Genomic DNA, 115,343 nt, shown 5'->3' with positions numbered 1-115,343 from the left:
CAATCTGTGCGCTGGCACTGGGCAATATACTCAATAATGAACCACTAACATTAGAAATCTTCGTCGGTTCATTGTTGATTTTGGCCGGATTGGCCACCTTTGAATTAAGCGGCAATGTGAAACGTATCAGGGCACGCTTTCTTCGATACTGATGTTGCAGGCCCTGCTATAGCAGGGCCTGTTCAATAAATAAGTCATGCATTTATAAACACCAGGCCTAATCATTCATCCCACCTATTGTGACTGGCAGCACTTTTGCTCTCACTCTTCACACTAGCTTACCGGCTATCGCATCAGGCTTGCAGCACTGATGCTGCCCTTTTAGGTTAGGCTTAAAACAGACACTAAAAACTACGTCCCATTCTGGAGTCACCATGGAAGTATCCGAACTACTTGCATTCACCGTCAAAAATAAGGCATCAGATCTACATCTTTCTGCCGGTGAACCGCCGATGATCCGTATCAATGGTGACATGACGCGTATTAAAATGCCGAACATCGACCGTCGGGAAATTCAGACCATGGTCTATGACATCATGAATGATGGTCAGCGCAAACACTTTGAAGAACACATGGAGATCGACTTCTCTTTTGCACTTGGTGATCTGGCGCGTTTTCGTGTGAATCTGTTTGAACAAAACCGTGGTATGGGCGCTGTTTTTCGTGTTATTCCCAGTGAAGTTCTAACGCTGGATCAATTGAATTGTCCGGAAGTATTTCGAAAAATTGCGATGATGCCACGTGGCATTTGTCTGGTTACCGGTCCAACCGGCTCTGGTAAATCCACAACACTGGCGGCCATGGTCGATCATCGTAATGATACTGAACGCGGTCATATCCTCACCATTGAAGACCCTATCGAGTTTGTACACCGTTCCAAAAACTGTCTTATTTCTCAACGTGAATTGGGCCCGCACACCCACTCTTTTGCTAACGCGCTGAAAAGCTCATTGCGTGAAGATCCCGATGTTATTCTGGTCGGCGAATTGCGTGACCTTGAAACGATTCGTTTGGCACTGACTGCTGCAGAAACCGGTCACATGGTGTTTGGCACCCTGCATACCTCTTCAGCACCCAAAACCATTGATCGTGTCGTTGATGTATTCCCAGCCGCTGAAAAGGAGATGGTGCGCTCCATGCTCTCCGAATCCATACGCGCTGTGATTTCACAAACGCTGATCAAAACTGCGGATGGACAAGGTCGTGTGGCAGCCCATGAAATCATGCTTGGCACACCGGCTATTCGCAATCTCATTCGCGAAAATAAAATCGCCCAGATGGTCTCGGTCATGCAAACCTCACAACGCGATGGCATGCAAACACTCGATTCTCATCTGCAATTGCTGGTGAAATCACGTAAAATCACGCAACAAGCCGCCATGGAAAAGGCCAATAACAAACAACTCTTCGGTGGTGGTGTAGTCTAAACAGCCCCATCATTATGCATGCACTACAACCCGTATTGGAGATCATCACATGAATAGCACAGAACCTCAGAATCAATCCATTAAACAGCTATTGCTTGTCATGGAAAAGCAGGATGCATCCGATCTTTATATCACGGTTGGTATGCCGCCCTCATATCGCATCAATGGTCAGGTGCGCACCCTGAAACAATCACCTCTGACGGCATCACAATGCGAACGCTTGGCCAGTGCTACGATGAATGAACGTCAGAAAGCTGCTTTTGCTGCAGAATATGAGATGAATCTGGCACTATCTTTTGATGATGTCGGTCGCTTTCGCGTCAATATTTTTCGTCAGCGCGGCCATGTCGGCATGGTCATTCGTAAAGTAAAACTTGAAATACCTACCCTGGAAGGGCTTGGTTTACCTGATATTTTTCAGGATATATCCATGGAGTCCCGTGGACTGGTGCTCATGGTTGGTGCTACAGGTAGTGGTAAATCCACCTCACTTGCAGCCATGATAGACTGGCGCAACAGGCATCAGGCCGGCCATATTATTTCGATTGAGGATCCCATCGAATTTATTCATGAACATAAAAAATGTGTGATTACCCAGCGTGAAGTAGGCACCGATACATTGGAATATCAGGCGGCCTTAAAAAACACCCTCAGACAAGCTCCTGATGTCATTCTCATCGGAGAAATTCGTGATCGTGAAACCATGGAGCACGCGCTTGAATTCGCCGAGACAGGTCACCTATGTCTGGCCACTCTGCATGCCAATAATGCCAATCAGGCGTTGGAGCGCATTATCAACTTCTTCCCAGAAGAGATGCATCCGCAGGTATGTCTGAATCTGGCCATGAACCTGAAAGCACTGCTATCACAACGCCTGGTGAAAACACCGGATGAAGCACGCGTACCGGCTATCGAAATTCTTATCAACACACCACGCATTTCCGATTTAATCGGCAAATGGGCTATTGCTGAGATCAAAGAGTCCATGGCTAGTGGCAAAAACTACGGCATGCAGACCTTTGACCAGTCCCTGCAAGCGTTATGGATGCAAGGTATTATCACCGAAGATGAAGCCTTGCGACATGCCGACTCCGTCAACAATTTACGGCTACAGATCAAGATGGTAAATCTCAAAGATTCCGGTGGTGATCTTCATGATATGGATCAATTGTCCGGAACCATTGATACCCCGGAATTGAAAATATGATGTGCTTCTTCATTATCGGCGTGCGTTATTAAACCATGCCCCAAACACGTCACCTCATCGATGATCTACTCCAGATAGCCAACAAAAATGGTGCATCGGATCTAATTATACGCACGGATGACCGTATTCGCATGCGTATCTGTGGCGATATCATCACTATTCCACATGATAAAGTCAGTGTTCCGGATCGCACAAAAACCATCAACATGGTAGAGCATCTGATTCGTCACCACGCAGCGAGCACCAATATTGAACAGATCAACAATCTCGATTTTCATTACACTCTGGAAAACACCTGCCATTTCCGTATTCATGTACTACGCACCAATAATAACTTTGGTATCGTGGCGCGCCTGATTCCACAACAAATTCCAAGTTTTGCACAACTGCGGCTGCCGCCTGTATTTGAACAGATCAGCCAATACCGCAATGGCATCATTATTTTGGCTGGTGCTGCAGGAAGTGGAAAAAGCACGTCACAAGCCTCCATGTTAAACCACATGATATGCCAACGACCGGTACATGCTGTTACGCTGGAAGACCCTATTGAATTCCGCTACAGCACCGAACATCAAGGTACGGTAAGTCAGCGTGAAATTGGCACCGATGTAATCAGCTACAAACAGGGACTTATTGATGCCATGCGCGAGACACCGGATATTATTATGGCTGGTGAAGCACGCGGACGTGAAGAGATTCAGCTGGCACTGGAGGCCTCTGAAACGGGGCATCTGGTCATGGCAACGGTGCACGCGACCACTGCTGTTGGCACCATGCAACGCATCATGGCCGCCTTCGGGCTTGATGAGCAGGCCGGTCTTCGTGAACGGCTATCAGAAAATTTACGGGCGATTGTAGTGCAAAAACTTATCCCCATGAAATCAAGCAAAAAGCGAATTGTTGCCCAGGAGATCATGATCAAAAATTCAGTCATCAGGCATTTCATTCTTGATCCATCACAATGGGGAGATATTCCGCGCGCCATGGAAGAGGGACAAAACCTATACGGCTCCCAAAGCTTTGATCAGCATCTACAACAACTTGTTAATGATGATCTCATTGACTATGAATCAGCCCTACCGAATGCAGTCTTTCAAGAGGACTTTGCCATGCGTATGGGCCGCATATAAGCACTCATCAGTTCAATACGAGCCACTATTGCGCCATGGCAATCGCATTAAAACCCTAAAAAAGCATTCACCGCAGCCCCCCAGGGGAGTCTCTCTTGCGAAAGCGCGCAATTCACCTTCAGTACGCAAAGTTGCGCAGAGAAAGTCAAAAACATTGTATTACTGGACTCAATATGATTGTAATGGAGCAAAAGGAACAGTCATTGAAACATGGAAAACCATCATAGCAATAATAGAGCAGTCAAATCACTGTTTATTGTTTGTTTTTAATTTGCGTAACTCTGCGTCCTGAAGGTGACAACACTTGTACAAGAGAGACTCACTCCCCTGAGGGACTGCGGTGAAAAGAATGCTGAATAATGATCGTAAACAGAGGATATCTAATGCAATTCCCCTAACTATTGCGCAGGTAATACCGGTGCATACAAATAGAAATAACCCGCGTTATAGAAACAGTGCAAAAGGATGCAGGGTATTAACCAGCCATCATAACGGTCTCTGAAATAACCAAAGAGTAGTGATGGAATAAACACCAGCAGTGCCATCAGAGGCGCATGATAAAACAGGTGCATGCTAACAAACACTACGCTCGTCAATATGTTTGCCGTGCTAATATTAAGGAGGCTATAACTGCCCCACTCCTTCTTGATCAGCCAACCCTGTAACCAGCCACGGAAGACAATCTCTTCCATCACCGGTTGAGCAAATACCAGTGATAAAAACAACCATGGAGCCAGCAACACCCAATCAAATGATGGCTGCGGTGCGGCCAGCCACAACAGTCCCCCCCAAAGTACTGGCGCAGCCAAAAGAGCCAGACCATATTGCCAGTCGGTGATAAGCTTCATGCGAGCAATCATCTCATTTTCATCACAATATTAATGTTATCGCCAGTGAATACCGGCAGTAACAGAGATATCCTGCGTGGTTACCTGGGTAATATTTTCAACAATAGCCAGATTCCAGCCCCAACCATATGCGGTACTACCACGCAGGCCGACCGTGATTAGAAAAGGTGGATGATCCAGAGGTGATAACGTACTACGATAGGGTGAGTTTCCACCCTGCGCCTGCACAATAAGCGCAACCACATCAAACATCTGATAGGCAGCGGTAAGTGAACCACGCGTATAAGTTTGTTTGTATTGCAGCCCCGGCTCATTGCTGGCAAACGGTTTAATCAGCCAGCCTTCAACATGCGCAGACCAGTCACCCTGCTGCAGTGATGAAACAAACCCTACTGCAATATCGGCAGCACCACTGCCCCAACCATGCGACTTTGACGCAGTCGGCAATTTCACTGCTGTAAGGCCAGCAATGGCCCAATGTTGATTGCCTGCCAAATGGTAACGTGCAGAGAGTTCAATATTGCCGGGCTCCCATCGGTTTCGGGCTTGCCATTGTGCCCCTTGCTTATGATTTAAAGCATTACTAAAACTGTTATTCGGACGATACTGGCGCCCACCATTGGGCATGTTAAACCAACCATGAAAACTCTGAATCGCATCATCGAAAATGCCACTGGAAGGCACTATCAGCGGTGCCCGCACAGACAATTCCAAACCATCACTCAGTGCAAAATGCATAACCGGATCAACGACATACAATTCCATATCGATTAGCAACTGCGCATTGGGCAGTTGATCATATTGATGCACGGTAGCGTAATGTTGATTCAATTCGAATGACCATGCATGATCATATGACCTTAAGGCCGAATCCGGTGTTGGATCAAAGAATCGCATCATGGCCGGGTCAAGGTTGCGAACCGGTAATGGTGATATCAGATCAGCAGCATACGCCTGGCCACAGGAGCACAACAATAAAAACAGCCATGCGATATACCGATAGCCTGTTTTAAGGTGAATCACCTATCGCAACTCGGCTGGCAAACTGAACGTTACATTCTCCTCACCTACAGAGAGCACTTCCGCTTGACCAAAACCGTGTTCATGCAACCAGCTTATTACCCCCTGCACAAGCACTTCAGGAGCAGATGCACCAGCAGTAATGCCGATACGCATATCGGATGAGAACCAGCCCATTTCTATATCTTCCGGCCCATCAATCAGATAAGCATTCCGTCCTGATCGTTCTGCCACTTCACGCAGACGATTGGAATTGGATGAATTTTTAGAGCCTATGACCAGCACAACATCAGATTGTTCAGCCAAGACCTTGACCGCTTCCTGACGATTGCTTGTGGCATAACAGATATCTTCGCGTTTTGGCCCTTGCAGGTTAGGAAAGCGCTTTCGCAATGCAGTAATCACATCGGCAGTATCATCCACACTCAGCGTCGTCTGGGTAACGTAGGCCAGTTTATCCGGGTCGTTCACATCAATATCCATCACATCTTCCGGTTCTGAAATGAGCAGTACCGCACCATCAGGAGCCTGCCCCATCGTACCTTCCACTTCAGGATGCCCGGCATGGCCAATCAGAATCACCTGATCTCCATTCTGATAATGGCGCAATAGTTCCAAATGCACTTTGGTCACCAGCGGACATGTTGCATCAATCACACGCAAGCCACGTTTATTGCCGGATTCACGTACCGATTTACTTACGCCATGGGCAGAAAAAATAAGCAGAGCGCCATCAGGTGCATCGGCCACTTCTTCAATGAATATAGCACCTTTAGCACGCAAGTTTTCAACCACAAAACGGTTGTGTACAATCTCATGCCGAACATACACCGGAGATCCATACACTTGCAGAGCGCGTTCAACAATTTCAATGGCCCTGTCCACGCCGGCACAAAAACCACGCGGTTCAGCCAGTAAAACAGGCTTCTGATAAAAGTTCACTGGTTCTTCGCCAGATACGAATTCTTGCTGCATTCAATAGCCCCTTGCGCTACGGTGTCGCCACAAGACTAACAATAAAAGTAACGATGTATCACCACTTAAAAAAGTATGAGGTATAAGCATGACAGATTACACCATAAACCCGGGCGATAACGCTCCGGCAGATATTGAACTCAACACATGGCCTGAAGGCACGCTCAAACTGAGTGAACTACATGGGCAATGGGTCATTGTTTATTTTTACCCCAAAGACAACACATCCGGTTGCACCACTGAATCATGTGAATTCCGTGATGCCTTGCCAGATTTCACAGCCGCGAATGCCGCTATTGTTGGTGTGAGCCGTGATTCAGTGAAATCTCATGCCGGTTTCACCGAGAAACAGAGTCTGAACTTTCCACTCATATCTGATCCGGATGAACACTTCTGCAAAGCCTTCGATGTGTTACAGATCAAAAAGAATTACGGTAAAGAATACCTGGGCATAGAACGCTCTACCTTTATCATCAATCCTGAGGGTGATATCGCATTTGCATGGCGCAAAGTGCGCGTGAAGGATCATGTTAAAACAGTTTTAACAACGCTTAAAGAATTGCAGGAATGATTTTAATGGCGTCATTGCGCGACAGGACATCGGGCGGAAAGCAGCGTTGCGTGTATCATCCCAGGATGAATTACACTGAAAAAACTTTGTGCCTTTGTGTCTTTGTGGTTTAAGCTTTAAGCGATGTTGAATGGCAAGAAAATCCTGATCGGTATCGGTGGCGGCATTGCCGTCTATCGTGTGGCCGAACTGGCACGCCTGCTTATCAAAGCAGGTGCCGATGTGCGTTGTGTCATGACCAAATCAGCTTGTGAATTTGTTACCCCCCTAACGTTTGAAGCACTGACCGGTCAAGAGGTACATCGTGATCTGTTTGATCTCACCAGCGAACGCGCCATGGGTCATATTCAGTTAGCCCGCTGGGCTGATGCTGTGATCATTGCTCCAGCCACAGCAAATTTACTGGCACGTCTGACCCATGGTATTGCTGATGATCTGTTATCTACCATCATGCTGGTGAATGACAAACCGGTCTTGCTAGCGCCTGCCATGAATGTCTCCATGTGGGATGCCGAAGCCACGCAACGCAATATCGCATGCCTGCAACAGCGTGGCATGGTTGTGATCGGGCCTGAATCAGGTGAACTGGCCTGTGGCGAACAGGGTGCCGGACGTTTGGCAGCACCATTAACAATCAAGGCTGCTGTAACAGCACTATTATGCGAGCAATCGCTAGTTGGGCAAACCTGGGTGATCAATGCCGGCCCTACGCATGAAGCGTGGGATGGTGTACGCATTCTGAGCAATCGAGCCAGTGGCAGATTGGGTGCCTTACTGGCCGAACAAGCCTGCATGCGCGGCGCTGATGTTGTATGCATTGCAGGGCCTGGAACACCCGCAACCAATGCAGACATTGAACGCGTTAATGTTGAATCAGCACAGCAGATGTTAGCAGCTTGTAGGCAGTATGCAGCAGGTGCAGACCTGTTTATCGGCACCGCTGCAGTCAGTGATTTTCGTTTCGCAGACCCGCAAACAGAAAAACTTAAACGTGGTGAGCTTCGTTCGATGAACATTGAACTCACTGCCAACCCGGACATCATCGCATCCATTGCAGCCATGCCGAACAGACCCAAAAAAGTCATCGCATTTGCGGCGGAAAGCAGTAACCATATCGCCTATGCCAAAAGTAAATTGGTGAACAAAAAAGTTGATGCTATTGTTGCCAATGATATATCTAATATGGGCAGTGATCAGGCCAATGGCTGGTGGATCAGTGCCGATAATGAAGTAAGCATCCCAAGTAGTACTAAGATCGCATTTGCAGCAGCGATCATACAACACATTATGGAGTTAGCATGAGCTTTCAATCCCCCCATCATTCAAATTCTGATCAGCAACACCCCACAGTACACATTCAAGCACTACCGCATGGCAAAGGCATTGATCTACCCTTTTATGCCACCACCCATGCCGCTGGCGCTGATCTGCGTGCTGCTATTGATGAAGATGTCATTATTGAACCGGGCCAACACGTATTGATTAAAACCGGTTTTGCCATGGCTCTGCCGGATAATTTCGAAGCCCAGATTCGTCCCCGCTCAGGCCTTGCCTTGAAACATGGTATCACCGTACTCAACGCACCGGGAACCATTGATGCGGATTACCGTGGCGAAATAGGTATTATCCTCATCAATCATGGTGATCTCCCTTTTACCGTTCAACGTGGTGACCGCATCGCACAGATGGTGATTGCACCCTTTGTTCAGGCCGACTTCATGGCTGTGGGCACACTTTCGGAAACCGAACGCGGTGAAGGCGGCTTTGGTTCATCGGGCAAACAATAAGCAGGGATATGATGGTCTGTAACTTGCTTGATGAGAAATCATGATAGAAGCAATGCCTGGTGAAGCAATCCATATCATCACAGCGAACATCAACGCATTACAGCGAGTAGCCATTTGCATATCCCAAGCATTATGCTGTAATATGCTTGTGACTACGCAAAGAGATTGCCAATGAACAAGGTTAAAGAGGTGAACATGAAGCATCTGATCTGCCTGATGACAGGATTTATATTAAGCCTGATAGCAGTCACGGCGCCATCTGCAATTGCCAAAGAAGCAGATTTACCCGATGCCATGCAACATATGGTCAAAGCGCCTGATATTGATTTCACGAACCTGCGTGATCCTTTTGCTTCCTATCTCATTCGCGTCAGACCACACCTGAATTCAAGCGCAACATCCATTGAACCTCAAGCCAAACAGGATAATCGTAAACGTGAGAAACTGGAATCGTATGACCTTGATACCCTACGTCTGGTCGCAATTTTCAGCATGGGTGGCGAACGCGTTGCCATGATTGAAGATGCCACCTCCAAAGGCTTCATTGTCCGTCGCGGTCACTATCTGGGCAAACACAATGGTCAAATCGAAAAAATTACTGATAGCACCCTGTTTCTCGTTGAAGAAGTGCTCAATCCTGCCGGTGATGTGATTGATCGCCAGGTCAGCTTAACCCTGAATGAAGTCAACGAATAAATATTTCTAAGCCTAAAACACTTCACACCTTATATACCTATGCAGGCTAAAAAAATGACCGCCGCCGAAGTGCGCTGCTTCTTTGAATATCTTCAATCCGTTGATCCCGAGCCTGTTACCGAACTCAATTATAACAATGAATTTGAACTACTGGCTGCCGTCATGCTATCGGCACAATCCACCGATGTTGGTGTCAACAAGGCCACCGCCAAACTCTATCCTGTTGCCAATACACCACAGGCGATTATTGATCTTGGTATAGACAAACTGAAGCAGTACATCTCCACCATCGGCCTCTATAACAGTAAAGCCACACATCTGATGCGCACATGTCATATGCTGGTTGATCTGCACGAGGGTAAAGTACCGCGCACCCGCAAAGCTTTAGAGGCCCTGCCCGGTGTCGGTCGCAAAACAGCCAATGTGGTACTCAACGTGCTGTTTGGTGAACCAACCATGGCTGTCGATACGCATATTTTCAGGGTCGGTAACCGCACAGGTTTAGCGAAAGGAAAAACACCACTCGATGTAGAAAAAGGCCTGCTTAAGGCCATCCCTGCCGAGTTTATGCAACATGCCCACCACTGGCTTATTCTGCATGGCCGTTACACCTGCACCGCCCGCAAACCCAAATGCATGGCCTGCCCGGTAAGCGAGCAGTGCCACTGGCCGGAAAAACCCAATCCCATTTTATAAGATTCTGCTTTAGGCATACAAGGAACAGGCAACGATGACGTGATAGATAAGATCGATAATCTCGCGCTCATTCAAACTATAAATATTAGAGTCCTGAAAGTTCGGGTCATTTTGTTCAGGATGAAAGCATGGATCGGATATTACGGCTAAGCTCTGCTATCGGCGTGGGCTTATTCAGTACCATGGTATTTTCCAGTCCATCATTGGCTGCAAATATATGCTTCAAATCATAACCTGTTGAAAAAATAACAGGGATATCAGGACAAATGGCACGCATACGCGTTGCAGCTTTCAGCCCTCCCATATCTGGCATCACCACATCGAGAATAAGCAGGTCAATTGCTTTGTATTGCTCTTCGAAGATATGTACTGCTTGCCGCCCGTTTTTAGCTGTAATGACCTTATAACCCATAGACTGCAATACTTCTGCTGTTGCATCACGAACAGTGGCTTCGTCATCGACCAGCAAAATGGTTTCTCCTTTTGCCGAGTCGTCAGATATTTTTGTTTGCACCTCAACCGGTGCATCATCTTCATGTAGAGGCAAGTAGATACGAAAACTTGCACCTTCATTCTCCCGGCTCTCAATTTCAATTGCCCCCAGGTGAGTCTGAACTGCGCCATACACCATTGCCAACCCGAGGCCCGTGCCTTTACCCACCTCTTTTGTTGTATAAAAGGGTTCAAACAGGTGAGCCATATTCGACTTGGCAATACCCATGCCGTTATCGCTAACGCTCAAGCAGGCAAATTGTTTACCTTTCACATCCGGGTGACGAACAAGAAAGTCTGCACCCACATCAAATTTTTTCAGTGATACGGTAATTTCAGGTTGCTCGCTGTTTGCCACTGCATCGCGGGCATTATTTAATAAATTCATCATAATCTGCTGCAACTGGGTGGCATCGCCATGGATGAGTAGCTTCTCACTGCATATTTCATTGCGTATCTTGATATTCTCAGCAATCGTCACCCTGTTGATCTTGCATAACTCTTTGATAAACGATGACAGATCAAACGCCACCATGTGCACCATACCTTTGCGGGCAAAGGCCAGTAGCTGTGCGATCATGTCTGAGGCACGGAAGCATTGAGACTCTATCACTTCGAGCCGTTGAGAAGTGGTCGGTAAATGTCTGGTTTCACTTTTCATCAGATACAGGTTACCAGTGATGGATGCCAACATATTATTGAAATCATGCGCAATACCGCCAACCAGCGTGCCCACGGCTTCCATTTTCTGAGCCTGTTGTAACTGCTGCTCCAACGATAATTGTTCAGTAATATCGGAAAAAACTCCAGAATAATGTGTGAGATTGCCTTGCATGTCCCTGATGGCATTGATATGCAACTGTTCAGGGTACACTTCGCCGTTTTTGCGTCGGTTCCATATCTTTCCCCGCCACTCACTATGTTCACGAATGTCTGACCACATTGCTTTATAAAAAGCAGTATCCTGACGCCCTGAATGAAGCATACGGGGGGTATTGCCAACGGCCTCATCAAAACTGTAACCGGTCGTGATGGTGAATGCCTTATTTACATATTCAATTGTACCGCTGGTATCGGTGATCAGAATCGCCTCACCGGTCTGCTCCATGGCCTGAATCAACTCAAATGTTCTTTGTTCGGCTGCTCTACGCTCGGTAATGTCCTCACCTGAGCTCAGTGTACCTGTGATATTCCCATCATGATCCTGTAATAACCTGTTATGCCAGACAATCATGTGTAGTTTTCCATGTTTACTTAATACAGGGTTTTCAAAACATTCCACGGGTTCAACAACGCCCGCTATCAATTGATCGAACACCCTTTTAACCTCGGGCTGGTTTTCTTTCGGTACAAAATGATCAAACCAGTTCTTGCCTATGATATCCTTTTTAGCATATCCCAAAACTTCACACGCTTCCCTATTGGCCAGCGTCACAATCTGCTTCCGATCCATAGCGACTATCATCGTGCCTGCCATATTGAGATAGGATTCGGCTCGATCACGCTCACGCTCAACAGCCAGCTCCGTTTCCTTTTGCTGGCTGATATCCGAAACAGATAATAACAATCGGCCAGAAGCATCGCCCCCATGTTGTTCCGGAGCCGTTTCTATTCTGGCCCAGAACTGACTACCATCTGTTCTTATCAGTTTTAATTCAGCCGTTTGCTGCAAACCTGATGTTACAACCTCTCGATGATGGCGATAGTAAATATCCTGATCTTCTTGGCAGATAAATTTTGAGAATGGCATGGATAATAGATGCAGGACATCGCTGTCCAACATGGACGCAAGGCTCAGGTTCGCCTGTTGGATAATCAGTTTACTGCTCAGGGTGAGATAACCGGCAGGAGAATGATTATACAGGTCGGTATAACGATCACGTGCTTCGGTGAGTTCTGCCTCTGTTTGCCGCAGTTCATTATTCTGCATTTCCAGTTCAATCTGATGTGTGCGCAATTCGTGAATCAAAGCCTGTCCATCTTCCGGTAAGCTTTCGACCTGATCCTCACACAATTCTGCCATGCGTGCTTCGGCCTTTCTGCGCATCATTACTGCTTTGCTATCGCTATCCATCTTGCAAATCTTTAGGCACTGAATAGACAACATATTTATCATCCCGACCCAGTTCCTTATTCAACGCGTTAATTTCTTTTTTCAATTCAATCATTCTAAGCTCACGATCAATATTCAACTTGCTGTAAGTTCTCATCTGATGAATACTGTGCTGCAAAGTCTGCCTTAACTCTGCAGGCACATGCTTTTCCTCATTGGCCAGTAGCTTCTGTACCTGCTCAAGAGACTGCTCACCCAATTTGCGCATACTGATATCAACGATGGCCACCCTTATGGTGCCAGCACCAGATTCATTATCTATTGCATAACCCGTTAACTGAGCTATGAGTTGCCCACCACTTCTGAGCTTCAAATCCAGTTCTGCGGTCACTCTTTCCTTGCTGCGCAGACACTGGTGCAAATAATTGCCAAAAACACGAGGATCAGTGACAAATTGCGCAAAGGGTTGATTAAAAAGAGAGGCACGTTCCACATCCAGTTGATTTGCCAGCGTCAAATTGGCTTGAGAAATAAGACCTTTGGCATTAATAGTGGCATAACCAACAGGGGCAAAATTATACAGGTCGAAATATAGATGATGCGCTTCGGTGAGTTCTGCCTCTGTTTGCCGCAGTGCTTCATTCTGCATCTCCAGCTCAATCTGATGTGTACGCAATTCGTGAATCAAAGCCTGTGTATCTTCAGGTAGTGCAGCATCGACTTGCTCGTCACGCAGCTCTGCCAGACGGGATTCTGCTCGCCGGCGCAATTCCGCTGAGGGTATGTTATTATCTTCCTCTTTCCCCATCAATATCCACCTATTGTGCGTGCATCTTCCCTGTTAATGTATAACGTCTAGCAAGAGTGAGGCCACATTTCAACGTATTATTCAACCTTTGAACCATTTTCAATGGCCAGCAAGATAAGTTCATCAGAATCAGAATCAGAATCAAAGCCTATCACTTTCCGCGCATTTAAAATCATTTTATGCTTGCCTATAGCCTCAAATTCATATTCCACTTCATAATCATCAAATACTGAATTTTTATTCAAAACCTCATCCAACAACTCACGCAGTTTCGGAATATTCCACTGACCATTGCCCAAGTCATAAATAACATGACCAATAGTATCTTTTCGCTTTGCTGAAAAATATTTATAAAACAGAGGATTGGCTGATACCACGCGCAGGTCCTTATCCAGCACCAACAATGACTGGCGTACCGTATTCAAAATACTCTCGGCATACAGTTTGGCTCTGATAGCGCGTTTCTCAGCTTCTTTACTGGCCGAAATATTATCAAACGTTACGACTACGCCATCAATTACATTATTGACGGTGCGATAGGGGCGCATCTGCATGTGATACTCGCTCCCACACTTGCTTACCACGTCCTTATTGATAACGGAGAGGTCATTGAGCACTTTTTCCGCATCCTGTGTTAAATCCTCATACAGCAAGTTCGATGCAAAGTGTTTTATAGGTCTGCCAGCATCGGATGCAGCCAGAGGAATCAATGCACTTACGGCCGGAGTAAAACGCCTGACGCACAGATCAATATCGAGAAACACAATGGCAATTTCAGTGCTGTCGAGCAGATTTTTCATATCATCATTGGAAGCAGAAAGATCTTCAATGCGCCCCTGCAACTCGGAATTCACCGTCACGGACTCTTCATTGAGCGATTGCAGCTCTTCCTTTGATGTTTCTAATTCTTCATTGGTTGACTGCAACTCTTCATTGGTCGATTGCAGTTCCTCATTGATTGATTTTAATTCTTCGTTGGATGTTTCCAACTCTTCAATCGTGGATTGAAGATGTTCTTTGGTGAAACGCAAATCCTGCTCAAGCTCTTCTACCGTTTTTGGCTTAGACCTGACTTTCACACGTTTTGGTTGATGGTCCGCACCCTTTTCCGACACTTCCTCAAACACCACCATTGTCATGCTATGCATGGCCATCGGCTCTCTGATCGGTCTGACGGTCATATCAACGTTGATATAACCACCACTGTGCTCAACTTGCAGCCCTTTACAGACCACATCCTGATTATGCATACCAACCTGCTGAATCGCTTCGGAAAAGGCTTTTTTCAGACCGGGCCGCAGCATGGCCAGCAAGTTCACCGTTACTTGTCCTTGCGAAGGTTCAAGAAAACGACCTGTTTTACCGTGGATATAGGTAATATTATTGTCCACTCCGATAATAACACATGGTGGCGCATCACTCTGTTGTAAGATCGCTTCCACCAGCTGAAAAGCGCTGATCTCTTCAATTTTCTGAACCTTATCGGACACAGTAAGCTCCTGTTCCCCCAGCGCAATCGGCGCCCCCGGGAAATTTAATATGGGTGTTGTAGTCATTTTGAAGGGAAGTGCTTTGAAAATCTTCCATTTTTTGTCCACCACACTGAAATAGTCAATATTCTGCTGCCCTATGGTTTCCGAAGACCCCAGAAACAGAATGCCTTCCGGTTTCAGGCTATAGTGAAAAACAGGAAGCAGTTTTTTCTGCAACTCCGAACCCAGATAAATAAGCAGGTTTCTACAACTAATCAGATCCAGCTTGGTGAATGGTGGATCCTTGATAACATTTTGCGGTGCAAAAACCAGAATTTCCCGCACCATCTTTTTAACCTGATACTGACCGTCATCCAGTTTGATAAAGTAGCGTTTCAAGCGTTTGTCATTAACATCTTTGGCAATAGTCGATGCGTAAACACCGCGCCTGGCGATAGTAATCGCTTTTTCATCAATGTCCGTGGCAAACACTTGCACCTGAAAATCGCATTTCAGCTTCTCCATGCATTCGAGTATCAGAATAGCAATGGAATAGGCTTCTTCACCTGTGCTACAACCGGCTACCCAGACACGAAACGTATAACCCTCAGGTTTCTGCTTCATCATCTCGATAAGGCCATAGTTGGCCAGTGAATAAAATGCATCCGGATCTCTGAACATATTGGTTACACCGATCAACAGTTCATCAAACAGAATATCAGCTTCGCGATCACTCTCTTGTAGATAACGTACATAATCAAAAATATCACCCAGATGATGCACATTCATACGCCGTTCAATACGCCTGCATAGTGTATTTTTCTTATACTGGGAAAAGTCATGGTTGGTGCGTGAGCGAAGAATCACAAAGATTTTCTGAAGTGCGTCGGGCGGATGCTGTATCAATCGTTCGGGAACAATATTTGCTTTGCTGTATTTATATTTAAACAGTTTGTGAAGCTGGGCTGGCATCTCATCAGGAGAAAGTACGTAATCAGCACGGTTGCTCGCAATGGCGCAGTGAGGCATTCCGTCGTATTTGGCAGACGCTTCTGTTTGAACCATGCACATACCACATTCATCTTTGATCGCCCTGATACCGATAGTACCATCGGAGCCTGTGCCGGAGAGAATAATAGCCACTGCGTTGGCACCTTGATCCTGGGCTAGTGATTTAAAAAAATTATCAATGGGCAGCAATGCTCCGCGTTTTTCCGGTAGAAGCATTAACTCTAACGTGCCATTGAGAAGGCATAGATTATAATTAGGTGGGATGATATAAACATGCCCTGATTCTACCCTTGTACCATCCTGAATCTGCTCAACAGGCATCTTTGTATGCCGTTGTATCAATTCCGGCATGAGGCTTACGTGTTTTGGTGCAAGGTGTGCGACAATAATAAACGCAGCCGGACTTGTGTCGGGCATGGCATCAAAAAATATTTGCAGTGCCTCCAGACCACCAGCTGAAGCACCAAGGCCGACAATAGGAAAAGCAGCACTTCCACCGTCAATGTGTGGAACTGTATTTGACTTTTTTTTAGCAATCGATTTTTTCACACTGGCTTTGCCAGCAGTTGCTTTCCCTCTATCCTGAACCATCACAAACCCCGACGATCAATATCCCTCTTGAAAGACATCACTGAGCATAACCACTTCAGAGCATGAAGGGTAGCATGCAAGCGATCATCTTATCTGCGATCTACTCGCTGCAGGAAACCATCGGCAAAATGATTATCCCAACAGAATATCATTGGATTCCGTTGTTTTCGCAGACTGGGTCATTAATCCTTAAACGTATTGGCTAAGCGTTCACCGAGTATATAACTGATATTGAAATTTAATTTTGCAACAATATGCGGGAAAAAACGCAGATCCCGTTTTAATCGTTCACAATCAAACCGCAGCACTGATACTGAATTTACCGCACACACATCTGCAGTTCGGCGTATCTCACGTACAAAAGCAATCTCACCAAACACTTCACCGGGTTTCAATCGCGCAATGATCTCATCGCCATCCTGTGAATGACGAATAACATCCACTTCACCCTTGATCAGCAGATACATGCTCCGATCCAAACAGCCCTGCTCAATAATTTTTGCGCCTTCACTATAATCATTCACTTCGGAGATCAGCATAGCTTTACGAATCTGATAATCTGACATCTCATGAAATAGCTGACAGCCACTTAATGACTCTTTATCCACCGACAAGGCCAAAATATCATACAGACCAACCAATCGAACGCGGGACATAATCAATGGTGTAACAATCAGATTGGCAAACAGCGCAAACAGCATGGTGGCCGCAGCCAAGGCACCGAACTGGCCGATAATGGCGAAATCAGAGGCCAGTAAAATACCAAAACCAAGCGATAGTGCCACGCTGGTAGTAATCATCGGCAAGGCTTCTTCACGTACCGTTTGTTGTGCCGCTTGCACCGAATCGCCCATCATACGGCTATGTTTATTGTAACTGGAAAGCATATGAATGGTACTATCGATGGCGATACCAATGGCAATCACTGCCACCATCGCTGTACCGGGATTCAGGGGAATACCCAGCAGGCCCATCACACCAAACATCAGAATAATGGGAATCACACTGGGCACCATGGCAATCAAACCACCCTTGAAGGAGGTGAACATGGCTGACATCAGCAAAAATATAATACCAAGAAAAATCATCAATGATTCAACCTGGGCATGCAACAAGGTATCGGCCTCTTCGTTGATCATCAGATTCTCACCAACAATATCGACTTGTAGCTCCGCCCCTGCAATCTCCTGAGCCACTTGACGCAATTCATCAATGTTTCGGTTCAGCATATTGGAGTCACTAATATGGTGGCGTACTACAATCACACCGCGCCTGTAATCATGGCTGACATAACGTTGCAATTCCTGCCGGTGCATGAATAACAGATATTGGGATACCAATTCTTTATTGGCAGGCAACTGATACCATTGTGGATCACCGGCATGGAATTCGCGATTCATCAGTTTCAAGTAATCAACCAGAGATACGGTGCGATCAAACACACCCTGCTTACCGATAAAATCTGCAAGCTCTTCGAGTTTACGCAGGTTGCGGGGCTGCAAAAAAGCCTCTTCTTTATCCGATTGCACACTGATGAAAAATGTTTTAATGCCTGCAAGGTATTGATTCACCTCACTTGCATCCCTGATCAATGGACGATCCTGTTTAAAATACGACATCGGATCATTGGTCACATACAGTTTAGAAGCCTCAAACAGGAAGAATGCACACAAGAGCAACGTCGCACCAAGCAATAGACGCTGTATGGAAAGATTCGATTTCTGGTTCAATTTTAAGACAAGTCTGGATAAGAAACCGCCTTCGGTGGCTGGCTGTCCGGATTTTTTAGATGAACCCATCATGACGAGCAACGCAGGCACCAGCAAAATGGTCACCAATCCATTGGCCAACATGGCAAAGCTGGATGCAATGGCAAAATCACGGATCAACTCCATGCTGCTGAATATATTTCCAGCAAATCCAAGCACCGTGGTGGAAATGGTCAAGAGCAGCGGCAACCCCATCTTACGCAACATCTTGCGCACGCAGAATTCTGGTTCCTGATCCGGATATGCTCTACGCGCATCTAAATATGAACCAATTAAATGGGTATCTTCCGTCGATCCGATAACAATAATCAAAGTTGGTAACATTGCACTGAGGATATTCACCGGAATACCAGCCCAGCCCATCATACCCATGGTCCAGATCAGACTAATGCCAGCGGTAACCAGCGGAATAAAACCTGCTGCTGTACTGCGCATAAACAATAAAATCACCAACAAAATAACAGCGGCAGAAAGCGGTGCGAGTGTACGCATGTCAGTAAACAGGGTTGATTCCATTTCCATCTGAATGCGCGGCGAACCAATTTGAAACAGGCGTTCAAAATGTTCAGCTGATGGTTCAATGGCCTGCTGTATCGCTTCATACACGCCGGCATGACCGAGTGTTTTCATGGCAGCGGGTTGAACCGTCACAATCATTGCAAGCGCGTTACCTTCTGCTGAAACAAGATTGCCCTTCACCAAAGGGTTATAGAGCACGTTTTCTTTTAGCTGATCAACTTCTTTCTGATTTTCAGGGATATGATCCATCAATAATTTTGAGCTGACAGCGTCTTGTTTGCCACGCAAATTGCGCAGTGTGAAAATGTCTTCCACCCGCTGTACCGACTCCAGTGAAGCCAGTCGCACATGCAGCGCTTTCAATGCATGGAGTTTATCCGTAGTCCACAAGGAGGGATCCCGAGTAAAGATCAGTGTTTGATTATCAGATCCGAACTCTTCAACTACCGATTCATAGATCTGCATTTTCGCAGAACCCTTGGCAACCATGTTTTCCGTTCCCGTATCAATATGCAGATGCTGCATGCCTGTTGCGGCCAGGGCAGTCAAAACAGTCAGCACCAGTAGCAATAACAAGCGATGATGCAAGCCGAACATAAGTATTCGATTCATGGTGCCTCCTCGGCTACTTCAGGGTTCGGATCTGAAGACTCTGCTGCAGGCTGACTGGTTGCTGGTACAAAAGACGAAATATCAAAAATGAACTCCGGCACATAATCACTGGAATAGACGCGCCGATCGACCTTCAAAATAGAGCGATGATGATTGAGGAAGTTTTCTGCCATCATCATATCCGCACGCCACATTTCACCATTCACCTGATGGATATCATGCCGGGTCTGCCTTTTCACCAGTGCCCCCTTTTGATCCAGGTAATCGACATGCGTCACAAAAAAATTATCCTGCCGGATGAGCAACTTTCGCTCTGCATAGCTGCGACGTACGTTTGTCTTATCACGCTTCGAAATGGCCTGCACGACAAAATAGGCGTTATCACCATCGATTACATCCTTCATCCGATGATATTCAAATGCGTCCATATCTTCAGGCATGAGATCTTCCAATGAAAATTCACTACCAAGCATCTGGCTACCTGCCACACCCCCGGTATATTCAATCAGATGCGTACCAAGCGCCGGTAGGTAAAAGCGCTTTTTACGTTCACCATCTTGTTGGCGGGTAAACAACAGAGCTGCTCCGGCGATTGATTCAGGATAGGTGAATGTAAGCATCGCCTTAAATGTGCCACCCGGCTCTAATCTGGAATAACGTTTCATACGCCTTACATCCCGATGTTGCTTGGCATCCATCAGTATCAGTGACTGTTCTTCATACACATACGGATATAACTCATGGCGGCGAAGCGATTCCATAATGATATCTTCCCCGGTCAACGCTGGCTGCTGTACTTGATTATTATGCGTTAACGGCATCTCAGCGGCCATCACACTGGTTTGAATGCTACAACTCACCATCACAGCCAATGCAATCACATAGATCGCTCTATGCCCGGGCTTCAACAACCAGGCCGCCATAGCGCGATCTAAAGTAAACACGATGATTATCTATCCAGCTCTGCAAGGCGCTTAATTTCTATCGCCATTTTCTCAGACAAGGTAGCCAGCAGTTGCGACATTGCTCCCGCCATCGCGGCATAGTCGTGTTCAGAGACATTGGTTTCACTGATTATATGATGAAAGTAACTCTGTGATTGCTTGCCTGTCTGCTGAATATGCCAACGCACTTTCAAATGAACGCGTCCATCCGCCAGTCGTTCAAATTGTCGAATATCAATCAACAATGAAATATCCGCATGCATAGAGCCTGGAAATGGTGCCGTGATCACACTCATCGAATCCAGATATTCAGCCAGATCATCACTCAAGGTGCGGGCAACATCATCCCGCAGTCGCCCGCCCCACTGATGATATTCAGCGATGCGGAGATGATTCTCTGCATCCCTACTCACGATGCGAGGGCGATCCAGATAACGGGGAATCTCCAGTTGCCTGATGGCAAGCTGATGCTTGGTGGCTGTGTCAGATGCATCACTGCTGCTGTTCTGCTGCACAGAAGCGACTGTATTCAACACATAATATTGGGTTGGCGTGGAACTGCATCCGGCTACAATCATGATAAACAAAAAGGACAACAGATAGCGTACGTCACGATGATACAAGGCTCTCATTATTGCTCTCCTGATTTTGGTTTACCAAACAACACGGCGTTGGGATGACGCTCAAGCAGATCAACAAATGATCGGATCGCACGCGCCATGTCCGACAAGTCCTGACTCAATTGATTCACTCTATATTGCAGTGGCGATGCCGGATCCAGTGTGTCATTAATACTGCGCAGCGTTTTTTCAGCCTGCTCCAAAGTACTGCGCCCTGAATTCAACGCTTTATCCAGATTATCCGCCATCGGTTCAGCATGCTGATCCAATGATTCAATCACATGCCGGAATGCACTCAGCGAAGCGCGCAAATCAGCAATCGATTCTTTGGTGGCGGAACCATTGATTAAATTATTACTGCTATGCACCAGACTGGCCAGATCCTCACCGATCTTATCGGTTTTCACTTTATCCAGCTTGGTCAAAATACTCTGCAGTGATGTTGTGATTTGATCAAAACCACCGGCAATAGACGGAATCTCAGGTAATTCACTGCGTCCATCAGCCAACAAACGAATCGGTGTATCAGGATGCATATCCAGTGATACAAACAGTTTTCCTGTTAGTAAACTGCCAGTTTCCAATTGGGCCCGCAGCCCACGCGCCACCAGTCTGGCCAATACCTGATCCGATGTACTGTCGGCCCCCTCGTTGTTTTCCACGATCCGTTCCGGCTCGATTTCTATGATCACAGGGATACGAAAACTGACATCAGCACGATTGAATTCCAGCCGCACATCTACAACCTTACCGACCTGAATACCTTTAAATTCCACCGGCGCATTCACATTCAAGCCACGCACCGATTTCTCAAAATAGACCACAAAACGAATTTTTCTCGTATAGGTTTTAGCAATAATTTCATCGTAATTTTTATACAAGGTAAAGACGAGATCCTCCGCATCTTCAAGCGGACTATCTGCTTTTTTCTGTGAATCAAAGGCAATGCCGCCATACAGCATCGATTGCAGTGACGTGGTGCGCAGTTGCACGCCATCAGCACCCATGGTCAGATCAATACCACTGACATTCCAGAAATGGCTATTACCATGCACTAAACCATCGTATGGCGAGCGCACAAAGGCATGAACAAAAATACTATGTTTATCATTGGATAGTTCATAACCAAGCACTTCACCGGCCTGAATACCCTGATAATAGACCGGAGAGCCAACATCCAAAGATCCCAACTTATCGGATAACAGTGTCACGCGCACACCATCTGAATCCGATTTTACAATGGGAGCGGAATCCAGAGCCTTAAAATGGTATTGCGGTGAACCATGACCGGGATCAATCTCGATATAAGAGCCACTGACCAGCGTACCCAAACCGGAAACACCGCGTAAACTCAGTTGTGGGCGCACTACCCAAAAGAGGGTATCCCGATGCAAGAATGATTCTGCATCAGGGTTTAAGCGTGCCGTTAACACCACATGCTTGAAATCCTTCGTAAATTTTAATGCTTCAACCATTCCGATTTTCACATCTTTATATTTAATGGGCGTTTTACCGGCCTCTATGCCATTGGCTGTTTTCATACTAATGGTAATTTCAGGGCCTTGTTCTGAAATAGTTTTCACAATAAGCCAAAGGCCAATGCACAAGGTCAAAACAGGAATCAACCATACCATTGAAAAACGGCTTGGCATTTTCACTACAGCCTGACCATCACCCGCCATCTCAGTGTGATTTTCCTGCTTACCCATGCGACTGCTCCGACCTTGGACCATGTTGCTGCATCAATAACTGCTCTCCCGATGTTTCTTCATGTTCATTCAGGTGTTCCCTCTCTTGAGCCTTAGCTTCGTCGATCTTATCCCGGTCAATCCCATCCCGGTCAATCCCATCCCGATCAATCCCATCCCGTTCGATCCCATCCCTGTCAATACCATCCCTGTCAATACCATCCCGTTCGATCCCATCCCGTTCGATCCCATCCCGATCAATACCATCCCGGTCAATACCATCCCAAATCAGACGCGGATCAAAGCTCTGTGCAGCCATCATCGTCAACACCACCGATGCGGCAAAATAGCTGGCTGCAATGCCCGGCTCGATTGAAGCCAATGCATCCATACTGACCAACGAAGTTAAAATGCCAATCACAAAAATATCGACCATAGACCAAGAGCCGATCATTTCTGTCATGCGAAACAAACGCGTGCGATCATAAGGGCGCCATAAGGATTTAAAGTGTAGAGAAAGCAACAAAAACACCAAGGTCAGCAATTTACTCACTGGCACCATGATACTGGCAAAAAACACAATCAAACCCAGATGCCACATGCCAGCCTTTATGAGGTGTTCTACACCCGCTAAAATCGTACTAGGCTCACCTTGCCCTAACTGGGTTACCGTCATAATCGGCAATATATTTGCAGGGAAAAGCAGGATAGTTGCCGCAATCAACAAGGCCCAGGTGCGGGCTATGCTATTCGGCTTACGGGCATGAAGAATGTCGTGACAACGCGGACAATGTGCTTCTTCATGCGACGATGATTTCAACTTGGGTCGCAACACCAACAGTGAGCATGTATGGCAATGCAAGCGCCCGCGATTCAAGGCGCGACCTAAACCATCGCGCGGCGCATCAATGTTCGCGCCTTCATGTAGTTGATGCGGCCAGAACAGCCCACTATTCATACCCTGCATCGCCAACACACTCACGGGTAAGAGAGCCGCATACGCCATCATGGCAACACCAACTTCGATCTCTGCCAAATCAAGTAATTTTACGATAGCAATCAATACAGCCAGCATAAACACACCCAGCAGGCTCCATGGCATCAGGTGCTGCACCAGGCGAAAAACAGATGCCATAGCCGGAGCACGTAAACCCAGTGATGCAGGCACCAGCAGATATAGCGAAGCAAGCATGGTTAGCAGTGGAAATACAATACTGGTCAATAAAACCAATAGACCAATATCATTCATGCCAGTATCAAACAGCGCCAGGGGGCCGGATAGTAAATGATCCGTTTCCACCCTGCCCGCCAGTTTTAATGACATAAATGGAAATGTATTGGCCATGACAAATAACAGCAACGCAGTGAATTGCAGGGCCAGATTATGATGTACTGCTTGTGAAGAGACATGCTCATATAAGAGCGCATCACAGCATGAACAATGCGCTTTAGCATGCTCGGGCAGTGATTGAAGATGATGCAGTGCATCACACTCATGACATGCAATCATCTGTTAAAACAAGCCATCACACATCACAGTCATTCGCACTACGCCCACCCCATAAGCATCTACACTATCAACCGAGCAATGCGAGCATACGTTTACCCAACAAGGTTGGATTGTGTTCAATGGCGACACCGGCTGTTTCCAGCGCGGTAAATTTCGCTTCTGCCGTACCTTTTCCTCCGGAAATTATGGCTCCTGCATGGCCCATGCGTTTACCTTTTGGAGCTGTCGCTCCAGCGATAAATGCGACCACTGGTTTAGAAAAATGATCACGAATATAAGCAGCGGCATGTTCTTCATCCGAACCACCAATCTCTCCGATCATCACTACCCCTTCGGTTTGATCATCGGCTTCGAACAGTTTTAACGCATCAATAAAGTCCATGCCATGAATCGGGTCTCCACCCATACCGATACAGGTGCTTTGTCCCAAACCTGTAGAAGTTAGTTGCGCAACAGCTTCATAGGTTAACGTGCCCGATCTTGAAATGACTCCGATACGGCCCGGTAGATGAATATGGCCCGGCATAATACCAATCTTGGCTTCGCCCGGTGTGATGATACCCGGACAGTTCGGCCCGATCAGCGTACAATCCATATTGGCAATCTGTTGTTTCACACGCAACATATCCTGCACCGGAATACCTTCGGTAATGCAGCAGATCAGTTTAATCCCTGCATTCGCTGCTTCAACAATGGCATCGGCCGCAAAACGTGGCGGTACAAAAATCACCGTTGCTTCTGCACCCTCTTGCTCAACAGCATCTGCTACACTATCAAATACCGGACGCTCAAGATGGCGTTGACCACCTTTACCCGGTGTGACACCGCCAACAAAGCTGGTGCCATAAGCGATCATCTGTTCGGAATGAAAACTGCCCTGTTTGCCCGTAAATCCCTGGCAAATAACGCGTGTATGACGATCCAATAGTACGCTCATGTTAAACCTCGACCTGTTTGATCTGATTGATCTACCGCACATCGGGACAGCGATGCTTGCTCCCACTGTGCTGCAGCTACTGCAAATTCTGCTGCCTGATCCAGATCCTCTGCCCAACGCACATCTAAGCCTGCATCTTTCACAATCGCCCTGCCCTCTTTTTCATTGGTACCAACCAGACGCATCACCACCGGCACGCGCATGGGATGGGTTTTAATCGCTTCAAGCAAACCATTGGCAATAATATCACAACGTACAATACCACCGAAAATATTCACCAGTACCGCTTTGACATGCTCATCACTGAATAGCAGTTTAAAGGCTTCACAGACAGCATCAACCGTAACCCCGCCACCAACGTCCAGGAAATTGGCCGGTTTTCCACCTTTCAATTGAATAATATCCATGGAGGCCATCGCAAGCCCTGCACCATTAACCATGCAGCCGATATGTCCATCCAGGGCGATATAATTCAAACCAAACCGCGATGCCTCGGTTTCACGCGGATCTTCTTCATCCAGATCACGTAGTTCAGCAATAGCAGGTTGACGGTAGAGCGCGTTATCATCCAGCACAAACTTGGCATCCAGGGCGATGAGTTGACCCGATTGTGTAAGCAGTAATGGATTTAACTCCAGCATGGCAGCATCTGTCTGACGGAACATGCGATGCACATTTGATGTCAGTGTATGGAACGCCTCCAATTGATCACTGCCCAAACCAAGCTTGGCAGCCATACGCCCACTCTCTGTTACCGACACCGCATCACCGGCAATCTTTACGGTCATAATCTGATCCGGGGTATCTGCTGCAACCTGTTCAATATCCATGCCACCGGCTGGGCTGACAACAAAGGCAATCGATTCGGTCTCTCTATCCACCAGTAGACTCAGGTAAAATTCACGATCAATATCCAGGCCCTCTTCAACATACAGCCTGTTCACCTGTTTGCCTGCTTCACCTGTTTGTTTGGTTACCAATATCGAACCCAACAGGGCATCAGCGACCGATTCCACTTCCTGTAGAGACCGACACACACGCACACCACCAGCCTTGCCACGACCACCGGCATGAATCTGTGCTTTCACTACCCAGATATCGCCAGCCAGCGATGTGGCAGCAGCGACCGCCTCGGCCACTGACATCGCCACAATGCCCTTGGGAACCGGCACAGAAAATTCGGCCAGCAGCGCCTTAGCCTGATACTCATGAATGTTCATTTAATAACCTCAATTTTTTAAACATGTTCAACCATTTATCATACGCCGGATGCAACTAAAAATAGCCAAATGCATCAATTGTTTTGACCAGATCTTTGACTGCCAGCATCGACTGATGCAATGCACCACGCTCTTGTTTTGTTAAATCCAGCTCAATGATGGATTCCAAACCACTACCCCCGAGTTTACATGGCACACCCAGATAATAACCATTAATACCATATTCCCCTTCTAAATAAGCGGCACAGGGCAGTATCTGTTTTTTATCTTTGATAATCGCTTCAGCCATTTGAACAACGGATGCACCGGGTGCATAAAAAGCAGAACCCGTTTTCAGATAACCGACAATTTCTGCACCACCATTAGCCGTACGATCACATATAGCCTGCACCCGTTCTGCATCTATGAGTTCAGTGATGGGAATCCCTGCCATGGTGCAGTAACGCGGCAAAGGAACCATGGTATCGCCATGACCGCCCAATACACAGGCTCCAACATTTTCAATGGAAACCTCTAATTCCTCAGCAATAAACGCACGCATACGCGCTGAATCGAGTACGCCGGCCATACCAATAACCCTATGTTTGGGAAAACCGGACACTTTCAGAGCAGTATACACCATGGCATCGAGAGGATTGGTCACCACCAGAATAATACAATTAGGAGAGTATTTGACGATATTGCGCGTTACTTCAGATACAATTTTCACATTAATACTGAGCAGATCATCGCGGCTCATGCCCGGTTTGCGCGCAATACCTGCTGTAATGATTACCAAATCGGAATTGGCCGTATCGGCATAATCCTGTGTGCCTTCCACATAGGAATCAAAGCCCTGAATGGGTGATGACTCAAACATATCGAGCGCCTTACCCTGAGGCACGCCCTCCATGACATCGATCATCATAATATTTGCCATCTCTTTCTGAGCGGCTAAAAAAGCTGCCGTAGCGCCAACATTGCCAGCCCCTACAACGGTAATTTTTTTTCGATGAATAGTTGATTTATTGATTTTCTGAGCTGCTGACCAACGCATAGCTTATCCCCTTTCATTCAAAATAATGAAATAGTATCCCAATGTACCCAATAAAAGAAAATCATGACGATATTGTGATTGATAGTCCAACGAAACAGATACGCTGTGGCTATGAAGCCGCCTGCAAATAATCAATCGCTTGCCGGGCAGCTATCTCCAGAGGCAAGCCAAGCGCCAGATGCCCGGTCATAGCAGATGCCAAGCGGCAACCGGTACCGTGCCTTTGATGTGCTGACCAGCTCTGACGTGGATGATTAAAGCTATGAATCGTTCCATCCGCATCACACAGCACATCACTCAAATGCGTAGTATCCGCATGCCCGCCTTTTAACAAGACAGCACAGCCCAAGCGTTCCCTTAATGCGCATGCATCACGCGCAGGATCAGTGACAGGCGCTCCCAGTAATACGGCTGCTTCATCCAGGTTCGGGGTAATCAGTGTAGCCATCGGCAGCAACGCATGTTGAAGTGTATCAATAGCCCCATCTTGTAACAGCCGTTTTCCACTGCTGGAGATCATCACCGGATCAACAACCAGAAGACCGGCATGCAGTTCATGCAATAATGCAGACACCAGCGCGATATGTTCAACACTAAACAGCATACCTGTTTTCACAGCCACCACATCGTAATAATCAAATACGGCATGTATTTCAGCATCCAATTGCGCCAATGAAACCGCTTCAATTCTACTGATATTGGCAGGGTTCTGTGCCGTTAAGGCAGTGGTCGCAGAACAGCCATGCAAGCCCAGCGATGCAAATACTCGTAAGTCAGCCTGAATGCCTGCACCACCGCAGGAGTCAGAACCGCCAATGGTAAGGCAAACAGCTCTTTTCTCATCCGTGCTTTGATTCATGCCCCTGTGTTGATTCATCCATTACCCCAGATAGCAATCAATCGTACTGCTTCCGCTTCGATATCTTCCGCCGCAAACAGGCCGGAAATCACCGCCGCACAATCAGCTCCGGCAGCCTTAATCTCAGCGAGATTGTCTGCATCAATGCCACCAATGGCACAGATATGCGCATCGGGAAACATCTGGCGCGCTTTCATTAAGCGCGGCAGACCGATAACCGGCACTTCAGACTTGGATGTGGTCGCCCACACAGCACCAAAGGAGACATAATCAGCACCATCCTTGAGCGCCGATGTTGCAAAAGCAGCGTCAGCACGACAGGTAATACCAATGATAAAATCATCACCTACCTGCACTCTCAACTGGACAAGATTCGGTGCATCATCACGCCCCAAATGCACACCATCAGCCTCGGCATCCTGCGCCAGAGCCACTGAATCATTGATGATCAACAGCGCACCATAGGCACGCGTTAACTGACGCAATGCTTTGGCACGTTTTAGTTGACGCTTATACCCCTGTTTTTTATCACGGAACTGGAGGGTTTTCACCCCCCCTTTTAACGCCGCTTCCGCTTTCTCTAACAGATCTGCGCTTTCCAGATCTGCCGGTAATATGGCATAGACTCCATGCATGTCTGTTGCTTTCATTTGCTGATCAGGATTCCAGTAATTTCAACAGATCGGTAAATGCAGGTAGCGGCACAACCCGATCAGCATATTCGGCAGGCACATCCTGATAACCATGTTCGGCAAATGCCACATGCTGACAGTGTGCAGCAAAACCTGCTTCCACATCAAAACGTGTATCACCCACCATCACTGTTTCGGCAGCATCCACACCCATCGCTCGGCAGCACTCCAGCAACATATCCGGCGCAGGTTTTTTAGGGAAACCATCTTCCGGTGATAGTGCCAGCGTCAGGTAAGGTGTAAGCCCCATCGCATCCAGCACTTTCACGCGCGCTTTGGCGGGTTTGGCTGTCACAACCGACATCGGAATGCCCTTGGCTTTGAGTGTGTCCAATACATGCATCACACCGGGAAAGGCTTTACCATGGTCAGCCGGATGCTGCTCATAAATATCTGCAAAGGCATGGTACAAGGCCATTGTCTCATCATGCTCCATTGGCAAGCCGAGCACGTTAGAGGCTAGTTTGTGCGCACCACCACCAACATGTGGCTGCGTATCGGCCAGAGACAAACGCAAATCATAACCAAGCGACTCCAAAGCACGATTCGCATTGGCCTGAATATCAGGCAGTGCATCCACCAATGTTCCATCAAGATCGAAAATAAAAGCCTTAGGCATCGTCATACTTACTCCTTAAATATTCTATAGTTAAAATAATTTCTTCACGTGCATTAACATCCACTTCATCAACAAGTTGATGCTGCAATGCTGCACTAATACATTGATGATTTTCTGCACAACTCAATCGTCCCAATGCCCACGCAGCATGGCCTCGGACCAGCGCTTCTTTATCCGTAAGTGCAGGCAGTAAATCATCCACAAACAGATCATTTCCCGAATTCCCCATCGCGATACAAACATTACGCAACAAACCAGCGCGCTTGGTACGTTTGATTGGCGATTTACGAAACAACTGCCGGAAACCATCATCATCAAGTCGCAGCAAGCTAGCAAGATTTGGCAGATGATTCTCCCCCCTCGGTGTAAGGGGATCACACCAAGTGTTCAGATCCTGCAAGCGCAACACAACCTTGGCAGCATGCTGATTCCACGGGCATACCATTTGGCAGTCATCACAACCGTAAATATGGTTGCCCATCAGAGATCGAAGTGGATGCGGAATAAAACCATCAAATTCAATCGTCAGATACGAAATACACAATCGCGCATCCACAACATAGGGCGCAACAATCGCTTGCGTGGGACAAACATCGAGACAGGCTGAACATGTGCCGCAATGATTGTTGGCTGCTTCATCAGCATCAATCTCAGCCGTTGTAAATATCTCTCCCAGCAAAAACCATGAACCCAGCTCGCGATGAATGGTTAATGAATGTTTGCCCTGCCAACCAAGCCCCGAGGATTCTGCCAGGGCATGCTCCAGAACCGGTGCTGTATCCACAAATACACGCTGATCATGTTTACCAAGCAGTACATCAAGATCAGCGGCCAATGCTTTCAATCGTTTTTTCATCACATCATGATAGTCATCGCCGTGCGCATAAGCCGAAATCACACCCTGCTCTGTTGCCTCATTGGCTTCATCAAGTTGGTAGGCAGGCGGTGAATAGGTCATGGCCACCGTAATCACTGATCGCACATCTTGCAGCATCGATTCAGGCTGCATACGGCGCTGCATACGCACCTCTTCCGCCATCCATGCCATATCAGCCTGCATGTCGGATTGCACCCAATGCTGCAATCCCTGCACATGCTTTTGATCCACAACCGGCGACGAGATACGACACAGCGCAAAACCATGTGCTAAGGCCTTAGCCTTAATCATCTCTTTCACCCCATCGTTTACCATGGCGGCACTCTGACACATCAATATCAAACTATGAAAGCCTAGCACTTTGCTCTTTGCTCATGGTCAAAAACAATCACCACAGAGTAGGTCAAAGAAATCTTCCTAGTCGTACAAATCTTCCTAGTCGTACCAAGCTAAATCATTGATTCTATTTTACTTATATCAAAACCCACCCCATTACCCATGCTTAGAACCTCCTTTTCAATATCAAAAGGGGCAATGTAAGCAGCATCTGCGTGCGACGATATCTACATCATGATACAACACACAGATGACGCAATATCCGTATGCAGCAGTGCAATCACATCCGCATGATGCGATCAACTATCGATTGAACCTCTTTGATCATAGGCTTATAAAACGGTAAGGATTCAGCCTTATCTGTAAAGCAGTTTTTATAGATCAAAAAGGCAGCATCCGGTTCCCAGGGGTGTGAAGCCAGGCCGCCATGATTCATCGATGCGTTATACTTTTTCTCACATGCAGGAACCTGAGAAATAGCCTCAGTCAGTCTATGCTCAAGCAGCAATATAATATCGCCTCTTTCGATATAAACATAAACGACACTCGGAGGATAAGGGCCGGAATCTTGTCCCAGAAGTGCCAGCGTGGCGCGGATATACACATCTTTGGAAGCCTGGATTGGCAGTGCCATAAATGGCATCACGGCTGCTTCCAGGGCGAAAAATGCTGAGTAGTCATGTTGTAAATCATGCATGCCACGGCCTTCAGCCGGTTTCCTGTACTTCTTAAGCCAGTGGGTCGCCAGTTCTTTTGTTGTAACAAATAACAGCCCATCATCACCACTGTAAAATAATCCATCCAATCGACTGGCATCGCCGTATGACGTCTCACGCAATGATCCCAGACTGATCCAGCTGTCGTCTTTGAAACCCGCAATGTGAACGGGAGCGATTATCGCCCTTAACTGTGTTTCCAGAGCCTTGAGTCCCCGGAGTTGTGCTTCCCCGTCTTTCTTCGATTCTTTGTCAGACATCCGAATATGGATCGGTTTTTTGTTGAATTGTTGCAGCAGGGCATCACGAGATTCCAGATACTGAGTTACAAGTTCTCTCGTGTGCACAGCTCCATCAACCGTTTCTGCTTCGGTGACCACAGAACCACAGATACAACACAACAAGAGCAGCACAAAGCTGCGCAGCCTTATCAATAAACCCAAGCCTATATTCATCACTGTGTTGACGTGTCAAATGGAGGCACAGGCACATCCAGTGCATCGGCAATCGCTCTGACAAGCTCTATCTCTGCTATCGCAGTGTTACCATCTGCCAACACCGTTACCACACAGGCTTTTAACAACGTCCGTTTCAGCGCTGGAGATGATCGTTCCAGCTTTTTCAGCGCCTCATCCAGGGTATGAATAACACCCGCTGAAATAACCGGCATATCAGGCATATCACCCTCGTGAAAGGCGGACATCGCCAGCTTAAACGTATTCGCAGGATTTACATGCCTGCCTCTATCAATCAGCAGGACAATGAGTTCTGCCACTTGATCTATAACCTGCTCCGGCGAATCAAAGCAGACCTTAAGTGGCTTCGTCTTCAAAAATGAAGGATACAGGTGACGCAATAACATGCGCTGCAACATATATTCAAACAGGTCAGTTTTATGATCGGCTCGAATCAAGGAACTGATACATCCACGAAACGTGTCAAATTGCGTTCTGGATAGTGATTTCAGGGCCGGAATCAACATTTCAAGCAGGGGTATTCTGAGCTCAGGATCGAGCTTGGCCACTAAAGGTTGAATATCCAGCAGCTCACGAAACACACTAGCATCCGCCTGCTTCTGTAACTGATTCAACTGCCCCTTCCTGATAGTTGATGCGCTATCCAACAGTAGCGCATACATAACAGCGCGGGCAGTAAAAGAATCATGTGCAAAGTCTGTCACCCGTTTTGGCATGCGGTTCAATATATGGCGTGCGTGCTGCAACGCCTCACCATCGGGCTTGCCAATAGACAGCATGAGTGCATCGGCACTGGCCACAAGACCTGTAGCAATGCCCTGCCCAGCATCAAAGGCATGCATGGCCCCGGACATGACCTCAGCGCGCCTTGTAACAGCATCTACACTATTCACATGACCGTTAAAACCTGGCTCTAACCGCTTAATGCGTTCAATCAATGGCGGGTGTGTCGCCCACCAGTTTTTATTTTCCCAAGATTTGACGGCATTACAAAAAAAGAAGTGGCTGGTCTGTTGCGTTGCAGCATGTTGAATGCGCGAACCCGACGCATAACCACCGATCACTTTCAATGCTCCTGCAATACCTTCCGGGTTACGCGTGAACTGCACGGCTGCTGCATCGGCAAGAAACTCGCGTTGCCGGGATACCGCACGCTTGATCATGTCGGCAAACACAGATCCGATCGTACCCACCATGAAAATCATAAAACCCATCACCAGCATGGCCGGATGTGTACCACGCTCCTGACCATGATGACGCGAACTGCCTCTGGCAGTCATCATAACAATCCCGCAATCTGAAATCAGGGTAATGCCAAACAGCAATCCCATTAATCGCATTTTCAGTGCAATATCACCGTTGAGGATATGACTGAATTCATGGGCAATAACACCCTGCAACTCATCACGGCTCAGTAATTCCACCGCCCCCTGACTAACGGTGATCACAGCATCACGCGGTCCGAATCCTGCTGCAAATGCATTGATACCAGATTGTGAGAGTAGATATACCGGAGGCACAGGCATTCCGGATGCAATCGCCATCTCCTCTACAATATTGAGTAATCGGGAATGAAGTGGATCCATAGAATTGGATGGCACACGCTCTGCTGCAAGCAGAGCTGCCACAGCACTTCCTCCTCCCTGCTTCAACTGATGAGTACGATACACACTACCGGCAGCCACAATCATGAGCGTAATACCGTTAATCCATAGAAAACGATCCACATCCCAGAAATCGTGAATAAACAAGTCTGTTTGTTGCGCAATGAACACCTGCGTTACCAACAGCCCAGCAGTGACGGCCAAATATACTGAAAACACGATCAGAATGACCGCGCAGACAAACATTAACACCAAGAAGCTGGTATTGCGCTTGGCTTGCTCCTGCTGACCAAAGAAATCTTTCATATGATCATCTTACGGTAAACAGGCTTGATCCCAAGCAAATTCACTCGGAATCATTAGAGACAAGCATCGATTGTAATGCAGTCAAAAGTCATGGGATCAAACGCCATCGAATCAAAAAGAAATGAGTTCAAAAAAATCTAAAAACTGATTTTCGGAGCCTGTTTTATCGTCACGTCCTTAATCTGCCATAGCACTGCTTGCTGGAAACCAAAAGCACCCGCGAACAGCAGATCAGGAAAGGTTTCCCGCTGTGTATTGTACACCATCACTTCATCATTGTAGGCCTGACGCGCAAAGGCAACCCGGTTTTCAGTCGAGCTCAACTCTTCAGATAATTGCGCCATCGTTTGATCTGCTTTCAGATCAGGATAACTCTCCATCACTGCATTAAGATTAAGCAACGCACCACCGAGTGCTGCTTCAGCCCCCATCAGTGATTTCATTGCCGTAGCATCACCCGGGTTTCGACTGGCTCCTTTCATTGCTGCCATTGCCTGGTTACGTGCTTCGGTTACTTCCTGCAGGGTCTCATGTTCGTGTTTTAGATAGGCTTTAGCCGTCTCCACCAGGTTGGGAATCAGGTCATAACGCCGTTTTAGCTGCACATCGATCTGAGAAAAAGCATTTTTGAAACGATTTTTGTACTGCACCAGTCGATTATAAATCACAACAACATAAAGAATAAGAAACACAATAACAGCCAGAACAATCATTGATATTGACATGAAACACCTCCACACATCTCTACTCACCGGGATCATAAAGCAGGAATGCGACTGCCGCAAATGCGACAAGCCGGCACTATCGAGAAAATAAACTCAACGTTCTTTATCATACGGGAGCTGTCAAACCCTGCGCATAAATTACAGCTTGCAGCAACACCCATACATTATACTGTAGCGCTATATCGCCTGCATAATCATGAAGGAGTAATAGATGTTTGTAAAAATTGATAAAAAGAGCCTGGAAGAGATGATCATCAGTAGTGAAGAGATGGTCAGCGTCTTAGAGCAGGATTTAAAGGCAAATGTTATCGATGAAGTACTTACTGAGATTGTCTCCGGTACCTATGAACACAGCAATGCAAACGCACGCTACAAATACAAACCTTAAATCCCTCCATAAAAAAACAGCGTTAAAACGCACAAGCTGGCAAATATTAGCATACCATCATCGACTACAATACGTTTGTAAAGCGTATCATTATCTAAAACAAGCATGGTAAAGAAGAGAATATATGACGGAAATAAAACCGGGAAAATACAGACATTTCAAGGGTGGCGAGTACGAAGTTATTGCTACAGCCACGCATTCTGAAAGCATGGAAAAACTCGTGGTCTATCGTCCTCTCTACGGTGAGCATGGTATCTGGGTGAGGCCTGTTGAAATGTTCCACGATATGAAAACATTGGATGGCGTCTTCGTTCCCAGATTTCAATATTCAGGTCCAATGCATCCCTGAACGCATTCACATAATCTCTTAATACCCATACGCCGTGATCCAACTATTGAGATGCTGTTTATTGGCTCCTGCCAAACACAGCTCGCAGAAACAAAAGCGTGGTTTTGTTTCTGCTTACAAATCGCTCTCTTACGTTCCCTATTTGGCAGGCCGTCCATGGCCTGCGCGGAAATGCTGAATAAATCAGCGTTTCCCTATAGACAAACTATCGCCAACTCATAACTTCAGCACTTATGCACTCTATTCGTTTACGCGCCATGATATTCATCATTTGCATGTCACCCATAACGGCGCATGCCGATAGTGCAAGCAAGGCATTACCAAAATGGGAGCTGGGCCTGGCACTTGGTGCAGCATCGCTACCTCAATATATGGGTAGTGATGAACGCTATAATTTTGCCGCCCCCTTACCCTATTTCATCTACCGTGGAGATCGCATTAGCATGGATCGTGGTGGTTTACGTGCAGCGCTGTTCGATATGGATCAACTCAGCCTTGATCTCTCTCTGGGCGGTGGTTTGCCGGTACGCAACTCCAATCGAGCCCGTGCAGGCATGCCAGGTTTAAAATTTAACATTCAGGCGGGTCCCAGATTAAACTGGAAGGTTTATCAAAACAGCCAATCTATACTAAATGTACGTCTGCCCATGCGCGGCGTGATCGACACATCGGGCTCTTTTCTGGGTTGGTTATCTGAACCGGATATTCAGCTGCAATACAAAGCCAGTCCGGCACTTAAACTTGAATTCACTACTGGCCTACTGTTCGCTTCAAGAAAATATCACGCCACATTTTACGATGTAGCCCCGGCTTTTGTGACCCCTACCAGGCCGGCCTATCAATCCGGAGCAGGCCTTCATTCCGCCTCCATCACCGCACGGGTGCGTTATCAATATTCCGACAACATCCGACTATTCACAGCCTTGCGCTATCGCAACCTAACACCGGGAACCATCTCGCATAGCCCATTGGTCAAAAGCCGTCATTATATCTCTATCACTGTAGGTATGGCCTGGAGCATCTTTCAATCTGAAGCAGTCAGTCGCACTTCATCTGATGATTAAAAGTTTGCACATCATCCGGACTGCTGCTTGATTAACCCCAAACAGCCCTACTTAAGCATTCAAAATTGATGACCATGATGATAATTCCAATGTTGATTCAAACTGATGTTTCACAGACGACACAGGATCAGTGAACACAAGCTGCTTTGCCAATAACTGCAAGGGTTTAGCATAATTAATCACTTCAGATTGCGGTAACAGATGCGGATAAAATGTATCATGTTGGATCTGTGATCCGATCAAGCCCATATGCAAGCGTAACTGATGCGTTTTTCCGGTTAGCGGTGACAAGGCAAAACGTGCAAGCACATCGCCCCTCGCCAATAATTTGATATGTGAACGTGCATTGACTTCGCCCGGCACATTGTGATGCAAGGTCCATTCACCACTCGCCTCAATACGGCTCTCAATCAACCACTCCAAACGCTCATTGTTTTCAGGAAGCGTCGCCACGGCTTCATACTGTTTCTTGATATTACCCTGCTGAAAGATGGCATGATAATGTTTACGGGTTTCAGGCACTTTACTAAATAGCACCAAGCCCGCTGTTTCTCGATCAAGGCGATGCACAGGAACAAGTTGATGGTTACCCGTTCGTTTTACCAAACGATGCATCAAGCACTCATTCACGGCATTTCCATTCGGTGTAACCGGTAAAAAATGTGGCTTATCAGCCACAAGAATGTGTTCATCCTCATAAACAATACTCTCTTGAAATGGAATGATAGGTTCATTTTTTACTTCACGATAATAACGCAAGCGTGCATTAATACGATAAGGCGTTGATTCATCTAGCAGCCGCCCCTTCTCATCAGATATTTTCCCGCTACGCAGTCGTTCCAACCAGACTTCGCGGCCGATACGTGGAAAACGCTGATCAAAAAAATCCAACAACAATGGCAAAGGCTGATCCTGTCGTGGCAAGGTAATAAATGAAGGCTTAGGCGATATACTAAGCGTAATAAAATGATCATGGTGAAAATTCATGCGCAAAAACTAACGGAATATATAAAGCGTGAAAGCTTGCGCTGCATTAACGTTCCTTTGCATGATGTGCCCCGGTCAATTGCACCATTCTTGCCGCATATTTTTTAGCATCGATCTCATGCGGCAATATAAACAAGACAAGCTCTAACGATTTTTCAGGCCAGCAAAGCACAACCTCATAATGTCGTTTGCTATCGGGTCCAGACAGATCATCATCAATATTGCATACCTTCACCCATGCATCAGACAATCGTAACTGGCTGCCATCCTCACGAACAAAGGTCTTCTCCCCTAAGTTCAGACAATGAATCCGGTGATGGCCCGAATAAAAACGAATCGCCAGCAAAATGCATAACGCTGCAATGGCTATCAATATCCACGCTTGATTACTCCACACTCCGTTGTGAATCATGCTCACTGCACTTATAGATAGGCACAGCATCGCTGCTACAACAAAAACAAACCAGAGCGCATGTGAGTGACCAATCCACAACTGCTTTCCTTCTACATAACGCAATCCGCACAATTGAGCAGCACCTTCCAAAGCAAGTAAGCTGGAAGCGCGGGTTTCTACCTCTTTCATATCCACCACAGCCTTGTGCATATCTCGACCTGGTAAATCATACAACATGGCATAATGATCCCAGACATAGACCATCACAATCACACCCGGAAAAGCAAAGCTCAGCGCTGTAACAGTAGATGTTAAACCAAACCACCCGACTATAAAGGCTGCAATGGCAACTAAACCAAGACCAACCACACTGCCTGCAATGATAAATCGTGGCACGTTCTATCCCCCCCACCTATAATAAAGTACACAAAGCATCAAACTAGACGGATTGTGCTACTATCTCCCAGTACATGCTTTCAGGCATTAAACATCCAGATTGTGAGAATCTGCCAACTCAACTTGATGCAATTTCCAGGCACGGTGACGACACATAATTTCAACGGCTTCATCCGGATCATCAGTGATAGTCACAAGCTCTAAATCAGCCTGAGAGATATAGCCGGATTCAAGCACTTTACCTTGAATCCACTCCAACAGACCCTGCCAAAATTCTGTACCATATAAAACCAGCGGTAAGGGATAGGCTTTCTGCGTTTGCATCAGCGTTAAGGATTCAAAAAACTCATCGAGTGTACCGAATCCACCGGGCATACAAATATAACCCATGGAATGTTTTACAAACATCACCTTTCGCACAAAGAAATAACGAAAATGCATAGATATATTTTGATATGGATTAGCAGTCTGCTCATGAGGCAAAATAATATTAAGACCAACGGATTTTCCACCACCTTCTGCTGCACCTTTATTGGCAGCTTCCATGATACCCGGGCCACCACCTGAGATAATAGCAAAATCTTCCATGGCTAATTTTTGAGCTATTTCAACGGTCGATTCATAGTACTGGTCTCCAGCTTGGGTGCGAGCAGAGCCAAAAATAGTTACCGAATAGGGAAGCGTTCCAAGCTTCTCAAACCCTTCGGTAAATTCACTGATAATCCTGAATATCCGCCACGCTTCTGAACCTTTGAGATCTTCCATGACAGCCTCCATGATATTGAATAATCACTTCAATGATTTGCAATCAATATATAGTAATGCAATCATTAAATCGAGCAGATGAATGCTATGAAAGATAAACTGATTGATTACCGTTAAAACAGTACATCTCTTTCGTCACTCTCAGCCTTGTGTCCATAGAATGTTTTTTCTGCCATTATTATCAAATCATCAATACTTCTTCATTCCCATTCATCTTATTGGGATGCTAGATAACGACGCTTATAGGCAAATCAATGTCTGCATCACCCGCCTATTAAAACCCATTGCCTTATCGCCAACGCCTTTGATTTCTATGGTATTCTCTTTATAGTACATCCAATGACTGACATTACAGCTTCGCCAGCAGGCTACGATATTCACAACCCATCGATTACTGAGGCTGATAATTTACTCGGGCAATACATCCCTATTCATTATCATTTTCAAATGCTGGAAGATCAAGCCCGTATGACCGGTTTTAAGGCCGCTCTGAATTATCTACTTGCCGACGGAGGCAAGGTTTTGGATATGGGCGCTGGCACAGGTGTGCTATCCTTTCTCGCGGCCCAAAAAGCAACGAAGGTTTACAGTGTCGAGCGTCAAGCTGATCTGGTTGAATGCGCCAATGCTCTGTTAACTGAAAATGGCTGCGGTGATAAAGTTGAATTGGTTCAAGGCGATGCCCGTCAATACCTGCCACCAGAACCTGTCGATGTTGTTGTATGTGAAATGTTACATTCCGCTCTATTGCGTGAAAAACAACTGGAAGTCATCGAGTCTTTTAAACAACGCTACCGTGAAAAATTTGGTGGAACACTACCGATCTTCATTCCGAATGCTTCCATCTTAGCTGTTGAACCTGTTTCTGCAGATTTTTGTTTTCAGGGTTATCATGCCCCCATCGCATTTTTTGAAGACCCGGGCTCCCTCTCAACACGCTACCTCTCCATGGGAGAAACCAAGCCTTACGCTATATTGGAGTATCAAGCAGATAATGCCATTGAACTAAGTTTTGATGGTCTGCTTTCAATCAATGAAAATGGATGTTTCAACGCGCTGCGTTTTATCACGAAAAATATTCTGGCCATGAATCTCGAACAGGGTAGCACGATTGACTGGATGAACATGAACTTAATTCTTCCTATCAAGCACCCTATCGATGCCAAAGCTGGTGATCAGTTTCAGGTAAGATTCAAATATGATGCCGGTGGAGAAATTTCAAGTCTTATTAACGCCATAGAAGTAATAAAGGCTTAATATTACTGGTCATAGATTCACAGCTTATTTAGGTTACTGATTATACACTATCCATCAAAAGGAGATCACATGAAAACAAAGCTATATATACCGATTCTACTGGTTCTATCGTTGGCCGCTTGTCAAGATGAGAAGCCAGCACCAGCAACTACACCGGCAGCCAGTACTACTGCGGCTCCTAAAGCAGTCGTAAAAACACCTAACAAGGAAGTAGTGAAAGGCAGCGCTGAAGACAATGAACTAGCTGCCGCTACAAAGGCCTATGAAGCAGCACAAGCTGCTGCAAAGAAAGCAGCAGAAACAACAGCCCAAAAGAGTGCAGAAGCTGCTGCCGCCACTAAAGCTGCTGAAGTTGCCGCGATGGAAGCCGCTGCTGTTGCAAAATCTGTTGGTGTCGCAACCAAGCCTGATGATGCTGCAAAAGCTGCTACCGCAACCAAGCCTGCTGAAGCTGTAAAAGCTGCTGCCACTACCAAGGCTACTGATACTGCAAAAGCTGCTGCCGCCACAAAGGCTGCTGCTTCTAAAAAAGCCGTTGATGCTGCAAAAGCAGCTGCTTCCAAAAAGGCCGCTGATACTGCGAAGGCCGCTAATACTGCGAAGGCTACTGCCGCAACAAAAGCCGCTGCTGCCACAAATGTTGCAAAAGTAGCAGCTCCAGTGGCTGCCCTTGGTAATGCAGCAAAAGGCAAATCATTAGCCAATAAATGTAAGACCTGTCATAACTTCACGGCCAGAAAAAAAGTAGGCCCCGGTCTTCAAGGTGTAGTCGGACGTAAAGCAGGCAGCATGACCGACATGAAATATAGTAGTGCTCTGGCCGCTGGTGGCTGGGTCTGGAACGAAAAGAACTTAGCTGCATGGATGTGTGACTCCAAAGCGGCTGTCAAAACACTTTCAGGCAATGCCAGTGCTAAAACCAAGATGGGAGCCCAACGTATCTGCGACGCTACAAAACAGGCTGATCTGATTGCATTCCTTAAAACACTTTAAATAGTATTCCGTACAAACAAAAACAGCCCGCATTGCGCGGGCTGTTTTTTTATCACATGAATAGTTAGTGCTTATAATGCATGGTCAAAAAATGTAAAAAAAGCGCATTCCTAATGACTATTACAGTGAAATCGACATGCCAATGTAAAAACCCATCACTCTTATTCAAGATCAGAGAGTCTGCTTCCGGCCCAGGCTGTGTGAAAAGACAAAATTTTTCAGACTGACGGAAATTTAACACCAAACCCGCACGATATTGAGTCAATATAGATGGATTTAAACCCACTTGGCAGTGGTAGTTAGGTGATTTTAGGTTCTATTTACCACTTTTGAAAATGGCCATTAGTTTTCACACAGCCTGGGCCAAAATCAGACGTTCAACAACGCTTCATTTCTAGAGCACTTTTCAGCAACAAGTCTTGACCATATTTCGACCGTTTTCTTTGGCAAAATATAATGCCTTATCTGCATCTTCGATGAGGGATGACGAAATAGTCCCTTTGATAGGCGTGATTGAACTAACGCCTACGCTAATGGTGACTACATCACAGATGCTTGAAGTCTCATGTGGAATATTCAATTGGAAAATATTTTCACGGCATTTTTCAGCCAAATGAGTCGCTTCCACCAAACTTGTGTTTGGCAATAGCAATACAAACTCCTCTCCTCCATAACGGGCACACAGATCTATAGTTCGCTTTGCCAGCTCGGCCAACTTTTGTGCAACCTCTTTCAGGCACTCATCACCAGGTTGGTGGCCATAGTAATCATTGTACTGCTTGAAATAATCAATATCGATCATAATCAATGAAAGGGGTTGCTGTTCACGAATACACCTGCCCCATTCCTGATTTATTCTTGTGTCAAACATGCGTCTATTAGCGATACAGGTTAGACCATCATGAAGGGAGAGGCTTTCAAGCTTCTCATTGAGTTCGTGCAGGGCTTCCGCTTGCTTTTTACTTTCAGATACATCACGCCAGATGCAATAGAGTCTTAATTCATCTGATGAGCCCCCTAAACGTGACAACGTAACCTCAACCGGAAAACATTCACCATTTTTCCGTCGATGACTCCACTCGAAACGATGAATACCTTTGTTATGAGCAATAGCCATCATCTCATTAGCCTTCTCAAAGGATTTGCGTCTATCTGGTTGAAATTCTGGTGAAAGCTCAGAAGGATGGACTGATGCAAGCTCTTCAATACTACTATACCCGAGAGCTCTAGCAGCAGCCGCATTACATAAATTGAATAGATTATCCTTATCAATAATCCAACCAGGGTCAGGAGAATTTTCAAATAGATCTCTAAATTTATGTTCACTATTTCTTAACTCAGTTTCAGCTTGCTTTTGCTTGGTGATATTTCGCCCATTCACAACAAAACCAACGATCTTATCAGACTCATTTTTATATGGATGGTAATGAATATCCATAAACTTCGGCGCAGAATCTATAAAATCAAACCATGCCTGATAATTTATATCTTCCCCATTCAGACAGCGTTCGGCGCGTGGCCGGATCACATCATTAAAGAACTCACCTCCAAATACTTCGGTCACAGATTTTCCAATTAGACTATCGGGAGCCATATTAAATGCGGCCGAATAAGCTGTATTGGCAACCAAGTAAACAAAATCCCTATTCAGTAATGCCTGCATGTCGCTGGAGATATTTATTATGAATTCCAAGCGATGAAGCATTTCCTGATCCTTGGTGATATTATGTTTCACTATATCATCCCCTCATGGCTTGTTTCGCCAAACACATAGTAATTGGTGAAAATAAATGTATCACCGCAACTGCCCAACCGCTTTTAGCTTTATTTTGTCCATTATTATAAATAAGTACAAAGTAATTGCTCTGGTCGAGTAGGGTCAATTTAAGCTCCTGCTATACAATATGAAACCAATAAACCACTAAGCATATCTCTTGCCATAAACAAATATATACTTTTCGAGTGTCCAGTTTTAGCCCGGAAGCAGCCGTTCACTACTGTCTTCTTTCAGCCAACGAGTCCTAAAACAAAATGAAAAAAGGGCCGGTGTCTCCACCAGCCCTTTGAGTTTCTATGAATGTTGATCTACTTAACGTTCTAGGTCTTCAGGCTCTTTCGATAACACTTTCTTACCCGAGAACATGGCCGAAACCAGTCCCCCACCTTCGGTAAGTTCAGCACGTACAACCGCAAAGATATGCAGAAAAATCAAAGCCAATAATGCATAAGCAGCATACAAATGGATTTCACCATAAATATGTTTGAATGCTTTCAGCTCTTTGTATTTAGCAGCATCCGTACCCGTTTTGTCGTATGGTTTTATCGTGACTGGATCAACACCTTCAGCAGCAACCTGAGCTGCAAATGTCGATCCGAACGGGGGGTAATAGATATCTGTACCTGCTCGAATCAAGCCTGTACTCGCTTGCGTGATCAACAGCAGGAACAGTGCAATCACAGCCAAGCGTCCCATAGGGTTATGACCTAAAAACTGCTGTGGTTCACCATTCTTTATACTGGCAATATAAGAAGCCAATGTTGCAGCAAAATCTTTACCCGGCAACAGACTGCTCCAACGCGCAAAACGATTACCAATGAAACCCCAAAGCAAGCGAATCATCAGATTGATCACAAAGACATAACCGATCAGTACATGTATCTCTTTGATGGCAATTTTTGCATCCAGGCTGGTAATGCCCAGATCCTTTTTAAACAGCATCAACGCACCAACCAGAATCAATAAAATCACGGCTGTAAAATTAACCCAGTGAAAAATGCGGGTTGGTACATCCCATACTTTGTAACGTTTCAAGATAGCTTCAGACATCACAACTCCCTGACATTAAAAAAATACCCGCGAATAGCATGAGCCATTCGCGGGTAAGATTATTTATGATTATTTCGCAGGTGCAGCAGGTGCGACTGGTTTAGGGTCGCCAATACTTAACAACTCCACTTCAAAAACCAGTACGCTATTCGGGCCAATTTTCTTACCAGCTCCGGCTTCGCCATATGCCAGATTAGCTGGTAATACAAATTTAAACTTGGAACCGACACTCATCAGCTGAACACCTTCGGTCCAACCAGCAATGACGCGATTGAGCGGGAATGAAGCTGGCTGACCACGTTTATATGAAGAATCAAATTCAGTACCATCAATCAATGTACCTTTATAATTCACGGTCACTTTATCCGTTGCAACTGGTTTATCACCAGAACCTTGTGTGAGCACTTCATACTGCAGACCGCTGGCAGTAGTAGTTACGCCTGCTTTTTTTCCATTTTCAAGCAAAAAAGCTTTTCCTGCAGTAATATTCTTTTCAGCTGCTACTTTCTTTTCCGCGGCAAGCTTATCTGCCTGTGCTTTAAAAAATGCCTGTTTTACTTTTCCAGCATCTTCCTTTGATAGTTTAGATTCGACTCCATCAAGGCGATCATTAATCGCAGCGACTAACAACGCACGGTCTAAATCCGCTTTGAGTGTCTCCAGAGACTGGCCAATATCCATACCAATGGCATAACTCAATTTTGATTTATCGTTATCCAACGACAACACAGGTGCTTTTGGTGCTTCTGCTTTATTACTACAAGCAGCCAACATTGCCATGCAGGCAACAATCATGATCTTCTTCATTATCTATTTTCTCCTGTTTTTCAATATATTCAAATAAACTGACAACTTTATTTAATGTTCAATTATTCCCACTCAATAGTCGCAGGTGGTTTTCCGGACACATCATAAACCACACGATTAATACCGCGCACTTCATTAATGATACGATTGGATACTTTGCCCAGTAAGGCATGTGGCAGCTCCGCCCAATGTGCAGTCATGAAATCCTGTGTTTGTACAGCACGCAGCGCCACCACCCATTCATAGGTACGCCCATCACCCATCACACCAACAGATTTGACTGGCAAAAACACTACAAAGGCCTGTGATGTCTTTTCATACCAGCCCGACTGTACCAGTTCTTCAATGAAGATAGCATCAGCCTGGCGCAACAGATCAGCATACTCTTTTTTAACTTCACCAAGGATGCGAACACCCAACCCAGGGCCAGGGAACGGATGACGATAAACCATTTCACGTGGCAGCCCCAAAGCAACACCCAGTTCACGCACTTCATCTTTAAACAGTTCACGCAATGGTTCCAGCAGTTTCAAATGCAGGGTATCAGGCAAACCACCCACATTATGATGACTCTTAATGTTATGGGCTTTACCGGTTTTAGAACCGGCAGATTCGATCACATCAGGATAGATTGTACCCTGTGCCAGCCATTTTGCATTGGGCATGCGTTCCGCTTCTGCCTGGAACACTTCAACAAATTCACGGCCGATAATTTTACGTTTGGCTTCTGGATCTGTAACACCTTCCAGATGCCTTAAAAAGGCTTCGGATGCATCCACGCGATCAACATTCACACCGAGGTTTCCGGCAAACATATCCATCACCTGCTCTGACTCGTTCAGGCGCAATAGACCATTATCAACAAAGATACAGGTCAGTTGATCTCCAATAGCACGCTGCAAGAGGGCTGCGGCAACAGATGAATCAACGCCACCGGAAAGGCCAAGAATAACGGCTTCATTACCAACTTGTTCGCGAATGTGTGCCACGGCTTCATCAATATAGTGCGGCATGGTCCATGAACGATCACAACCACAGATATCATGCACAAAACGTGAAAGCATCGCTTTACCCTGATGGGTATGGGTCACTTCCGGATGAAATTGCAGCGCGTAGAAATGCCGTTGTTCATCAGCCATGCCGGCGATTGGTGTGGAATCATTATAACAGATGACCTTAAAACCTTCTGGCAGAGCAGTGACTTTATCACCATGGCTCATCCAGACATCCATTGTTCCATCTGCTTTATCTTCAATACCATGCAATAGAGCCGAGTCGGCACACGGCTGAATTTCGGCATAACCGAATTCACGTGCTAACCCCGTCTCAACTGAACCACCAAGCTGTGATGCCATGGTCTGCATGCCGTAGCATATTCCTAATACAGGAACGCCCAGCTGAAATACAATCGATGGTGCTAACGGTGTTTCTTCATCATACACAGAGTTCGGGCCACCGGATAGAATGATACCGCTTGGTGCAAAGGCCTTGATATCATCTGTACTCATGTCCCAGGGATGTAGTTCGGAAAAGACTTCCGATTCACGTACGCGTCTGGCAATCAACTGCGAATATTGCGATCCAAAATCTAAAATTAAAATTTTATCCATATCGTTTTATTAACTCGCTACAAAATCATCAGGTGAATTTCGCTTGCGAAAGAGAAATCCCCTGGGGGACAAAGGCACAAAGTAAAACCAAGAAATCTTAGTGCCTTTGTAATTTAATTTTTTAAGAATCCATCCGGTAATTCGGTGCTTCTTCAGTGATAGTCACATCATGCACATGTGATTCACGCAAACCTGCTCCGGTAATGCGTACAAATTGCGCCCGCACATACAGATCAGGAATACTGGCGGCGCCGCTATAACCCATTGCTGCTCTTAAACCACCAATCAATTGATGCAGAATATCGCCAACTGGCCCTTTATATGCAACACGTCCTTCAATACCTTCCGGCACCAGCTTCATCGCTTCATCCACATCACCCTGGAAATAACGATCTTTACTACCCTGCTTCATTGCACCGATCGAGCCCATTCCACGGTAGGCTTTATACGTTCTACCCTGATAGAGAATTTTTGCGCCCGGAGCTTCTTCAGTACCAGCAAGCATGGAACCGAACATGCAGGTGCCAGCACCCGCCGCCATCGCTTTGGCAAAGTCACCAGAGAATTTTATACCGCCATCGGCAATAATTGGAATACCAGCTTCCCGCCCTGCTTGAGCACATTGCATCACTGCTGTTAATTGCGGCACACCCACGCCTGCAACAATACGTGTGGTACAGATTGAACCGGGGCCAATACCCACCTTCACAGCATCAGCACCCGCTGCAGCCAGATCACGTACGGCCTCTGCTGTTGCCACATTACCGCCGACAACCTGAATCTTATCACCGTACAAACGTTTGATTTCACGCACCTGATCAATCACAGCCTGCGAATGGCCATGCGCTGTATCCACGATAATAGCATCCACGCCAGCAGCAAAGAGGGCTTCGAAACGCTCCATCTCTTTTCCGCCCACACCAATCGCCGCAGCCACCAGCAAACGACCTAAATTATCACGCACTGCGTTAGGAAACGCCTTGGATTTCTCAATATCACGTACTGTGATCATGCCGGTCAGACGACCGGCCTCATCAATCACAGGTAACTTTTCAATACGATGATGACGAAACAGCTCCTTACAAGCATCCAGATCCACACCATGTTGAACAGATACCAGTCTATCTTTAGGAGTCATCATATCTGCAACATTTTTGCTCGAATTTCCCTCAAAACGGATATCACGATTGGTAATAATACCACATACTTTCCCTTCACCATCCACGACTGGGAAACCGGAGAAACCGTTTTCATATGCCAGATCACGCACTTCATCCAGCGTAGTTTCCGGAGATACAGTTAATGGCTCTTGCACAACACCGGCTTCGTAGCGTTTTACACGGCGTACTTCTGCAGCCTGTTCTTCTACAGTGAGGTTCTTGTGAATCACACCAATGCCACCTTCCTGCGCTAATGCAATGGCTGTACCTGATTCGGTAACTGTATCCATGGCAGCAGAAACAACGGGAATATTCAGACGAATATTGCGGGTAAACTGGGCAGTAATATCAGCAGATCGAGGCATCACACTACTTGCTTGTGGCACCAGCAGTACATCATCAAAGGTCAAACCTTCCTGTAACTGCTTATTGGCATTGAAGCCACCGTTGTTATTGACACCGCTCATCGAACACTACCTCCAGCAAAAGAAAGGTCGGCATCATAGCGCAACAGGTCATTAACACCAATAGAAAGATATAGCTATCAAGCTCGCATATTCATCACCAACACGGCACACACAATGAAATAATTATATATCCAAGCAGTGTCTATTATTGCGGGAAGAAAACTTCATAAGGGTAAATGGAACAGGTTTTTCTTCACATGACAAAACTGCGTTCCATCAACAAACATCAATCATTTGAAAATTACTGAGGGATGATAGTAGTCAGCACTGTGGCTTATTCTGTGCTACTGGACAGTTAGCGGACAATAAGAAAAGAAAAAGGGCCAGACCGTTAAGTCTGACCCTTCACTTTTGAAGCTATTACTAGCTTTATATGGTGCGCCCAGATGGACTCGAACCATCGGCCCACGGATTAAAAGTCCGCTACTCTACCAACTGAGCTATAGGCGCATCTGCAAGGAGAAGATTCTCCTGTTGCGGCGCGAAGTGTCACAATTTCAGAGCCGCTGTCAACAGCTTTTCTTCGATTTAATTTTATGTGATATGATTCTGCTTTGAATACGTTGCAGCGATCACTTCCTGCTTTAGACTTGGCCTATGAAATTCAATCCTGTTCCCGACTACCACATGCACACACCCCGCTGCAATCACGCTACAGGTAGCATACGCGAGTACGCCGATGCGGCAATCCAATGCGGACTGAAAGAGATTGGCATGTCTGACCACTCTCCTATGCCGGGTGGTTTCGACAAAGCATGGCGCATGAATAAGTCTGAACTCCCTTCTTATTTACATGAGATTGAAATCACCCGCGATGCACTTGCCGACCAATTAACCATTCGGGTTGGCCTTGAAGCTGACTACCACCCCGGCACAGAAGCCTATGTTGAAGAGATGATTACAGGCTACAAATGGGATTACGTGATCGGTTCAGTACATTATATTAAGGACTGGGGTTTTGATAATCCCGATTGCATTCAGATTTGGGATACGTGGAAGATTGAAGATGCATATTGCGCCTATTTTGAACTGGTTACCCAATCGGCTCAAACCGGCCTGTTTGATATTATCGGGCACCCTGATCTTATTAAAAAATTCGGTCATCGCGCAGACCCGAATGACAAACGTGTTCAATCATCGGAAGAGTCGATGTTACAAGCCGTGTTATCATCCGGCGCTGCGCTGGAAATCAGCTCAGCCGGTTTGCGTAAACCAGTGAGTGAAATGTACCCGCATGAACGCATTATAAAACGCGCAGCAGCACTCGGTATCCCTTTCTCTTATGGTTCTGATGCCCACTCACCCACCGAGGTGGGCCATGGTATGGATGCTTGTTTAAAGACGCTGGTATCGTTTGGAGTCAAAGAAATCGCCAGTTTCAAAGAGCGTAAGATGACCATGTTGCCGTTAAATTATGCCTGAAACCAAGGAACAAACCGACATGATTGGAAATGAAAAAGCTAACACGGTACTCATCACCGGAGCATCCGGTGGATTTGGTCTGGAGTTTGCCAAGCAACTAGAGCGATCTGGTTACAATCTCATATTGCATGGACGCGACAAAGCACGTTTGCAAATGACTATGAACGCACTCAAACACCCTGACCGCCACTGCATTGTACAGGCAGACCTCAACCTCAAACATGGACTGGCAACACTACTAAATACATTTGAAAACAAAACACTCATCGGCCTGGTCAACAATGCTGGCTTTGGCATCTGGGGTGGATTTGAACAAACAGGCATAGTGCCACAAATCGATGTCCTTAAAACCGATCTAAAAGCTCCCATCGCCCTGGCACATGCGCTGTTACCCTGTTTATTAAAAAACAAAGGATTTATCATCAATGTGTCATCATTAGCAGGTGAATACCCCCTACCCTATATGAGCACTTATGCCGCAGCCAAAGCTGGTTTAACATACTGGAGTGAAGCCTTACGCACAGAGTTGAGAAATAAAATCCGCATAGTCACACTTGCTCCAGGGCCTTCCCCAACGGGCTTTCGCGAAATATCAGGCATGCCAAACAGTACGGGTAGTTTTTTCCGCACCCCTATTCCCATCATCATCGATGCAGCCTTGAACACACTGGATCAGGGCGGCGGTTATTGCATTCCCGGCTGGCGACATAAACTGCTATACGTCATGCAAAAAACCATTCCCAGAGCCATTGGTATGCGTATTATGGCCAAACAGATGCGTTCCTGACGACAGCGATGAAAAACCAGCAGCAGACCTCAATGTCTAAAATTCACCCCCTAAACACGGTATACTTTAGCTATATTTGTTGCAGGCAAACGATTAACGAACGCGTGAGATACCCCTTTAATACCCTTAGTTTCGACATCACAGCTTAATTTAAACCTGACAAGACAAAAAAGAGCAATCATCAGTGGAGAAATCTCTTCACTTTCGCTAGTCTGCGCGCCCCTTTTCGCTCTGGGGAGAGTGATTTATACGTTTTAATGCCTTAAGGCAAACATGTTCAGCCACACGAGTGTTCATTTTCCCTCGGTGTCAGGAACCAATGAGGATAGATTAGATGAGTCGTTTATCAGATGTTAGTCGCAAGCCAGCCAAGCAAGGCTTATATGACCCGAAGCATGAGCATGATGCATGTGGTGTTGGTTTTGTTGCCCATATTAAGAATGAGAAAAGCCATGATATTGTTGAAAAAGGCTTGGAAATTCTTGAACGCCTAACCCACCGAGGTGCAGCAGGTGCTGACCCGCGTGAAGGTGATGGTGCAGGTATATTAATACAAATCCCTCATCAGTTTTTCGAAGCAGTCACTGCTGATTCCGGCTTCGATCTGCCAGCCGTCGGCACATATGGCGTAGGCATGATCTTCCTTCCACAGGATGAAAGTTATCGTCAATCCTGTCAGGATATTTACGAAAAAGCAGTCACGGATGAAGGTCAAATTCTGCTGGGCTGGCGCGATGTGCCAACCGATGCAATCCGTGCTGACCTGCCGGAAAGTGTATGTGCATGTGAACCCGTGATCCGCCAGCTGTTTATTGCTAAAGGTGATAACTGTGCCGACCAGGATGCCTTTGAACGCAAACTGTTTGTGATTCGTAAGGTAGCCAGCAACGCGGTTACGGCCCTTGCTCGTGATGGCGCTGCCAACTTCTATACCGCATCCCTTTCCAGTCGTACTATTGTATATAAAGGTATGTTCCACTCGCATCAGGTATCGCCGTATTATGAAGATCTGCGCGATGCCCGTATGACCTCGGCACTGGCGCTGGTACATCAGCGCTTTTCCACCAACACCTTCCCTTCATGGGAGCTGGCACATCCATTCCGCATGATGGCGCATAATGGTGAGATCAACACCGTACGTGGCAACATCAACTGGATGAATGCCCGTCGTCAGTCGATGCAATCTGAACTGCTCGGTGATGATCTGGTTAAACTGTGGCCGATCAGTGCTGAGGGTCAGTCAGATACCGCATGTTTCGATAATGCACTCGAACTGCTTGTAGCTGGTGGTTATTCACTCGCTCATGCCGCCATGCTAATGATCCCTGAAGCTTGGTCTGGCAACAAACAGATGGATGAGATGCGTCGTGCATTTTACGAGCATAATGCAGCATTGATGGAACCATGGGATGGTCCCGCGGCCGTAGCATTTACCGATGGCCGTCAGATTGGTGCAACCCTGGATCGAAACGGCCTGCGCCCTACCCGTTATCTCGTTACTGAAGATGATCTGGTGCTGGGTGCATCCGAAATGGGTGTTCTGGATATTCCAGAAGAAAAAATCATCAAGAAATGGCGCCTACAGCCAGGTAAAATGCTACTGATTGATCTCGAAGAAGGACGCATCATTGATGATGCTGAGATCAAAACACAGCTCTCTAAAGCTAAACCGTATCAGGAATGGCTGGCTAAAACCCAGATTCAGCTTGAAGATCTGCCGGAAGAAGTGGCTCCTCAGGCTCCCGATCATGACACTATGTTGCATCGCCAGCAGTCCTTCGGTTACACACAGGAAGATATTAAATTTCTGATGACACCGATGGCCGTTTCCGGTCAGGAAGGTACGGGATCAATGGGGAATGATAGCCCGCTGGCTGTACTCTCCAATCGTGCCAAGCCATTATATAATTACTTCCGCCAACTCTTTGCACAGGTAACCAACCCGCCAATCGACCCTATCCGTGAAGAGATGGTGATGAGCCTGACCTCCATCATTGGTCCGCGCCCTAACCTGCTGGGACTGGAAGAGAGTGAACCACAACTCAGACTCGAAGCGCATCAGCCTATTCTCTCCAATGTTGACGTTGAGAAGATTCGTCATATTGATCAGTACACTGACAACCGTTTCCGCACCATTACCCTGTCAACCTGTTATGCAGTAGATCAGGATACTTGCGGCATGGAAACAGCCATCAATGAGCTATGCCAACAGGCAGAGCAGGCTGTCCGTGATCACTATAATATTATCATTCTCTCTGATCGTGCCATGAATGCAGAGAATGTTGCTATTCCAGCTTTGCTGGCTACATCTTCTGTTCACCACCACCTGATTCGTACTGGTCTGAGAACTGAAACCGGGCTAGTCATTGAAACAGGTTCTGCACGTGAAATTCATCACTTTGCATGTCTGGCTGGATTTGGTGCTGAAGCAGTCAATCCCTATCTCGCTTTTGAAACATTAGTAGACATGAAACGTCAGGGTCAACTGCCTGATGACCTGAGTAGCAAAGAGATCGAATCCCGTTACATCAAAGCCATTGGCAAAGGGCTGTTCAAAGTCATGTCCAAAATGGGCATCTCCACCTACCAGTCATACTGTGGCGCGCAGATCTTTGAAGCGGTTGGTCTGGCTTCTGAATTTGTAGATAAATATTTCACAGGTACAGCAACACAGATCGAAGGCGCTGGCCTTGCCCAGATTGCCCAGGAAGCTACACAGCGTCATATCGATGCATTCCGTGGTGTTATGATCTATAAAAACGCACTCGATGTTGGTGGCGACTATGCATGGCGCGTCCGTGGTGATGAACACACCTTAACACCGGGTGCTATTGCTAAAGTCCAGCATGCTGTACGCACATCCAACTACACACTTTATAAAGAGTATGCCGATGAAATAAACAATCAGGCTGGCAAACTGAAAACGCTGCGTGGTCTGTTCAAATTCAAAGGTGGCAATGCCATTCCCCTTGCAGAAGTTGAACCTGCGAGTTCAATTGTACAACGCTTTGCAACCGGCGCGATGAGTTTCGGCTCTATCTCCCATGAAGCACATAGTACACTGGCTATCGCCATGAATCGTATTGGTGGTAAATCCAATACCGGTGAAGGCGGCGAAGAAACTGCGCGTTTCACACCGATGGAAAATGGTGATTCTATGCGCTCTGCTATCAAGCAGGTGGCATCGGGTCGTTTCGGTGTAACTGCAGAATATCTGGCCAACGCTGATCAGATTCAGATCAAGATGGCTCAGGGTGCAAAACCGGGTGAAGGCGGGCAACTGCCTGGTCACAAAGTGGATCAACGCATTGGCCGTGTACGTCACTCTACACCGGGTGTTGGTCTGATTTCCCCACCACCGCATCACGATATTTATTCCATTGAAGATTTGGCACAGCTGATCTTCGATCTCAAGAACACCAATCCACGCGCCGATATTTCTGTGAAACTGGTATCGGAAATCGGCGTTGGTACCGTAGCAGCAGGTGTGGTCAAAGCACATGCCGACCATGTTGTGGTTGCCGGACACGATGGTGGTACTGGTGCATCACCACTGACCTCTATTAAACATGCCGGTTCTGCCTGGGAGTTGGGATTAGCTGAAACGCAGCAGACTCTGGTTCTCAATCGCCTGCGTGGCCGCACTGTCCTGCAAGCGGATGGCCAGATGCGTACAGGTCGCGATGTTGTAATTGCTGCCCTGCTTGGTGCTGACGAAGTTGCATTCGGAACTATCGCACTGATTGCGGAAGGCTGTATCATGATGCGCAAATGCCATCTGAATACCTGTCCTGTTGGTGTTGCAACCCAGGATCCGGAACTCCGCAAGAAGTTCGTAGGTAAACCGGAAGATGTAGTAAACTTCTTTATGTATCTGGCAGAAGAAGCTCGTGAAATTATGGCTGAACTTGGTTTCCGCACCTTTGCTGAAATGATTGGTCGTGCTGACATGCTCGATACCAATGAAGCAGTGAAGCACTGGAAATCTGAAGGTCTTGATCTCTCCCCTATCCTGCATCAGGTCGAAGCAAACGGCACATCTGTTTCCCATACCGATTCTCAGGATCATGGTTTGGATAAACTGATTGATAACAAATTGATTGAACAGGCCATGCCTGCACTGGAACACAAAATCCCAGTGATTATCAACACTCCTATCTGCAATGTGGATCGTAGTTTTGGCACCATGCTTTCCGGTGAAGTGGCCAAACGTTTCGGTCATGCAGGCCTGGCTCAAGACACTATCGCTATTAAAGCCAAGGGTACTGCAGGTCAGTCTCTCGGTGCATGGCTGACGCGTGGTGTATCCATTGATCTTGCCGGTGAAGGTAATGACTACGTTGGTAAGGGCCTGTCGGGCGGTCGCATTGCTATTCGTCCTCCGGAAGAGTCCAAGCTGATTGCTGAAGAGAATATTATCGTTGGTAACACTGTACTCTTTGGCGCTGTAGAGGGTGAATGTTACTTCAATGGTGTAGCAGGTGAACGTTTTGCAGTGCGCAACTCCGGTGCTGTAGCTGTGGTTGAAGGTGTTGGTGATCACGGTTGTGAATACATGACCGGGGGTACTGTTGTGGTCCTCGGTGAGACGGGGCGTAACTTCGCCGCAGGTATGTCTGGCGGTATTGCTTATGTATTGGATGCGGATGATACCTTTGAAAGCCGTTGCAATATGGCGCAGGTTGCTCTGGAGCCCATTACTTCTGAAGCAGATGCACTTGAAAAACTTGACCATCAGGGCGCCGACCTTGAAACGCATGGTCGGGTAAACATCAAACATACACTGAGCCAAAATGATCAGAAAATTCTAAACACAATCATCACACGCCATGTGCATTATACCAACTCTGCCGTTGGTAAACGAATATTGGATAACTGGAGCGACTACCTTGGCCAATTCGTCAAGGTTATTCCGGTGGATTACCGCCGTGCACTGGCAGAAATGGAAGCGCTAAAAACAGCAGAAGCTAAGGAGACTGCAAATGGGTAAGGCTACCGGATTTAAAGAATATACTCGTGAGAATCTGAGTTATGCGCCTGTCGCGGATCGTATTACACATTTTAAAGAGTTCTCCAAACTACCGGAGGATATGAGCACCCAAGGTGCGCGTTGCATGGATTGTGGTATCCCCTTCTGTCATAACGGCTGTCCGATCAACAACATTATCCCTGACTGGAATGATGCTGTTTATAATGGCAACTGGCGTGAAGCACTGGATGTATTGCACTCCACCAACAACTTTCCTGAATTCACTGGTCGCATCTGTCCTGCCCCTTGTGAAGAAGCGTGCACGGTCAATCTGATTGGTGATGCTGTTTCGATTAAAAATATCGAACTCTCGATCGTTGAAAAAGGATGGGAAGAAGGCTGGATTACGCCACAGATTCCTGAGCATAAAACTGGTAAACGCGTAGCTATTGTAGGTTCAGGCCCTTCAGGCATGGCTGCAGCACAGCAATTGGCTCGTGTTGGTCATGATGTGGTTGTTTTCGAAAAGAATAACCGTATTGGTGGTCTGATGCGTTATGGTATTCCGAACTTCAAGTTTGAGAAATCAGTCATTGATCGTCGCATGTCTCAGATGCGTGCTGAAGGTGTAGAATTCCGTATCAACTCAACTGTTGGTGACAATGTTGATGCTAAAGACCTTCTGAACCGCTTTGACGCAGTGCTTCTCACCGGCGGCTCTGAAAAACCACGCGATCTACCCATACCGGGACGTGAACTTAAAGGCGTGCATTTCGCCATGGAATTTCTAACCAAGAACACCCAACGGGTACTTGGTGATAATATCCCTGAAGATGAATTTGTTTCCGCTGAAGGTAAACATGTTGTGGTTATTGGTGGTGGTGATACAGGTTCTGACTGTATTGGCACATCCAATCGTCATGGCGCTGAATCAGTGACCCAGATCGAGATCATGCCAAAACCGGAAGCAGAGCCCAATAAACTGGTCACATGGCCTAACTGGCCGATGAAGCTGCGTACGTCCACCTCTCAGGAAGAGGGTTGTGATCGTGACTGGGAAGTGTCCACCAAACGTTTCATCGGTGATGCAGATGGTAATCTTCAGGCTGTTGAATGTGTTCGTGTTGAATGGAAACAGGAAAACGGACAATGGAAACTTCATGAGATCGAAGGATCTGAATTTGAGCTACCTGCGCAACTGGTCACGCTGGCGATGGGCTTTATGCACCCTGTACATGAAGGCATGCTTGAAGAGCTTGGTGTAGATAAAGATGGTCGCGGCAACGTCGCTGCCAACGACTCCGATTACGCTACCAGCATCGACAAAGTCTTTGCTGCTGGTGATATGCGTCGTGGGCAATCACTGGTTGTTTGGGCCATCCGTGAAGGACGTCAATGCGCACGTGCTGTGGATGAATTTCTAATGGGATCAACTACGCTTCCACGCTAAGCAAAGTAATAACGACAACCAAAAAAGGGGCTGCTATTTGCAGCCCCTTTTTTTGGTTAAAAATGCTCATGAACGCTGCAAAAAAATCATTCCGCTCATCTCGCCATTTCATTCGAAAATATATCCCTTCCGATAGCCACCAACAATAGCCACCAACACACTTGTAAACAGCATCAATTCATGGTATAAATAGTCTGCTTGGAGAAGAAAAAAGCATGTTCATACAAAGGAGAACGCATATGCTAGGAAGACACCAGCACACCTCACCTGAGGAAACCACACTCATCAATGTAGAGTGGAAAAAAATGCATCAGTGGCACACACAGCAGAAAAAACGTTTAAAAAGAGCCATGAATAAACGCATGCGTCATAATAATAAGATGGAGATCAATCACGATCTGCTTCAAACGACTTAAAACTGTTCATCGACATTGGCAAAGCCCTCCATCCGGAGGGCTTTTTTATTCATCATCAGTAATTCAATCCCTACAATATATACCATCAGATGATCAAAAACAGTAGTTCAATTGCGTTTGAATGCATCAAAACACTCATCCCTATCTCCCAAAGAAGAGGCTCCAATTAACATATATAGTTTATTTTTCGCCCTGCGTAACTGTCGGTAAAAAATATAATGAATGATAGTAGATATAGGGGGTTTGAATGCGCCTTTCTGTCTAAAAAACCGCCTTATGTTTGAAGAACCATCTATTTCATGCTATGCTCAAATGTGATTTCGGATTGATTCACTCAGTAATAATCAAAGACGGCATGATTATTGTATTAGAACATTGCACATTTTAAAACTGGGACGGAACCATGCAACCATCTAAAATCCTTATTGTTGATGATTATAAAGAACTCAGAGACCTATATGCTGAGTTCCTTGAGAATGCAGGATTTATTGTCGTTAAAGCTAAAAATTACGATGGGGCTGTCGAGCAGATAGATTCATCTATTGATATTGCCCTGCTCGATGTAAAACTCGAAGGTCATTCTGGACTGGATGTACTTGCTTATCTGCGCAAGCACCGGCCCGCCTGCCCTGTCATCATGATGTCCGGATTCGCAGACAAAAAAAGTACGATTGAAGCACTGCGTCAGGGCGCTGTTGAATACCTTGAAAAACCAATCAACCCACATGAACTGGTTCATAGCATTAAACATTGGCTGGATTACCATGCTACCAAACAAGAGAATCATCGCTTACAAGATTTTCAAGCCATGCATCGACGATTGCAGGAAAATGAACAACAGATCCGCATGGCAAATGAACGACTGAACTTCCTGCTAACATCAACCTCTGCCGTCATTTATGCCTCAGATATTTCTGACCATTACGCTACAACTTTTATCAGTGATAACATTAAACGGCTGTGTGGTTATGAGGCTGAAGCATTTACCAGCAGTGCTGATTTCCGTCTTGGGTGCGTGCATCCGGATGATGTAGAGCATGTCAAAAATTCGTTAAAAAAAGGGCTTGAACGTGGCAGCAACCGATTTGAATACCGTTTCCAGCATAAGGATGGCCACTATGTATGGGTGGGTGATGAAATAAGGATAGACAAAAACCAGCATGGCACACTGGAGTTCTTGGGCTTCCTATCGGATATCACCGAACACAAACATAGTGAAGAAAAGATCAGAGAGATGGCCTATACTGATCTACTCACAGGACTACCTAACCGAAGCCTTTATTATGATCGCCTGAAACAGGCCATTGCCCAATCACATCGTAACCATACAAATATGGCCGTTCTGTTCATGGACCTGGACTACTTTAAACCCATCAACGATGAGCTTGGTCATGAATGGGGTGATATAGCTCTGATTGAAGTCGCCAGAAGACTGCAAAACTGCATACGTGAGACCGATACCGTAGCCAGGCTTGGCGGTGATGAATTCAGTATTATTCTTGATAATATTGAATCAGAAGAGTCTGCTTGTATGTTTGCTGAAAAAGTTATTCATCTTATTCAAGAGCCTATGATATTAAAAAACAGCCAGTATGTGCTTGGCGTTAGTATCGGCATCAACCTCAATTCTCATGAGTATCGTGATGTCGAAACCATCATGAGATTGGCTGATGACGCTATGTATCAAGCCAAAGAACTGGGCCGTAATCGTTACTGTATCTATCGTGATAAAGAGTCAGGGGTTTTCAGTGAAATCAATGCTGAATTAAAACTGGAGAAAGCATTACGGCAAGCGATTTCAAATGATGAATTGCTCATCTATTACCAACCCAAAGTTGAGCTAAAAAACGGTTTAATCACTGGCACACATGCACTCTTACGTTGGAACAATGCCGAGACAGGCATCATATTACCCGATCAGTTCCTGCCACTGGCCAACAAAACTGGCCTTATTGTGCAGATTGGTGAGTGGGTATTACGACAGGCTTGCACCCAAAATAGAAAATGGAAGGAGATGGGGCTTCCCATTGTACCTGTTTCTGTCAATGTTACAGCCGAGCAATTAAGACATGCTGATTTCAGCAAGCTCGTTGCTCAAACATTACGCGACAACCATCTTGATGCCGACATGTTGCAACTTGAAATCAGTGAAAGTGATCTGATGCAACATGCTTCTGCTGTATTGATATCATTGAATGAACTCGATGCAATGGGTGTTAAAATCACCATAGATAATTTCGGCGCCGGTTTCTTCTCATTACAGTCTCTAAAATCTATGCCTGTGCACGAATTGAAAATGAATCGATCACTGATCCATCAAATTGGCCAAGGCGGTGACAGTGCCCAAATTGCCAATGCGATCATTTCGATGGGGCATATTCTTAATCATCAAGTCGTGGCTGAAGGTGTCGAAACTGAGGATCAATTACAATTCTTACGCAAGCATGATTCAGATGGCATTCTGGGTTTTCTCTCAAGCCCACCTGTTCCAGCCAATACCATTGCTGAACAGCTAAAGAACATGAAATCCATGCTTAAATTGTTGGATTGAAAATCAATGCTGTATCTACACGTATCTGGATGGAGCCTGCTCAGCGGTTAGTTATCCACAGCGGTCGAAATAACATCCTCGATAACAAATTGTACAGCAGCCCCACCACGGTAATCATCTTTTTGTAGCTGGCCGATTATTGAAACCGTTAAACCCGGTTGAATATCATCGGAGATGGCACCTGCACCAAACACAATACCATCGATCCAACGACTGCCATCCGTGAGTTTCAGACGCACCACTCCGCCCTTCAAATCACGACGATCTGCAATATGCACCCCTTCAATCAACCATGCACAAGCACTGTTACCACGACCAATAGGTTCAAAACGCGCCAAACGATCAGCTAAAGCAATATGCATGCAGCCCAGACCAAGAATGCCATCCACTTCAAGCCTCAAATGATCAGAAACATCTATCGACTGATTTTCGATGCATGCTGCGAACGTCTTGGTAAATGCATGCCACTGCCCTGGTTTTATACCACCACCACCAGCTCCCGCATGACCACCAAAGCCCTCCAGATGCTCACTACAAGCATTTAACAGCTTGCCAATATGAAATCCCGGCATGCCACGCAAAGATACGCGTACCACGCCATCCGGCGTGACAAAACCGACAGCCGCGGGTCTGCCATGTTTTCTGGCCAGACGACCAGCAACCAGGCCCACGACACCGGCATGCCAACTGTCATCGTAAACAGCTAAAATATCTGAATCGCCCAATTTAAGTTCAGCCTGTTTAAGCACCTCAACTTCAACCTTGCGGCGCTCTTTATTGGTCGCATCAAGCTCCGCTGCCAACATAGCTGCCTCATCGGCATCACCAGTAGAGAGCATGCGCATGGCTGCTTCGCCATGTTGTAAACGACCTGCAGCATTAATGCGCGGAGCCAGATAAAAGCCGATAGTTTCAGCAGTCACAGCTTTTTTAACCTTGGCAATCTTCATTAAGGCTTTCATGCCAATCGATGGATCTCTGTTCAACTTCTGCAGACCATGGTAAACCAGAACCCGGTTCACACCAACCAAATCCATCACATCAGCAATCGTTGCAACAGCTACCCGATCCAGCAACAGGCGCAAATCAAAGCCAGGGCGAAGCTGTTGTTCAGCAAGCTTTTTCCAAACTGCCATCAACAGAAAAAATGCAACACCTGTCCCACACAGCTTTCTATCTGCAAAGCCACACGATTCACGGGCTGGATTCAGCAAAGCAAATGCATTGGGAAGCGTGCTATCAGGTAGATGATGATCACTGACAATCAAATCAAAGCCGATTTTTTTTGCCTCATCACATGCATCAAAACATGTGGTGCCTGTATCCACACTTAAGCCCAGTTTAGCGCCATCATCCACTGCCATTCGCACCGGCTGCACACCAATTCCATGCCCTTGATCAGCACGGTGTGGAATGGAATATGAAACAGTAGCACCTGCTGCAGACAACGCTTCAAGCAATATCGCTGTGCCATTCACACCATCGGCATCAAAGTCACCAAAGATGTGTATTTTTTCTGCATGTTGAATGGCTGCAGCTATGCGGGTCGCCGCTTTTTCCATATCCACCATTAGAAATGGGTCAGGTAGATCCGCTAAACGTGGTGAAAAGTATGCATCAGTCTCTCTCAAGCCTCTGGCTTCAAGCACGCCTTGCCAGGCACTTACCGGGTCCTCAGCAAACAACGGAGTATGTCGCCAAACCAGAACCTTTCCCTTTGCACTTCTGCCAGCAGGTAAATCCTGTGGCTCTATCTCAGACATTTAAAGATCACCCACAAGATAAGCCAATAATGTCGCTTCTTCTTTCTGCGATTCACGTTTGAGCTTCGATTTCCAGATGCCTTTAGTGAAGCTTGGCATCATTGATTGTTTCAGCAATACAGCATGCCCCTCTCCAGCCAATATAATCGTTTTTGGCAGCGTTTCATCATGTTGCAATAATTCATGCATGCGTTCGGGCTCCGAAATAATCAGATCAGCATCTCTAGGTTCAACAATAGATTGCAAAAGAGGGTTACGGGTAGCAACAGCGAACTGTTTATGCCCGGATACACCGTTAGCAACTTCAATATGCATGGACACATCAGCTTTCATATCAACCGGATCCCATACCCAGATGCCGCTCACACCTACGTCGCCACGCTCTTGTCTTGCAGCCAAGGGATGTTGAAAAAGTAACATTTGAATCTCAGATAACAGACGATTCAGTCGTCCTCCATCTTCACCTTCATGATCACGATCCGGTAGCATCTTACCCGATACCGCAGCAAACCCTTGCGGGTAGGCCTGCATGGGTTCGCGGCAACACAGCAATAATGCAGCCCCGGTCGCAACCAACGTCATGCCATCATCAGCAATGAATGGATTTACCGTTTCGCAAAGGTCTCGGGCATCTTCAGCCGACCATGAAAATAGGCCTTCAGGATGAACACGCACCATGTGCTGTGCTAAAAATGCATGATATGGTGAAACCACCCAACACTGGCGAATATGCTCAGGAAATGCTGAACACTTCTCAGCCAATAACAACGCCGCAGGGCGTTCAGACAATGCTGCATACCATGCTAATGGATTTTTATCACTGCACCGGAACCATGTTTGCCGATATTTACTAAGATATTTTTCCCATAAAAAAAGATCAGGATGGAGCGAAACTCCATCCTGATGTGGTAATAAAGCCTGAGTTACAATCAGGGTTGAAGCAGTCATGCTTCGGACTGCTTTAGGAATCAAGAGCCCTGCGTACAGCGTCCTCGGTAGCATCAATGGTAATCGGTGTCGGAATACCCATCATCGCGGTATCCGGATCTTTCAAACCATTACCAGTCAATGTACAGACAATGCTCTGGCCTGGCTGGAAATAACCGGCTTTATTCAATTTGATAATACCAGCTACCGATGCAGCCGATGCAGGTTCACAGAACACCCCTTCCAAGGATGCCAACATATCATAAGCTTGTAGGATCTCATCATCAGTCACTGCATCAATAACACCACCGGATTCATCACGGGCCGCTTCTGCTTGCTTCCATGATGCTGGTTTACCGATACGAATCGCTGTCGCTATAGTTTCCGGGTTCTCTACCGGCGCACCATTCACAATGGGTGCCGATCCAGCTGCTTGGAAACCAAGCATTTTTGGCAACGACTTACTGATTCGTTTTTCATGATATTCTTTATAACCCAACCAATAAGCAGTGATATTACCCGCGTTTCCAACAGGTAAAGCATGGAAATCAGGTGCGAAACCGAGCTCATCTACAATCTCAAACGCACCTGTTTTTTGTCCCTGAATACGGTATGGATTGACTGAATTCACCAACGAAATAGATCCATCAGCACTAATCTCACGTACCAGTTCCAGTGCATCATCAAAGTTTCCGCGAATCTGAATCACCTTGGCACCATAGCGCATACCCTGGCTCATTTTACCCAGCGCAATCTTGCCATCGGGAATCAGCACATACGCTTCCATGCCAGAATTGGCGGCATAGGCAGCGGCAGATGCGGAGGTGTTACCGGTTGAAGCACAGATGATTTTACGTGAGCCGGCATTGTACGCCTGCGTCACAGCCATGGTCATTCCGCGATCCTTGAACGAACCGGTTGGATTCAACCCTTCAAACTTAAGAAAAATATTCAGTTCAGGGTTGATCGCATTGCGCAGGTTATGGGACTCATGCAGTGGTGTATTCCCTTCATACAGGGTGATGACCGCATCATCTTTTGCTATAGGTAAAAAAGCACGGTATCGGTTAATAATTCCTTCATATCTAGGCATAATAATTCCTTAAGCTACGGCTGATTCTTTACGTAGAATCAACACATCTTCTTCAACTGCTTTCAAGCTAATAATACGGCTGATCGCAGCCTGTAAATTTCCTTCTGTTGTTTCATGCGTTAACATCACAATCGGTACTGCATGACATGCATGACGTTCTTTCTGGCTCAGCGCTTCCAGACTAATACGATGATCAGCCAGAATGGAGGTCACAGATGCGATGACGCCCGGCTCATCCTGAACCATCAGACGCAAATAATATTCACACTCAATATCGGCTACAGGTAATGTCTGCAAGGCACGACGTTCAGCTTCGACAAAACCCATTGGCGGAGCCAGATGCTGAACACCATCGGGTGCTACACGGGCAATATCCATGATATCAGCTACAACGGCAGAAGCCGTTGGCCTCTCACCCGCACCACGACCGACATACAAGGTATGTTCAACAAAATCACCGGATACCTGTACTGCATTGTATGAATCAGACACCTGCGCAATCTGTGAATGCATGGGTACCAACGTCGGATGTACACGCATCTCAACACGATCAACCGCACCATTCTCTCCATGCGGCTTGGCAATACCCAATAACTTGATGCGGTAACCCAGCTCAGATGCAGATTCGATATCTGCTGCAGTAATTTTACTGATTCCTTCGGTAAACACTTCATCAAACTTTATTTTTGAACCAAAAGCCATGGCTGCAAGAATCGATAATTTATGGGCTGTATCGATGCCTTCAACATCAAAGGTTGGATCAGCTTCAGCGTAACCAAGCTCCTGTGCCTCTTTCAGCACATCAGCATAATCTGCACCCTCATTTTCCATTTTGGTCAATATGAAGTTACAAGTACCATTTAAAATACCATAAACAGATTCAATGGCGTTAGCAGCACAACCTTCACGCAGTGCTTTCAGGCAAGGAATACCACCACCTACAGCCGCTTCAAAACCAATCGCTACATTTTTACTCGCTGCCAGCGGGAACAACTCTTCACCATGTTTGGCGACCAGTGCTTTATTAGCAGTGACAACATGTTTGCCATGCTCAAGTGCTGCGGCAACAAACGTACGAGCCGGTTCATAACCACCGATTAACTCAACAACAAGATCAACATCATCTGCTGTTACCAGAGCATTGGCATCATCACACAGGCGTACACCGGTGAGATCAAGGCCACGATCATGTGAAATATCACGATCCGCTACTGCAACCAAACGCACTGTTTTGCCGAGCCTGCGTGACATTAGCTCCTGCTGCTCGATCAATATACGGGCTACACCCGTACCAATCGTGCCCAGGCCAAGCAATCCAACTCTTATTTCACTCATTATAAATATCTCCAATATTTGTAAGGGGGAAAGCGTCAGAAGTAAGGAGACTCCGCCTCACTTCTTACCCCTCACGGCTGACTTCTTCATGCACCTGCGTGCAGAAAGTTACGCATACCACGCAGGGCTTGCCGGGTTCTATGTTCATTCTCAATCAGTGCAATGCGCACAAAGTCGTCACCATAATCACCAAAACCGATACCAGGAGAAAGCGCTACACCGCCCTCTTTCAACATACGTTTGGAAAATTCCAACGACCCCATATGTTTAAACTCATCCGGAATCTCTGCCCAGATAAACATCGATGCTTTCGGTTTCTCAGCCATCCAACCCATTTTATGCATGCCATCAATCATCACATCACGACGCGACTGATACATCAGACGAATTTCTTCCACACATTCCTGAGGACCGTTCAGAGCCGCACATGAAGCAATCTGCAAGGGCTGAAAAGTACCATAATCCAGATATGATTTAATCTTGGCAAGTGCAGCAACAATTTCTCTGTTGCCCACCATGAAACCCATGCGCCAGCCCGGCATATTATAACTCTTGGATAGCGAATAGAATTCAACCGCTACTTCCTTGGCACCCGGCACCTGCATAATCGACGGACATACATAATCATCAAACGTAATCTCTGCATAAGCAATATCTGAAATAACGATCAGTTTATTCTCACGCGCAAAAGCAACCAGTTTCACATAAAAATCGAGATCAACGACTTGTGCTGTTGGATTGGAAGGGAAATTCACCACAAGAATCTTCGGCCGTGGCCATGAATCTTTCACCGCCTTTTCAATGTCTGCAAAATAATCGCGATCTGCACCCATTGGCACATGGCGAATATCTGCACCGGCAATAATAAAACCATACGGATGAATCGGATACGCCGGATTCGGAGTCAAAATAAGATCACCTGGTGATGTAATCGCTACAGCCAGATGAGCCAGCCCCTCTTTAGAGCCAATGGTAGCAATCGCTTCAGTTTCAGGGTCCAGATCGACATCAAACTTACGCTTATACCAACCACAAATAGCCTTGCGCAAACCAGGAATACCTTTGGACATGGAATAACGGTGATTGCGACCATCTTGTGCGGCCTCACACAGCTTATCGACAATATGCTGTGGTGTAGGCTGGTCAGGATTACCCATGCCCAAATCAATAATATCTTCGCCATCGTGACGAAGCTCCATTTTTAGCTGGTTTACTGCCGCAAACACATATGGAGGTAAACGTTTAATTTTTTCAAATTCAAGCATGAGTCAGGTAAAAACTCCAAGAATAGTAGTAGCCCTGTGAAGGGAATGGATAGACTACGAAGCACCTTCTTTTTGGTCAAGGAATGCTCATGTCACAACATGGCAATCGCATGAAAGGTCTCACCGTAAAGTACGCAATATTCATCGCCAGAGACCTTGCTCTTGCCCACTCCTTGTCACTTTAACACAGCGAAACCGGCACAAAAAACAACCGGTTAGAATTCCCATGTATCAAAAAAAAGGGCTCGCCATATGGCGAGCCCTTAAGATTACTGATCAATCAGATCAATGTTTTACGTCTTTCCATACTTCAACTTTCAAGCGCCATAGCACTAGTGTAAGAAGAATCAGGAAGCCCACTACCCAACAACCAATAGCGCGACGTTCGTTCTGATGCGGATCACCGATGAACGTTAGAAATGCAGCCACATCCTGTGCCTGTTTTTCTATCTCAGCAGTATCCGCTTCATCGTGCTCAAGCCATGACAGTGGATCCGGCATAGCAATACGACCACCCGGGTAAATCGGGTTGTAGTTACCATCGGGAACCTTGCCTTCAGGATCATGTTCAAACCCAGTCAGTAGCGAATAGATATAATTCGCACCACCACGGCGACCAGGTACGATCAATGAAAGATCTGGCGGAGCTTTACCATAAGATGATATTGCATCTTCAATCGCCATATCCGAGATCATACCACTCATCAAGGATCTATCTCCACGCAATTCATCAACTTCTGCGCGTGTCAAGCCGATTTCAGGGTAAGCCATCAAACTTTGATACCTTATATACTTAGCAGAGTGACAACCCATACAGACATCAGTAAACACACCCAGACCACGACGGATCTGAGCCTGATCGCTAGCATCTACTTCAGCATGCTTGAGATGAGCCCCTCCCTCGTTTGCAATGGCAGGAACTGAAAAGCCCAGCACAGCTGCAGCAATAATTGCCATCATTGTGTTAGTCAGTTTCATATTAAATCCCCTCCGGAACAGGCTTGGTCTTCTCGAACTTCGGTAAGAATGGCAGAGCCACGAAGAACAGGAAGTAATAAGCGGTAGATAACTGGCCTACAATTTTAAGTGTTGGTGTAGGCGCAGAATGACCACAATAACCCAATACGATCACATCGATGAAGAACATGATTACCATGATCTTATATACCGGACGGAAGCGTGCGGAGCGCACTGCTGAGCGGCATAAGAATGGCAACAAGAACAAGATTGCCAATGAACCACCCATTGCCAACACACCAATCAATTTAGACTCAAACGAGCGTAGAATGGTGTACCAAGGCGTCAAGTACCAAACCGGCGCAATATGTGCTGGTGTGGACAGATTGTTTGCTGGCACATAGTTATCCACTTCAATGAAGTAACCACCCATCTGTGGATTAAAGAATACGATGTAAGCATAGATAGTCAGGAAGAATGCTACGCCGAATGCATCTTTAATCGTATAGTATGGATGGAAAGGAATCATCTCTTCAGGTTTATGAAGATCAATGCCTTCAGGATTATTGGAATGCACAACATGCAATGCATGTACGTGACCACCAACAATCGCTGCCAACAATAGTGGGAACAGATAGTGCAATGAGAAGAATCTGTTCAAGGTTGGATCGCCAACCGCAAAACCACCAACCAGTACCTGGGATACATATTCACCCAAGACCGGAATCGCTCCGAACAAGTTGGTAATTACCGTTGCACCCCAGAAAGACATCTGACCCCAAGGCAGTAGATAACCGAAGAATGCTGCACCTTGCATAATCAACAGAATGACAACACCGATAATCCAAAGTAATTCACGTGGTGCTTTAAATGAGCCGTAGTAAAAACCACGCCCCATGTGCAGATAAACCACAACGAAGAACATCGATGCACCAACTGCATGCATATAACGAATCAGCCAACCGAAGTTCACATCACGCATAATGCGTTCTACTGAATCAAAGGCGACCGTAAAACCACCAAATGTAGCTTCAGCAGATGGTTTATAATACATCACCAGGAAAATACCTGTGACAATTTGTAGTACCAGCATCAGCAAAGCCAATGAACCAAAGTTCCACATATAGTTCAAATTCTTTGGTGCCGGATATTCAGTCAGCTGAGATTTAATAATCGCCTCAGCACCTGTTCGCTTATCAACCCAGGCGAACAGTTGTGTTTTCATCATTTTTTCTATCACGTTTCCCTCCCCCTGGATTAGCCGATCACTACAGTAGTGTCGGTTTTATATTGGTATGGCATCACATGAAGATTATGCGGTGCCGGTGATCCGTTGATTACACGTGCCGAGACATCGTACAATGAACCATGGCATGGACAATGCCATCCACCAGGCCAGTTTTCAGGGACAGAATCGCCCCACTCTTTTCTTCCTGCTGATGGTTTAAATAGAGGGATGCAACCCAGATGTGTACAACTGGCAACCACAATGAGGTACTCCGGCTTAATAGCGCGGTATTTACGTTTTTCAGGCGTATCCATCCACTCTTCCTGAACTTCATCAATGGCTTTTGAATCCTTATCTTTAAGCATGTCATCATGCCCATCGACTTGTTTTAGAAGCTCTGCTGTACGGTGCACAACAAATACAGGCTTACCTTGCCACTGGATGGTTACCAGTTGCCCCGCCTCAACGGTTGATAAATCGAACTCTGTTTTTGATGCGGCCAGCGTATCTGCGGCTGGTAACATGCTACCGATAAACGGCACCACCATTCCACCTGCTGCAACAGCTCCTAAACCACCCGCTGCAACGTAAAGAAAGTTACGGCGCGACTGATTTGCTTGATCTGTCATAGTTATTCCCCCCTCTGATTGTCTTTCATATATGAAAATAAGGCCGCATAGCTAGCAGCGCCACAGTTATTGGTCAACCATTGCACTGCAGCTATGGACCCTCATCAATCTTATTAAGATGCGTTATTAGCAAGATCCCTAATATCTTTGATTGCTTTGGCATAGTCATCTGTACCATACACTGCCGAACCCGCCACCAGTGCATCAGCACCAGCCGCAGCCACTTCTTCAACTGTTTTAATATTCACGCCGCCATCTACTTCCAGCCATGCATCTGAACCTGCATCATCAAGCATCTGACGTGCTTCACGGATTTTATCAGTAACCGCATGAATATAAGACTGGCCACCATAACCCGGATTCACGCTCATCAACAACACCAAGTCCGTGCAGTGCAATACATTTTTAATAGTAGAAACAGGCGTTGACGGATTCAGGCTCACGCCTGCTTTTTTACCGTATGAACGAATCAACTGCAGCGTACGTTCAAGGTGTACACATGCTTCCTGATGCACAGTAATAATATCTGCGCCAGCTTTAGCAAACGATTCTACCTGCGTATCCGGATGATTCACCATCAAATGTACATCGATCGGTTTGTCGGTATACGAACGGATTGCACTGCAGATATTATCGCCAATAGTAATTGGTGGTACAAATGAACCATCCATTACGTCAAAATGAACCCAATCGCAGCCACCATCATCAATAGCCTTAATCTCTTCACCCAGACGAGCGAAATCGGCCGATAAAATGGATGGTGCAATAACTGTATCTTTTTTCATGAAAAAACTCCCTGATTTGAGTGGTGGCTTTCTACCTTTTTTGACCTGTTTCGTCCAGCGTAGATAACCATTCACTCAACGCTGTTATTTGAGAATCACTCAACGGGCCACCCTGTTGCAGAGCAAACCCCGGCATGTGCTGAGATCCTGTGCCATTCGCAATCAACAATGCCAATACCCCTGCATCGTTGTGGTGTTTCAGCGATGGGGCCACCGCCCCCTGCCCATTATCGCCATGACACATACTGCAAACAGCAGCATAAATCTGTGGCCCTTTCACCTGATCTTTGGCTGTATCAAAATGGCACGCTGCACACTTTCCATTAAAAATACTGCGTGACCCGACATTTAAATGGGGATTAGCCTGCACATTCAACGTAAGCCACACCTTACTACTACGGCCAAGATCATCTGTCAGCGAGACCCATTTCTTCGCATCTCCTTGCTTGGCGAAGGTATCTACCACCACCTTGATACGCGTAAAAGCACCCGGCATCAACAGGTGATCTTCAGGTTCCGCCACACTACAGCCACAAGACGTTTCCACCGCGACGATATTGGCCATTACATCTCCGGCATTACGCACGCGCAAAAATACCGTTGCCTCATGGCCCTCTTTAACCGTTCCCATGTCAACATGATCAGGCTCAAACACCAGTGCTGATTTCACTTCAACAGTTGCTGGCAAGACAACGGACTGATGATGATCAAGCTGCGAACATGCAGAAACAAACAATAACCAAACAACAACACAACTTAATCCAAGACTTTTCACAACCATATTTTCAAACACTCCGGCACATCTTTTTCGCCACGCATCATAGCCTGTAATTCCGGAGGTTCGCACTGTAACAACAGATTGATGGCATCCATCACACCATCATCATCAAAATCCGCATGCAACAGCGGACTCAACCAGGCATCCAGCTCCAGCATACCCTGTCGATTCAAACGATAGCGCAAGCGACGAACAGCAATTTCAGATGCGTGCATGTATTGGCTACGATTTTCGGGAAACAAGTTTCCGTTTGATATGCCCTATGGCGGCCGTTGGATTCAGATCTTTCGGACAGGCGTCCATACAATTCATAATTTGATGGCAGCGATACAATCTAAAAGCATCCTCTACCTGATCCAGACGATCACCGGTCGCTTCATCACGTGAATCTACAATCCAGCGATTGGCTTGCAATAAAGCAGCAGGACCTAAGAAACGATCACCATTCCACCACCATGATGGACAGGACGTTGTACAACAACCACACAGAATACATTCGTAAGAACCATCCAGCAGCTCTCGATCCTCCGGTGACTGTAAACGCTCATGCTCAGGCAAAGGTGACTCGGCTTGCAACCACGGTTTAATCTGTCGATATTGATCAAAGAAATGATCCATATCCACGACCAGATCACGAATCACCTGCATAGATGGCAGCGGGCGCACATGAATCGGTTGTTTTAAACCTTCAATCGGCGTAATGCATGCAAGACCATTGACACCATTGATGTTCAGGCCATCGGAACCACACACACCTTCACCACAGGAACGGCGATAACTTAGCGTACCATCAATCTCCCATTTGATATAATTCAGTGCATCGAGCAATTTCATGCCGGGTTTTAACATCGGCACTTCAAACGTCTGCATCGATGGCTTTTCATCTTTGCCGGGCTCATAACGAAATACTGAAAGCGTGATCATCTTACTCATATCCACTCCCAACACAGCGAGTATTTTCATTCAAGACAAGACGCTGATGGTGCAAGCAGCGGAGCATATGAAAAATATGTGATTCCAGGCATCCATGCCTGTCAGGGCTACGCCCCGATGCAGAATCGTCCAATTCATCTGTCCTGATGAATTGTGAGCAGTGCAGTAGTTTCAGCAACGCAGTATTGGATGAAAAGACGAAGTTGTGCATCAATACACCCGCTTTTTGGGTGGAAACGATTCCACCGTCATGGGAATCGTACGCACCGGCTTGTAATCAAGTTCAACCTTACCCGCCTTAATTGTGGCCAGCGTATGTTTCTGCCAGTTCTGATCATCACGCTCAGGATAATCATCACGGGCATGCGCCCCTCGGGATTCCGTTCTCGCATGCGCGCCTGCCGCTGTCACCCGAGCCAGCGCCATCATATTTTCTAATTCCAGCGCTTCGATAAGGTCGGTGTTAAATATTCGCCCTGCATCTTCAATGCGGGCGTTTTCCAGCTCATCAACCAAGGCTTCAATTGCATCCACACCTTCGGACATGACATCCTCGGTGCGGTACACACTGAAATGATCCTGCATGATCGATTGCATCCGGGCCCGCACTTGCGCCACCTTCGGTTTTTCATCTCCATGTTGCGTGGATTTAAACCAGCGTTCAACACGATCCACGCCCTTCTTCCAACAATCAGGATCAAGTGGAGGATGATAATGCTGTTCTTGCAGATACGCCTGCACCCGCACGCCACAAGCATGGCCAAACACAACAATTTCCAATAACGAATTACCGCCCAAGCGATTCGCACCATGTACAGATACACAAGCACCTTCACCGATTGCAAACAAACCTGGAAACACCCTTTCTGGGTCATCACCCTGACGATAGACTACTTCAGCACTCCTGTTGGTAGGAATGCCACCCATGGTATAATGCATGGTCGGCTGTACCGGAATCGGTACTTTGGTACAATCCACACCAGCAAAACGCAATGCCAACTCATGAATATTGGGCAAGCGTTTCAAAATCAATTCTTCACCCAAATGATCAAGTTTAAGTAAAGCATGATCTTTATTCGGGCCACAGCCACGCCCTTCCCGGACTTCCACAGCAATAGCACGGGATACCACATCACGACAGGCCAGATCCTTATCCTTCGGTGCATAACGCTCCATAAAGCGCTCACCCTCAGAGTTAAGTAAATAACCACCCTCTCCGCGCACTGCCTCCGTAATCAATGGGCCAACATCAGCAATGCCAGTAGGATGAAACTGGAAAAACTCCATATCTTCAACTGGCAAGCCAGCCCCCAGGGTCAATGCGCCGCCATCACCGGTACAAATATGGGCATTGGTGGTAATTTTGAAAATCCGACCAGCACCACCGGTTGCCAAAATCACGGCCTTAGCCTGAAACATATGATAGGTGCCATTGGCGATATCCCACGCCATCACACCATGACAGCCATCATCATCGGTAATCAGATCAAGGGCAAAAAACTCCTGATAAAAATGTGTGCCGGCGCGCAAATTCTGCTGATAAAGGGTCTGCAAAATCGCATGTCCGGTTCGATCGGCTGCAGCGCACGTACGTGAAGCCTGACCACCATCACCGAAACCGCGTGACTGACCACCAAACGGACGTTGATAAATCGTGCCATTTTTCAACCGCGAGAACGCCACACCCTGATGTTCCAGTCCGCGCACGATGCGCGGCGCAGCCCTGCACATATATTCAATGGCATCCTGATCACCAAGGTAATCCGAACCTTTGACAGTGTCATACATATGCCAGTGCCAGTGATCAGAGTCCACATTACCCAGTGAGGCATTAATGCCTCCTTGCGCCGCTACTGTATGCGAACGTGTTGGCAACACTTTGGTAACAATGGCCACCCTGTGGCCAGCATCAGCCAGATCCAGAGCGCACTGCATACCTGCTCCACCGGAGCCAATAATCACAACATCGTGAAAATGATTTTCGACTTTATCGTTTGATAAATATGTCACAATCGCTCCTCAGGCCCAGGCCCAAATAAGTGCAAGCCACCAGATGCCGAATCCACCCATCACCACCAACATCGTGGCGATCAATGGAATACGCCAGGCCAGCATATGCACATAATCTTCCAGAATCACTTTCAGCCCCATATACGCATGCACCATCAAGGCCAGAATCAACAAGGTATGCAACACGCGGGATGCAACGTGGTCGAGAATATCCAGTAAGCCCTGCTGATCAACAGCGCCACTGAACACCATCAACATCAGGAAAAAGGGTAGTGGCAGCAAAAATGCCAACACCACAGCAGAAAGACGTTGCCAGTACCAGTCAGATAACCCGCTATGGGCTGAGCCCGGCTCTTTAACCGTTCTCATAGAAACAACAGCCATGCAAACAACAGCGAAGCAAATACAGCAATAAGCAACACCACAAGCGCGCTGAAACGCATCATATCTCGACTTTCTCCCCAGCCAACATCAATCAGAAGAAAACGAAGACCGTTACTAAAGTGATACACAAGCGCCACCCCCACCAACCATAAAGAACATTTTCCGGGCAATGAATGCAACCAGGTCAATGTAGCGTCATAATGATCGGGACTACTGGTCATGCCATGCAATAACCATAAATAGAGGGGAACAAACAGAACCAATGCCACTCCACTGGCACGATGCGCAATACTTGCAAGCATCGGAGCGCGCCAGCGATAGATCGAAATTCGGGGAGACAACGGGCGGTGATATTTCACTGGCTGTTCATTCATATATGTTTACCCATATAAAACACCTCCTGCCCTTCAACAATGATGCTACATACTAGACCAGCTTATAAAACCTTTCCATCCTGTTCTATACGCTGACGCATCTGTGCAATCTGTTTTACCAACTCACCAGCCAGATACCAACCACTACTTTCGCCTGCTTTTCCATGCAGAGCTACTGCGGATGAGATCAACACACCCAGATCAACTTGCTTATCATCTGCTTTTACCAGCTGGGCTGCAATAACTCCGGCTAACACATCACCGGAACCGGCCACCGCCAGCTGCGCTGAACCGAATGGATTGAGATATACATCTCCAGCAGGAGAAGCAATCAAGGTTTCAGAACCTTTCAAAACCACCCAACAGGCATAACGTGTAGTCAAAGCAAGTATGGATTCCTTACGATTACCCTGAATCTCTGTACTGGAGCTATCGAGTAATCTTGCAGCTTCACCCGGATGTGGTGTCATCACAGTCATTGCACCGCGTTGTTCACAGCGCCCTGCAAGTTGCTGCTGTAAAGCAGCATCAGCAGCTATAATATTTAACGCATCAGCATCGAGTAACAATGGTTTATCGCTATCCAATAGCGTCTGCAACAGCACCCCCTGATCCAAACCCCAACCAGGACCTGCAACAACAACATCAGCTTGCTGCCAATGCTCTGTCGATTGAGGGTAGCTCATCACTTCCAAATTGGCGGTGGCAATCACTGGCCACACATCATCAGGACATAAAAGGCTAACCAGACCTGCGCCTGCCGCATACGCTCCCAAAGCAGCCAATTGAGGTGCCCCTGTATGTCCGACAGAACCGCCAAACACACAAACATGCCCATAACTGCCCTTATGCGTAAGCCGTGAACGCCCGGGCCATGCAGAAGCAAGAAATGCATCAGTAATCAAACAGGTGCTATGCACACAAAACGATCCCTCAACGGAACATGTATATTGCCAGGATAGGTTAATGGTCTCTTCAGCAATACCGATCTCGGCTACTTTAAGCAGACGCCCGGTATAATCGCGCCCTTCGCTCAACCAATGACCCCACTTCGAGGCTGCAACAGGTAAGGTATAATCGGCCTGAACAGCAGCCCCCATCACAACACCAGTATCCGCACAAAGACCAGATGCAATATCAACACTCAGAACAGGCCTATCGCTTTGATTAATACGATGGATGACATCCATCATTGCGCTGTTTAACGATCTGTTCAGCCCCACGCCGAAGATGGCATCAACAACCAACACTGCTCTGAGTAACCAGCGGCTAAGCTCTTCAATACAGTCATCAGCACAGGCCTCACGTATTTTCACGCCAGCCGCACTGGCCAGATCAGCGTGTTGCTTACATTCGTCGTTCAATTGCGTAAGCGGTACAAGAGAGACAATAGTGACCGGGATACGACGCTGGCGCAGATAATGCGCCGCAGCAAAACCATCGCCGCCGTTATTGCCACTGCCTGTAACAATCACGATACGTCCATAATCTGGCATCAATTCAAGAATAGTTGCGGATAAGGCTCGGCCGGCTCGATCCATCAGGGTAAAAGCAGATGTTCCAGATGTGATTGTCTGCTCATCAGCCCATCGCATTTGAGCAGTAGTCAGGATGCGTGTTTCACTCATTCAACCCCCTCTTCATACTACTGATTAAAACCAGCAAACCCGCGCTCAACTCAATTACTACTTGCGCGTGATAACGTAAACTCCCTTTTTATAAGCATGATTGTCAACAATAAAGCACCAAAAGTATCTGCCACCCAGTCAAAAAAACTGGCATCCCGACCCGGCACAAAGGATTGATGCCACTCATCTGACATGCCATAAAGAGTACAAAACAATACACAGGTCACAGCCAGAGCATGCCATTGCATCTTCCCATAAAAGAGCATCCAGCACCTACCCGCCTGCCAAAAAAGAAAAGCCATTACGGCATAAGCCGTTGCATGAATCAGCTTATCCTGCATATCAAACAGATCCGGAACAGGAATAATCCACCGACTTTGATCAGACAGATAATAGATAAACCCGCAATAGACGATCAATGCAACCGTCCACACATTCCGAAACTGTGGTTTGAAGATCAATCGGCTGTTTCAGCCACAGCAAATGCCATCGCCACACCATCATCATCGGTCAGAGAAAGATGCACTGAACGAATATTCAAACCATCGGCTATGCTTTTTGCTCCATCATACAGTGTCACCTCAGGCTTACCTGAAGCCTGATGGATCGTTTCAATCCCCTGCAATGTCACGCCTTGTCTAAGGCCTGTACCCAGCGCCTTAGAGACAGCTTCTTTAGCAGCAAACAGCATGGCAAAGCGCCTGACTGGATTGCCCTTAGCCCGAGCCTGAGCGATTTCTCCTGCCGTAAAAAGACGCGTGATAAAACGTTCACCATGGCGCGCAATTGCAGCTTCAACCCGCTTGATCGCAATGCGATCAACACCAATACCTGTAATCAACGTATCATCACTGCACGAAAATCAATGACGGCCTGCTTCAGCCCCTTAAACAAGGCATCGGCAACAATGGCATGACCAATATTCAACTCTTCAATTTCAGGAATTCTACAAATGGCCGGCGTATTCTCCACCGTCAGGCCATGACCTGCATGCACCATCAACCCCATCCCTGCAGCCAACGCTGCACCATCGCGGATCGCTACGAGTTCCACAGCCTGCTCTGCTCCACACAAATTAGCATAGTGCCCAGTATGCAATTCAATGACCGGTGCACCAATCTCGCTACTTGCTCTAATCTGGGCCTCAATAGGATCAATAAACATCGACACACGCACACCGACTGCAGATAACCGCGCCACCACATCGGCCAATCGGCGTTGATGGCCGACCACATCCAGCCCACCTTCCGTTGTCAATTCCTCGCGTTTTTCAGGCACCAGACAACAAGCCGCCGGGCGCAAGCGTTCACAAATACGCACCATCTCATCGGTCGCCCCCATCTCCATATTCAGGTGCAAGCCATCCATCGCAGCCAAACGCTCGATATCATGATCCTGAATATGGCGCCTATCCTCACGCAAATGTGCTGTAATGCTGCCAGCACCTGCAGCCAGACAGAGGGGAACTGCATCCAAAGGATCAGGATATGATGTTCCTCGTGCCTGCCTGATCGTGGCAATATGATCAATATTTACACCCAAATTTATCATGTTCTAAATTCCTTCATAAACTATAGTCAAAACCTTTCACAGGCTGTTCTTGCGCATTCGTACACCCTGCCCATCACAGCGTACGCAAAGTAAAGACAACACCGAAAAGAAGCAACACACGCAGATCCAAATGCATATCTTACCTTTTCGAAGTTTCAGCCCCTTCGCAACAAGGCACAAAAAATCTATTTTCTAAAACTATCTGTCAGCCGAATATCATGTCGCATCAACACCTGTCGAATCATTTCAGACCAGCTGCTTGCATCGGCGATACTGAATCGAACCTGTTGACCAGACAATACTGCAACAATCGATTTGCGTAAGCCCGTCGATATTGTCATACCACCACCACACGGAGCACAGACAAGCTGAGCCTGCCTCCAATACATCTCCTGATCAACACTACTGCCGCACTGCCAACAGTGGGATAAATCTCCAAGCCAGCCAGCGGCATCCAACAATTGCCACACCGCCATCAACAATCTCTGCGCATGACTGCTTGCGAGCAGTTGCAATGATGCATTCACTTCCTCAAACCCCTGATGGTCACCTTCGTGGAACAAACGCGACGCAATGGCCAACAACTCCAGACCATCCATGGACTGGCTCACCGCCAGACAGGCAGAACCTCGCTGCACATCTGTTAGCGTACCCATACCACTACGGCCGGGACGCCACGTAATGTTCAATGCATACAGTGGTTCCAAACTAGCGCGAAAAACACTCTTGGGTCGTTTGGCACCACGCGCCATCAAGGCTATGCGTCCATGTTGTTCTGTTAAAAAATGACAAATCAAAGAGGTATCACCATAAGGAATGCGCCTGAGCAATAAGGCATGATCATGCATCTCAGCCATCAGTTATTCTTCTTTCAATTGCTTAGTACCGACGTTTCCATCAATACCAGTCATGAAGCTGTAAACCATCAATGCGTGAAAACTCTTTTGTGTTATGTGTTACAAGTATGCCCTGCTGTGCCAATGCAGTGCCAGCAATCAATGTATCCATCGGACCAATCGGAGTCCCAGCCATCTCCATAGATGCACGAACCATCGCGGCACACCTGGCCTCCTTAACTCCCAACGGCAAAACAGTGACCACGCCCGTTAATGTTTCGAGTTGTTGGCGACGTTTCTCAGGAGATGAAGATTTAGCCAAACCCACTTCCAATTCATATAACACGATAGATGGAATAGCTACATCTCTCGGGGGAACATTTAATAATTGTTCAGCTACTTGACCCATTCCTTTGAAATAATAGATCAGCGTATTTGTATCGAGAATGTACATCAGAAGGGTTCACGCGGGGCATCTTCTCCGGAGGTGCGTCGAATTTCATCTTGCGACGGGAAATCAGGCCAGGCCCCCGCCAATTGAGCAACTGTTTCAGGCCATTCACTACCTGCTTTTTCGTGTATTACACGCGCCACCCATTTACTTTTTGACAGGCCTGAAGCTTTTACGGCTGAATTCATTTCATCTTCTGTTTTATCATCAAGATATACTGTGACTTGGCCCATAACTCATCTCCTATCTGCACATATACATGCAAGTATATGTTACCATAAAGATAGAGACAAGCCAGCTCAACAGAGTTGAAGGGCAATTACATTAAAATATTGAAAATCGTTTACCGCAGAGTTTCGCAAAGTAAAGACAAAAAAAGATGTAATTCCTCACCCTTTACTCTCCGGCAAGCATTGTTTTTCTGATCATTGTACTAATTTCTCTGCATAACTTTGTGCCCTAAAGATGAGTGTGTTTACACAAAAGAGACTACCCTGCTGGGGGACTGCTGTGAAAATACTGAATAATAAAACACAGCTACATATTGAAATTATTCGTACCTTAGTGCTTCAGCTGGTGGCACGCTGGCAGCTCGCCAGGCCGGATAAAATGTGGCCAACACACCCATAATCAAACTAACAATAATAATGGTTGAGACCGAAACCGGATCTATCACCGAAGGAATATGATCGATATAATAGACATCACTGGACATGAACTGCACACCTGTAATGCCTTCAATCCATGCCATCAATGTATCCAGTTGCCAAGCTAACAACAGGCCCAGAGAAGCCCCCACCAATGTACCTATGCCACTAAGCAGCGAGCCCATCAATAGAAACACCCGCATCACAGAAGCATGGGTAGCCCCAACGGTTTTCAGAATGGCTATCTCTTTGCGACGTTCCATCACAACCATCACCAACGATGCCACCATATTAAATACTGCCACCATGATGATCAGCGATAAAATAACGCCCATAGCAATGCGTTCTGTTTTCATAGCCTGAAAAAATGAGCGGTAACGATGTTGCCAATCAGTCACCCAGGCGCCCATAGGCAAACTCTCACGCGCCAATTGAGAGACGCGCCCAGCTTGATCTTTATCATGTAAAAACAGCTCGATACCAGTCACGCTATCACCCATTTTATTCAAGCGCTGAATCGCCTCCAGCGGTGTGACCATCATACCGGCATCGTACTCATAGAATCCGGAATCAAAAATACCGACCAGCTTGAAAGCACGCATGCGTGGCACCGCACCTGAAGGACTAATACCGCCGGAGGGGGACATCAAACGCACCTGATCACCCACACCAACACCAAGCTTTCTGGCCAGGCTCTTACCCATCACCATTTGAAATGGTGATGCATCATCATTCACAAAACGACCTTGCGTAATATGCCTGGCAATATCATCACTGCGCTTCACATCAATGCCTTTTAGAATACCACCCAAAGCTTTAGAACCAAAAGAGGCAAGCACTTGTGCAGAAATATACGGAGCCGCACGCTCTACACCCTCCAGCTTTTCTGTTTCAGCCAGCCAGCTTCGCCAGTCGGTCAAGGCATCACCAGGCCCCTGAACATCAACATGCGATGAAAAACCTAATATTTTATCACGAATTTCAACTGCAGCTCCATTCATCACCGACAGCACGACAATCAATGTCATCACACCAATAGCGATGCCTGCACCAGAACTCCAGCTGATAAGGGACACAAACTTTTCACTGCGACGGGAACGCAAATAACGGCGCGCCAACATCCACTCATAGGAACGGAAAAAACCCTTGTTCACAAACACCTACCCATTGGATATGTCATATCGACCGCACCAGATATCGATTTTCAGCTCAAATAACGGAAATATATATAGGTGTGAGCAATGGCAATGGAGATCAGCATCAGCACAAAAGCGTGTTTCATGAACACCAGAAACTGAATGGGATGACCGGCACGTTGCGCAAAGCCTGCCACAATCAGGTTGGCCGACGCCCCTATCAATGACCCATTACCTCCAAGACATGCCCCCAACGCAAGCGCCCACCACAACGGCACCAAAGCATCAGGACCACCAAATGTCGGTGCCATACTTTGAATTAAAGGAATCATGGTGGCGACAAAGGGGATATTATCGATCAGGGCAGATGCAATCGCTGACACCCACAACACCGCTCCTACCGTGGCATTAAAATCACCACCGGTAAGTTCAAGTGTTTTGGTCGCCAACATTTCAATCACACCCGTATGTTCAACACCGGTCACTACAATAAACAGACCGACAAAGAAAAATATCGTTGTCCACTCAACCTCAGCCATAATGCCTTCGTAAGCATGATCTTTATCATGCAAAGACTGACCAAATGTCTGTAACAGCAACAGTATAGCGGCACCAAACATCGCGATGCTTGCAGGCTCGAGGTGAAACGTATGCGCCACCGTAAAACCGGAAATCACTAAAAACAGCACCAAAAGACATTTCTTTAACAATGGGACATCTTTGATCGCTTCATTTTCATCAAAACGCATCACCAGTGCTTTATTCTCATCCGTTGCATGCAGATCACGACCAAACATGAACCAGATAGCTACAATCATAACGGTAAAAATCACCGGCGTAATCGGTGCCAGGTTCAACAGGAAATCGGTAAAACTCAAGTTTGCAGCAGAACCGATCATGATATTTGGAGGATCACCAATCAGCGTGGCCGTACCGCCAACATTGGAGGCCAGAATCTGTGCAAACAGATAGGGATATGGACGCACCCCCAACGCATCCGTAATCAATAGTGTCACCGGCGCAATCAGCAGCACAGTGGTCACATTATCAAGGAAGGCCGAAAATACAGCGGTTACAATGGCGAGCATGACAAGAATACCCCATGGGCTCCCCTTCACCACCTTAGCAGCTTTAATCGCCACATACTGAAACATGCCGGTTTTTTGACTAATGGCTACAATCACCATCATTCCTGTCAACAGACCAATAGTATTAAAATCAACACCTGCTATGGCTTGCTCTTGCGTAAGAACACCACAAAGAATCATCAAACCAGCACCAATCAATGACAGTACCGCACGGTTGAATTTTTCAGCCATAATGAAGCCATATACAACCAATAAAATAGATACAGCTACCCAGGTAGGGTCCATGCCAAAGATCACGGAAGCAGCATGTTCAGACACATTATGCATCGTTGCCCCCCAGTTGCATGCGATCAAGCACATCACCAGCAGACACAATTCCGAGCAAATGTCGGTGGTCATCAATCACCATGGCATATTCATGTTTGGTAAATGAGATCATGGCAGCAGCAACAGATAGTAACGATTCATTCCTACTCACTGTCAACGGTTTATCATCCATTACTTCCGTCACTTTCAACTTGGAAATTTCATCGTAATGGCGTAATAATATACCGATATCGGGGGCATAAGAGATCTGGTTCAAATCCCCCGTCACAATGTATGATGGCACAACTTTTTCCAACACTGAAAACGTGGATACCACACCTACAATAACCTTTTCACTATCGAGCACCGGGATCATACGCAACTTGGCGTTACGCATGCGCTCCAGAATGATATCTACAGTTTCATCAACATGCGCAGTCACAATATTCGTGACCATGATATTTTCGGCTAACATAACCCCTCCTGATCAGGTATTATTATTCAGGTCGCATATGAGGAAACAGCAGCACATCGCGAATTGAATGCTGGCCTGTCAACATCATCACCAATCTATCTACACCAATGCCTACACCTGCCGCAGGAGGCATACCAAACTCCAGCGCACGCAGATAATCTTCATCCACACCAGTCGCTTCAGCATCACCTGCTGCTTTAGCTTGCGCCTGAGCCACAAAACGACCACGCTGATCGTCCGGATCATTCAATTCAGAGAAACCATTGGCAATTTCACGTCCGGCGATAAACAGTTCGAAACGATCTGTAACGGTCTCTTCTTCATTATTGCGGCGCGCCAATGGCGACACATCAACAGGGTAATGGGTAATAAATGTAGGTTGAGACAACTCGGGTTCTACCAAGGCTTCAAACAGCGCCAGCAGATAGTGCCCTGCCTTCCAGGTAATCAATGGTTTAATATCAGGGATTTCCTGCAAGCAGACCGTCGCCAACAATGCTTTATCATTGGCATGCCCACGCAAGTCCGGACGTTTCTCAAATACAGATTCATCCATACGCAAGCGTTTAAAGGGTTGCGTCAGATCAATCGTAACCCCTTCCCAGACTGCTTCGCTCAAATTTAAACCAGTCGCGATATTACGAATCAGGGCTTCGGTTGTATCCATAGCATCGGTAAAATCGGCATAAGCCTGATAAAATTCCACCATGGTGAATTCCGGATTGTGTGTGGCATCCAAACCTTCATTGCGAAAGTTCCGGTTGATTTCAAACACGCGTTCAAAACCACCCACCAACAAACGTTTTAGATAAAGTTCGGGTGCAATACGCAGAAACAACTGCATATCCAGTGCATTATGATGCGTTGTAAACGGACGAGCCGCAGCACCACCGGGCTGCGATTGCAGCATCGGCGTTTCCACTTCAATAAAGTCACGATTTTCCAGACCACTGCGCAACAGAGAGATCACCTTGGAACGCGTCTTGAATGTCTGACGCGATTCCGGCGTTACCATCAAGTCCACATAGCGCTGGCGATATCTGGTTTCGATATCACTCAATCCATGCCATTTTTCCGGCAGTGGGCGCAAACACTTGCTTACCATTTCAATCGATGAAACACGTACAGACAGTTCATCCGTTTTGGTGCGGAAAACAACACCTTCAGCACCCACAATATCACCCAAATCCCACTTTTTGGTCGGATTATAGATTTCGGCACCACCGATTTCATCGCGATTCAAAAACAGCTGGATCTGATCCGAGCCATCCTGAATTTTGATAAAACTCGATTTACCCATCACGCGATGGGCCATAATACGGCCAGCGACGCGCACCTTATGCGACAGTTCAGCCAACCGCTCGGTATCGTGCTCAGCATGATTGGCATGAATATCGCCAGTAGAGTGATCCGGACGCCAGGTATTCGGATAAGCAAGTCCTGCATCACGGATGCGACTTAGCTTTTCCCGACGTACCCTGATCTGCTCGGAATCCTGTTGTACAGTTGGCTGCGTTAAAGCAACCGGTTCATTTGTTTCAGTAGTGTTTGAGTCCAACGTTGTATCAGTCATTATTTAATGGCTGTGCAGGTCCAGGCCGGAAAAGAAGAATGCGATTTCAATGGCAGCATTTTCTGCTGAATCAGAACCATGAACGGCATTGGCATCAATAGAGTCTGCATGATCAGCGCGGATAGTGCCGGATTCTGCTTCTTGTGGGTTGGTAGCACCCATCAATTGACGGTTCAATGTAATAGCATTTTTGCCTTCCAGAACCATTGCTAGAACGGGACCTGAACTCATGAATTCACACAAATCACCATAGAATGGACGCTCAGCATGAACTTCATAAAAACGACCTGCTTCTACAGCAGAAAGATGCGTCATATTGGTAGCGATCACTGAAAGACCGTTTTCTTCAAAACGACGAATAATGTCTCCAATGACATTTTTAGCGACCGCATCTGGTTTAATAATGGATAGTGTACGTTCAACTGGCATGTAAGGTTCCCCTATTTTAACTCATAGATAACCACGCAGCATTCTGCTGCGGGAGCGGCACTCTAACCAAGTTGCACGGAAAGAACAGCCACCCGGACATCATTTCAAAGCGCCCCTCACACAAGCTGCAATCAGGCATTGAACCACAAGGCTTTGCTGCTCATAGTTCACGTTCAAGGATACCCTGAAAAAAGTCAGCGTATCTGTGCAGGCAATGGACGGCCTGCCAAAACCATGCACGCAAGTGTTTGATTTTGTGAGTGAAGGAAAAACGACGTTTTTTGCTTTACGTTCTGAATCAGTGCAAGACGCACTCATTCAGGTTTCCCTATCTATAACCACTACGAGGTTGAACATGACACAACAAAGCATCAAGCAGCGCACTCCCGCCACTTCAGGTAAATCGGCACAAGCACTGGCACTGGTCTCTGCCCTGCAACAACGTTTCACTCAGGGTTTGGAATCACTATCTCGCGACCTTGGCACAGTCCAACCATTCAATGCCGTTGAATGGTTTCGCGACAATGGCATCCATGGTGGTGGTCTTCGCTATGAAACAGCAGATGGCCCACTATTTGGGCGCGGTTCGGTCAATGTGTCACAGGTTCATTATGATGATAACCCGGCTAAGCAGCTTGCATCAGCCACAGCGATCTCCACCATTATTCACCCCTGCCATCCGATGGCCCCTTCAGTGCATATTCACCTGAGCTGGACAGAGATGAGAAACGGCAAGGGTTACTGGCGCATCATGGCAGACCTTAACCCATCGCATGAAAATCCGACTGCGACAGGGCAGTATTTTGATGCCCTCAGAAAAGCGGCTCCCGAACAATTTGATGCAGCCGTTGCCCAGGGCGAACGTTATTTCTTGATCCCTGCTTTGGAACGCCATCGCGGTGTAGCCCACTTTTATCTGGAAGCCTATAACAGCGGTGATGTGCAGGCTGATCTCGATCTGGCTACCACGGTTGGTGAAACAGCTATTGATACCTATCTGAATATCCTCAGGGATGCGTTGACTGATGCGGATGCACCAACCGCCGAGCAACAACAGACGCAACTAGCCTATCACACACTCTATTTTCTCCAGGTACTCACACTCGATCGTGGCACCACCTCAGGCCTGCTTGTTCATGACCAGAATGATGTCGGTATTTTAGGCTCTATACCCGCCTATGTGGACAAGGATCTGTTAACGTCGTGGTTACCAAACATGCAGCCACCACAGGATCAGCTGCTCAGCGCCCTTATTGCAGCACTTCCAGAAGAGTCCCCATCGCTGATTGATGAGCCAGTGAAGCAGAAATTAGCCAATGTCGTGCGTGAGCACTACATCTCCCACCCCGATGCTCTTGCCCTGCAAGCCAGTGGTGATGTCATTCCACCAACGGTAAAAAACCATAGTTAGCCATTTCAATAACGCCCCATCTGGAAGGAACGCAACAAGCATTTCAGCCATGCATCTACTGCAAAAGACTACAAACAGACATTGACTTGCATCATAGAAGTTGATTTACTCTTCGGCATGAACTCTGGGGAGGGATCATGAAAACACGTTTTATTGCATCTGTTGCAATCTATTTATCCACCAGCACTGCAGTTCAAGCACAAGACCTTGATCCATACGCCGGTTTTGGTGTCGGCATATTCGGCCTGGAACTAAAAACACCCAGTGTAACCCAGAAGAACACGGTTGTTGGTGAATATGTAAAATTCGGTGTGAATTTTAATCATTTTATTGCCGCTGAATTGCGTATTGGCGGTACAGGAACCGGCACCTCTTCCTATTCAGCAGGAACGCCAATCACTACCGCACTGGGCACGTTCCCAAGCCCTGTCAGCTTCAACTATTCCATGAAAGCAAGCTACTTTGCTTCATACCTGACCAGACTTCGCTACGAAGTGGCTCAGAACGTTCACCTCTACGGATTAGTTGGCGGCACTACCATCAAGGTAAAAGGCACATTCTCTGTACCTGGCATTAAAGGTACTAGCGGGACTACCAGCGGCCTCAGCTATGGCGCAGGAGCAGCATACACATTTGCAGAACGTTTAAACGCAGGTGCGGAATGGGTGCAATACTGGACCGACGTAAAAACTGGAAGCACATCCAAAGCGCGCGTGTGGGGCATTGTTGGATCGATAAGTTATAACTTTTAAACTGCAATGTGTCTTGAATAGAGACTGAACGCTCTATCTGATACTTAACCGTCCAGCCAGATCGATAAGAATTTCATCCCAATGTTGAATAATCAGCATTGACCCGGCTTTCGGAACAAAGGTTGCTTCACAGTCGGGTAGCTCTTCAACCAGTTGTTTGGCTGCACGCAATGGAAACTGTTGATCCTCCACGCCATGCCAGAATCGAATGGGCATGGAAACGTTCTTGGGTGTGAAATCCCAGTCCATGATCGTCATCATATCCTGTGCAACGCCTTCGCCCCCCTGTCGTAACGATTCATTCAGAGATAATGCGTATTGTTCTCTATTTGCAGGATCATTTTCTATACAGGCCATATCTACTGGAGCCATTTGACTAAAACGCCTCTCTAAGGCCTTGATAGGGTCTTTCTGAAAGCTACTAGCTAATATTTTCACAAATTGTGAGAATAATTTAGGGGAACTTTGTGCCATTCTCAGAAAAGAATAACTCCACCTTAAACTATTCTCATAAAAGCTAATATTCGGACTTCCAAATGAAACAAGCACTGCCTGATCAATACGTTCAGGGATTTTGTAAGCACAAGCCAGTGCATAGCTGCCTCCGCCTGAATAACCCATGACAGAAAACGTCTCCAGGTTCAATTGATCAGCCAGCGCTATGACATCATTCGGCCAGTCCAGCAGCTTTCGATCTTTCTGCATGGAGGAATAACCATGACCAGGTCGATCTGGCACAATAAACCGCAATCCTAAGCGATGCGCTGTCGTATCATCTGCTGGATATTGCAACCTTGAACCAAATGCCGCGTGGAACAGCAATACCGGTATCCCCTCTGGATCACCATACTCTTCGTAAGACAAATCTCGTCCATCCATCAAGCGAATCGTATGATAAGGTTTAAAGAGCACATCTTTCTCAGCATCTGCATGGCTGATCAAAGATTGTGGAAGTTGTGTTTCACCAAAGATGGCAGAGGGACTGGTAAGCACCTTCTTGACCAACTCCATTTGGCTGGTCGTATCTGTTTTTTCAAAGGTACGTTTGATCTGCGTGCGCACAGTATGAATACTCACACCAAGCTTTATCGCTGCATCATTGAGATTATGGCAACCATTGGCCAAAGCTTTCACCAATTTTGCTTCGGCAAGGGTGAGGTGAAACTGATCCTGAATATTCTGCACATCAAACTCGGGCTGAATCAATGGTGAGGCAATATAAATAATGGCGACATCTGAGCTTCCAGTAATTTCTGTTGCCTGATTATCCGATGCTGTAACCCATAGGGATATTTGGGCACCATCACTTCCTTCCAGAAAAAGTGATGAGCCTCTCTCAAAGGAACTGGACGATGCATAAGTTGCGACTAATTTTTGTAGCTGTTGGGTGTTTTTTATTGAATGAGATTCAATAAAACCATACTTGTTGGATATCACCTTTCCATGATTTAACACCATGGATGCCCGCTCATTTACAGCCAATATTTTCAACGCCTCATTAACCACAAGCACACCGATTGGCAGACGGTTAAGAATCTGATTGCTTGTATAGTTTTTAGCTTTCAATTTTGAAATACGCTGATTGAGCGCTACTGCGCGGGCAACATGTGGTTCAAAGATCGCATCTTTATCATGGAAATGAGATGAATCACTATTGGCATAATCCCATATCTGTTCCAACAACTCTGGCCACAGAGAAGTGTCCTCTGCTGTGTCATAAATCAAAGCTATCAGCTTTGAATAATCAACAGGGTTAAAATCTTTCTCTTTTTCCATACATCGTACCCTAAAACAAAAATATCTGCTCCGCATACCCCATATGGGTGATGCGCCTTTTTTTTCATTAACGATAATTGTCCCATGTGATGTGGGGAGTGTGTAATATGCATAATGAAACAAGCGCGAAAGAATCACTCGAAATCATACTCATTGACGATGATAAAGAGGTCTTAAAAGTACACCACAAAATGGTCAATTTGATTGGCCATGCTGTTGTTTCGTTCAGATCAGCTAGCGATGCCATTCACTACCTTAAAACCGCCCACGAGCAAATTGATTTGATCATTACAGACCTTCATATGCCAGAAATGAATGGGGCTGAATTATTAGATCATATTCGCACGCTAGGGATCAAGACCCCTGCCATTATTCTTACCGGCCATCCGAATGATGTGAACCTTCTACAGATAGAAATAGACCAAACTATGGTGATAACGAAACCTGTCAGGATGAAAGCTCTGGCTGAACATATTGCATCTATGCAGCTATCGTGCGTTACTGCATAGAGGCGAAAAATCACTTCAATACAAAAATATTTACCGAATGCAAAACAAAGTAAGCATCGCTTCCAGGCATCAATAAAGACCTGTCCGCAATCAAGGATCTGTGGAAAGCATGAAAGCAAGTAGAAACACAGGTTCAGCCCCACCCTTCAATTGCATTCAACGATCATCAACATGGCGCACACAATTTCGGCCTGCTGATTTGGCTTTATATACTGCTTCATCGGCCAACGGAATCATCTGTTCCATATCCATCTGAGTAGCACTGCTAACACCAATACTGCATGTTACAGGGATTATCATTTGATCAAACGAGACGTTCAGCATTTCAATATCTTCACGAATGCGTTCAGCAATCTGCATGGATTGTTGTTGGTTACAGTTGAGCAAAATCAATGTAAACTCTTCGCCGCCAAAACGGATCAATATATCATACACCCGACTATGTTCACCAAGCGCCAGAGCAACATCGACAAGCACCTTATCACCGGCGCTATGTCCATATGTATCATTAATATGTTTAAACAGGTCCAGATCAATCATCATCACCGATACGGGATAATTGAGACGATGCGCCATTTCAAACTGGGCTGGGCCTTCCAGATATAGATGACGTCGATTATGTAACTTGGTCAATGGATCATGACGGCGATCTTTATCCATTTTCTCAGTCAACGTTTGCATTGCCTGCTGCTGAGATTGCACCTCTTGATCGGTGGCAAGCATAGTCAATCGCAAACTACCAATTTCATCACCGCGTGCGGCTAAACGTGCATCGGTCAATGCATCAGGCACCGCATTTTTCCGTGCTAATCGTTGTAAATGCTGAATCGGTGTAACAACCATGTGACTGAGCAACATCCACTGCGTCAATATCATCAACAACAGCACCAGCAACACCACGGCGATTTGACTCCAGTGAGGTATAAGCAAAACCAACACAAGCATCGCCGCCACATATGAAAGCATCAGTAACAATGCAACCCGAAGCGCCAGCGATCTTTTGATGATATCAGTTTTTTTCTGCAACCATGCAGAGAAACGAAACATAACGCGCAATAGCAAACAAGGTGCCACTACTAACCCAGACAATCATACGCAATAAAAAAGGTTCACCGCGGATTAGCGGGGAACAACAATGTATGGTAACTGTTCGATGTTACTCAATCATAAAAACATCCAGCCAGAAGGTGAATAGCGAAGCTGGAGAGGGCTCCCTTGGGGACGAATAAACACGAGTACGAATCAGTGTAGCTTGTGAAATTATTATCCCGAGAAAGATCTCTCCAGCGTCACTATTTACTGGGTAGCTGATGTTTGTCAAATCGATGAGTTGAAACAATGAATATCTTGTAATTCGTGATAATTCGTGTGTATTCGTGGCCAGCTTATCGATCACGTCACAGTTCCATTTTCCTCGTATGCTCAATGCGGCATTCCCAGACTTCCGCGATGAATCATAAAAAAGGGGAAGCCGAAGCCTCCCCTTTTCATCATCGATTCACTACCCCTTACAGGTGAATGATATGTCCACGGTCAGGACCTGTGGAAAGCATAGTAATCGGGCATTCGCATACTTCTTCAATGCGTTTAAGCAGTGCTTTAGCATTAGCTGGCAACTGATCCATTGAGGTTGCGCCAAAGGTATTTTCATCCCAACCCGGCAGGGTTTCATACACAGGCGTGATCGCTTCCAGCTGATTACAACATGCAGGTATCGATTCTAACACCTCGCCATTCAACGCATAACCTGTACACAGTTTCACTTCTTCCAGACCGTCCAAGACATCCAGTTTGGTGATAGCAAGACCTGTCACACCATTAATCCGAACAGCATGCTGTACAACCGGACCATCAAACCAACCGGTACGACGCGGACGACCGGTTGTGGCACCAAACTCTTGACCACGCTCAGCCATATGCTTGCCGGCATTTTCCGCATCACACATGCCTTCGGCATTGTACAATTCAGTCGGGAACGGGCCAGCACCAACACGGGTCGTGTAAGCCTTACAAATGCCCAAAACTGCATCAACTTGACCCGGGCCTACGCCGAGCCCAGCAAGGGCTGCACCGGCCACGGTATTGGATGAAGTTACAAACGGGTATGTACCGTGATCAACATCCAGCATAGAACCCTGAGCGCCTTCATAGAGCACCTGATCACCGGCTTTAATACAGCGTTGTAGGATCAACGGCACATCAGCAGCCAGAGGCAGCAGACGCGCTTTGGCCAAGTCCAGCGCTTCATCGATATCGGTACGATTTACTGGCTCAGCTTTCAAATATTGCGTCAGCATAAAGTTTACATATTCGAGGTTTGCATCAATACGCGCATCCAGATCATCTGAAAGCAGATCGATCAAACGGATGCCACGACGCGCAGTTTTATCTTCATAACAGGGGCCGATACCCTTACCAGTAGTGCCTATTTTACCTTCGCCTTTGGCCACTTCACGGGCTGCATCAAGCGCACGATGATAGGGAAGGATCAACTGGCAACGTTCAGAAATTTTCAGACGGTCCGCAACAGGAATACCTGCCGCCAATAACATATCCATCTCTTTTACCAAATGGAACGGATCTACCACCGTACCATTACCAATCAGGCAAAGGGTATCATCATGTAAAATACCGGATGGGATATGATTGAGTACTGTCTTTTGATCACCGATCACCAGTGTATGGCCTGCATTCGGCCCCCCCTGGAAACGTGCCACCACATCAACTTCAGGTGCCAGCAAATCAACAATTTTGCCTTTACCCTCATCACCCCATTGAATTCCAATCGCTACTGTATTTGTCATTTTCAACCCCAACTTATTATTAAAACCACAAAGACTCGAAGGCACAAAGATCAAACATATTCAATTTCTGTCTTTACTTGGTGACCCTGTGCCTTTGTGGTTAAAATTTTATCCTGCGTTAATCAACGTCCATAAATCACATGAAAAACCAGTTGCTGCCATATCACGCCCATGTGCCGACATCATGGCATCATAACGACCACCATGCAGCACCGCATGCGCAACCCCTTCGGCATACCCGGCAAACAAAATACCACTGTGATAGAGAAAACGTGGCATCACAGCCGCATCCGCATGCACAGAGACATGCCCTTCCATCTTATCACCGACCTCGTCCACCAACGCCAACAACTCATTCGCTGCAGCATCAAAGTCATCATTAATACAACCGATATTGGCCTTCAGCCACTGCTGATCAGCAACACCTGAAACCATCTCAACAAGTGCTTTTGCAGAAGCCTCGGGCAGAGATTCAGTAGCCAGCAATTCAATCAAATCATCCGGAGAACGACGGGAAATGCGTTTGGTCCACACATCCAGTGCATGTGTACTGCAGTTCACCAAGGCTTTTAACAGCCCAATGTGCCCCACTTGCAAGACAGGCTTATTAAAACCAGCAGCAAGCATCGTACGCGCGGCCAGATGCATCACTTCAATGTCACCGGCACTACCTTTAATACCAAGGCACTCCACACCGGTCTGCCACTGCTGGCGCGAACCACCACGCACATCAGGCCTTGCCAGCATAACAGTCCCTGAATAACAGAGTTTGAGCTCTTTCTCATGTTGTAATCTGGTGGCTGCGATACGCGCAATCTGAGGTGTCATATCCGAACGGATCGCCAACGAGCCAGCACCGGCAGGATCAGAAAAGACAACAGTTTGATCAGCCAGAAAACGGCCTGCTCCAGAATTCATCGAATCTGGACGCTCAAGCATCGGTGGAATCACTTCTTCATAACCAGCATCATCAAACAGGTTCAAAATTCTACCCTGTAAGCTCCGCAGTGCTTTCGCTTGCGAGCCAAAAGCGTCATTCAGACCAATAATCGGTTTATGCGTTGGCATTCATTATCTCCTGATTCAATTCATATCCCCTAGTTCTGCATAACGCACCATCAACATATCAGGCAACGCTTCCAACTTGTCCATCACATCCTGAGACGGTGGTGTATCCACTTGAATCATCGCAACGGCATTGGCTGAATCTTCTCTGCGTCCAAGTCTGAAATCACCGATGTTAATGCCTGCGTCAGCCAGTACAGCACCCATCGCGGCAATCATGCCCGGCTTGTCTTCGTTATGAATGACAATCAAATTACCTTCTGGTGCCATTTCCACTTCACACGTATCAAAACTTACAAAACGCGGACGTGAATCATCAAACAAGGTGCCTGAGACACAACGCACACCCTCATCACCTTCAACTTCCAGCTTGATCAATGTAGCAAAATGATCCGGTGTTTCACAGGCAAACTCAGATAATTCAATACCACGATCTTTGGCCAGCATACCTGCATTAACGGCATTCACATCTTCCATGCTGTGCGACAACAATCCCTGCAACATGGTATTGATCAATGGTTTACGATTAATATGAGATGCACTGCCTTCAAAACTGACTTTCACACGCGAATAACCCGGCTTCATGGTCTGACCGATAAAGCGGCCCATACGTTCTGCCAGCAACAGATAAGGAGCCAGCAAGCGCTGTTCCTCTTCCGATAGTGACGGCACATTTACTGCATTCGTTACAGTGCCAGAAAGCAAATAATCAGACATCTGTTCAGCTACCTGCACAGCCACATTTTCCTGCGCTTCATCGGTCGAGGCACCAATATGCGGTGTAAAACTGACATTTTCCAATGCAAACAAGCGATTTTCGAGCGCCGGTTCACTGGCAAACACATCTAGTGCCGCAGCCCTTAAATGACCGGACTCACAGGCCGCATACAAGGCATCTTCATCCACAATACCACCACGAGCGCAGTTGACGATGATCGAGCCTTTTTTCATGCGTCCGATGATATCGGCATTGATCAGGTTACGGGTCACATCCAGCAGCGGCACATGAATGGTCATTACATCTACAATTTCAGCCAGCTCAGCCACGGTTTCCACTTTTGTCACGCCCATCGCTCCGGCACGCTCATCGGAGATAAATGGATCATAAACATACACAGACATGTGCAGTCCTTTCAAACGATCACAAACAATAGCACCGATATTACCTGCACCAATCACACCAGCTTTTTTACCGGTAAGTTCCATACCCATAAATCGGGACTTTTCCCACAACCCCTTGCGGGTGGACTCTGATGCCTGAGGAATCATACGTGCAGCTGCCACAATATGGGCCACCGCCAGCTCAGCAGTCGTGATTGTATTACCAAATGGTGTATTCATCACCACGACACCACGGCGAGAACAACCTTCCACATCCACGTTATCAACGCCAATACCTGCTCGACCAATCACTTTCACACGCTTGGCGGCCGCAAGCAACTCGCCTTTTAATGTCGTAGAAGAGCGTACTGCAATCGCATCATAATCAGCAACAATAGCCAGTTTCTCTTCATCAGAAAGACCTGGTTTATAATCCACATCAATACCGCGCATCTTGAATACTTCAACCGCACGAGAAGACATCTTATCTGCTATCCAAACTTTAGGCATCAAGCCCCCCTTCTACACAACACTTATTCATCAATGAAAAAAACGCCAACGAAAGAAGATTCAGGCTCATCACAGAGGAACGTCAATTCACACTTTCGTGAAGTGCGAGGGCACTCTATAGCGGCATACAGGGGGGTCAACTTTGCCCATGACCCATACAGGAAAACAGTCCGCATACCCCAAAAAAAACGTGGGCCACAAAGGGCCCACGCAGATTAATCAGAAAAGAGAGTGTTAGAATTAAGATTGGCACTCAGCGCGATACAAACATGGTGTAACGTCGCAGTTTTCAATACGGCCGAAACAATCGACATTGCCTTCAGCAATTTGAATAGCATGAATCAGATCATTCTTGCTTAGTTTGGCAGCACTTTTCAGGCTCAACTCTTTAGCTGTTACCAGCAACTCTTTTTTGGTGACTTTCTTTGTACTCATGATTTTTTCCCTTGAATTTTATTTTTAATTATATTAATTGCGGCGCATATTATCGTTCAATCGCCTAAGTGCAAGAAATCAAAACAAAAGTTGATTTGGTACTGTGGCTTTTCCCCACAGCTTGGACATCAATGGCTCTACTTTTTGAATATCCCCACTACTCCAGAACACAATCGAAGCCGATTCGTCCTGCGCATCAATATTGGCCAATGATAGCAGTCCATTCGCCGATAGCTGACGCTCCAATTCACGGGCAATGGCATCTCCGCTATCTACAATGGTAACCTCTTCACCAATGATCTCTCGAATCAACGGCGACACAAAAGGATAATGCGTACAACCCAGCACCAGCCTATCCATGCCTGCTTGCATTAACGGGTCAAGATACGACTGCAACATTGATCGCGTTTTCGCTGTATTCAGTTCACCCATCTCAATCTGCTCAACCAGGCCCGGACAAGCCTGCACAATCAATCGTGCTTCTGAACCATGCCGCAAGCCAAGTTGTTTGAACTTATCACTGGCAATCGTAGCGCTGGTTGCAAGCACCCCCACCACGCCAGCTCGACTACTATTAACGGCCGGTTTCACAGCCGGCTCCATACCAATGACAGGAATATCATACTTCAGACGTAGCTGCTGCACTGCCACAGCCGTTGCCGTATTACAGGCCACTACGATCGCTTTACATCCCTGCTCAACAAAAAAATCAGCAATAGACATACAGCGACTTTCAACCAACTGATCCGACTTACAGCCATAAGGCATATAGGCTGAATCTGCAACATAATGCAGTCGCTCATCTGGCAAAGACGCATGAATATGGGTAAGCACTGATAGCCCACCCACACCTGAATCAAACACACCAATACTTTGTTCTTTTAGTTCCATGCAATCCTCATCACCTTTAAACTGGTCGGAAGACTAACAATAACTTCCTCACTTCTCATACACCACGCTTGAAGAGATGCATGCTTTGGGCAGAGTACCCTACATGAAAAAAGTTGATGATGGTCCACATAGCTGGTTACATGAACACGGTGATTACCTATATCGTTTTGCTATGTCCCGCCTTCACAATGAAGACCTTGCCGCTGACATGCTACAGGAAACATTGCTGGCTGGCTGGAAAGGCTTTGATAAATTTGCCGGCCAATCCTCAATACGCACCTGGCTTGTCGGCATCTTAAAACATAAAATCATTGATCATATTCGTCGTGAAATTCGCGGACGCAATCTCAGCGAGGCTGTGGAGAATGATCCGACTTCAGCCTATTTCAATAGCAATGGCAGCTGGAGTGACGCCCCCGCTGCATGGAAAGAGAATCCCGAAGACCTGTTCAGCAATGAACAGTTTTATAAAACACTGGAATCATGCATCAACAAACTACCGGAAAAACAGCAGATCGTATTCCGCATGCGTGACATTACAGGTGAAGATACTGAAACCACTTGTAAGACATGCGATGTTACATCGACTCATCTTCACGTCTTGCTACACAGAGCACGACTTGCTTTACGCACATGTTTAAACATTCACTGGTTTGAGCGAGGAAATAGATCATGAGACACGCCTGTAAGAAAATAAGTCAACTGGCATCTGACAGCCTTGATCGACCACTATCATTATTAGAGCGCCTGAAATTCAAACTACACCTTTCGATGTGCAGTCACTGCAGGGATTTTGATCATAACATCAAACTTATTCATAAAGTCACTGCCATGATGCATACAACCGATTACGGTCAAACACGCCTGTCTGAGAAACAACGTCAGCAACTACACAATAATCTGAACGCCATAAAATAAGGATACTTTCCTAGCGTAAATGTGGCCGACCAGCGCATTCCAACAATGCTTGAAAAAGAGCCAGCCATTAATTAATAGCTGGCAACATCACACTCCAGACATGAAAACCCTTTGTAGAACCACGCACCTGATGATCAGCACGCGCAGCTTTATCTACTTTACGATCTGAATGAAAATAAATTCTGCCATTTTTAGCAAATTCAGGCGCACCATCTCTTGCTTTATCCGTTGTCAATCGCGTCAAATTGCGTCCATCATAACTGATCATCCAGACATCCCAGTTAGCTTTAGCACCATGACGGTCATCTTCATCTTCATCAGCACGATTGGAAGTGAAAGCCACCGACTTGCCATCTGGACTCCAGGTCGGCTGCACATCAATGCTATGACCTTCTGTCAACTGAATCAGATCAGAACCATCCACATTCATCATAAACAGGTGCCAATTACGTTCTGACTGCATCGAAAACACCACACGTTCACCATCGGCAGACAGTGAAGGATTCAGGCCTGCGGCAAGCTCTTCCTCCGCCCCGTTTGCACTAATTCTAACCAGATGCGGTTGCTTGCCTTTTATGTTCCAATTATCAAAAGCCAAATTGGGTTGCTTCGATTTCTTATATTTAGAATGCAGTCGCTGCTCAGGAGCATGCAAACGCACTGCAATAATGCTGCCATCCCCCAGCAAGACAGGGTCTATTAACTCACCATCCAAACGACCGTGCAAGCGCTTGACCACACCGCGATCAACCGGCTTCTGCCACAAGCCAAGACTATCAGCACGATATGATAGAAATGTCACAATATCATCGCCATACCATGCAATAGAATCCAATGCCTGTGCATCATGTTCAATCACAACATTGATCGGATCACCATTTTCCACCAATCGACGCGTAATGATATGATGATGTTTATTGGTAGATAGCGTTAAAAAATATTTTCCGTCAGGTGAAACCTTGGGATACATTTCACTTTCTCTGCTTTCAAGAGTGATCAGTTCAGCCCCATCAACCTCAACGAACTCCTCATCTCTATGTTGAGAACCCGTAGCTGTCTCCAGCCAATTGAGGAAATCTTCTGCATGCACTGATGGCGCAGAGCACAAAAGCATGACCATGATTCCTACAATTCGATGCATAGTGAAGTTCACTTACTTAAGTTTTAATTGCCAAATATTCCAGCTGGAGCCCACACCAGACTGGGGCTTTTTAAGATTACGATTTGAATGGAATACAACCGTATGATCATCCAACCATGCAGGGCCTCCATCAGTCGCGCCCTTAGCATTCGTTAAGCGTGTGATTTTATAGCTTTTCAGATCCATCATATACAGGGATGTTTTGGTCACTGCTCCACCGTATGCACGATTGGATACAAACAGTATTTTATTACCATCAGGGTTAAACTGAGGCTCTAAATCAGCATATTTAGAATCGGTCAACTGCACCAACTCTTCACCATTAATCGTCTGCATCCACAAATCATAATTGCCGTTTGTTTCACGTACAAAGATCACGTGCTTTCCATCTGAAGAAAGGGTTCCATTAAAAGCATTCGGAATCATGTTCAGCTGAGATGTCACACGATTAAACACATACAGAACAGGTGCATCAAATTTATTCTTTTTACCCGTCTCGGTGTTATTGTAACCCTGTTTATAACGAAAGTTATCCGAGTCATAGGTGCGCCACGCCTGACCGCTCAGTTCAAAATTGGTGTTTTTTATAAATTCAGACAACATGGTATTCTGACGCAATTTTTGCAAACTGGTATCGAAACACCAGACTTTACCATCCTGTGATGCATTCAAATGAAATGGCGCAGCATTGCCGGAGAAACCGCCCATGTGAGCGATTGCCGCATGGCTCTCACCGTTTCCCAACCACATCCAGGAAGCGATTGGCCCTGTGCGATTACTCACATAGCCCACCGATCCATCATTCACAGCCACACCAAAACGAATGGCTTCATTCAATACCATTGTTTTCATGACACGTGAAGCAGATGCCGGCGAATGTTTTGAAACACGTTCCACACGATATTCAGTGCCATCACCCGTACTGAATACCAAAAAATCACCCGCCACTGAAGGGTAAGTGCTATCCACACCTTTTTTTACAATCAATGGAGATACGGAATAGAGTGGTGTCTGAACACCCTTACTCATACTTGAAGCAATTCCTGACTGTGCTGATAACATCAATATCGGCAACGCTGCCCATAATACTTTCATTTTCATGTTTACCCCTGCAACTGGAATTTTATTCATAAAGTCCGCAACACTAGCGTATAATGTTCATGTTGTTTGTGATCCAGGTCACCAATAAAAAAATTAATTCATATGCCTCACAAAGAACAATGCCTTCGGCCAATAATAGCCGATGGTGTTATTACAGCATCGGCATTGATAGTGTGTCGGCATGTCCAAATCACCTACTATTCCATTTATTAATACAAATGCACTACTCGTATCCGCCTGTTCTGATATGGCGGCATGTCAGGTGCTATGCATCGACACCGAATTCCATCGAGAATCCACCTACTATGCTGAATTTGCGCTAATGCAGATATACGGCAATGGTCAGTGCTGGATCATCGACCCCATCGGTATTGAAGACCTATCTCCGCTATGGGATATCCTTTGCGACCCAAATGTTTTAAAAGTGTTTCATGCAGGCCGTCAGGACATTGAAATATTCGTCAAAGAATCGGGCCGTCTGCCCACCCCGCTGTTTGATACCCAGGTTGCCGCTGCACTGTTGGGCTATGGACAACAGGTTGGTTTTGGCAATCTGGTACAACGCATTACGAAGAAGGCGTTGGCAAAAGGTGAATCGTTCACAGACTGGAAAGCACGCCCACTCACTGCAAAACAACTCGAATACGCCGCTGATGATGTCATCTGGCTCATGCCGGTGTATCAACACCTACAGCAACGTCTGGAAGCCACTGGTCGCACTTTGTGGCTGGATGAGGAACAGAGCGTCCTCACCAACCCCGCCACCTATGCATATGATGAATCAACCGTTTTCTGGCGTGTCAAAGGAGTCAATAAACTCAAAGGCCGCAATCTTGCCACTCTGCGCGAACTGGCCGCATGGCGTGAACGCATGGCCAGCAAAAGAGATATCCCACGCCGCCGCATGATTGCAGATGAACCCTTGCTTGAAATTGCCCGTCGTGATGCTTTAGACATGGACTGCATGACCCGCATGCGCGGCATCAATGCCGGCTTCGTCAAACGTTTTGGTGAGGAAATTATTCAAGTTTGGCAACAGGGCATGGACTCCGATGAAGCCGATTGGCCTAAGCAACAGGCTCGCCGACACAACCATGCCGGCACCGATCTCAGATTAGAGATGCTTGATACATTGGTGCGCCTTAAAGCTGAAGAGGGTGAAATCTCTGCATCTATCTTATCGAGCAAATCGGATCTCTCTGAACTGGCCTCATGGGGCTATCGCTGCAAAGCAGAGCCACCAGAGCTTGCCTGCCTGCAAGGATGGCGCTATGAACTTGTAGGAGACGATCTGTTGAAACTGCTGCGTGGGCAAATATGCCTGCACTTAAATCCAAAAACAGGCCTCCCCACCATCACACCATTCAAGGCAGATGAACTATCATGATGTTCTGCTTCTCCATTGATGCACTGTCCCCGTCCGGGGCCAATGCCTGGCGTTTACAGGAGAATCAACAGTGGCGCCCATGCATCTATGCGGAAGCGCTACAAGCTGGTGATGCCCGTATTACAGATAAAAAAGCTGCCGAAGCCTGGGTCAATCTTAAACTCAAAAAAGACAAGGCGCTTGTTTTCACTGCGCAGAAGAAAGCCGGACGATTCGACTTTTTAATGCGTGGTACATATGCGCATACCGTACTGCACCGCCTGTCTTCTGCCGCACTACCCGACAAAGCACAAATGCTAGCCTGCTTCAAACAGCTTCAAGCAGGCACCCCATGGCTTGTCTACCTCAACATTGCAGGTCAGTTCAAAGCACTAAACACACAACAGACTTCAATCATGAACAACCTCGATATTGCTGTGCGTGGAGAGATCGCTTCCAGTGAAGATTACGTTGGTCCAGTAGCTGCTGCCAACGCGCAGATGATGGATGATCTTTACCGTCAATTTCTGGCTGGTTGGTTAGAGCATTTAAAGTCTTCAAACATGAATGTGTTTGTGCCTGATCTGGAAAAATTACCCGAACACGATGAAACCATAGGTGCCATTTGCAACTGGCAACACGAGCAGTAAGCACTCAACACTTATTACCTTCGGTGACCTTGTAATAGTCATCTTAGCCCCGCTAAAGATACTGATAGTTGCACTCTTGCTGTGGCTGACTAAGTCTTGGGTAATCATGAAAACTCCTTTACACATCGTTCTCTTTGAGCCTGAAATTCCGCCCAACACAGGTAATATCGCGCGGCTATGCGCTTGTACTGGCTGCAAGCTACATCTCATTCATCCATTGGGTTTTGAAATCACCGATAAACAGCTCAGGCGAGCCGGTTTGGATTACTGGCAACACATGGATGTTCAAGAACATCAAAACTGGCAGGAAGCACGCCAGGCAATTGGTTTAGATCGCAACTGGTTCGGCCTGAGCTCCAAGGTCGAAAACAGCTATTGGGATGCCAGTTTCCAGGCCGGTGATGTGCTGGTTTTCGGGCCAGAGACACGCGGACTCAGTGCCGAAGTGTTAGGCGACCTGCAAAGCTTAACCATCCCCATGCGCAAGGATGCGCCGGTTAGATCTTTAAATCTCTCATCGGCATGTTCAATTGTTACCTTTGAAGCACTCAGACAACTGAATTCATTGAAATAAGGGAAACTATCCACCGCCACGACAAGCTGATTAAGATTCTTTAACAATTACAGCCGCAGGTTAAAATCAACATTACATTAATATTGTAAATATATGATTTACATAAACTTATTATACTGATTATATTTTAGGCATACAGGGTAACGTATTCAGTCAGGCAAGCTACTTATAACAAAGCGGATTGTTATCCACTAAGTTATCCACAGCTTCTGTGGATAGTGGAAAAAGCCCTTTAAACGCAAGGCGTTGGACAGAGTCAAGCAATTTTATGCACAATTCAAGCCTGCAATCCAGCTAACCTACAGGCGGCGATGCTGCAAAGCAGGCAGTGATTTTCGCACCTGCTCCAGATATTTTTTCGATAAATCAGCCACGATCACACCCTCCCCTTCGGCCAGTTCACAAAGCACCCTTCCCCATGGGTCTATGACCATACTATGCCCCCACGTGTGTCGCCCGTCCGGATGAGTTCCAGCCTGTCCAGAAGCCAGCACATATGATTGGTTTTCGATGGCTCTGGCTTGCAGCAATACCTGCCAATGCACACGTCCGGTCACCGCTGTAAACGCAGCCACATTACACAACAGGTCACAGCCATCTTCGACATAATGACGAAACAGTTCTGGAAAACGAAGATCATAACAGATGCTCAAGCCAGCCTTAAAAGCACCGACCGGTATTGATACAGGAAGATTACCTGCTTTGATCAAGTCGGACTCATGATAAACTTCGCCTTCATATTCCATATCAAAGAGATGCATCTTATTGTACACCGCCAACAATGATCCTTTTGCGTCAAAGACAGGGCATGCATTTCGAATATGATTCGATTCACTTTTCAGCAGCACTGAACCGCCAATAATCATCATCTCATGCTTGGCTGCTTGTTCCGATAAAAAGCTCAACACTATCGAATCTGACTGCGGCTCAGCCATGGCTCGCTTCTCTGTTTCAGAACCGCCCATAAATGAGAATGTCTCCGGCAGCACAACCAGCTCTGCCCCTTGCTCGCACGCCTGAACCAATAACCTTTCCACAGTGGCAAGATTCTCATCGCGATTAATGCCTGAGCACATTTGAATACACGCTACACGCATATCATCAGCCCCACTATCACGACAGAGAACATCTTATGCAAAACGACCAATACCCTTGAGTACGCCAAGATTCGCATCATCACTTAAGACCGGCACCAGCTTACCCTCACATGCACTCATCAAGGTCATCATACCCGGTCCGTGGCCGCCCAATGGTGAATCAGAATGAATAACCACCCCAATCGTGATAGCTCCTTTTCGATAGGTGCGTCCATAACGATTATCATGATCCAGTACAGCCACAAAATCACCGAAACGCAACTTATTCATGCCATACTCTTTCACTGTCTCCTCATCGTGACAGAGAATATCGTAATCACCAGTCACAACTGACAATGCGCCAATGCCTGAGCCCATAGCATGACCCGGTACAATCACATGCACCGGCACTTCAATTTTACCATCTTCCAGCTCTTTCAGGCCCCACGCCTCCAGCACATCCGGATCCAGGTTGTAAATATAAACATCAGGGTGATCCATAAGCTTCAGGCCCTGTCCATAACCACGAATCAAGAACTTATCATCGCAGGTAAGCTGATCCAGCGTCTGATCAGGAAAATCGAGCATCAAATGTTCAACACCACCGTGATGCCCCAACACCGTACCCTTAGCTCCTTTCGCCGCTCCGGAGATCACCATAGCCTCATTGCCACAGCAGGACAAAAACTGATAACCCGATTCACACTTACGATTTTTATGGGTCATGGTCGAAGAAACACCCGGCTCGATATGTTCACCGGCCCAACCAAACACCGAATCACCAATCTTAACGTTATAGGTGATGCCGCCAGTCGATGGCCAGGCAAAGACCTCGCCTGCCGCCCCCACTTCAAACGGCGCCCATTGATGCGCCGGTGCAACAGCCCCCTGCACAGCAGTTTTGACCAGTTGTTCACGATTATTTTTCAGACTCATAAAGATTCCTTTTGGTTTGAGAGAATAAACAAAGCTTCCCAATTGTTATCTCAAAACACCCATTTTTGCAATGAACCGCTATAGCAACACTTTGACAATGGAGCATTATCGTCTACGCTAAAACATGAAAGGGTTGCTTGGAGGTATACAAAAGGTGCATCAATCAAAAAGATATTTATACCTACTAATAAGCTGGGCTAGAAGAGTAGATGAAATAACTATTACAAAATGAGAGGATTACGACATGGCTAGATGCACAGCACCAGTAAATGGACATCGCACAGCGAGCGGGGCAGCGGCCTGTCCTGCATGCGGTGGCCGCTATGGCCGCTACAGCAGCTTCGGATCGTCCCCGTCCTACTCCTCGTCGGGCAGCAGCAGGGGTAGCTATGGTACCGGCGGAGGCAGGTCCAGCAGCAGTTCAAGGCCGCGCTGGTCGAAAGCGGGTTCGTCCGTGTCGTATACGACGTCCCAAGTGCAGTCACTCACACCAATCCGAGAAGCCGTTGAGTCTCGAGCAGCGCTGCAACCTGATCTTCGTGATGTTTTTCTATGTCATGCTTGGGGCGACCGTAAAGGAGTAGCCAAAGAGCTGCACGATTTGCTTGAGGCTTCTGGTGTCAAAGTTTGGTTCAGCGAGAAGGACCTTGGACTTGGTGTGCCAATGATGCGCGCCATCGACAAGGGCTTAGCGAAATCCCGAATAGGGCTTGTGCTGGTGACCCCCGCAATGCTGGAACGCCTACCAAAAGAGAGTGTTGCCGACAAAGAGCTTTCAACACTATTGGCCGGTAATCAGCTCATTCCTATCGTACACGACACTTCTTATGAAGCTCTACGAAATGTCAGCCCCATGCTAGCCTCTAGAACTGGCCTGGATACTTCTGAAGATTCAATGGAAGTTGTCGCAAAAAAAATCGCAGAGTTAGTTGAGATTTAACTCTGTGGTCTTATGTTCTAACAAGACGCTTAAGCGGGGCGACAAAAGGCTCTCGTCTTTTGTCGCCCCTTAGCTTAGTCGTTAGCCCAATAAGGAATTATGGATAATCAATTTACATTTATAAAAGCTCCGAATACTCCTGTAAGTGAGCAAAAAATAATTGATGACCTAAAGAGAGTCGCAAAGGAGTTAAGTAACGAAAAAGTAACACAGCGCCTTTATGGTGAGCATGGTAAGTATGATGTTACAACAGCGAGCCGTAAATTTGGTACATGGAATAAAGCTCTTGAAAAATCTGGACTTAAAACATCAAATGTAAACAACGTTCCAAATGAGAAGCTTTTTGAAAACATTCTAAATCTTTGGGAGCATTTAGGTCGCCAACCTAGACGCTCTGATTTAACCAACGAAATTTCATCATATTCACAGAGTCCTTATAATCGTGCTTTTACAACATGGACAAATGCGCTCCAAAGCTTTGTTATCTGGGCTAACGGTGAGGAACTTACAGCACCTGATATGGCCGAACCAAAACAACAACAAAGAAAAACAGGTCGAGACCCATCATTGAGGTTACGTTTTAAGGTAATGCAAAGAGACAATTTCACATGCAATCAATGCGGTGCAAGCCCCGCAAAAGACCAAAGTGTGGAGCTACACATTGACCATATTCTTGCATGGAGCAAAGGTGGGGATACAGTTTTAGAAAACTTACAAACATTATGTTCAAAATGTAATTTAGGGAAAAGTAATTTGTGAGTATAGGATAAGTAGGGTCAGGTCTATCATTGATGCATAACAGCAATGACATTTCGTTCACTTAATAATTATTTGTATTAGTTCTGACTTGATCTGACAATGAGAACTTCGCAAGTTCTAGGGACGCAATACTCAATTCCATAACCATCAACTTATTAGGTGTTATGTCTCCTAAACTTACTGCGCATGTAGCCCCTTAAAAGCCGTTAACCTTATATGATAAAACCATTCAACATGTACAATAAGTTGCACAACATACTGCAAGTCCTACACTTGCCCTATAAGTTGTACATGTGAGGTGCTTAAAATGAATATAGTCTCATTTACTGAAGCAAGGAATAATCTTAAATCTGTATTGAATCACGTCATAGATGACGCTGACTGCACTGTTATTACAAGACGAGACAGTGAAGATGCAGTTGTCATGTCATTGGATTACTACAATAGCCTGATGGAAACAGTTTATTTGCTAAAATCTCCCGCAAATGCTGAGCATCTAAGCAGATCCATTGAGCAATTCAGACAAGGAAAAGCGCAAGAAAAAGATTTATTGAGCGAATGAGACATTTAGCCTGGACCGATGCCGCATGGTCAGATTATCTGTACTGGCAGGGTCAAGATAGAAAAACATTGAAACGCATCAATAGGTTGATCGACGATACACTTCGGAGTCCTTTTTCAGGCATTGGAAAGCCAGAGGCATTGAAAGAAAATCTGGTAGGTTTCTGGTCACGCAGAATTGATGATGCTAATCGATTGGTTTACGCCGTTAATGACACTCATATCACAGTAATTGCCTGTAAATATCATTATGAAAAAGGTTAATCCAATAAGCTTAGCGAAGGACTTCCGTTTCACTCCATCCCCTCATTCAACGTGGTATGTTTCATAAAACATGCTCACTATTCGCAAGTGATCCGGCTTATAAATTCATCGCGCGAAATTTCTCTCGCACCTAGGCTTTGCAGGTGATCTGTATGAAACTGGCAATCAATCAACTTCCACTTTTCCCGCAAGGCAATTTCACACAGTGTGGCCAGCGCCACTTTTGATGCATCAATGCGTTTACTAAACATCGACTCGGCAAAAAAGATCTGATTACACAGCACGCCGTATAAGCCACCAACTAGCGCGTCACCTTCCCAGACCTCTACCGAATGAGCATGGCCAAGCTCATGCATTCGACGATAAGCTGTGAGCATTTCAGGCAAAATCCATGTGCCATCTTGCTCTTTGCGCGGAATATCGGCACATGTAGCAATCACCGCATCAAAACCCTCATCATAAGAGACCGTATAAATATCCTTCCGCATACGACGCGCCAGTCGTTTTGAACAGTGAAACTCGGCCGGGAACAGCACCATACGCGGATCGGGTGCCCACCACAAAATCGGTTGATCTTCAGCATACCACGGAAATATCCCTTTGGCATACGCCGCCAATAATGTTTGCGGCTGCAAATTTCCACCGGCTGCCAGCAAACCATTTTCATCGGCATGTGAAGGATCAGGAAACTCAATCATGATAATGCCTCCTGCGCCCAGTGCGCCGCAGCATCTGCCAGATACGCCTCAGCACGCGGCATAGCTTGCGCTATGGACACACCTTCAGGGGTAGCGCTGATCATCTCAGCAAAATAGTCCTGCAACGCTTGCTTATCCAATATTTCTCCTGCAATCAGTACGGTAGGCACACCCGCCTTGTTTGCCTGTTGCGCCACCATGAACGGCAGTTTCCCATGCAAGGTCTGCGCATCACTGCGCCCTTCACCGGTCACAACCCAATCCACCGTATGCACCAACTGATCAAAGTGACTGGCACACATTACTTGTTCAGCACCTGACACACGCTTCACATTGCAGCATTTCCCCAACAATTGTATCGCAAAACCAATACCGCCAGCCGCACCTGCTCCTGCAGATTCATGGACTGAAAGTCCAAATACTTTCTCACACAAAGCACCCCATTGGCGCATTGCAGCCTCGACAGATGATAGTTGAGCGGCTTTTATACCCTTCTGGGCCCCGTACACGCAAACAGCCCCATCATGCCCACACAACGGATTCTGAACATCAGACAAGATAGTGATCGATACATCCTTGAATAGCGCACTCAGCCCACCAGCTTCAATGCTTCTGGCCTGCATCAATCCATTCAGATCAGCAGAAACTGGCAGTCCATCACCATCCAGTACGCGACAACCCAATGCCATCAACAGACCCAGGCCACCATCTACTGTGGCACTGCCACCCAACGCAACCCGCACATCCAGTACACCTGACTGCAATGCTGTCAGCAAGCTTCTTCCAAGGGCACTACTGCCACGCTCAAACACATTGATTTTTTGCATGGATGGCAAATTCAAACCAATCAACGTAGCGCATTCAATCAAGACAGAGGATCGGCCATGATCATCAAAAAACAGTATGTCATGCGCCACCACACCACCATAGAGGTTTTGAAAAATATCCCGAGTGCCCTCACCACCATCGGCCAGCGGCATAGTGATTATCTCCACATCAGGCCTCACCGAAGCGATGCCAGCCGCCATGGCTGCAGCAGCCTGACGCGAAGTCAACGTCCCTTTAAATGCATCAGGAGCAATCAATATACGCATTTAACTTTATCTATTTCAACATGATAGCGAGCCGTCATAGCCCAAAGTTCAAAAGGGTAACGGCACTTATTTAGCAGTGGCGCGGGAAGCTTTTCTGGCACGGATGCGCTCTTTTTTATCATCTGCAGCATGGGCATTGCGAGGTTTGGCAGGTAGAGCACGGTAAATCTCTACACGATCACCTGTTTTAAGTTCCTGCGTGCCTTTTGCCAGCTTGGCAAAGATACCCAGTTTATTGACCTTCAGATCGATCTCAGGGTGTTTATCCATCAAACCGGACATCAGTACTGCTTCTTCGGCTGTTGTCCCTTCAGCCACATCCAACTCTTCAATAAATTGTTCTTGCGGCAAGGCATAGATCACAGATACATGCATCAGCTTCCCTCTGCAATTGGTTTAAGTTCAATGGCGCGTTTTTCAAATGCAGACACCATCGATTTACATGCGGTAGAAAAAATAGGACTGGCCACCAGATCAAGCATCATACTGCGAAATTCAAACTCGATGGAGAAATGTACCCTACAGGTACCATCATCCATAGCATCAAAGGTCCATATGCTTTCCAAAAAACGGAAAGGGCCTTCCAACAGACGAATTTCAATCAATTTATTGGTTACAAAACGATCAATCGTTTGAAAACTGTGACGGGAACCTGCCAGATCAGCAATCAACTCTGCGGTTAGTTCACCCGACTCTTTTGTTAAGAGTGTTGCGCCAGCAACCCATGGAAGAAACATCGGATATGCCTCGATATCCAATACGATATCAAACATCTCATCTACCGAACAGTTGACCGTTCGCGTTTCTTCAAAGCTGCGCAAAGCTACTTATGCCTTTTATCTGATTGATGCGATTTTTTATGACCGGACCTTTTTTCTGCTGATTTCTTAAGACTGGGCCTTGCATCCGTTTGATACGGATTTTTACTGGCTGAGAATGTAAACCGGATTGGTACACCGGTCAGCGCAAAACTCTTTCTAAATGACTGTTCCAGATAACGTTTATAACTGGTTTTCAATCCCTGCGGCCGATTACAGAAAATTTTAATACTCGGCGGGCAACTGCCAATCTGAGAGGCATATTTCAAGCGCACCAGTGAACCGCCATCGGATGGTGGATGCTGCGTTTCCTGGGCCTCGGTGAGCCAGCGGTTGAGCGGGCCGGTACCAAGTTCAAATTTATTGCGCCCGGCTGCTTTGACTGCTTCTTCAAGCAGGCGTTTAACACCTTTTAGACGGCTGGCTGTAATACGGTAAACAGGAATATCCGCCATACCACGCATCCTGTAATTCAAACGCTCGGCATAATATTTCCACTCTTCCGATGTAAGCAGATCAAGTTTATTCACTGCAACGATAAGCGCACAGCCTTCATCCTGAGCCAATTGCATCAAGCGCATATCCTGCTCAACAATGCCTTCGCCACCATCGAGTAACATCACGGCCACATCGGCACGTTTGAATGCCTGCACAGCTTTTACGCGCGCTACAAACTCAATAATATCGGAGAGGCGACCATGTTTACGCTGACCAGCGGTATCTACCAAACGTACAGTGCCATCCTTAAACGGCACGGTGCTATCAATCGCATCACGCGTGGTACCTGCGATATCGCTAACGACCATGCGATCACGTCCCAGCCATGCATTGATCAGCGTGGATTTACCCACATTCGGACGCCCGATTACGGCAACTGACGCGAGCATATTACACTCAGCATCCGATAAGAAATCACCATGGGCTTCAGGAATCACCCGTTCAACGAGATCTGCCAAGCGGCGAATGCCTTCACCATGCGCGGCAGATACGGCAATCGGATCACCCATACCAAGCCTGAAAAATTCCACTTCACTACCCGGCTTTTCGGCTTTATTGGCAATCACCAACACCGGCATATGCTGACGCCGCAGTTTATCGGCAATGGCATCATCGATAGGTGTCGAACCCGCTTGCGCATCTACCACAAACAGCACTACTTCAGCCACGGCAAGAGCCGCTTCAACTTGAGCATCAATGGCCGGCTGCATCACATCATGTGTGCCTTCACCAATGCCGCCAGTATCCACCAGCACCACTTCACGTGCACCAAATCCGCATTCTGATTCTAGCCTATCCACCGTCACACCGGGACGGTCACCAACGATCGCCTTGCGTTTACCCACCAGTCGATTGAACAGGGTCGACTTACCGACATTAGGACGGCCTACAATCGCTACGACGGGAAGTCGGGCCACCTTATGCTCACCAATCTCACCAGTGGGCTTTTCATTCATGTCTTCAGTCAAAATATACCTTCCAGCTACGCTTTAACGCAGCATGTAGATGGAGCCCAGATTATTGCGCACCAATATACCGTTTTTACCAACTACTGGAGAACGATCAATACGCCCATCCAGATCTTTGCTGGCTAATAATTTACCTGACTGGCTCAGGCGATAAACCGTAGCCTGATCATCGGCTACCCAGAGACTGCCCTGCCACAACACCGGGCCAGTCAATTCACCATCACTCAACTGCTGTTTCCAGGTCGTTTCTCCATCCAGGGCATTCAAAGCACTTAATGCGCCCGATGTATCAGCAACAAACACCTGATCACCAACCAATAGAGGTGAGGATTTAGACGAAATTTTGCGATTACTCAATGTACTTCCATCAAGCAAAGAGAGGAATGACAACTGCCCCTGAAACACAGGAACCAGCAACACATCTTCATCACGACCGGATTGCTTAGCCGTGATCAACAAAGGCATCGCAACTGGCACTTTCAATTCGCTCATCACCGATGCTTTATTGCTCAATAACAGCTGGCGTTTCCAGATAAAACTACCCGTATCCGCATTCAAGGCGACCACATCGCCATTACTCAGCGCTGCAAAGACACGTCCTTTATAAACAACAGGTGACGGAGATAAATGCATACTCAGGCCACCAAGCGCGTCCGAATAACTCCATATTTTTTTACCATCATGACTAAAACGATAAAGCTGATTATTCGATGTCTGAATAATAAAACCATCGCCATATGCAATCGGACTGCCAATCAGCGCCGCTGACAGACCCACAGACCAGATCACTTTTGCCTGATCTATATCCAGGGCGTAAATTGTTCCACCCAGATCACCAACAATCACCAGGCCATTCGACATCTGCAACGCAGCCGATTCACAAGCCTCATTGAGTGCAATGCGATTCAACTCACTACCCTGCGCATTATAAATACGCACACGGTAATCCTGACCACCGACAATAATACGTTCACCAGCCGAGCTCTGCACCGCAGTAGGTACACTAAAGCCCATTGGAGAAGCAGGTTTGCGCTGATCTACATTATTACTCCACACCAGATCAATGGAGCCAGAAGCGGAAGCAACATCACTACCGTTAGATGAAGCATTGCCGTGCTTGCTATCCATGGAGGTAGTAGTCTGTGCTTTCACATTTTCAGTTTCTGTCTGATCTGACCATAATGATGACACGGTCGAACAGGCCGACAACATCATCACACTGGAGAGTGCGATTAGAGAAGTACGTATAGCTAATGACATCGGATACCTGAATCAGGCTGCTTGCTGAGGCAGCAAGGTTTCAATCTTCTGTTTTAGCACAGCGTCATTGGATACAGCATCCAGCGCTTTCTGTAATAGCGTTATTTTTTCAGCCGCATCCTCAGTCAATGTAGCCAATAGATAATAGCGCAATTGCTGATATTGTTTACCTACAACCTGTTCCAATAAGGCTTTTGCGGCAGCTTTATCGCCATTAGCAATTTTAATTTCAGCCAAATCCAGACGCGCCTGCCATGCCCACTCTTCCATGACCTTGCCATGTTGAAGCAGTCTCTGCAGATGTTTTTCAGCATTGGCCGAATCCACACGTGCCAATTGCATACTGGCCAGTGCAGCATAACTGTTGGATGTGAACTGTTTAATCACACTCTCAAGCAAGGCCTTCTTCTCACTGTTATCCGTTGCATTAATGGCCTGCTGATACAAGGTTGCCGCAGTTTCACTCTGGGCGCGCTGTCGCTCAATCCACATACCACTGAGCATCAACACAATCACCAATGCCGCAACTGCACCAATCATCTCATTTTTGTGAGACTCAGCCCAATCAGACCATTTCGCCGAACGCATTTCACGTTTGAGTTCATCCATCTCTTCTTTCAATGGGCCATTCTCTTCAGGCATCACAGTAACCTTTTCAGATGTTTTATCATTCATACTCTAATCCTCTTCTCATAATACAATGCGTTAGCCCATCATAAGGCTGGCAAGCTAAAAGCCACCCAGCCCCTGTCAATCTAAGGATAGTCTGAAAAAATTCAGAATCTCCGCGCAGGCCATCGACGGCCTGCCAAAATCAAGCACTTGCGCGCATGATTTTGTAAGCAAAGGAAAAAATCGCACTTTTCTTTGCCTGCTGAAATTTACATGGACGCAGTTTTTCAGCATTTCTTTTACTCTGTTTCTACGCTGACAAAGTCAGAACGTCTTTCCAACACAATAGAAACCACGCTTTTCACCAATGCAGCCATCGGTATGGCAATGATCACGCCAATAATTCCCCATAGACTGCCAAATACCAGAATTGCCACGATAATGGCTACCGGATGCAGATTAACAATCTCCGAAAACAACCAGGGCACCACTATATTAGCATCAATTGTCTGAACAATAGCATAGGCCATAACTGCATACGCCATCGTATCCGTCCAACCCCATTGAAAGAACGACAGCAGAATAACCGGAAAAGTAACCACTGCTGCACCAACAAATGGAATCCAAACAGAAATGCCTGTCAATACAGCCAAAAGCAGTGCATATTCATGCCCCATCCACCAATAAACAAGCCACATTGATACAGAAACAATCAAAGCTTCCCAGAACTTTCCACGAATATAATTACCAATTTGCGTATCCAGTTCAGACCAGACGCGCTGCAACAAGGTGCGATCCGATGGTAAAAACTGCTGACCCCAGGAGATAATGACCTCTTTATCTTTCAGGAAAAAGAACACCATCACCGGCACCAGTACCGCATAGACCAGCAAGGTAATCATGCCCGGAATAGATGCGATGGAGATGGTTAACAGTGCCCCGCCCCACTCCTGCAATTGTGCAGCTACTGCGGCAATCAATTTCTGGATATAGATCGGATTAATCCACTCCGCATGATTGGCCTGCAACTGCTGTAACATCTCGCGCATCGATTGCACATACTGTGGAGCATGAGAAACCAGCCGCCCAACCTGCTCTGTTAACAATGGTAAAACCGCCAGAATGGTGAACATCAGCATCAACATGGCACCACCACCAGCCACCCCGATCGCCAGCATACGCGGCAATTTGCAACGCCCGAACAATTCAACAACACCATCGAGCACATAGGCCATCGCAACAGCTAATAATACCGGAGCCAGAACAGGCGCTGTGAAAATAAGCAGAACAAAGATGACCAATAATGATGATAACAACATCACCAATTCGGTATCTGATAATCGGTTGCGCAACCAAGCGGAAATAATTGCCATCAGCGCGGAGAAACCCGGGGCGCTCTCATAACACCCGCAGCAACCAACAGAGCCGCTGCTAATGAAGCGATCAAATGAAACACTGCACTCACTCCATGCCATAGACCAAACATAACCCGCTGCGGGTCATCCTTGGCCAGGGCATCTATAGGGCCAGCCTGAGCTTTAAGATCAGCAATAATAGGTGACACACCAAACTCATTCCCCACTACCATCAATAGAACAACGATAAGAGATAACCAGCGCAGCTTGCCGATTTCCGCACCGGATTTCTTCATACGCAACCAAAAAACCGTTACAGTAGCAACCAGAATGAGAATGCTTGTATTGGCCATATGGAACACATCTCCGGCCAGTGATCCCGCCAGCGTGGTAGAACCAGCTTTGGCAAACAACACGGGCACCACCACATAACCGGATACAACCAGCAGCCCCAAGATCAGGGCCAGACACAAGCGAACTGCACCAATACGAATACAATCAATCGCTATCATCTTAATGCAACGCCCCTACCAGCTATGGGGGAAACCCATGAATGGGCCAAGTTAAATATATTCAATGGACTGAATTTCATACTCGCGTTCACCACGTGGTGCTTGCACCGCAGCCACATCACCCTCTTCTTTGCCGATCAAGGCACGGGAAATCGGTGAAGTAATAGAAATTTTACCATGTTCAATATCGGCTTCATCAACACCGACTATCTGGTAAATTATTTCAGTTTCTTCATTCATATCAAGCAATCTAACAGTTGCACCAAACACAATTTTGTCAGATGTAATAGACGCAGGATCGATAATCTGAGCGCGCGCAATCTTGTCTTCTAGATCTTTCACACGCGCTTCATTCATGCCCTGCTCTTCTTTGGCTGCATGGTATTCGGCATTTTCTGACAAATCACCATGTGCACGTGCTTCTTCAATTGTAGCCACAATTTTGTGCCTTTTTTCACCTTTCAAATACGCGATAGTCACTTTCAAGGCTTCCGCGCCCTGCCTAGTCATTGGCACTCGTTCCATATTCTGCCTTACCTCTTTCCTCTATGATATTTCTATCTAATCAATGTAATGAATGATATTCCTGAATACTTTTCACTACCGTTACATCTGATTGCCCTGCAATAGCCTGTGCTGCTGCAAGCCCTCCAGCCATGGTGGTAAAATAAGCAATACCGCGATCCAGTGTTGCCTGTCGAATAGACTTGGAATCTTTAATCGCCTGTTCGCCCTCGGTGGTATTGATCACCAGATTCACATCATCACTAAGTAAACGGTCAACAATGTGTGGACGCATACCATCGGTTACTTTCGCAACGCTTTCAGATGCTAAACCCGCGTCTGTTAATGCCTGATGTGTGCCACTGGTTGCCAGCAAATCAAATCCGGCATCGGCAAGAACGCGCGCAATTTCAACTGCATCAGCTTTATCTGCTTCTCGTACCGAAATAAATGCACGACCAGACTCCGGCAACAACACACCAGCACCAAGCTGCGCTTTAGAAAATGCAGCCGTAAAGGTTTCAGCGATACCCATCACTTCACCAGTGGACTTCATTTCAGGACTAAGCAGCGAATCAGCGCCACGGAATTTCACAAACGGGAACACTGCTTCTTTAACCGCACGGAAATATTTTGGCTGAGGAATCTCATCAATACCCTGCTCAGCCAGTGACTGCCCCACCATAATGCGGGCCGCTATCTTGGCCAACGGCTTACCTGTCGCTTTCGATACAAAGGGTACGGTACGACTGGCACGCGGGTTCACTTCCAGCACATAGATCACTTCACCCTGAATGGCGAATTGAATATTCATTAAACCCTTCACATTCAGAGCCAGACCCAAAGCCTTGGTTTGACGCGTTACTTCTTCAATAATGCTATCTGAAATAGAGTGTGGCGGCAGACAACATGCAGAATCACCGGAATGCACACCGGCTTCCTCGATATGTTCCATAATGCCACCCATGACAACCCGCTCACCATCAACCAACGCA

Annotated in this window: 110 protein-coding genes and 1 tRNA gene (2 of these 111 cut by a window edge); 32 read left to right on the top strand and 79 right to left on the bottom strand. The window is 46.6% G+C overall.

All coding sequences use genetic code 11. The features are described 5' to 3' along the window. From D8Y20_RS00825 to D8Y20_RS00810, 4 genes are all read left to right on the top strand, one after another. Positions 1 to 152, top strand: partial view of a DMT family transporter gene (locus tag D8Y20_RS00825; protein WP_121541124.1) — the 3' portion only. 742 nt of this gene lie to the left of the window's left edge; the window shows 152 of its 894 coding nt (coding positions 743-894); its start codon lies off the left edge, out of view; it ends in the stop codon at positions 150 to 152. Positions 153 to 374: 222 nt separating this feature from the next. After that, a complete protein-coding gene (locus D8Y20_RS00820; RefSeq protein ID WP_121541123.1) occupies positions 375 to 1,427 on the top strand; it encodes a type IV pilus twitching motility protein PilT in 1,053 nt (350 codons plus the stop codon). Positions 1,428 to 1,476: 49 nt separating this feature from the next. Further along, on the top strand, positions 1,477 to 2,634 hold the full coding sequence (locus tag D8Y20_RS00815) for a PilT/PilU family type 4a pilus ATPase (RefSeq protein WP_121541122.1): 1,158 nt from the start codon (positions 1,477 to 1,479) through the stop codon (positions 2,632 to 2,634). Positions 2,635 to 2,669: 35 nt separating this feature from the next. After that, positions 2,670 to 3,764: a type IV pilus twitching motility protein PilT gene (locus tag D8Y20_RS00810; RefSeq protein WP_121541121.1), complete on the top strand. Its 1,095-nt coding sequence runs from the start codon at positions 2,670 to 2,672 to the stop codon at positions 3,762 to 3,764. A gap of 398 nt (positions 3,765 to 4,162) precedes the next feature. On the opposite strand, the gene mrtJ is transcribed toward D8Y20_RS00810, so the two are convergent. The 3 genes from mrtJ to ispH are packed head-to-tail and all read right to left on the bottom strand — an operon-like array spanning position 4,163 to position 6,607. Then, the gene (gene mrtJ / locus D8Y20_RS00805; RefSeq protein ID WP_121541120.1) at positions 4,163 to 4,624 is read right to left on the bottom strand and encodes a JDVT-CTERM system glutamic-type intramembrane protease; all 462 of its coding nucleotides are present in this window, start codon (positions 4,622 to 4,624) and stop codon (positions 4,163 to 4,165) included. 24 nt (positions 4,625 to 4,648) lie between these two features. Continuing rightward, positions 4,649 to 5,635, bottom strand: a complete 987-nt coding sequence (locus D8Y20_RS00800) for a DUF3187 family protein (protein ID WP_236075167.1) — start codon at positions 5,633 to 5,635, stop codon at positions 4,649 to 4,651. Then, a complete protein-coding gene (ispH, locus tag D8Y20_RS00795) occupies positions 5,636 to 6,607 on the bottom strand; it encodes a 4-hydroxy-3-methylbut-2-enyl diphosphate reductase (RefSeq protein WP_121541119.1) in 972 nt (323 codons plus the stop codon). It lies immediately after the preceding gene. An 88-nt stretch (positions 6,608 to 6,695) separates the two neighbouring features. Here ispH and D8Y20_RS00790 point away from each other — a divergent pair, with 88 nt between their 5' ends. From D8Y20_RS00790 to nth, 5 genes are all read left to right on the top strand, one after another. Then, positions 6,696 to 7,178 (top strand): peroxiredoxin, encoded by a 483-nt coding sequence (locus tag D8Y20_RS00790; protein ID WP_121541118.1) that lies wholly within the window; start codon positions 6,696 to 6,698, stop codon positions 7,176 to 7,178. Positions 7,179 to 7,301: 123 nt separating this feature from the next. Further along, positions 7,302 to 8,480, top strand: coding sequence for a bifunctional phosphopantothenoylcysteine decarboxylase/phosphopantothenate--cysteine ligase CoaBC (gene coaBC, locus D8Y20_RS00785; RefSeq protein WP_121541117.1), 1,179 nt, complete (start codon positions 7,302 to 7,304; stop codon positions 8,478 to 8,480). Next, positions 8,477 to 8,965, top strand: coding sequence for a dUTP diphosphatase (dut, locus tag D8Y20_RS00780; protein WP_121541116.1), 489 nt, complete (start codon positions 8,477 to 8,479; stop codon positions 8,963 to 8,965). Before coaBC ends, dut begins: the two co-directional genes overlap by 4 nt. A 171-nt stretch (positions 8,966 to 9,136) precedes the next feature. Beyond that, positions 9,137 to 9,661 (top strand): pilus assembly protein PilP, encoded by a 525-nt coding sequence (locus D8Y20_RS00775; protein ID WP_236075166.1) that lies wholly within the window; start codon positions 9,137 to 9,139, stop codon positions 9,659 to 9,661. Between the two features lie 39 nt (positions 9,662 to 9,700). Then, positions 9,701 to 10,357: an endonuclease III gene (nth, locus tag D8Y20_RS00770; protein ID WP_236075165.1), complete on the top strand. Its 657-nt coding sequence runs from the start codon at positions 9,701 to 9,703 to the stop codon at positions 10,355 to 10,357. A 115-nt stretch (positions 10,358 to 10,472) separates the two neighbouring features. Here the strand turns inward: nth and D8Y20_RS00765 are convergent, their stop codons facing one another. The 18 genes from D8Y20_RS00765 to D8Y20_RS00680 form a co-directional block, all read right to left on the bottom strand. After that, on the bottom strand, positions 10,473 to 12,923 hold the full coding sequence (locus tag D8Y20_RS00765) for a PAS domain-containing sensor histidine kinase (protein WP_161957548.1): 2,451 nt from the start codon (positions 12,921 to 12,923) through the stop codon (positions 10,473 to 10,475). Continuing rightward, positions 12,916 to 13,710: a PAS domain-containing protein gene (locus tag D8Y20_RS00760; protein ID WP_121541113.1), complete on the bottom strand. Its 795-nt coding sequence runs from the start codon at positions 13,708 to 13,710 to the stop codon at positions 12,916 to 12,918. The genes D8Y20_RS00765 and D8Y20_RS00760 overlap by 8 nt, the downstream gene beginning before the upstream one ends. A gap of 77 nt (positions 13,711 to 13,787) precedes the next feature. Further along, positions 13,788 to 16,784 carry a chemotaxis protein CheB gene (locus D8Y20_RS00755; protein ID WP_121541112.1) on the bottom strand — a complete coding sequence of 999 codons (2,997 nt, stop codon included), beginning with the start codon at positions 16,782 to 16,784 and terminating at the stop codon, positions 13,788 to 13,790. 182 nt (positions 16,785 to 16,966) lie between these two features. Further along, complete coding sequence (locus D8Y20_RS00750) at positions 16,967 to 19,684, bottom strand: MMPL family transporter (RefSeq protein WP_121541111.1); 2,718 nt, start codon at positions 19,682 to 19,684, stop codon at positions 16,967 to 16,969. Next, positions 19,681 to 20,628 (bottom strand): outer membrane lipoprotein-sorting protein, encoded by a 948-nt coding sequence (locus D8Y20_RS00745; RefSeq protein ID WP_147434000.1) that lies wholly within the window; start codon positions 20,626 to 20,628, stop codon positions 19,681 to 19,683. Before D8Y20_RS00745 ends, D8Y20_RS00750 begins: the two co-directional genes overlap by 4 nt. 5 nt (positions 20,629 to 20,633) lie before the next feature. Next, positions 20,634 to 21,260 (bottom strand): membrane integrity-associated transporter subunit PqiC, encoded by a 627-nt coding sequence (locus tag D8Y20_RS00740; RefSeq protein WP_121541109.1) that lies wholly within the window; start codon positions 21,258 to 21,260, stop codon positions 20,634 to 20,636. Beyond that, a complete protein-coding gene (locus D8Y20_RS00735) occupies positions 21,260 to 22,957 on the bottom strand; it encodes an intermembrane transport protein PqiB (protein WP_161957547.1) in 1,698 nt (565 codons plus the stop codon). Before D8Y20_RS00735 ends, D8Y20_RS00740 begins: the two co-directional genes overlap by 1 nt. Then, a complete protein-coding gene (locus tag D8Y20_RS00730) occupies positions 22,950 to 24,446 on the bottom strand; it encodes a paraquat-inducible protein A (RefSeq protein WP_121541107.1) in 1,497 nt (498 codons plus the stop codon). The genes D8Y20_RS00735 and D8Y20_RS00730 overlap by 8 nt, the downstream gene beginning before the upstream one ends. A 67-nt stretch (positions 24,447 to 24,513) precedes the next feature. Beyond that, on the bottom strand, positions 24,514 to 25,383 hold the full coding sequence (sucD, locus tag D8Y20_RS00725; protein ID WP_121541106.1) for a succinate--CoA ligase subunit alpha: 870 nt from the start codon (positions 25,381 to 25,383) through the stop codon (positions 24,514 to 24,516). Beyond that, positions 25,380 to 26,603: an ADP-forming succinate--CoA ligase subunit beta gene (gene sucC, locus D8Y20_RS00720; RefSeq protein ID WP_121541105.1), complete on the bottom strand. Its 1,224-nt coding sequence runs from the start codon at positions 26,601 to 26,603 to the stop codon at positions 25,380 to 25,382. Before sucC ends, sucD begins: the two co-directional genes overlap by 4 nt. A gap of 55 nt (positions 26,604 to 26,658) precedes the next feature. Then, a complete protein-coding gene (gene mdh, locus D8Y20_RS00715; RefSeq protein ID WP_121541104.1) occupies positions 26,659 to 27,639 on the bottom strand; it encodes a malate dehydrogenase in 981 nt (326 codons plus the stop codon). Positions 27,640 to 27,748: 109 nt separating this feature from the next. Further along, on the bottom strand, positions 27,749 to 28,516 hold the full coding sequence (thiD, locus tag D8Y20_RS00710; RefSeq protein WP_236075164.1) for a bifunctional hydroxymethylpyrimidine kinase/phosphomethylpyrimidine kinase: 768 nt from the start codon (positions 28,514 to 28,516) through the stop codon (positions 27,749 to 27,751). Continuing rightward, positions 28,513 to 29,148 carry a thiamine phosphate synthase gene (thiE, locus tag D8Y20_RS00705; protein ID WP_121541103.1) on the bottom strand — a complete coding sequence of 212 codons (636 nt, stop codon included), beginning with the start codon at positions 29,146 to 29,148 and terminating at the stop codon, positions 28,513 to 28,515. Before thiE ends, thiD begins: the two co-directional genes overlap by 4 nt. Positions 29,149 to 29,155: 7 nt before the next feature. Further along, a complete protein-coding gene (locus D8Y20_RS00700) occupies positions 29,156 to 29,815 on the bottom strand; it encodes an HAD family hydrolase (protein WP_121541102.1) in 660 nt (219 codons plus the stop codon). Further along, positions 29,802 to 31,001: a tRNA epoxyqueuosine(34) reductase QueG gene (gene queG / locus D8Y20_RS00695; RefSeq protein ID WP_236075163.1), complete on the bottom strand. Its 1,200-nt coding sequence runs from the start codon at positions 30,999 to 31,001 to the stop codon at positions 29,802 to 29,804. The genes D8Y20_RS00700 and queG overlap by 14 nt, the downstream gene beginning before the upstream one ends. A gap of 301 nt (positions 31,002 to 31,302) precedes the next feature. Further along, entirely contained in the window at positions 31,303 to 32,193 is an 891-nt protein-coding gene (locus D8Y20_RS00690) for a hypothetical protein (RefSeq protein WP_121541100.1), read from the bottom strand. Beyond that, positions 32,193 to 34,124 carry a M48 family metallopeptidase gene (locus tag D8Y20_RS00685; protein WP_121541099.1) on the bottom strand — a complete coding sequence of 644 codons (1,932 nt, stop codon included), beginning with the start codon at positions 34,122 to 34,124 and terminating at the stop codon, positions 32,193 to 32,195. Before D8Y20_RS00685 ends, D8Y20_RS00690 begins: the two co-directional genes overlap by 1 nt. A gap of 137 nt (positions 34,125 to 34,261) precedes the next feature. Then, positions 34,262 to 34,849, bottom strand: a complete 588-nt coding sequence (locus D8Y20_RS00680; protein ID WP_121541098.1) for a LemA family protein — start codon at positions 34,847 to 34,849, stop codon at positions 34,262 to 34,264. Positions 34,850 to 35,060: 211 nt separating this feature from the next. Between D8Y20_RS00680 and D8Y20_RS00675 the strand changes: the two genes are divergently transcribed. From D8Y20_RS00675 to D8Y20_RS00665, 3 genes are all read left to right on the top strand, one after another. After that, a complete protein-coding gene (locus D8Y20_RS00675; RefSeq protein ID WP_121541097.1) occupies positions 35,061 to 35,237 on the top strand; it encodes an N-carbamoyl-L-amino acid amidohydrolase in 177 nt (58 codons plus the stop codon). 124 nt (positions 35,238 to 35,361) lie between these two features. Then, on the top strand, positions 35,362 to 35,586 hold the full coding sequence (locus D8Y20_RS00670) for a DUF1653 domain-containing protein (RefSeq protein ID WP_121541096.1): 225 nt from the start codon (positions 35,362 to 35,364) through the stop codon (positions 35,584 to 35,586). Positions 35,587 to 35,861: 275 nt separating this feature from the next. Beyond that, positions 35,862 to 36,650: a MipA/OmpV family protein gene (locus D8Y20_RS00665; protein ID WP_236075162.1), complete on the top strand. Its 789-nt coding sequence runs from the start codon at positions 35,862 to 35,864 to the stop codon at positions 36,648 to 36,650. Between the two features lie 51 nt (positions 36,651 to 36,701). Here D8Y20_RS00665 and D8Y20_RS00660 read toward each other — a convergent pair whose 3' ends face one another. The 3 genes from D8Y20_RS00660 to D8Y20_RS00650 all read right to left on the bottom strand — a co-directional run bounded on the left by D8Y20_RS00660 (position 36,702) and on the right by D8Y20_RS00650 (position 39,192). Next, positions 36,702 to 37,637 carry a pseudouridine synthase gene (locus D8Y20_RS00660; RefSeq protein WP_121541094.1) on the bottom strand — a complete coding sequence of 312 codons (936 nt, stop codon included), beginning with the start codon at positions 37,635 to 37,637 and terminating at the stop codon, positions 36,702 to 36,704. 46 nt (positions 37,638 to 37,683) lie between these two features. Beyond that, positions 37,684 to 38,427, bottom strand: coding sequence for a hypothetical protein (locus D8Y20_RS00655; RefSeq protein WP_121541093.1), 744 nt, complete (start codon positions 38,425 to 38,427; stop codon positions 37,684 to 37,686). 87 nt (positions 38,428 to 38,514) lie between these two features. Continuing rightward, complete coding sequence (locus tag D8Y20_RS00650) at positions 38,515 to 39,192, bottom strand: TIGR00730 family Rossman fold protein (RefSeq protein WP_121541092.1); 678 nt, start codon at positions 39,190 to 39,192, stop codon at positions 38,515 to 38,517. A 339-nt stretch (positions 39,193 to 39,531) separates the two neighbouring features. On the opposite strand from D8Y20_RS00650, the gene D8Y20_RS00645 reads away from it, so the two are divergent. Together D8Y20_RS00645 and D8Y20_RS13705 are read left to right on the top strand one after the other, a co-directional pair. Then, on the top strand, positions 39,532 to 40,449 hold the full coding sequence (locus D8Y20_RS00645; RefSeq protein WP_121541091.1) for a methyltransferase domain-containing protein: 918 nt from the start codon (positions 39,532 to 39,534) through the stop codon (positions 40,447 to 40,449). Between the two features lie 69 nt (positions 40,450 to 40,518). Continuing rightward, positions 40,519 to 41,442 carry a cytochrome c family protein gene (locus tag D8Y20_RS13705; RefSeq protein WP_201265481.1) on the top strand — a complete coding sequence of 308 codons (924 nt, stop codon included), beginning with the start codon at positions 40,519 to 40,521 and terminating at the stop codon, positions 41,440 to 41,442. A gap of 406 nt (positions 41,443 to 41,848) precedes the next feature. Here the strand turns inward: D8Y20_RS13705 and D8Y20_RS00635 are convergent, their stop codons facing one another. From D8Y20_RS00635 to D8Y20_RS00610, 6 genes are all read right to left on the bottom strand, one after another. Beyond that, positions 41,849 to 43,177: a diguanylate cyclase gene (locus D8Y20_RS00635; protein ID WP_121541090.1), complete on the bottom strand. Its 1,329-nt coding sequence runs from the start codon at positions 43,175 to 43,177 to the stop codon at positions 41,849 to 41,851. A 354-nt stretch (positions 43,178 to 43,531) separates the two neighbouring features. Then, the gene (locus tag D8Y20_RS00630; protein ID WP_121541089.1) at positions 43,532 to 44,269 is read right to left on the bottom strand and encodes a cytochrome b/b6 domain-containing protein; all 738 of its coding nucleotides are present in this window, start codon (positions 44,267 to 44,269) and stop codon (positions 43,532 to 43,534) included. Positions 44,270 to 44,338: 69 nt separating this feature from the next. After that, positions 44,339 to 45,076, bottom strand: a complete 738-nt coding sequence (locus D8Y20_RS00625) for an FKBP-type peptidyl-prolyl cis-trans isomerase (protein ID WP_121541088.1) — start codon at positions 45,074 to 45,076, stop codon at positions 44,339 to 44,341. 62 nt (positions 45,077 to 45,138) lie between these two features. After that, positions 45,139 to 46,686 carry a glutamine-hydrolyzing GMP synthase gene (guaA, locus tag D8Y20_RS00620; protein WP_121541087.1) on the bottom strand — a complete coding sequence of 516 codons (1,548 nt, stop codon included), beginning with the start codon at positions 46,684 to 46,686 and terminating at the stop codon, positions 45,139 to 45,141. Between the two features lie 121 nt (positions 46,687 to 46,807). Then, on the bottom strand, positions 46,808 to 48,313 hold the full coding sequence (gene guaB / locus D8Y20_RS00615; RefSeq protein ID WP_121541086.1) for an IMP dehydrogenase: 1,506 nt from the start codon (positions 48,311 to 48,313) through the stop codon (positions 46,808 to 46,810). Between the two features lie 374 nt (positions 48,314 to 48,687). Beyond that, positions 48,688 to 48,763: transfer RNA gene (locus D8Y20_RS00610), tRNA-Lys, on the bottom strand. 147 nt (positions 48,764 to 48,910) lie between these two features. Here D8Y20_RS00610 and hisJ point away from each other — a divergent pair. The 6 genes from hisJ to D8Y20_RS00585 all read left to right on the top strand — a co-directional run bounded on the left by hisJ (position 48,911) and on the right by D8Y20_RS00585 (position 59,908). Continuing rightward, positions 48,911 to 49,735 carry a histidinol-phosphatase HisJ gene (gene hisJ, locus D8Y20_RS00605; RefSeq protein WP_236075161.1) on the top strand — a complete coding sequence of 275 codons (825 nt, stop codon included), beginning with the start codon at positions 48,911 to 48,913 and terminating at the stop codon, positions 49,733 to 49,735. Further along, entirely contained in the window at positions 49,728 to 50,522 is a 795-nt protein-coding gene (locus D8Y20_RS00600) for an SDR family oxidoreductase (RefSeq protein WP_236075160.1), read from the top strand. Before hisJ ends, D8Y20_RS00600 begins: the two co-directional genes overlap by 8 nt. 334 nt (positions 50,523 to 50,856) lie before the next feature. Then, positions 50,857 to 55,512, top strand: a complete 4,656-nt coding sequence (gene gltB, locus D8Y20_RS00595; RefSeq protein ID WP_121541085.1) for a glutamate synthase large subunit — start codon at positions 50,857 to 50,859, stop codon at positions 55,510 to 55,512. Continuing rightward, positions 55,505 to 56,941: a glutamate synthase subunit beta gene (locus D8Y20_RS00590; RefSeq protein ID WP_121541084.1), complete on the top strand. Its 1,437-nt coding sequence runs from the start codon at positions 55,505 to 55,507 to the stop codon at positions 56,939 to 56,941. The genes gltB and D8Y20_RS00590 overlap by 8 nt, the downstream gene beginning before the upstream one ends. Before the next feature lie 239 nt (positions 56,942 to 57,180). Next, a complete protein-coding gene (locus D8Y20_RS13700; protein ID WP_201265480.1) occupies positions 57,181 to 57,357 on the top strand; it encodes a hypothetical protein in 177 nt (58 codons plus the stop codon). A gap of 403 nt (positions 57,358 to 57,760) precedes the next feature. Continuing rightward, positions 57,761 to 59,908 carry an EAL domain-containing protein gene (locus D8Y20_RS00585; protein ID WP_121541083.1) on the top strand — a complete coding sequence of 716 codons (2,148 nt, stop codon included), beginning with the start codon at positions 57,761 to 57,763 and terminating at the stop codon, positions 59,906 to 59,908. A gap of 47 nt (positions 59,909 to 59,955) precedes the next feature. Here the strand turns inward: D8Y20_RS00585 and recJ are convergent, their stop codons facing one another. The 27 genes from recJ to ndk form a co-directional block, all read right to left on the bottom strand. After that, positions 59,956 to 61,671, bottom strand: a complete 1,716-nt coding sequence (gene recJ, locus D8Y20_RS00580) for a single-stranded-DNA-specific exonuclease RecJ (protein WP_121541082.1) — start codon at positions 61,669 to 61,671, stop codon at positions 59,956 to 59,958. Then, positions 61,672 to 62,619 carry a threonine synthase gene (locus tag D8Y20_RS00575; RefSeq protein WP_121541081.1) on the bottom strand — a complete coding sequence of 316 codons (948 nt, stop codon included), beginning with the start codon at positions 62,617 to 62,619 and terminating at the stop codon, positions 61,672 to 61,674. A gap of 13 nt (positions 62,620 to 62,632) precedes the next feature. Then, positions 62,633 to 63,691 carry a threonine synthase gene (thrC, locus tag D8Y20_RS00570; protein WP_121541080.1) on the bottom strand — a complete coding sequence of 353 codons (1,059 nt, stop codon included), beginning with the start codon at positions 63,689 to 63,691 and terminating at the stop codon, positions 62,633 to 62,635. A 9-nt stretch (positions 63,692 to 63,700) separates the two neighbouring features. Further along, positions 63,701 to 65,026, bottom strand: coding sequence for a homoserine dehydrogenase (locus D8Y20_RS00565; RefSeq protein WP_121541079.1), 1,326 nt, complete (start codon positions 65,024 to 65,026; stop codon positions 63,701 to 63,703). Between the two features lie 86 nt (positions 65,027 to 65,112). Beyond that, positions 65,113 to 66,291: an alanine transaminase gene (gene alaC / locus D8Y20_RS00560; protein WP_121541078.1), complete on the bottom strand. Its 1,179-nt coding sequence runs from the start codon at positions 66,289 to 66,291 to the stop codon at positions 65,113 to 65,115. 285 nt (positions 66,292 to 66,576) lie between these two features. Next, positions 66,577 to 67,269, bottom strand: coding sequence for a cytochrome c1 (locus tag D8Y20_RS00555; protein ID WP_121541077.1), 693 nt, complete (start codon positions 67,267 to 67,269; stop codon positions 66,577 to 66,579). Position 67,270: 1 nt separating this feature from the next. Next, the gene (locus D8Y20_RS00550) at positions 67,271 to 68,473 is read right to left on the bottom strand and encodes a cytochrome b/b6 (RefSeq protein WP_121541156.1); all 1,203 of its coding nucleotides are present in this window, start codon (positions 68,471 to 68,473) and stop codon (positions 67,271 to 67,273) included. Between the two features lie 32 nt (positions 68,474 to 68,505). Further along, the gene (gene petA / locus D8Y20_RS00545) at positions 68,506 to 69,105 is read right to left on the bottom strand and encodes a ubiquinol-cytochrome c reductase iron-sulfur subunit (RefSeq protein ID WP_121541076.1); all 600 of its coding nucleotides are present in this window, start codon (positions 69,103 to 69,105) and stop codon (positions 68,506 to 68,508) included. A 113-nt stretch (positions 69,106 to 69,218) separates the two neighbouring features. Continuing rightward, positions 69,219 to 69,890 carry a ribulose-phosphate 3-epimerase gene (gene rpe / locus D8Y20_RS00540; protein ID WP_121541075.1) on the bottom strand — a complete coding sequence of 224 codons (672 nt, stop codon included), beginning with the start codon at positions 69,888 to 69,890 and terminating at the stop codon, positions 69,219 to 69,221. Between the two features lie 31 nt (positions 69,891 to 69,921). Further along, positions 69,922 to 70,671 carry a DUF1573 domain-containing protein gene (locus tag D8Y20_RS00535; protein WP_121541074.1) on the bottom strand — a complete coding sequence of 250 codons (750 nt, stop codon included), beginning with the start codon at positions 70,669 to 70,671 and terminating at the stop codon, positions 69,922 to 69,924. Continuing rightward, entirely contained in the window at positions 70,662 to 70,883 is a 222-nt protein-coding gene (locus tag D8Y20_RS00530) for a succinate dehydrogenase assembly factor 2 (RefSeq protein ID WP_121541073.1), read from the bottom strand. Before D8Y20_RS00530 ends, D8Y20_RS00535 begins: the two co-directional genes overlap by 10 nt. A 7-nt stretch (positions 70,884 to 70,890) precedes the next feature. Beyond that, positions 70,891 to 71,601 carry a succinate dehydrogenase iron-sulfur subunit gene (locus tag D8Y20_RS00525; protein WP_121541072.1) on the bottom strand — a complete coding sequence of 237 codons (711 nt, stop codon included), beginning with the start codon at positions 71,599 to 71,601 and terminating at the stop codon, positions 70,891 to 70,893. Between the two features lie 210 nt (positions 71,602 to 71,811). Next, entirely contained in the window at positions 71,812 to 73,611 is a 1,800-nt protein-coding gene (sdhA, locus tag D8Y20_RS00515; protein WP_121541070.1) for a succinate dehydrogenase flavoprotein subunit, read from the bottom strand. Between the two features lie 9 nt (positions 73,612 to 73,620). Further along, positions 73,621 to 73,995, bottom strand: a complete 375-nt coding sequence (gene sdhD, locus D8Y20_RS00510; RefSeq protein ID WP_236075158.1) for a succinate dehydrogenase, hydrophobic membrane anchor protein — start codon at positions 73,993 to 73,995, stop codon at positions 73,621 to 73,623. Continuing rightward, positions 73,977 to 74,369: a succinate dehydrogenase, cytochrome b556 subunit gene (gene sdhC / locus D8Y20_RS00505; protein WP_121541069.1), complete on the bottom strand. Its 393-nt coding sequence runs from the start codon at positions 74,367 to 74,369 to the stop codon at positions 73,977 to 73,979. Before sdhC ends, sdhD begins: the two co-directional genes overlap by 19 nt. Before the next feature lie 62 nt (positions 74,370 to 74,431). Continuing rightward, on the bottom strand, positions 74,432 to 75,997 hold the full coding sequence (locus D8Y20_RS00500; protein ID WP_121541068.1) for an NAD(P)H-hydrate dehydratase: 1,566 nt from the start codon (positions 75,995 to 75,997) through the stop codon (positions 74,432 to 74,434). A gap of 50 nt (positions 75,998 to 76,047) precedes the next feature. Continuing rightward, positions 76,048 to 76,431, bottom strand: a complete 384-nt coding sequence (locus D8Y20_RS00495) for a VanZ family protein (protein WP_201265485.1) — start codon at positions 76,429 to 76,431, stop codon at positions 76,048 to 76,050. Positions 76,432 to 76,454: 23 nt separating this feature from the next. Further along, positions 76,455 to 76,838: a holo-ACP synthase gene (gene acpS, locus D8Y20_RS00490; protein ID WP_121541067.1), complete on the bottom strand. Its 384-nt coding sequence runs from the start codon at positions 76,836 to 76,838 to the stop codon at positions 76,455 to 76,457. Then, the gene (locus tag D8Y20_RS00485) at positions 76,835 to 77,545 is read right to left on the bottom strand and encodes a pyridoxine 5'-phosphate synthase (protein ID WP_121541153.1); all 711 of its coding nucleotides are present in this window, start codon (positions 77,543 to 77,545) and stop codon (positions 76,835 to 76,837) included. Before D8Y20_RS00485 ends, acpS begins: the two co-directional genes overlap by 4 nt. Positions 77,546 to 77,733: 188 nt before the next feature. Then, a complete protein-coding gene (gene recO, locus D8Y20_RS00480) occupies positions 77,734 to 78,405 on the bottom strand; it encodes a DNA repair protein RecO (protein WP_121541066.1) in 672 nt (223 codons plus the stop codon). 40 nt (positions 78,406 to 78,445) lie between these two features. Next, positions 78,446 to 78,841 carry a type II toxin-antitoxin system VapC family toxin gene (locus D8Y20_RS00475; protein ID WP_121541065.1) on the bottom strand — a complete coding sequence of 132 codons (396 nt, stop codon included), beginning with the start codon at positions 78,839 to 78,841 and terminating at the stop codon, positions 78,446 to 78,448. Beyond that, entirely contained in the window at positions 78,838 to 79,068 is a 231-nt protein-coding gene (locus tag D8Y20_RS00470) for a CopG family transcriptional regulator (protein ID WP_121541064.1), read from the bottom strand. Before D8Y20_RS00470 ends, D8Y20_RS00475 begins: the two co-directional genes overlap by 4 nt. Before the next feature lie 317 nt (positions 79,069 to 79,385). Then, the gene (locus D8Y20_RS00465; protein WP_236075157.1) at positions 79,386 to 80,636 is read right to left on the bottom strand and encodes a lipoprotein-releasing ABC transporter permease subunit; all 1,251 of its coding nucleotides are present in this window, start codon (positions 80,634 to 80,636) and stop codon (positions 79,386 to 79,388) included. Positions 80,637 to 80,686: 50 nt separating this feature from the next. Beyond that, positions 80,687 to 82,033 (bottom strand): SLC13 family permease, encoded by a 1,347-nt coding sequence (locus D8Y20_RS00460; RefSeq protein ID WP_121541062.1) that lies wholly within the window; start codon positions 82,031 to 82,033, stop codon positions 80,687 to 80,689. Then, on the bottom strand, positions 82,026 to 82,487 hold the full coding sequence (locus D8Y20_RS00455; protein ID WP_121541061.1) for an HPP family protein: 462 nt from the start codon (positions 82,485 to 82,487) through the stop codon (positions 82,026 to 82,028). Before D8Y20_RS00455 ends, D8Y20_RS00460 begins: the two co-directional genes overlap by 8 nt. A 22-nt stretch (positions 82,488 to 82,509) precedes the next feature. Next, positions 82,510 to 84,060, bottom strand: coding sequence for a lysine--tRNA ligase (gene lysS / locus D8Y20_RS00450; protein ID WP_121541060.1), 1,551 nt, complete (start codon positions 84,058 to 84,060; stop codon positions 82,510 to 82,512). Between the two features lie 3 nt (positions 84,061 to 84,063). Continuing rightward, positions 84,064 to 84,489: a nucleoside-diphosphate kinase gene (gene ndk / locus D8Y20_RS00445; protein WP_121541059.1), complete on the bottom strand. Its 426-nt coding sequence runs from the start codon at positions 84,487 to 84,489 to the stop codon at positions 84,064 to 84,066. A 355-nt stretch (positions 84,490 to 84,844) separates the two neighbouring features. Here ndk and D8Y20_RS00440 point away from each other — a divergent pair, with 355 nt between their 5' ends. Next, complete coding sequence (locus D8Y20_RS00440) at positions 84,845 to 85,900, top strand: coproporphyrinogen III oxidase (protein ID WP_121541152.1); 1,056 nt, start codon at positions 84,845 to 84,847, stop codon at positions 85,898 to 85,900. 137 nt (positions 85,901 to 86,037) lie between these two features. Beyond that, positions 86,038 to 86,652, top strand: coding sequence for an outer membrane beta-barrel protein (locus D8Y20_RS00435; RefSeq protein WP_121541058.1), 615 nt, complete (start codon positions 86,038 to 86,040; stop codon positions 86,650 to 86,652). Between the two features lie 33 nt (positions 86,653 to 86,685). Here D8Y20_RS00435 and D8Y20_RS00430 read toward each other — a convergent pair whose 3' ends face one another. Continuing rightward, a complete protein-coding gene (locus tag D8Y20_RS00430) occupies positions 86,686 to 88,428 on the bottom strand; it encodes an alpha/beta hydrolase (RefSeq protein ID WP_161957546.1) in 1,743 nt (580 codons plus the stop codon). 107 nt (positions 88,429 to 88,535) lie between these two features. Here D8Y20_RS00430 and D8Y20_RS00425 point away from each other — a divergent pair, with 107 nt between their 5' ends. Next, the gene (locus D8Y20_RS00425) at positions 88,536 to 88,937 is read left to right on the top strand and encodes a response regulator (RefSeq protein ID WP_161957545.1); all 402 of its coding nucleotides are present in this window, start codon (positions 88,536 to 88,538) and stop codon (positions 88,935 to 88,937) included. Positions 88,938 to 89,093: 156 nt separating this feature from the next. Here D8Y20_RS00425 and D8Y20_RS00420 read toward each other — a convergent pair whose 3' ends face one another. The 6 genes from D8Y20_RS00420 to murI form a co-directional block, all read right to left on the bottom strand. Beyond that, entirely contained in the window at positions 89,094 to 89,984 is an 891-nt protein-coding gene (locus tag D8Y20_RS00420) for a GGDEF domain-containing protein (protein ID WP_121541055.1), read from the bottom strand. Between the two features lie 461 nt (positions 89,985 to 90,445). Next, entirely contained in the window at positions 90,446 to 91,741 is a 1,296-nt protein-coding gene (locus D8Y20_RS00415) for an adenylosuccinate synthase (RefSeq protein ID WP_121541054.1), read from the bottom strand. Between the two features lie 108 nt (positions 91,742 to 91,849). After that, complete coding sequence (locus D8Y20_RS00410; protein ID WP_121541053.1) at positions 91,850 to 92,809, bottom strand: ATP phosphoribosyltransferase regulatory subunit; 960 nt, start codon at positions 92,807 to 92,809, stop codon at positions 91,850 to 91,852. A gap of 15 nt (positions 92,810 to 92,824) precedes the next feature. Beyond that, positions 92,825 to 94,417: a phosphoglycerate dehydrogenase gene (serA, locus tag D8Y20_RS00405; protein WP_121541052.1), complete on the bottom strand. Its 1,593-nt coding sequence runs from the start codon at positions 94,415 to 94,417 to the stop codon at positions 92,825 to 92,827. Positions 94,418 to 94,657: 240 nt separating this feature from the next. Continuing rightward, entirely contained in the window at positions 94,658 to 94,852 is a 195-nt protein-coding gene (locus tag D8Y20_RS00400) for a Rho termination factor N-terminal domain-containing protein (RefSeq protein ID WP_121541051.1), read from the bottom strand. A gap of 78 nt (positions 94,853 to 94,930) precedes the next feature. Then, a complete protein-coding gene (murI, locus tag D8Y20_RS00395) occupies positions 94,931 to 95,743 on the bottom strand; it encodes a glutamate racemase (RefSeq protein ID WP_121541050.1) in 813 nt (270 codons plus the stop codon). 103 nt (positions 95,744 to 95,846) lie between these two features. Between murI and D8Y20_RS00390 the strand changes: the two genes are divergently transcribed. Then, positions 95,847 to 96,419, top strand: coding sequence for a sigma-70 family RNA polymerase sigma factor (locus D8Y20_RS00390; protein WP_121541049.1), 573 nt, complete (start codon positions 95,847 to 95,849; stop codon positions 96,417 to 96,419). Next, the gene (locus tag D8Y20_RS00385; RefSeq protein ID WP_121541048.1) at positions 96,416 to 96,661 is read left to right on the top strand and encodes a zf-HC2 domain-containing protein; all 246 of its coding nucleotides are present in this window, start codon (positions 96,416 to 96,418) and stop codon (positions 96,659 to 96,661) included. The genes D8Y20_RS00390 and D8Y20_RS00385 overlap by 4 nt, the downstream gene beginning before the upstream one ends. Positions 96,662 to 96,728: 67 nt before the next feature. Here the strand turns inward: D8Y20_RS00385 and D8Y20_RS00380 are convergent, their stop codons facing one another. Then, entirely contained in the window at positions 96,729 to 97,775 is a 1,047-nt protein-coding gene (locus tag D8Y20_RS00380) for a hypothetical protein (protein WP_236075156.1), read from the bottom strand. A gap of 39 nt (positions 97,776 to 97,814) precedes the next feature. After that, positions 97,815 to 98,903 carry a PD40 domain-containing protein gene (locus tag D8Y20_RS00375; protein ID WP_121541046.1) on the bottom strand — a complete coding sequence of 363 codons (1,089 nt, stop codon included), beginning with the start codon at positions 98,901 to 98,903 and terminating at the stop codon, positions 97,815 to 97,817. 181 nt (positions 98,904 to 99,084) lie between these two features. On the opposite strand from D8Y20_RS00375, the gene rnd reads away from it, so the two are divergent. The 3 genes from rnd to D8Y20_RS00360 all read left to right on the top strand — a co-directional run bounded on the left by rnd (position 99,085) and on the right by D8Y20_RS00360 (position 101,493). After that, positions 99,085 to 100,290, top strand: coding sequence for a ribonuclease D (rnd, locus tag D8Y20_RS00370; protein WP_121541045.1), 1,206 nt, complete (start codon positions 99,085 to 99,087; stop codon positions 100,288 to 100,290). Then, positions 100,287 to 100,919: a hypothetical protein gene (locus D8Y20_RS00365; RefSeq protein ID WP_121541044.1), complete on the top strand. Its 633-nt coding sequence runs from the start codon at positions 100,287 to 100,289 to the stop codon at positions 100,917 to 100,919. Before rnd ends, D8Y20_RS00365 begins: the two co-directional genes overlap by 4 nt. A gap of 106 nt (positions 100,920 to 101,025) precedes the next feature. Next, positions 101,026 to 101,493 (top strand): tRNA (cytidine(34)-2'-O)-methyltransferase, encoded by a 468-nt coding sequence (locus tag D8Y20_RS00360; protein WP_121541043.1) that lies wholly within the window; start codon positions 101,026 to 101,028, stop codon positions 101,491 to 101,493. A 299-nt stretch (positions 101,494 to 101,792) separates the two neighbouring features. Here the strand turns inward: D8Y20_RS00360 and D8Y20_RS00355 are convergent, their stop codons facing one another. Further along, positions 101,793 to 102,590: a carbon-nitrogen hydrolase family protein gene (locus tag D8Y20_RS00355; protein ID WP_121541042.1), complete on the bottom strand. Its 798-nt coding sequence runs from the start codon at positions 102,588 to 102,590 to the stop codon at positions 101,793 to 101,795. Positions 102,591 to 102,623: 33 nt separating this feature from the next. Then, positions 102,624 to 103,505: a DUF4438 domain-containing protein gene (locus D8Y20_RS00350; RefSeq protein WP_121541041.1), complete on the bottom strand. Its 882-nt coding sequence runs from the start codon at positions 103,503 to 103,505 to the stop codon at positions 102,624 to 102,626. 244 nt (positions 103,506 to 103,749) lie between these two features. On the opposite strand from D8Y20_RS00350, the gene D8Y20_RS00345 reads away from it, so the two are divergent. The 4 genes from D8Y20_RS00345 (at position 103,750) to D8Y20_RS00330 (ending at position 106,029) form a co-directional block, all read left to right on the top strand. Then, positions 103,750 to 104,445: a toll/interleukin-1 receptor domain-containing protein gene (locus D8Y20_RS00345; RefSeq protein ID WP_121541040.1), complete on the top strand. Its 696-nt coding sequence runs from the start codon at positions 103,750 to 103,752 to the stop codon at positions 104,443 to 104,445. A gap of 99 nt (positions 104,446 to 104,544) precedes the next feature. Continuing rightward, the gene (locus D8Y20_RS00340) at positions 104,545 to 105,204 is read left to right on the top strand and encodes a homing endonuclease associated repeat-containing protein (RefSeq protein ID WP_121541039.1); all 660 of its coding nucleotides are present in this window, start codon (positions 104,545 to 104,547) and stop codon (positions 105,202 to 105,204) included. Positions 105,205 to 105,511: 307 nt separating this feature from the next. After that, entirely contained in the window at positions 105,512 to 105,766 is a 255-nt protein-coding gene (locus tag D8Y20_RS00335) for a type II toxin-antitoxin system Phd/YefM family antitoxin (RefSeq protein WP_121541038.1), read from the top strand. After that, positions 105,763 to 106,029, top strand: coding sequence for a Txe/YoeB family addiction module toxin (locus tag D8Y20_RS00330; protein WP_121541037.1), 267 nt, complete (start codon positions 105,763 to 105,765; stop codon positions 106,027 to 106,029). The genes D8Y20_RS00335 and D8Y20_RS00330 overlap by 4 nt, the downstream gene beginning before the upstream one ends. Before the next feature lie 77 nt (positions 106,030 to 106,106). On the opposite strand, the gene aat is transcribed toward D8Y20_RS00330, so the two are convergent. The 11 genes from aat to carB all read right to left on the bottom strand — a co-directional run. Then, positions 106,107 to 106,727: a leucyl/phenylalanyl-tRNA--protein transferase gene (gene aat / locus D8Y20_RS00325; RefSeq protein ID WP_121541036.1), complete on the bottom strand. Its 621-nt coding sequence runs from the start codon at positions 106,725 to 106,727 to the stop codon at positions 106,107 to 106,109. Further along, the gene (locus D8Y20_RS00320; RefSeq protein WP_121541035.1) at positions 106,724 to 107,821 is read right to left on the bottom strand and encodes a glycerate kinase; all 1,098 of its coding nucleotides are present in this window, start codon (positions 107,819 to 107,821) and stop codon (positions 106,724 to 106,726) included. The genes aat and D8Y20_RS00320 overlap by 4 nt, the downstream gene beginning before the upstream one ends. 66 nt (positions 107,822 to 107,887) lie before the next feature. Then, entirely contained in the window at positions 107,888 to 108,196 is a 309-nt protein-coding gene (locus D8Y20_RS00315; RefSeq protein ID WP_121541034.1) for an RnfH family protein, read from the bottom strand. Beyond that, on the bottom strand, positions 108,196 to 108,642 hold the full coding sequence (locus D8Y20_RS00310; protein ID WP_121541033.1) for a type II toxin-antitoxin system RatA family toxin: 447 nt from the start codon (positions 108,640 to 108,642) through the stop codon (positions 108,196 to 108,198). The genes D8Y20_RS00315 and D8Y20_RS00310 overlap by 1 nt, the downstream gene beginning before the upstream one ends. 2 nt (positions 108,643 to 108,644) lie before the next feature. Then, complete coding sequence (der, locus tag D8Y20_RS00305) at positions 108,645 to 110,093, bottom strand: ribosome biogenesis GTPase Der (protein WP_121541032.1); 1,449 nt, start codon at positions 110,091 to 110,093, stop codon at positions 108,645 to 108,647. Positions 110,094 to 110,126: 33 nt separating this feature from the next. Further along, positions 110,127 to 111,365, bottom strand: a complete 1,239-nt coding sequence (locus D8Y20_RS00300; RefSeq protein ID WP_121541031.1) for a PQQ-binding-like beta-propeller repeat protein — start codon at positions 111,363 to 111,365, stop codon at positions 110,127 to 110,129. Positions 111,366 to 111,377: 12 nt separating this feature from the next. Next, positions 111,378 to 112,040: a tetratricopeptide repeat protein gene (locus D8Y20_RS00295; RefSeq protein ID WP_121541030.1), complete on the bottom strand. Its 663-nt coding sequence runs from the start codon at positions 112,038 to 112,040 to the stop codon at positions 111,378 to 111,380. Between the two features lie 236 nt (positions 112,041 to 112,276). After that, positions 112,277 to 113,350: an AI-2E family transporter gene (locus D8Y20_RS00290; protein ID WP_121541029.1), complete on the bottom strand. Its 1,074-nt coding sequence runs from the start codon at positions 113,348 to 113,350 to the stop codon at positions 112,277 to 112,279. Beyond that, positions 113,350 to 113,844, bottom strand: coding sequence for a DUF4149 domain-containing protein (locus tag D8Y20_RS00285; protein ID WP_236075153.1), 495 nt, complete (start codon positions 113,842 to 113,844; stop codon positions 113,350 to 113,352). Before D8Y20_RS00285 ends, D8Y20_RS00290 begins: the two co-directional genes overlap by 1 nt. Positions 113,845 to 113,895: 51 nt before the next feature. Then, positions 113,896 to 114,369, bottom strand: a complete 474-nt coding sequence (gene greA / locus D8Y20_RS00280) for a transcription elongation factor GreA (RefSeq protein WP_121541028.1) — start codon at positions 114,367 to 114,369, stop codon at positions 113,896 to 113,898. Positions 114,370 to 114,409: 40 nt separating this feature from the next. Then, positions 114,410 to 115,343, bottom strand: the final stretch of a protein-coding gene (gene carB, locus D8Y20_RS00275) for a carbamoyl-phosphate synthase large subunit (protein WP_121541027.1). It continues 2,285 nt past the right edge of the window; only the last 934 of its 3,219 coding nucleotides appear in the window; its start codon lies beyond the right edge, outside the window — the gene reads right to left on this strand; its stop codon occupies positions 114,410 to 114,412.

Source organism: Mariprofundus sp. EBB-1 (genome assembly GCF_003665155.1).
Lineage (GTDB): Bacteria > Pseudomonadota > Zetaproteobacteria > Mariprofundales > Mariprofundaceae > Mariprofundus.
Note: the sequence above shows the minus strand (reverse complement) of the source record. Positions and strands in the feature narration are given on the sequence as shown.

Coding starts and splice junctions, on each gene's coding strand:
- D8Y20_RS00820 (WP_121541123.1), top strand. CDS start 375: ATGGAAGTATCCGAACTACTTGCATTCACCGTCAAAAATAAGGCATCA.
- D8Y20_RS00815 (WP_121541122.1), top strand. CDS start 1,477: ATGAATAGCACAGAACCTCAGAATCAATCCATTAAACAGCTATTGCTT.
- D8Y20_RS00810 (WP_121541121.1), top strand. CDS start 2,670: ATGCCCCAAACACGTCACCTCATCGATGATCTACTCCAGATAGCCAAC.
- mrtJ (WP_121541120.1), bottom strand. CDS start 4,624: ATGATTGCTCGCATGAAGCTTATCACCGACTGGCAATATGGTCTGGCT.
- ispH (WP_121541119.1), bottom strand. CDS start 6,607: ATGCAGCAAGAATTCGTATCTGGCGAAGAACCAGTGAACTTTTATCAG.
- D8Y20_RS00790 (WP_121541118.1), top strand. CDS start 6,696: ATGACAGATTACACCATAAACCCGGGCGATAACGCTCCGGCAGATATT.
- coaBC (WP_121541117.1), top strand. CDS start 7,302: ATGTTGAATGGCAAGAAAATCCTGATCGGTATCGGTGGCGGCATTGCC.
- dut (WP_121541116.1), top strand. CDS start 8,477: ATGAGCTTTCAATCCCCCCATCATTCAAATTCTGATCAGCAACACCCC.
- D8Y20_RS00775 (WP_236075166.1), top strand. CDS start 9,137: ATGAACAAGGTTAAAGAGGTGAACATGAAGCATCTGATCTGCCTGATG.
- nth (WP_236075165.1), top strand. CDS start 9,701: ATGCAGGCTAAAAAAATGACCGCCGCCGAAGTGCGCTGCTTCTTTGAA.
- D8Y20_RS00765 (WP_161957548.1), bottom strand. CDS start 12,923: ATGGATAGCGATAGCAAAGCAGTAATGATGCGCAGAAAGGCCGAAGCA.
- D8Y20_RS00760 (WP_121541113.1), bottom strand. CDS start 13,710: ATGGGGAAAGAGGAAGATAATAACATACCCTCAGCGGAATTGCGCCGG.
- D8Y20_RS00755 (WP_121541112.1), bottom strand. CDS start 16,784: ATGGTTCAGGATAGAGGGAAAGCAACTGCTGGCAAAGCCAGTGTGAAA.
- D8Y20_RS00750 (WP_121541111.1), bottom strand. CDS start 19,684: ATGAATCGAATACTTATGTTCGGCTTGCATCATCGCTTGTTATTGCTA.
- D8Y20_RS00740 (WP_121541109.1), bottom strand. CDS start 21,260: ATGAGAGCCTTGTATCATCGTGACGTACGCTATCTGTTGTCCTTTTTG.
- D8Y20_RS00735 (WP_161957547.1), bottom strand. CDS start 22,957: ATGGGTAAGCAGGAAAATCACACTGAGATGGCGGGTGATGGTCAGGCT.
- D8Y20_RS00730 (WP_121541107.1), bottom strand. CDS start 24,446: ATGATTGCATGTCATGAGTGTGATGCACTGCATCATCTTCAATCACTG.
- sucD (WP_121541106.1), bottom strand. CDS start 25,383: ATGAGCGTACTATTGGATCGTCATACACGCGTTATTTGCCAGGGATTT.
- sucC (WP_121541105.1), bottom strand. CDS start 26,603: ATGAACATTCATGAGTATCAGGCTAAGGCGCTGCTGGCCGAATTTTCT.
- mdh (WP_121541104.1), bottom strand. CDS start 27,639: ATGCGTTGGTCAGCAGCTCAGAAAATCAATAAATCAACTATTCATCGA.
- thiD (WP_236075164.1), bottom strand. CDS start 28,516: ATGAATCAACACAGGGGCATGAATCAAAGCACGGATGAGAAAAGAGCT.
- thiE (WP_121541103.1), bottom strand. CDS start 29,148: ATGAAAGCAACAGACATGCATGGAGTCTATGCCATATTACCGGCAGAT.
- D8Y20_RS00700 (WP_121541102.1), bottom strand. CDS start 29,815: ATGACGATGCCTAAGGCTTTTATTTTCGATCTTGATGGAACATTGGTG.
- queG (WP_236075163.1), bottom strand. CDS start 31,001: ATGGTAAACGATGGGGTGAAAGAGATGATTAAGGCTAAGGCCTTAGCA.
- D8Y20_RS00690 (WP_121541100.1), bottom strand. CDS start 32,193: ATGAATATAGGCTTGGGTTTATTGATAAGGCTGCGCAGCTTTGTGCTG.
- D8Y20_RS00685 (WP_121541099.1), bottom strand. CDS start 34,124: ATGAAAGATTTCTTTGGTCAGCAGGAGCAAGCCAAGCGCAATACCAGC.
- D8Y20_RS00680 (WP_121541098.1), bottom strand. CDS start 34,849: ATGTCAATATCAATGATTGTTCTGGCTGTTATTGTGTTTCTTATTCTT.
- D8Y20_RS00675 (WP_121541097.1), top strand. CDS start 35,061: ATGTTTGTAAAAATTGATAAAAAGAGCCTGGAAGAGATGATCATCAGT.
- D8Y20_RS00670 (WP_121541096.1), top strand. CDS start 35,362: ATGACGGAAATAAAACCGGGAAAATACAGACATTTCAAGGGTGGCGAG.
- D8Y20_RS00665 (WP_236075162.1), top strand. CDS start 35,862: ATGTCACCCATAACGGCGCATGCCGATAGTGCAAGCAAGGCATTACCA.
- D8Y20_RS00660 (WP_121541094.1), bottom strand. CDS start 37,637: ATGAATTTTCACCATGATCATTTTATTACGCTTAGTATATCGCCTAAG.
- D8Y20_RS00650 (WP_121541092.1), bottom strand. CDS start 39,192: ATGGAAGATCTCAAAGGTTCAGAAGCGTGGCGGATATTCAGGATTATC.
- D8Y20_RS00645 (WP_121541091.1), top strand. CDS start 39,532: ATGACTGACATTACAGCTTCGCCAGCAGGCTACGATATTCACAACCCA.
- D8Y20_RS13705 (WP_201265481.1), top strand. CDS start 40,519: ATGAAAACAAAGCTATATATACCGATTCTACTGGTTCTATCGTTGGCC.
- D8Y20_RS00630 (WP_121541089.1), bottom strand. CDS start 44,269: ATGTCTGAAGCTATCTTGAAACGTTACAAAGTATGGGATGTACCAACC.
- D8Y20_RS00625 (WP_121541088.1), bottom strand. CDS start 45,076: ATGAAGAAGATCATGATTGTTGCCTGCATGGCAATGTTGGCTGCTTGT.
- guaA (WP_121541087.1), bottom strand. CDS start 46,686: ATGGATAAAATTTTAATTTTAGATTTTGGATCGCAATATTCGCAGTTG.
- guaB (WP_121541086.1), bottom strand. CDS start 48,313: ATGAGCGGTGTCAATAACAACGGTGGCTTCAATGCCAATAAGCAGTTA.
- hisJ (WP_236075161.1), top strand. CDS start 48,911: ATGAAATTCAATCCTGTTCCCGACTACCACATGCACACACCCCGCTGC.
- D8Y20_RS00600 (WP_236075160.1), top strand. CDS start 49,728: ATGCCTGAAACCAAGGAACAAACCGACATGATTGGAAATGAAAAAGCT.
- gltB (WP_121541085.1), top strand. CDS start 50,857: ATGAGTCGTTTATCAGATGTTAGTCGCAAGCCAGCCAAGCAAGGCTTA.
- D8Y20_RS00590 (WP_121541084.1), top strand. CDS start 55,505: ATGGGTAAGGCTACCGGATTTAAAGAATATACTCGTGAGAATCTGAGT.
- D8Y20_RS13700 (WP_201265480.1), top strand. CDS start 57,181: ATGCTAGGAAGACACCAGCACACCTCACCTGAGGAAACCACACTCATC.
- D8Y20_RS00585 (WP_121541083.1), top strand. CDS start 57,761: ATGCAACCATCTAAAATCCTTATTGTTGATGATTATAAAGAACTCAGA.
- recJ (WP_121541082.1), bottom strand. CDS start 61,671: ATGTCTGAGATAGAGCCACAGGATTTACCTGCTGGCAGAAGTGCAAAG.
- D8Y20_RS00575 (WP_121541081.1), bottom strand. CDS start 62,619: ATGACTGCTTCAACCCTGATTGTAACTCAGGCTTTATTACCACATCAG.
- thrC (WP_121541080.1), bottom strand. CDS start 63,691: ATGCCTAGATATGAAGGAATTATTAACCGATACCGTGCTTTTTTACCT.
- D8Y20_RS00565 (WP_121541079.1), bottom strand. CDS start 65,026: ATGAGTGAAATAAGAGTTGGATTGCTTGGCCTGGGCACGATTGGTACG.
- alaC (WP_121541078.1), bottom strand. CDS start 66,291: ATGCTTGAATTTGAAAAAATTAAACGTTTACCTCCATATGTGTTTGCG.
- D8Y20_RS00555 (WP_121541077.1), bottom strand. CDS start 67,269: ATGAAACTGACTAACACAATGATGGCAATTATTGCTGCAGCTGTGCTG.
- D8Y20_RS00550 (WP_121541156.1), bottom strand. CDS start 68,473: ATGAAAACACAACTGTTCGCCTGGGTTGATAAGCGAACAGGTGCTGAG.
- petA (WP_121541076.1), bottom strand. CDS start 69,105: ATGACAGATCAAGCAAATCAGTCGCGCCGTAACTTTCTTTACGTTGCA.
- rpe (WP_121541075.1), bottom strand. CDS start 69,890: ATGAAAAAAGATACAGTTATTGCACCATCCATTTTATCGGCCGATTTC.
- D8Y20_RS00535 (WP_121541074.1), bottom strand. CDS start 70,671: ATGGTTGTGAAAAGTCTTGGATTAAGTTGTGTTGTTGTTTGGTTATTG.
- D8Y20_RS00530 (WP_121541073.1), bottom strand. CDS start 70,883: ATGCACGCATCTGAAATTGCTGTTCGTCGCTTGCGCTATCGTTTGAAT.
- D8Y20_RS00525 (WP_121541072.1), bottom strand. CDS start 71,601: ATGAGTAAGATGATCACGCTTTCAGTATTTCGTTATGAGCCCGGCAAA.
- sdhD (WP_236075158.1), bottom strand. CDS start 73,995: ATGGCTGTTGTTTCTATGAGAACGGTTAAAGAGCCGGGCTCAGCCCAT.
- sdhC (WP_121541069.1), bottom strand. CDS start 74,369: ATGAATGAACAGCCAGTGAAATATCACCGCCCGTTGTCTCCCCGAATT.
- D8Y20_RS00500 (WP_121541068.1), bottom strand. CDS start 75,997: ATGAGTGAAACACGCATCCTGACTACTGCTCAAATGCGATGGGCTGAT.
- recO (WP_121541066.1), bottom strand. CDS start 78,405: ATGGCTGAGATGCATGATCATGCCTTATTGCTCAGGCGCATTCCTTAT.
- D8Y20_RS00470 (WP_121541064.1), bottom strand. CDS start 79,068: ATGGGCCAAGTCACAGTATATCTTGATGATAAAACAGAAGATGAAATG.
- D8Y20_RS00460 (WP_121541062.1), bottom strand. CDS start 82,033: ATGCATAATGTGTCTGAACATGCTGCTTCCGTGATCTTTGGCATGGAC.
- D8Y20_RS00455 (WP_121541061.1), bottom strand. CDS start 82,487: ATGTTAGCCGAAAATATCATGGTCACGAATATTGTGACTGCGCATGTT.
- lysS (WP_121541060.1), bottom strand. CDS start 84,060: ATGACTGATACAACGTTGGACTCAAACACTACTGAAACAAATGAACCG.
- ndk (WP_121541059.1), bottom strand. CDS start 84,489: ATGCCAGTTGAACGTACACTATCCATTATTAAACCAGATGCGGTCGCT.
- D8Y20_RS00440 (WP_121541152.1), top strand. CDS start 84,845: ATGACACAACAAAGCATCAAGCAGCGCACTCCCGCCACTTCAGGTAAA.
- D8Y20_RS00435 (WP_121541058.1), top strand. CDS start 86,038: ATGAAAACACGTTTTATTGCATCTGTTGCAATCTATTTATCCACCAGC.
- D8Y20_RS00430 (WP_161957546.1), bottom strand. CDS start 88,428: ATGGAAAAAGAGAAAGATTTTAACCCTGTTGATTATTCAAAGCTGATA.
- D8Y20_RS00425 (WP_161957545.1), top strand. CDS start 88,536: ATGCATAATGAAACAAGCGCGAAAGAATCACTCGAAATCATACTCATT.
- D8Y20_RS00420 (WP_121541055.1), bottom strand. CDS start 89,984: ATGTTTCGTTTCTCTGCATGGTTGCAGAAAAAAACTGATATCATCAAA.
- D8Y20_RS00415 (WP_121541054.1), bottom strand. CDS start 91,741: ATGACAAATACAGTAGCGATTGGAATTCAATGGGGTGATGAGGGTAAA.
- D8Y20_RS00410 (WP_121541053.1), bottom strand. CDS start 92,809: ATGCCAACGCATAAACCGATTATTGGTCTGAATGACGCTTTTGGCTCG.
- serA (WP_121541052.1), bottom strand. CDS start 94,417: ATGCCTAAAGTTTGGATAGCAGATAAGATGTCTTCTCGTGCGGTTGAA.
- D8Y20_RS00400 (WP_121541051.1), bottom strand. CDS start 94,852: ATGAGTACAAAGAAAGTCACCAAAAAAGAGTTGCTGGTAACAGCTAAA.
- murI (WP_121541050.1), bottom strand. CDS start 95,743: ATGGAACTAAAAGAACAAAGTATTGGTGTGTTTGATTCAGGTGTGGGT.
- D8Y20_RS00390 (WP_121541049.1), top strand. CDS start 95,847: ATGAAAAAAGTTGATGATGGTCCACATAGCTGGTTACATGAACACGGT.
- D8Y20_RS00385 (WP_121541048.1), top strand. CDS start 96,416: ATGAGACACGCCTGTAAGAAAATAAGTCAACTGGCATCTGACAGCCTT.
- D8Y20_RS00380 (WP_236075156.1), bottom strand. CDS start 97,775: ATGCTTTTGTGCTCTGCGCCATCAGTGCATGCAGAAGATTTCCTCAAT.
- D8Y20_RS00375 (WP_121541046.1), bottom strand. CDS start 98,903: ATGAAAATGAAAGTATTATGGGCAGCGTTGCCGATATTGATGTTATCA.
- rnd (WP_121541045.1), top strand. CDS start 99,085: ATGTCCAAATCACCTACTATTCCATTTATTAATACAAATGCACTACTC.
- D8Y20_RS00365 (WP_121541044.1), top strand. CDS start 100,287: ATGATGTTCTGCTTCTCCATTGATGCACTGTCCCCGTCCGGGGCCAAT.
- D8Y20_RS00360 (WP_121541043.1), top strand. CDS start 101,026: ATGAAAACTCCTTTACACATCGTTCTCTTTGAGCCTGAAATTCCGCCC.
- D8Y20_RS00355 (WP_121541042.1), bottom strand. CDS start 102,590: ATGCGTGTAGCGTGTATTCAAATGTGCTCAGGCATTAATCGCGATGAG.
- D8Y20_RS00350 (WP_121541041.1), bottom strand. CDS start 103,505: ATGAGTCTGAAAAATAATCGTGAACAACTGGTCAAAACTGCTGTGCAG.
- D8Y20_RS00345 (WP_121541040.1), top strand. CDS start 103,750: ATGGCTAGATGCACAGCACCAGTAAATGGACATCGCACAGCGAGCGGG.
- D8Y20_RS00340 (WP_121541039.1), top strand. CDS start 104,545: ATGGATAATCAATTTACATTTATAAAAGCTCCGAATACTCCTGTAAGT.
- D8Y20_RS00335 (WP_121541038.1), top strand. CDS start 105,512: ATGAATATAGTCTCATTTACTGAAGCAAGGAATAATCTTAAATCTGTA.
- D8Y20_RS00330 (WP_121541037.1), top strand. CDS start 105,763: ATGAGACATTTAGCCTGGACCGATGCCGCATGGTCAGATTATCTGTAC.
- aat (WP_121541036.1), bottom strand. CDS start 106,727: ATGATTGAGTTTCCTGATCCTTCACATGCCGATGAAAATGGTTTGCTG.
- D8Y20_RS00320 (WP_121541035.1), bottom strand. CDS start 107,821: ATGCGTATATTGATTGCTCCTGATGCATTTAAAGGGACGTTGACTTCG.
- D8Y20_RS00315 (WP_121541034.1), bottom strand. CDS start 108,196: ATGCATGTATCTGTGATCTATGCCTTGCCGCAAGAACAATTTATTGAA.
- der (WP_121541032.1), bottom strand. CDS start 110,093: ATGAATGAAAAGCCCACTGGTGAGATTGGTGAGCATAAGGTGGCCCGA.
- D8Y20_RS00300 (WP_121541031.1), bottom strand. CDS start 111,365: ATGTCATTAGCTATACGTACTTCTCTAATCGCACTCTCCAGTGTGATG.
- D8Y20_RS00295 (WP_121541030.1), bottom strand. CDS start 112,040: ATGAATGATAAAACATCTGAAAAGGTTACTGTGATGCCTGAAGAGAAT.
- D8Y20_RS00290 (WP_121541029.1), bottom strand. CDS start 113,350: ATGGCAATTATTTCCGCTTGGTTGCGCAACCGATTATCAGATACCGAA.
- D8Y20_RS00285 (WP_236075153.1), bottom strand. CDS start 113,844: ATGATAGCGATTGATTGTATTCGTATTGGTGCAGTTCGCTTGTGTCTG.
- greA (WP_121541028.1), bottom strand. CDS start 114,369: ATGGAACGAGTGCCAATGACTAGGCAGGGCGCGGAAGCCTTGAAAGTG.